This window comes from Sphingomonas aerophila, assembly GCF_014199305.1.
In the GTDB taxonomy this organism is placed as follows: domain Bacteria; phylum Pseudomonadota; class Alphaproteobacteria; order Sphingomonadales; family Sphingomonadaceae; genus Sphingomonas; species Sphingomonas aerophila.
The window spans coordinates 389645-500624 of record NZ_JACIJK010000001.1; the positions used below are offsets into that span (position 1 = coordinate 389645).

117 protein-coding genes (2 of these 117 cut by a window edge) are annotated in these 110980 nt (G+C 64.9%); 55 read left to right on the forward strand and 62 right to left on the reverse strand.

Annotated elements, in window-relative coordinates; translation table 11 throughout:
- The 3 genes from FHS94_RS02020 to ribH form a co-directional block, all read left to right on the forward strand.
- Positions 1 to 329, forward strand: the 3' portion of a protein-coding gene (locus FHS94_RS02020; RefSeq protein WP_184054065.1) for a riboflavin synthase. It extends 295 nt beyond the left edge of the window; the window shows 329 of its 624 coding nt (coding positions 296-624); the start codon falls outside the window, past its left edge; its stop codon occupies positions 327 to 329.
- Positions 313 to 1443, forward strand: a complete 1131-nt coding sequence (gene ribB / locus FHS94_RS02025; RefSeq protein WP_184054428.1) for a 3,4-dihydroxy-2-butanone-4-phosphate synthase — start codon at positions 313 to 315, stop codon at positions 1441 to 1443. The genes FHS94_RS02020 and ribB overlap by 17 nt, the downstream gene beginning before the upstream one ends.
- An 84-nt stretch (positions 1444 to 1527) precedes the next feature.
- Positions 1528 to 1947, forward strand: coding sequence for a 6,7-dimethyl-8-ribityllumazine synthase (ribH, locus tag FHS94_RS02030; protein WP_184054067.1), 420 nt, complete (start codon positions 1528 to 1530; stop codon positions 1945 to 1947).
- Positions 1948 to 1989: 42 nt separating this feature from the next.
- Here the strand turns inward: ribH and FHS94_RS02035 are convergent, their stop codons facing one another.
- On the reverse strand, positions 1990 to 3096 hold the full coding sequence (locus FHS94_RS02035; RefSeq protein ID WP_184054069.1) for an alkene reductase: 1107 nt from the start codon (positions 3094 to 3096) through the stop codon (positions 1990 to 1992).
- A 54-nt stretch (positions 3097 to 3150) separates the two neighbouring features.
- On the opposite strand from FHS94_RS02035, the gene FHS94_RS02040 reads away from it, so the two are divergent.
- From FHS94_RS02040 to FHS94_RS02065, 6 genes are all read left to right on the forward strand, one after another.
- The gene (locus tag FHS94_RS02040; protein WP_184054071.1) at positions 3151 to 4128 is read left to right on the forward strand and encodes a DMT family transporter; all 978 of its coding nucleotides are present in this window, start codon (positions 3151 to 3153) and stop codon (positions 4126 to 4128) included.
- A complete protein-coding gene (locus FHS94_RS02045; protein WP_184054073.1) occupies positions 4125 to 4784 on the forward strand; it encodes a COQ9 family protein in 660 nt (219 codons plus the stop codon). Before FHS94_RS02040 ends, FHS94_RS02045 begins: the two co-directional genes overlap by 4 nt.
- Before the next feature lie 67 nt (positions 4785 to 4851).
- A complete protein-coding gene (locus FHS94_RS02050; RefSeq protein WP_184054075.1) occupies positions 4852 to 5124 on the forward strand; it encodes a FeoA family protein in 273 nt (90 codons plus the stop codon).
- A gap of 4 nt (positions 5125 to 5128) precedes the next feature.
- Entirely contained in the window at positions 5129 to 6979 is a 1851-nt protein-coding gene (gene feoB / locus FHS94_RS02055; protein ID WP_184054077.1) for a ferrous iron transporter B, read from the forward strand.
- Positions 6980 to 6994: 15 nt separating this feature from the next.
- Complete coding sequence (ssb, locus tag FHS94_RS02060; protein ID WP_184054079.1) at positions 6995 to 7540, forward strand: single-stranded DNA-binding protein; 546 nt, start codon at positions 6995 to 6997, stop codon at positions 7538 to 7540.
- On the forward strand, positions 7540 to 9090 hold the full coding sequence (locus FHS94_RS02065; RefSeq protein WP_184054081.1) for a sensor histidine kinase: 1551 nt from the start codon (positions 7540 to 7542) through the stop codon (positions 9088 to 9090). Before ssb ends, FHS94_RS02065 begins: the two co-directional genes overlap by 1 nt.
- Here FHS94_RS02065 and FHS94_RS02070 read toward each other — a convergent pair.
- Entirely contained in the window at positions 9077 to 9475 is a 399-nt protein-coding gene (locus FHS94_RS02070) for a response regulator (protein ID WP_184054083.1), read from the reverse strand. The genes FHS94_RS02065 and FHS94_RS02070 overlap by 14 nt on opposite strands.
- Before the next feature lie 128 nt (positions 9476 to 9603).
- On the opposite strand from FHS94_RS02070, the gene FHS94_RS02075 reads away from it, so the two are divergent.
- Positions 9604 to 9939, forward strand: coding sequence for a hypothetical protein (locus FHS94_RS02075; protein WP_184054085.1), 336 nt, complete (start codon positions 9604 to 9606; stop codon positions 9937 to 9939).
- Positions 9940 to 9966: 27 nt separating this feature from the next.
- Here the strand turns inward: FHS94_RS02075 and FHS94_RS02080 are convergent, their stop codons facing one another.
- Positions 9967 to 11403: a S41 family peptidase gene (locus FHS94_RS02080; RefSeq protein WP_184054087.1), complete on the reverse strand. Its 1437-nt coding sequence runs from the start codon at positions 11401 to 11403 to the stop codon at positions 9967 to 9969.
- A 199-nt stretch (positions 11404 to 11602) separates the two neighbouring features.
- Here FHS94_RS02080 and FHS94_RS02085 point away from each other — a divergent pair, with 199 nt between their 5' ends.
- Positions 11603 to 12118 carry a YciE/YciF ferroxidase family protein gene (locus FHS94_RS02085; RefSeq protein WP_184054089.1) on the forward strand — a complete coding sequence of 172 codons (516 nt, stop codon included), beginning with the start codon at positions 11603 to 11605 and terminating at the stop codon, positions 12116 to 12118.
- Positions 12119 to 12122: 4 nt separating this feature from the next.
- On the opposite strand, the gene FHS94_RS02090 is transcribed toward FHS94_RS02085, so the two are convergent.
- On the reverse strand, positions 12123 to 12560 hold the full coding sequence (locus tag FHS94_RS02090; protein ID WP_221234504.1) for a DUF1810 domain-containing protein: 438 nt from the start codon (positions 12558 to 12560) through the stop codon (positions 12123 to 12125).
- 57 nt (positions 12561 to 12617) lie between these two features.
- Here FHS94_RS02090 and FHS94_RS02095 point away from each other — a divergent pair, with 57 nt between their 5' ends.
- A complete protein-coding gene (locus FHS94_RS02095) occupies positions 12618 to 13232 on the forward strand; it encodes a YbhB/YbcL family Raf kinase inhibitor-like protein (protein WP_184054093.1) in 615 nt (204 codons plus the stop codon).
- Positions 13233 to 13668: 436 nt separating this feature from the next.
- On the opposite strand, the gene FHS94_RS02100 is transcribed toward FHS94_RS02095, so the two are convergent.
- Positions 13669 to 14706 (reverse strand): diguanylate cyclase domain-containing protein, encoded by a 1038-nt coding sequence (locus tag FHS94_RS02100; protein WP_184054095.1) that lies wholly within the window; start codon positions 14704 to 14706, stop codon positions 13669 to 13671.
- A 64-nt stretch (positions 14707 to 14770) separates the two neighbouring features.
- Complete coding sequence (locus FHS94_RS02105; RefSeq protein WP_184054105.1) at positions 14771 to 15310, reverse strand: peroxiredoxin; 540 nt, start codon at positions 15308 to 15310, stop codon at positions 14771 to 14773.
- Between the two features lie 70 nt (positions 15311 to 15380).
- On the opposite strand from FHS94_RS02105, the gene FHS94_RS02110 reads away from it, so the two are divergent.
- A complete protein-coding gene (locus FHS94_RS02110) occupies positions 15381 to 16187 on the forward strand; it encodes an inositol monophosphatase family protein (RefSeq protein ID WP_184054107.1) in 807 nt (268 codons plus the stop codon).
- A gap of 4 nt (positions 16188 to 16191) precedes the next feature.
- Here FHS94_RS02110 and FHS94_RS02115 read toward each other — a convergent pair whose 3' ends face one another.
- A complete protein-coding gene (locus FHS94_RS02115; RefSeq protein ID WP_184054109.1) occupies positions 16192 to 18318 on the reverse strand; it encodes an AsmA family protein in 2127 nt (708 codons plus the stop codon).
- Positions 18319 to 18478: 160 nt separating this feature from the next.
- Between FHS94_RS02115 and rpmI the strand changes: the two genes are divergently transcribed.
- The 9 genes from rpmI to FHS94_RS02160 all read left to right on the forward strand — a co-directional run bounded on the left by rpmI (position 18479) and on the right by FHS94_RS02160 (position 30654).
- A complete protein-coding gene (gene rpmI / locus FHS94_RS02120) occupies positions 18479 to 18682 on the forward strand; it encodes a 50S ribosomal protein L35 (protein ID WP_184054111.1) in 204 nt (67 codons plus the stop codon).
- A 14-nt stretch (positions 18683 to 18696) separates the two neighbouring features.
- Complete coding sequence (gene rplT, locus FHS94_RS02125) at positions 18697 to 19077, forward strand: 50S ribosomal protein L20 (RefSeq protein ID WP_184054113.1); 381 nt, start codon at positions 18697 to 18699, stop codon at positions 19075 to 19077.
- 167 nt (positions 19078 to 19244) lie between these two features.
- Complete coding sequence (locus FHS94_RS02130) at positions 19245 to 20669, forward strand: DUF4139 domain-containing protein (protein ID WP_246348281.1); 1425 nt, start codon at positions 19245 to 19247, stop codon at positions 20667 to 20669.
- A complete protein-coding gene (locus tag FHS94_RS02135) occupies positions 20669 to 22201 on the forward strand; it encodes a DUF4139 domain-containing protein (protein WP_184054115.1) in 1533 nt (510 codons plus the stop codon). The genes FHS94_RS02130 and FHS94_RS02135 overlap by 1 nt, the downstream gene beginning before the upstream one ends.
- Positions 22202 to 22258: 57 nt before the next feature.
- Positions 22259 to 23377 (forward strand): phenylalanine--tRNA ligase subunit alpha, encoded by a 1119-nt coding sequence (gene pheS, locus FHS94_RS02140; RefSeq protein WP_184054117.1) that lies wholly within the window; start codon positions 22259 to 22261, stop codon positions 23375 to 23377.
- Positions 23374 to 25749 carry a phenylalanine--tRNA ligase subunit beta gene (pheT, locus tag FHS94_RS02145; protein ID WP_184054119.1) on the forward strand — a complete coding sequence of 792 codons (2376 nt, stop codon included), beginning with the start codon at positions 23374 to 23376 and terminating at the stop codon, positions 25747 to 25749. The genes pheS and pheT overlap by 4 nt, the downstream gene beginning before the upstream one ends.
- Before the next feature lie 34 nt (positions 25750 to 25783).
- On the forward strand, positions 25784 to 26665 hold the full coding sequence (locus tag FHS94_RS02150; RefSeq protein ID WP_184054432.1) for an aldose 1-epimerase family protein: 882 nt from the start codon (positions 25784 to 25786) through the stop codon (positions 26663 to 26665).
- 125 nt (positions 26666 to 26790) lie between these two features.
- Positions 26791 to 28917 (forward strand): DUF3857 domain-containing transglutaminase family protein, encoded by a 2127-nt coding sequence (locus FHS94_RS02155; RefSeq protein WP_184054121.1) that lies wholly within the window; start codon positions 26791 to 26793, stop codon positions 28915 to 28917.
- Between the two features lie 216 nt (positions 28918 to 29133).
- Positions 29134 to 30654, forward strand: a complete 1521-nt coding sequence (locus FHS94_RS02160; RefSeq protein ID WP_184054123.1) for a peptide chain release factor 3 — start codon at positions 29134 to 29136, stop codon at positions 30652 to 30654.
- A gap of 9 nt (positions 30655 to 30663) precedes the next feature.
- Here FHS94_RS02160 and FHS94_RS02165 read toward each other — a convergent pair whose 3' ends face one another.
- The 6 genes from FHS94_RS02165 to rpmF form a co-directional block, all read right to left on the reverse strand.
- Positions 30664 to 31935 (reverse strand): spinster family MFS transporter, encoded by a 1272-nt coding sequence (locus FHS94_RS02165; protein ID WP_184054125.1) that lies wholly within the window; start codon positions 31933 to 31935, stop codon positions 30664 to 30666.
- A gap of 62 nt (positions 31936 to 31997) precedes the next feature.
- Entirely contained in the window at positions 31998 to 32393 is a 396-nt protein-coding gene (locus FHS94_RS02170) for a MerR family transcriptional regulator (protein ID WP_184054127.1), read from the reverse strand.
- Positions 32394 to 32400: 7 nt separating this feature from the next.
- Positions 32401 to 32700 (reverse strand): integration host factor subunit alpha, encoded by a 300-nt coding sequence (locus FHS94_RS02175; RefSeq protein WP_184054129.1) that lies wholly within the window; start codon positions 32698 to 32700, stop codon positions 32401 to 32403.
- A gap of 82 nt (positions 32701 to 32782) precedes the next feature.
- Positions 32783 to 33751: a beta-ketoacyl-ACP synthase III gene (locus tag FHS94_RS02180; RefSeq protein WP_343055120.1), complete on the reverse strand. Its 969-nt coding sequence runs from the start codon at positions 33749 to 33751 to the stop codon at positions 32783 to 32785.
- Positions 33748 to 34782 (reverse strand): phosphate acyltransferase PlsX, encoded by a 1035-nt coding sequence (gene plsX / locus FHS94_RS02185; RefSeq protein WP_184054131.1) that lies wholly within the window; start codon positions 34780 to 34782, stop codon positions 33748 to 33750. Before plsX ends, FHS94_RS02180 begins: the two co-directional genes overlap by 4 nt.
- Before the next feature lie 30 nt (positions 34783 to 34812).
- Positions 34813 to 34992 carry a 50S ribosomal protein L32 gene (gene rpmF / locus FHS94_RS02190; protein ID WP_184054133.1) on the reverse strand — a complete coding sequence of 60 codons (180 nt, stop codon included), beginning with the start codon at positions 34990 to 34992 and terminating at the stop codon, positions 34813 to 34815.
- A gap of 339 nt (positions 34993 to 35331) precedes the next feature.
- Between rpmF and FHS94_RS02195 the strand changes: the two genes are divergently transcribed.
- A complete protein-coding gene (locus tag FHS94_RS02195; RefSeq protein WP_184054135.1) occupies positions 35332 to 35841 on the forward strand; it encodes a DUF1697 domain-containing protein in 510 nt (169 codons plus the stop codon).
- 8 nt (positions 35842 to 35849) lie between these two features.
- Here FHS94_RS02195 and FHS94_RS02200 read toward each other — a convergent pair whose 3' ends face one another.
- From FHS94_RS02200 to FHS94_RS02210, 3 genes are read right to left on the reverse strand one after another with little or no spacing between them, the layout of a single operon-like run.
- A complete protein-coding gene (locus FHS94_RS02200; RefSeq protein WP_184054137.1) occupies positions 35850 to 36518 on the reverse strand; it encodes an MBL fold metallo-hydrolase in 669 nt (222 codons plus the stop codon).
- Positions 36515 to 37486, reverse strand: a complete 972-nt coding sequence (locus tag FHS94_RS02205; protein WP_184054139.1) for an agmatine deiminase family protein — start codon at positions 37484 to 37486, stop codon at positions 36515 to 36517. Before FHS94_RS02205 ends, FHS94_RS02200 begins: the two co-directional genes overlap by 4 nt.
- Positions 37483 to 39120: a M28 family peptidase gene (locus FHS94_RS02210; protein WP_184054141.1), complete on the reverse strand. Its 1638-nt coding sequence runs from the start codon at positions 39118 to 39120 to the stop codon at positions 37483 to 37485. Before FHS94_RS02210 ends, FHS94_RS02205 begins: the two co-directional genes overlap by 4 nt.
- Before the next feature lie 120 nt (positions 39121 to 39240).
- Between FHS94_RS02210 and FHS94_RS02215 the strand changes: the two genes are divergently transcribed.
- Positions 39241 to 41250: an alpha/beta hydrolase family protein gene (locus FHS94_RS02215; RefSeq protein ID WP_246348282.1), complete on the forward strand. Its 2010-nt coding sequence runs from the start codon at positions 39241 to 39243 to the stop codon at positions 41248 to 41250.
- A gap of 19 nt (positions 41251 to 41269) precedes the next feature.
- On the opposite strand, the gene FHS94_RS02220 is transcribed toward FHS94_RS02215, so the two are convergent.
- From FHS94_RS02220 to FHS94_RS02235, 4 genes are all read right to left on the reverse strand, one after another.
- Positions 41270 to 41533, reverse strand: a complete 264-nt coding sequence (locus tag FHS94_RS02220) for a hypothetical protein (RefSeq protein ID WP_184054143.1) — start codon at positions 41531 to 41533, stop codon at positions 41270 to 41272.
- Between the two features lie 168 nt (positions 41534 to 41701).
- On the reverse strand, positions 41702 to 42316 hold the full coding sequence (gene rpsD, locus FHS94_RS02225) for a 30S ribosomal protein S4 (protein ID WP_184054145.1): 615 nt from the start codon (positions 42314 to 42316) through the stop codon (positions 41702 to 41704).
- Between the two features lie 155 nt (positions 42317 to 42471).
- Positions 42472 to 42768, reverse strand: a complete 297-nt coding sequence (locus tag FHS94_RS02230) for a hypothetical protein (protein WP_184054147.1) — start codon at positions 42766 to 42768, stop codon at positions 42472 to 42474.
- Positions 42769 to 42969: 201 nt separating this feature from the next.
- Positions 42970 to 44304 (reverse strand): alginate export family protein, encoded by a 1335-nt coding sequence (locus FHS94_RS02235; protein ID WP_184054438.1) that lies wholly within the window; start codon positions 44302 to 44304, stop codon positions 42970 to 42972.
- A 239-nt stretch (positions 44305 to 44543) separates the two neighbouring features.
- Between FHS94_RS02235 and FHS94_RS02240 the strand changes: the two genes are divergently transcribed.
- Both FHS94_RS02240 and FHS94_RS02245 read left to right on the forward strand, forming a co-directional pair.
- The gene (locus FHS94_RS02240; RefSeq protein ID WP_184054149.1) at positions 44544 to 46394 is read left to right on the forward strand and encodes a methyl-accepting chemotaxis protein; all 1851 of its coding nucleotides are present in this window, start codon (positions 44544 to 44546) and stop codon (positions 46392 to 46394) included.
- 336 nt (positions 46395 to 46730) lie between these two features.
- Positions 46731 to 47033 carry a hypothetical protein gene (locus FHS94_RS02245; protein ID WP_184054151.1) on the forward strand — a complete coding sequence of 101 codons (303 nt, stop codon included), beginning with the start codon at positions 46731 to 46733 and terminating at the stop codon, positions 47031 to 47033.
- A 408-nt stretch (positions 47034 to 47441) separates the two neighbouring features.
- On the opposite strand, the gene flhB is transcribed toward FHS94_RS02245, so the two are convergent.
- Genes flhB through flgC form a run of 5 tightly spaced genes read right to left on the reverse strand, consistent with a single transcriptional unit; the run spans position 47442 to position 50312 of the window.
- The gene (flhB, locus tag FHS94_RS02250; RefSeq protein ID WP_184054153.1) at positions 47442 to 48506 is read right to left on the reverse strand and encodes a flagellar biosynthesis protein FlhB; all 1065 of its coding nucleotides are present in this window, start codon (positions 48504 to 48506) and stop codon (positions 47442 to 47444) included.
- Positions 48507 to 48510: 4 nt separating this feature from the next.
- Complete coding sequence (fliR, locus tag FHS94_RS02255) at positions 48511 to 49269, reverse strand: flagellar biosynthetic protein FliR (RefSeq protein WP_343055122.1); 759 nt, start codon at positions 49267 to 49269, stop codon at positions 48511 to 48513.
- A complete protein-coding gene (gene fliQ / locus FHS94_RS02260; RefSeq protein WP_184054156.1) occupies positions 49266 to 49535 on the reverse strand; it encodes a flagellar biosynthesis protein FliQ in 270 nt (89 codons plus the stop codon). Before fliQ ends, fliR begins: the two co-directional genes overlap by 4 nt.
- A 9-nt stretch (positions 49536 to 49544) precedes the next feature.
- Positions 49545 to 49892 carry a flagellar hook-basal body complex protein FliE gene (gene fliE, locus FHS94_RS02265; protein WP_184054158.1) on the reverse strand — a complete coding sequence of 116 codons (348 nt, stop codon included), beginning with the start codon at positions 49890 to 49892 and terminating at the stop codon, positions 49545 to 49547.
- A gap of 12 nt (positions 49893 to 49904) precedes the next feature.
- Positions 49905 to 50312, reverse strand: a complete 408-nt coding sequence (flgC, locus tag FHS94_RS02270; RefSeq protein WP_184054160.1) for a flagellar basal body rod protein FlgC — start codon at positions 50310 to 50312, stop codon at positions 49905 to 49907.
- Positions 50313 to 50430: 118 nt separating this feature from the next.
- On the opposite strand from flgC, the gene FHS94_RS02275 reads away from it, so the two are divergent.
- From FHS94_RS02275 to fliP, 3 genes are read left to right on the forward strand one after another with little or no spacing between them, the layout of a single operon-like run.
- Complete coding sequence (locus FHS94_RS02275) at positions 50431 to 50667, forward strand: FliM/FliN family flagellar motor switch protein (protein ID WP_184054162.1); 237 nt, start codon at positions 50431 to 50433, stop codon at positions 50665 to 50667.
- Positions 50668 to 51117, forward strand: coding sequence for a flagellar biosynthetic protein FliO (locus FHS94_RS02280; protein WP_184054164.1), 450 nt, complete (start codon positions 50668 to 50670; stop codon positions 51115 to 51117).
- A 49-nt stretch (positions 51118 to 51166) separates the two neighbouring features.
- Complete coding sequence (gene fliP / locus FHS94_RS02285) at positions 51167 to 51847, forward strand: flagellar type III secretion system pore protein FliP (RefSeq protein WP_246348283.1); 681 nt, start codon at positions 51167 to 51169, stop codon at positions 51845 to 51847.
- A gap of 106 nt (positions 51848 to 51953) precedes the next feature.
- Here the strand turns inward: fliP and FHS94_RS02290 are convergent, their stop codons facing one another.
- From FHS94_RS02290 to motA, 13 genes are read right to left on the reverse strand one after another with little or no spacing between them, the layout of a single operon-like run.
- Positions 51954 to 52673, reverse strand: coding sequence for a PilZ domain-containing protein (locus FHS94_RS02290; RefSeq protein ID WP_184054168.1), 720 nt, complete (start codon positions 52671 to 52673; stop codon positions 51954 to 51956).
- Between the two features lie 5 nt (positions 52674 to 52678).
- Entirely contained in the window at positions 52679 to 53116 is a 438-nt protein-coding gene (locus FHS94_RS02295; RefSeq protein ID WP_184054170.1) for a hypothetical protein, read from the reverse strand.
- Positions 53117 to 53127: 11 nt separating this feature from the next.
- The gene (locus tag FHS94_RS02300; RefSeq protein ID WP_184054172.1) at positions 53128 to 53979 is read right to left on the reverse strand and encodes a flagellar motor protein MotB; all 852 of its coding nucleotides are present in this window, start codon (positions 53977 to 53979) and stop codon (positions 53128 to 53130) included.
- Positions 53980 to 53985: 6 nt separating this feature from the next.
- Positions 53986 to 54279 (reverse strand): hypothetical protein, encoded by a 294-nt coding sequence (locus FHS94_RS02305; RefSeq protein ID WP_184054174.1) that lies wholly within the window; start codon positions 54277 to 54279, stop codon positions 53986 to 53988.
- A 33-nt stretch (positions 54280 to 54312) separates the two neighbouring features.
- Positions 54313 to 54834 carry a chemotaxis protein CheD gene (locus tag FHS94_RS02310; protein ID WP_184054442.1) on the reverse strand — a complete coding sequence of 174 codons (522 nt, stop codon included), beginning with the start codon at positions 54832 to 54834 and terminating at the stop codon, positions 54313 to 54315.
- 13 nt (positions 54835 to 54847) lie between these two features.
- A complete protein-coding gene (locus FHS94_RS02315) occupies positions 54848 to 55237 on the reverse strand; it encodes a response regulator (protein ID WP_184054176.1) in 390 nt (129 codons plus the stop codon).
- A gap of 17 nt (positions 55238 to 55254) precedes the next feature.
- Positions 55255 to 56286, reverse strand: coding sequence for a protein-glutamate methylesterase/protein-glutamine glutaminase (locus FHS94_RS02320; protein ID WP_184054178.1), 1032 nt, complete (start codon positions 56284 to 56286; stop codon positions 55255 to 55257).
- Positions 56283 to 57155 carry a CheR family methyltransferase gene (locus FHS94_RS02325; RefSeq protein ID WP_184054180.1) on the reverse strand — a complete coding sequence of 291 codons (873 nt, stop codon included), beginning with the start codon at positions 57153 to 57155 and terminating at the stop codon, positions 56283 to 56285. Before FHS94_RS02325 ends, FHS94_RS02320 begins: the two co-directional genes overlap by 4 nt.
- Entirely contained in the window at positions 57152 to 57640 is a 489-nt protein-coding gene (locus tag FHS94_RS02330) for a chemotaxis protein CheW (RefSeq protein WP_184054182.1), read from the reverse strand. The genes FHS94_RS02325 and FHS94_RS02330 overlap by 4 nt, the downstream gene beginning before the upstream one ends.
- Entirely contained in the window at positions 57637 to 59835 is a 2199-nt protein-coding gene (locus FHS94_RS02335; protein WP_184054184.1) for a chemotaxis protein CheA, read from the reverse strand. Before FHS94_RS02335 ends, FHS94_RS02330 begins: the two co-directional genes overlap by 4 nt.
- Positions 59832 to 60197: a response regulator gene (locus tag FHS94_RS02340; RefSeq protein ID WP_184054186.1), complete on the reverse strand. Its 366-nt coding sequence runs from the start codon at positions 60195 to 60197 to the stop codon at positions 59832 to 59834. The genes FHS94_RS02335 and FHS94_RS02340 overlap by 4 nt, the downstream gene beginning before the upstream one ends.
- The gene (locus FHS94_RS02345) at positions 60194 to 60448 is read right to left on the reverse strand and encodes an STAS domain-containing protein (protein WP_343055124.1); all 255 of its coding nucleotides are present in this window, start codon (positions 60446 to 60448) and stop codon (positions 60194 to 60196) included. The genes FHS94_RS02340 and FHS94_RS02345 overlap by 4 nt, the downstream gene beginning before the upstream one ends.
- 49 nt (positions 60449 to 60497) lie before the next feature.
- On the reverse strand, positions 60498 to 61379 hold the full coding sequence (motA, locus tag FHS94_RS02350) for a flagellar motor stator protein MotA (protein WP_184054190.1): 882 nt from the start codon (positions 61377 to 61379) through the stop codon (positions 60498 to 60500).
- A gap of 181 nt (positions 61380 to 61560) precedes the next feature.
- Between motA and flaF the strand changes: the two genes are divergently transcribed.
- Positions 61561 to 61920 carry a flagellar biosynthesis regulator FlaF gene (gene flaF, locus FHS94_RS02355; RefSeq protein WP_184054192.1) on the forward strand — a complete coding sequence of 120 codons (360 nt, stop codon included), beginning with the start codon at positions 61561 to 61563 and terminating at the stop codon, positions 61918 to 61920.
- A gap of 63 nt (positions 61921 to 61983) precedes the next feature.
- Here flaF and FHS94_RS02360 read toward each other — a convergent pair whose 3' ends face one another.
- The 7 genes from FHS94_RS02360 to FHS94_RS02390 all read right to left on the reverse strand — a co-directional run bounded on the left by FHS94_RS02360 (position 61984) and on the right by FHS94_RS02390 (position 68131).
- Positions 61984 to 62697, reverse strand: a complete 714-nt coding sequence (locus FHS94_RS02360) for a response regulator transcription factor (RefSeq protein ID WP_184054194.1) — start codon at positions 62695 to 62697, stop codon at positions 61984 to 61986.
- Between the two features lie 256 nt (positions 62698 to 62953).
- Positions 62954 to 63469: a hypothetical protein gene (locus tag FHS94_RS02365; protein WP_184054196.1), complete on the reverse strand. Its 516-nt coding sequence runs from the start codon at positions 63467 to 63469 to the stop codon at positions 62954 to 62956.
- 99 nt (positions 63470 to 63568) lie between these two features.
- Entirely contained in the window at positions 63569 to 64627 is a 1059-nt protein-coding gene (locus FHS94_RS02370) for a sigma factor-like helix-turn-helix DNA-binding protein (RefSeq protein ID WP_184054198.1), read from the reverse strand.
- Between the two features lie 343 nt (positions 64628 to 64970).
- Positions 64971 to 65939, reverse strand: a complete 969-nt coding sequence (locus FHS94_RS02375) for a peptidoglycan-binding protein (protein ID WP_184054200.1) — start codon at positions 65937 to 65939, stop codon at positions 64971 to 64973.
- Positions 65936 to 66388, reverse strand: a complete 453-nt coding sequence (locus tag FHS94_RS02380) for a hypothetical protein (RefSeq protein ID WP_184054202.1) — start codon at positions 66386 to 66388, stop codon at positions 65936 to 65938. Before FHS94_RS02380 ends, FHS94_RS02375 begins: the two co-directional genes overlap by 4 nt.
- A complete protein-coding gene (fliI, locus tag FHS94_RS02385; RefSeq protein ID WP_184054204.1) occupies positions 66385 to 67710 on the reverse strand; it encodes a flagellar protein export ATPase FliI in 1326 nt (441 codons plus the stop codon). Before fliI ends, FHS94_RS02380 begins: the two co-directional genes overlap by 4 nt.
- Before the next feature lie 13 nt (positions 67711 to 67723).
- On the reverse strand, positions 67724 to 68131 hold the full coding sequence (locus tag FHS94_RS02390; protein WP_184054206.1) for a flagellar biosynthesis repressor FlbT: 408 nt from the start codon (positions 68129 to 68131) through the stop codon (positions 67724 to 67726).
- A gap of 195 nt (positions 68132 to 68326) precedes the next feature.
- On the opposite strand from FHS94_RS02390, the gene FHS94_RS02395 reads away from it, so the two are divergent.
- Genes FHS94_RS02395 through FHS94_RS02405 form a run of 3 tightly spaced genes read left to right on the forward strand, consistent with a single transcriptional unit; the run spans position 68327 to position 72692 of the window.
- Entirely contained in the window at positions 68327 to 69625 is a 1299-nt protein-coding gene (locus FHS94_RS02395; RefSeq protein ID WP_184054208.1) for a flagellar hook protein FlgE, read from the forward strand.
- A 50-nt stretch (positions 69626 to 69675) separates the two neighbouring features.
- Positions 69676 to 71775, forward strand: a complete 2100-nt coding sequence (locus FHS94_RS02400; RefSeq protein ID WP_184054210.1) for a FlgK family flagellar hook-associated protein — start codon at positions 69676 to 69678, stop codon at positions 71773 to 71775.
- A gap of 11 nt (positions 71776 to 71786) precedes the next feature.
- Positions 71787 to 72692 carry a flagellin N-terminal helical domain-containing protein gene (locus FHS94_RS02405; protein WP_184054212.1) on the forward strand — a complete coding sequence of 302 codons (906 nt, stop codon included), beginning with the start codon at positions 71787 to 71789 and terminating at the stop codon, positions 72690 to 72692.
- Positions 72693 to 72803: 111 nt separating this feature from the next.
- On the opposite strand, the gene FHS94_RS02410 is transcribed toward FHS94_RS02405, so the two are convergent.
- Together FHS94_RS02410 and FHS94_RS02415 are read right to left on the reverse strand one after the other, a co-directional pair.
- Positions 72804 to 74675, reverse strand: a complete 1872-nt coding sequence (locus FHS94_RS02410) for a hypothetical protein (protein WP_221234468.1) — start codon at positions 74673 to 74675, stop codon at positions 72804 to 72806.
- Positions 74675 to 74926 (reverse strand): hypothetical protein, encoded by a 252-nt coding sequence (locus FHS94_RS02415; protein WP_184054214.1) that lies wholly within the window; start codon positions 74924 to 74926, stop codon positions 74675 to 74677. The genes FHS94_RS02410 and FHS94_RS02415 overlap by 1 nt, the downstream gene beginning before the upstream one ends.
- 88 nt (positions 74927 to 75014) lie before the next feature.
- Here FHS94_RS02415 and FHS94_RS02420 point away from each other — a divergent pair, with 88 nt between their 5' ends.
- Complete coding sequence (locus FHS94_RS02420) at positions 75015 to 75407, forward strand: hypothetical protein (protein ID WP_184054216.1); 393 nt, start codon at positions 75015 to 75017, stop codon at positions 75405 to 75407.
- 655 nt (positions 75408 to 76062) lie between these two features.
- Here the strand turns inward: FHS94_RS02420 and FHS94_RS02425 are convergent.
- From FHS94_RS02425 to FHS94_RS02440, 4 genes are read right to left on the reverse strand one after another with little or no spacing between them, the layout of a single operon-like run.
- Positions 76063 to 76620: a MotE family protein gene (locus FHS94_RS02425; protein ID WP_184054218.1), complete on the reverse strand. Its 558-nt coding sequence runs from the start codon at positions 76618 to 76620 to the stop codon at positions 76063 to 76065.
- Complete coding sequence (locus tag FHS94_RS02430; protein ID WP_184054220.1) at positions 76617 to 76997, reverse strand: DUF6468 domain-containing protein; 381 nt, start codon at positions 76995 to 76997, stop codon at positions 76617 to 76619. The genes FHS94_RS02425 and FHS94_RS02430 overlap by 4 nt, the downstream gene beginning before the upstream one ends.
- A complete protein-coding gene (gene fliM, locus FHS94_RS02435) occupies positions 76994 to 78010 on the reverse strand; it encodes a flagellar motor switch protein FliM (protein ID WP_184054222.1) in 1017 nt (338 codons plus the stop codon). Before fliM ends, FHS94_RS02430 begins: the two co-directional genes overlap by 4 nt.
- On the reverse strand, positions 78007 to 78627 hold the full coding sequence (locus FHS94_RS02440; protein ID WP_184054224.1) for a flagellar basal body-associated FliL family protein: 621 nt from the start codon (positions 78625 to 78627) through the stop codon (positions 78007 to 78009). Before FHS94_RS02440 ends, fliM begins: the two co-directional genes overlap by 4 nt.
- A 72-nt stretch (positions 78628 to 78699) precedes the next feature.
- Between FHS94_RS02440 and FHS94_RS02445 the strand changes: the two genes are divergently transcribed.
- From FHS94_RS02445 to FHS94_RS02470, 6 genes are all read left to right on the forward strand, one after another.
- Positions 78700 to 79443: a flagellar hook-basal body complex protein gene (locus tag FHS94_RS02445; RefSeq protein WP_184054226.1), complete on the forward strand. Its 744-nt coding sequence runs from the start codon at positions 78700 to 78702 to the stop codon at positions 79441 to 79443.
- Positions 79444 to 79480: 37 nt separating this feature from the next.
- The gene (gene flgG / locus FHS94_RS02450) at positions 79481 to 80263 is read left to right on the forward strand and encodes a flagellar basal-body rod protein FlgG (protein WP_184054228.1); all 783 of its coding nucleotides are present in this window, start codon (positions 79481 to 79483) and stop codon (positions 80261 to 80263) included.
- Positions 80260 to 80718, forward strand: a complete 459-nt coding sequence (gene flgA / locus FHS94_RS02455; protein ID WP_184054230.1) for a flagellar basal body P-ring formation chaperone FlgA — start codon at positions 80260 to 80262, stop codon at positions 80716 to 80718. The genes flgG and flgA overlap by 4 nt, the downstream gene beginning before the upstream one ends.
- A gap of 23 nt (positions 80719 to 80741) precedes the next feature.
- Positions 80742 to 81494: a flagellar basal body L-ring protein FlgH gene (flgH, locus tag FHS94_RS02460; protein ID WP_184054232.1), complete on the forward strand. Its 753-nt coding sequence runs from the start codon at positions 80742 to 80744 to the stop codon at positions 81492 to 81494.
- A gap of 251 nt (positions 81495 to 81745) precedes the next feature.
- On the forward strand, positions 81746 to 82600 hold the full coding sequence (locus FHS94_RS02465; protein ID WP_184054234.1) for a flagellin: 855 nt from the start codon (positions 81746 to 81748) through the stop codon (positions 82598 to 82600).
- A gap of 283 nt (positions 82601 to 82883) precedes the next feature.
- On the forward strand, positions 82884 to 83252 hold the full coding sequence (locus FHS94_RS02470; protein ID WP_184054236.1) for a hypothetical protein: 369 nt from the start codon (positions 82884 to 82886) through the stop codon (positions 83250 to 83252).
- Positions 83253 to 84185: 933 nt separating this feature from the next.
- On the opposite strand, the gene FHS94_RS02475 is transcribed toward FHS94_RS02470, so the two are convergent.
- Genes FHS94_RS02475 through FHS94_RS02485 form a run of 3 tightly spaced genes read right to left on the reverse strand, consistent with a single transcriptional unit; the run spans position 84186 to position 86001 of the window.
- A complete protein-coding gene (locus tag FHS94_RS02475; protein WP_184054238.1) occupies positions 84186 to 84605 on the reverse strand; it encodes a hypothetical protein in 420 nt (139 codons plus the stop codon).
- The gene (locus FHS94_RS02480) at positions 84602 to 84925 is read right to left on the reverse strand and encodes a rod-binding protein (RefSeq protein WP_184054240.1); all 324 of its coding nucleotides are present in this window, start codon (positions 84923 to 84925) and stop codon (positions 84602 to 84604) included. Before FHS94_RS02480 ends, FHS94_RS02475 begins: the two co-directional genes overlap by 4 nt.
- Entirely contained in the window at positions 84922 to 86001 is a 1080-nt protein-coding gene (locus FHS94_RS02485) for a flagellar basal body P-ring protein FlgI (RefSeq protein WP_246348285.1), read from the reverse strand. The genes FHS94_RS02480 and FHS94_RS02485 overlap by 4 nt, the downstream gene beginning before the upstream one ends.
- A gap of 114 nt (positions 86002 to 86115) precedes the next feature.
- On the opposite strand from FHS94_RS02485, the gene FHS94_RS02490 reads away from it, so the two are divergent.
- Positions 86116 to 86541: a flagellar assembly protein FliX gene (locus tag FHS94_RS02490; RefSeq protein ID WP_184054244.1), complete on the forward strand. Its 426-nt coding sequence runs from the start codon at positions 86116 to 86118 to the stop codon at positions 86539 to 86541.
- A gap of 81 nt (positions 86542 to 86622) precedes the next feature.
- Here FHS94_RS02490 and FHS94_RS02495 read toward each other — a convergent pair whose 3' ends face one another.
- Together FHS94_RS02495 and FHS94_RS02500 are read right to left on the reverse strand one after the other, a co-directional pair.
- Complete coding sequence (locus FHS94_RS02495; protein ID WP_246348287.1) at positions 86623 to 87021, reverse strand: flagellar basal body protein; 399 nt, start codon at positions 87019 to 87021, stop codon at positions 86623 to 86625.
- A gap of 28 nt (positions 87022 to 87049) precedes the next feature.
- On the reverse strand, positions 87050 to 89782 hold the full coding sequence (locus tag FHS94_RS02500) for an SBBP repeat-containing protein (RefSeq protein ID WP_246348288.1): 2733 nt from the start codon (positions 89780 to 89782) through the stop codon (positions 87050 to 87052).
- A 153-nt stretch (positions 89783 to 89935) separates the two neighbouring features.
- Here FHS94_RS02500 and FHS94_RS02505 point away from each other — a divergent pair, with 153 nt between their 5' ends.
- The 8 genes from FHS94_RS02505 to FHS94_RS02540 all read left to right on the forward strand — a co-directional run bounded on the left by FHS94_RS02505 (position 89936) and on the right by FHS94_RS02540 (position 99508).
- Complete coding sequence (locus FHS94_RS02505) at positions 89936 to 90970, forward strand: flagellar motor switch protein FliG (RefSeq protein ID WP_184054248.1); 1035 nt, start codon at positions 89936 to 89938, stop codon at positions 90968 to 90970.
- Positions 90971 to 90977: 7 nt separating this feature from the next.
- On the forward strand, positions 90978 to 91637 hold the full coding sequence (locus tag FHS94_RS02510) for a FliH/SctL family protein (RefSeq protein ID WP_343055125.1): 660 nt from the start codon (positions 90978 to 90980) through the stop codon (positions 91635 to 91637).
- Positions 91638 to 91877: 240 nt separating this feature from the next.
- Positions 91878 to 93449, forward strand: coding sequence for a flagellar basal-body MS-ring/collar protein FliF (fliF, locus tag FHS94_RS02515; RefSeq protein ID WP_184054450.1), 1572 nt, complete (start codon positions 91878 to 91880; stop codon positions 93447 to 93449).
- 11 nt (positions 93450 to 93460) lie between these two features.
- Positions 93461 to 93808: a flagellar motor switch protein FliN gene (gene fliN, locus FHS94_RS02520; RefSeq protein WP_184054250.1), complete on the forward strand. Its 348-nt coding sequence runs from the start codon at positions 93461 to 93463 to the stop codon at positions 93806 to 93808.
- A 9-nt stretch (positions 93809 to 93817) separates the two neighbouring features.
- Positions 93818 to 95170, forward strand: coding sequence for a sigma-54-dependent transcriptional regulator (locus tag FHS94_RS02525; protein ID WP_184054252.1), 1353 nt, complete (start codon positions 93818 to 93820; stop codon positions 95168 to 95170).
- A 20-nt stretch (positions 95171 to 95190) separates the two neighbouring features.
- Entirely contained in the window at positions 95191 to 97272 is a 2082-nt protein-coding gene (flhA, locus tag FHS94_RS02530; protein ID WP_184054254.1) for a flagellar biosynthesis protein FlhA, read from the forward strand.
- Between the two features lie 73 nt (positions 97273 to 97345).
- The gene (locus FHS94_RS02535) at positions 97346 to 98821 is read left to right on the forward strand and encodes a flagellar hook-length control protein FliK (protein ID WP_184054256.1); all 1476 of its coding nucleotides are present in this window, start codon (positions 97346 to 97348) and stop codon (positions 98819 to 98821) included.
- 12 nt (positions 98822 to 98833) lie between these two features.
- Positions 98834 to 99508, forward strand: a complete 675-nt coding sequence (locus FHS94_RS02540; RefSeq protein ID WP_184054258.1) for a flagellar hook assembly protein FlgD — start codon at positions 98834 to 98836, stop codon at positions 99506 to 99508.
- A 544-nt stretch (positions 99509 to 100052) separates the two neighbouring features.
- Here FHS94_RS02540 and FHS94_RS02545 read toward each other — a convergent pair.
- From FHS94_RS02545 to coxB, 5 genes are all read right to left on the reverse strand, one after another.
- Positions 100053 to 100724: a DUF4893 domain-containing protein gene (locus tag FHS94_RS02545; protein ID WP_184054259.1), complete on the reverse strand. Its 672-nt coding sequence runs from the start codon at positions 100722 to 100724 to the stop codon at positions 100053 to 100055.
- A gap of 592 nt (positions 100725 to 101316) precedes the next feature.
- Positions 101317 to 101829 (reverse strand): Ros/MucR family transcriptional regulator, encoded by a 513-nt coding sequence (locus tag FHS94_RS02550; protein ID WP_184054261.1) that lies wholly within the window; start codon positions 101827 to 101829, stop codon positions 101317 to 101319.
- A 184-nt stretch (positions 101830 to 102013) separates the two neighbouring features.
- Positions 102014 to 102427 carry a thioesterase family protein gene (locus FHS94_RS02555; protein WP_184054263.1) on the reverse strand — a complete coding sequence of 138 codons (414 nt, stop codon included), beginning with the start codon at positions 102425 to 102427 and terminating at the stop codon, positions 102014 to 102016.
- Between the two features lie 111 nt (positions 102428 to 102538).
- Complete coding sequence (gene ctaD / locus FHS94_RS02560; RefSeq protein WP_184054265.1) at positions 102539 to 104230, reverse strand: cytochrome c oxidase subunit I; 1692 nt, start codon at positions 104228 to 104230, stop codon at positions 102539 to 102541.
- 6 nt (positions 104231 to 104236) lie between these two features.
- The gene (coxB, locus tag FHS94_RS02565; RefSeq protein WP_184054267.1) at positions 104237 to 105454 is read right to left on the reverse strand and encodes a cytochrome c oxidase subunit II; all 1218 of its coding nucleotides are present in this window, start codon (positions 105452 to 105454) and stop codon (positions 104237 to 104239) included.
- 217 nt (positions 105455 to 105671) lie between these two features.
- On the opposite strand from coxB, the gene pyrE reads away from it, so the two are divergent.
- The 5 genes from pyrE to FHS94_RS02590 are packed head-to-tail and all read left to right on the forward strand — an operon-like array spanning position 105672 to position 109481.
- Positions 105672 to 106256 carry an orotate phosphoribosyltransferase gene (gene pyrE, locus FHS94_RS02570; RefSeq protein WP_184054268.1) on the forward strand — a complete coding sequence of 195 codons (585 nt, stop codon included), beginning with the start codon at positions 105672 to 105674 and terminating at the stop codon, positions 106254 to 106256.
- A complete protein-coding gene (locus FHS94_RS02575; protein WP_184054269.1) occupies positions 106253 to 107020 on the forward strand; it encodes a pyridoxine 5'-phosphate synthase in 768 nt (255 codons plus the stop codon). The genes pyrE and FHS94_RS02575 overlap by 4 nt, the downstream gene beginning before the upstream one ends.
- Entirely contained in the window at positions 107017 to 107424 is a 408-nt protein-coding gene (gene acpS / locus FHS94_RS02580) for a holo-ACP synthase (RefSeq protein WP_184054270.1), read from the forward strand. The genes FHS94_RS02575 and acpS overlap by 4 nt, the downstream gene beginning before the upstream one ends.
- Positions 107425 to 108393, forward strand: coding sequence for a signal peptidase I (lepB, locus tag FHS94_RS02585; RefSeq protein WP_184054271.1), 969 nt, complete (start codon positions 107425 to 107427; stop codon positions 108391 to 108393).
- Positions 108390 to 109481 carry an AI-2E family transporter gene (locus FHS94_RS02590; RefSeq protein WP_184054272.1) on the forward strand — a complete coding sequence of 364 codons (1092 nt, stop codon included), beginning with the start codon at positions 108390 to 108392 and terminating at the stop codon, positions 109479 to 109481. Before lepB ends, FHS94_RS02590 begins: the two co-directional genes overlap by 4 nt.
- Here the strand turns inward: FHS94_RS02590 and FHS94_RS02595 are convergent.
- Positions 109466 to 110509 (reverse strand): glycosyltransferase, encoded by a 1044-nt coding sequence (locus FHS94_RS02595; RefSeq protein WP_246348289.1) that lies wholly within the window; start codon positions 110507 to 110509, stop codon positions 109466 to 109468. The two genes, FHS94_RS02590 and FHS94_RS02595, sit on opposite strands and share 16 nt — an antisense overlap.
- Before the next feature lie 185 nt (positions 110510 to 110694).
- Here FHS94_RS02595 and FHS94_RS02600 point away from each other — a divergent pair, with 185 nt between their 5' ends.
- Positions 110695 to 110980, forward strand: partial view of a hypothetical protein gene (locus FHS94_RS02600; protein WP_246348290.1) — the 5' portion only. Its footprint extends 671 nt past the window's final position; 286 of the gene's 957 nt are visible here — the first part of the coding sequence; it begins with the start codon at positions 110695 to 110697; its stop codon lies beyond the right edge, outside the window.

Genomic DNA, 110980 nt, shown 5'->3' on the forward strand with positions numbered 1-110980 from the left:
GGCATATCGTTACCGGCCATGTCGACGGCGTCGCGGACGTGGTGGATGTTCGCCCGGATGGCGATTCCAGGCGGATCGGCTTTCGCGTGCCTGCCGACCTGGCACCGTTTCTTGCCCCCAAGGGGTCGGTGACGGTCGACGGCGTGTCGCTGACCGTGAACGAGGTCAGCGACCAGGGTGACCAGACGTTGTTCGCGGTCAACGTCATCCCGCACACCCAGGCGATGACGACTCTCGGCGCGCTCAATCAGGGCGCGCGGGTCAACATCGAGATCGACGTGCTTGCCCGTTACCTGAAGCGCATGGAGGCTTATCGTGGCCAAGCCTGAACTTGCGCGGTTGCGACATGGCTTCCTGTCCAGCCCCGAAGAGATCATCGATGAAGCCAAGAACGGGCGCATGTTCATCCTGGTCGACGATGAAGACCGGGAGAATGAAGGCGACCTGGTCATCCCCGCGCAGATGGCGACGCCTGAAAAGATCAACTTCATGGCGACGTATGGGCGCGGGCTGATCTGCCTGGCGCTGACCAAGAAGCGCGTGGACGAGCTTGGGCTGCAGCTGATGAGCCGCAACAACGGCACCCGGTATGAGACTGCGTTCACCACCTCCATCGAGGCGCGCGACGGGGTCACTACCGGCATCTCGGCGGCGGACCGTGCGCGAACCATCGCGGTGGCGATCGATGCGGGCAAGGGACGGGACGAGATCGTCACGCCCGGCCATGTCTTTCCACTCGTGGCGCGCGACGGCGGCGTGCTGGTCAGGACCGGGCATACGGAAGCCGCCGTGGACGTATCGCGTCTTGCCGGGCTGAACCCTTCGGGCGTGATCTGTGAGATCATGAACGAAGATGGCAGCATGGCGCGGATGGACGACCTGGTCGCCTTTGCGCAGCGCCACAATCTGAAGATCGGCACCATTCGTGACCTGATCGCCTATCGTCGCCGTTACGACCATCTGGTAGAGAAGCGGGCGGAAGCACGCTTCAACAGCCGCTGGGGCGGTGAATGGACCGCGCTCACCTTCTGGAACAAGGCGACCGGCACGGAGCAGGTGGCGCTGGTGAAGGGGCGGGTCGACCCGGCTCGCCCGACGCTGGTCCGCATGCACGCGCTGTCGACCTTTGCCGACATCTTCGGCGAGGACACGGATCGCGGCGACCTGTTGCGCCGGTCGATGGAGATCATCGGGGAAGAAGGGGCGGGCGTGGTCGTGGTCATCAACCGGCCCAGGCCCGACCAATGGACCGTGGCGCTCCAGGCAAAGGCGGGAACGCTTGCACCCGCCGACATGGAGGAATTGCGCGACTATGGCGTTGGCGCGATGATCCTGACCGAACTTGGCGTCGAGGAAATGGTGCTGCTCACCAACACGCATCACACGCTGGTCGGGCTGGACGGTTATGGGCTGTCGATCGTTGGCGAGCGGCGGATCGACTGACCGAGTAGGATGCTTCCCGCGCGGGCAGTTGACCCTGGGCCCTTGCTTCCCGCAGGAGCACGGCCGTTCTGAACGGAGTATCTGATGGCCAAGGTCTTGCTGGTCGAAGCGCGTTTCTACGACCACCTCAACGACATGCTGCTGGCCGGCGCACGGCGCGCGGTCGAGAAGGCCGGGCACAGCCATGAGACGATTACCGTGCCCGGCGCGCTGGAAGTGCCCGGCGCGATCGCCCTGGCGGTCGAGACGGCCCAGTACGACGCCTATGTCGCGCTGGGTGTCGTGATCCGCGGCGAGACATACCATTTCGAGATCGTGTCGAACGAGAGCGCGCGCGGCGTCATGGCGTTGACCATGGACGGCATCGCAATCGGTAACGGCATCCTGACGACGGAGGATGAGGCGCAGGCCATCCGCCGTGCCGACCCCGAGCAGCTCGACAAGGGCGGCGGCGCGGCCGAGGCGGCGCTGGCGATGCTGGAGTTGCGGAGGCGTTTGGGCTGAAGGCGAAGCGCCCCGGCAGGGTGGTGCCGGGGCGCCCGCAGGTTACTCGGCTGCCTGGAGGGCCGGCTGTTCGGAAGCAGGGCCGTTGAGGGCGGGATAATCGATATAGCCCTCGGTACCTGCCGTATAGAAGGTCTTGACGTCGGGCTGGTTGAGTGGCGCACCTGACCGCAGCCGCTCCACCAGATCCGGATTGGCGATGTACGGCCGGCCGAACGCGATGCCGTCCGCCAGGCCCGACTCCATGTCCGCCCGTGCGCTCTCCAGGTCGTAATCCTGGTTCAGGATCAGCGGGCTGGTGAACACCTTGCGAATGGCGGGCGACAGCTTTGGCACATCGGTGCGGCCGAAGCTGCTCGTCGGGTTCTGTTCGCGCATTTCCAAAAAGGCTATGCCCTTTTCCTGCAGCATGGCCGCGGCAGGTACGAAAATCGCCTCCGGATCGCTGTCGTCCGCACCCTGGCTGTCGCCATTGGGGGACAGGCGGACGCTGGTACGGCCCGCGCCGAGTTCCGCGATCAGCCGGTCCACGACCTCGCCCAGCAAGCGCATCCGGTTTTCCGGGCTGCCGCCATATTGGTCGTCGCGCTTGTTGGTGCCGTTGCGCAGGAACTGGTCGATCAGATAGCCGTTCGCCGCGTGCAGTTGCACTCCGTCAAACCCGGCGGCGAGCGCATTGCGCGCAGCGAGGGTGAAATCATCCAGCACTCGCGCAAGGTCGTCGAGCGTGGCAGCGCGCGGCTCGGCATACGGGTTTGGCCCGGGTCCACGATTGTACGGCGCAAGGATCGCGGATGCGGACAAGGGCTGCATCCCGATCACATCGGGGCGCGACAGGCGGCCCATGTGCCACAACTGGGTGACGATACGCCCGCCGGCATCATGCACGGCTTGGGTTATCGGCTTCCATGCCTCGACCTGCTCATCGGTCCACAGGCCCGGTGCCTTGGGCCAGCCGAGCCCTTCCTGGCTGATCCCGGTGCCCTCGCTGATGATCAGCCCAGCCGTTGCCCGCTGGCGATAATAGTCGATCATGATCGGCGTCGGCACATGCGCGTCCGTGCTGCGCCCGCGGGTTAGTGGTGACATCAGGATACGATTGGGCGCGTGAATGGCGCCAAGCTGGATAGGGTCGAAAAGGCTGGGCATGCATGCTCCGCTGGTTGTGCCTGACGCGCGAGAGATAGGCGGCTAAGAAGCCACATGCATCAACGCGACGCGGAAACAAAAACTGTTGCCGAGGCAAAGGTTGCCTCTGAGCGTGGGTCGGTCGTCGGTTCCACGCTAACGCCGCTCGGGCTGGTCGCGATCCTGATCGCGAACGTCGCGCTCGCCTTTGGCCCCTGGTTCGTGCGGCTTGCAGATACGCAGGCGCATATCGGCCCGATCGCGGCCGGGTTCTGGCGGATCGGGCTTGCGGCGCCTGTTCTGGCGCTGCTTGCCTGGGGCAGCGGCGCGCGGCCGGTGCGACTGGGGCGCGCGATGCTCGTCACGCTGGTGCTTGGCGGTGTCGCGTTCGCGGCTGACCTTGGCAGCTGGCACCTGGGGATCCTGCGCACGACGCTGGCCAATGCGACCCTGTTCGGCAATTCCGCGACGTTGATGTTTCCGATCTACGGCTTTCTTGCCGCTCGCGCGTGGCCAAGCCGTGCGCAGGGGCTTGCGCTGCTGCTGGCCGCAATTGGGGCCGGATTGCTGATGGGACGCTCCTATCAACTCGACGCGGGCAACCTGGCGGGGGACCTCCTGTGCCTGCTCGCCGGGCTGCTCTACACCGTGTACTTCGTGCTCATGGCGCGGGCGCGCGCCACCATGGCGCCATTGCCGGCCCTAGCCCTGTCCACCGCCGCTTCCGTGCTGCCGCTCCTCGTTTTCGCGATCGCAATGGGCGAACGGATATGGCCGGCCGACTGGACGCCGCTGCTGGGTCTGGCGCTGGCCAGCCAGGTGATCGGGCAAGGATGCATGATCTACGCGCTTGGGACCGTATCGCCGCTGGTCGTGGGGATCGCCCTGCTGATCCAGCCAGTGGTGGCCGGGGCTGTGGGCTGGATCGCCTATGGTGAGCGTCTGGGCACCGCCGACTGGATCGGCGCGGCGTTGGTGGCTGCGGCCTTGGTGCTGGTGCGGCAAGGGCGAGCGGTTGCGCCAACGCCGCGCGCCACTAGGTTGGCAGGATGACCGAGCATAGCGACCTGACCCTTGACGAAGTACGTGCGCTGCTGGCGCCCGACATCGCCGCCAACGCCGCTTTCGACGGCTGGGGAGCAGAGGCGCTGCGCTATGCGGCCGACGCGCACGGGATTGACCACGACATTGCCAGCCTCGCATTTCAGGGCGGGGCAACGGCGATGATCGATGCGTGGTTTGAGAGCATCGACCGCGACATGGATGCGGCACTTCCGGCCGAGGCGCTGGCGTCCATGAAGATTCGCGAGCGGATCACCCGTCTGGTGGAGGCGCGACTGGCGGCTGCTGCGCCCAATCGCGAAGCGTTGCGCCGTGCGATTGCGATTCTGGCGCAACCGCAACACCTGGCGTTGGCGGCCCGGCTGGGCTGGCGCACGGTGGACCGGATCTGGCGCCGCGCGGGCGACACCGCCACCGACTATAATCATTATTCCAAACGCACGATCCTGCTGGGCGTCTATGGCGCGACCATCACCGTGTTCCTGGACGACGAGAGTGAGGACTGGGCGGATACCCGCGCCTTCCTGGGTCGGCGGATTGAGGGTGTGATGCGGTTCGAGAAGGCAAAGGCCGGCTTTACAAAGCGCGCGCTTTACCGTCCCAGCCTGTCGCGCTTCGTAGGCCGCCTGCGCTATCCGGTGGTCTGATAATTTTTGCGAACGGATCGCAAAGGGGCTGGCGCCGAGGCAGAGTTATTGATAATCAGTCGCAATCATGGACATGTCGCTTCCCGTCCGCGCCGCGCTCACCCTGGAAAAGCTGCCCCGGCGGCAGCGTGGGATGGTGGCTGCGATCGACTGGACGCAACTTGCCGACGCAGAAGCTCGGCGGCTGCGGGAGTTGGGCTTCGACGAGGGCGTCGGGGTGGAAGTGCTCCATCGCGCCGCGATCGGCCGGGGTCCGATTGCTTGCCGTATTGGCCGCATGACGGTGGCATTGCGCCGGGCCGTTGCGGGCGCGATCCACGTCGCGGTTCCAGCCGCCTGACATCATGAATGCGGCGCCCCTGGTGGCGCTCGTCGGCAATCCCAATGCCGGCAAGAGCGCCCTGTTCAACGCGCTGACCGGCGCGCGGCAGAAGGTGGGCAATTATCCCGGCGTTACCGTGGAGCGGAAGTCCGGCCGGCTGGTGCTGGATGATGGCCGCCCGGTGGAGCTGGTGGACCTTCCTGGCGCATACAGCCTCGATCCTTCTTCCCCGGACGAAGCGGTAACCCGCGACGTCGTTACTGGCGGCAGCGAGTTCGAGCGGCGTCCCGATGCGCTGGTGGTGGTGCTCGACGCTGCCAATCTCGACAATCACCTTCGCTTTGCCTTGCAGCTGATCGCGCTCGGCCTGCCGGTCGTGATCGCGCTCAACATGGTGGACTTGGCCGAGCGGGACGGGCTGGTGCTCGATCCTGCCGTGCTGGCGCGCGAATTGGGCGTGCCCGTGGTACCGACGGTGGCGGTCCGGCGTCGCGGGCTTGACCAGTTGCGAGAAGCGCTGGCCGGCGCAGTCGGGGGCGGCGGTATCCGGCCGCATCCGCGGACGCTGGAAACGGAAAGCGTGTTGCAGCGCCGGGCGCGCAATATCGCCAGCGCTGCCATTATTTCCGAAACGCCCGCGCATCGCTGGGCACATTGGCTTGATTCGGTGGCGCTTCATCCGGTGATGGGGCCGCTTCTGCTCGTCGCGGTGCTGTTCACGATGTTCCAGGCGGTATTCACCTGGGCGACGGTGCCGGCGGATGCGATCGACGCGGGCTTTGCGTGGTTGCAGACGCAGATTGCCGCTGCATTGCCGGACGGCTTTGTTCGATCCCTCCTGACCGACGGGCTGATCGCCGGTGTCGGGGCGGTGCTCGTCTTCCTGCCCCAGATCCTGATCCTGTTCCTGTTCATTCTGGTGTTGGAAGCGTCGGGCTACATGGTTCGGGCGGCTTTCCTGATGGACCGGCTGATGGCGGGCGTGGGCCTGTCCGGGCGCGCGTTCATACCGCTGCTCTCATCCTTCGCGTGCGCCGTGCCCGGGATTATGGCGACCCGCACGATCGAGGATGAGAAGGAGCGCCTGACCACCATTCTGATCGCCCCGCTGATGACCTGTTCGGCGCGCTGGCCCGTCTACACGCTGATCATTGGCGCGATGATCCCGAACATGCGGCTCGCGCCCTTTATCCGCCTGCAAGGGTTGGTGATGTTCGGCCTGCTCGCGATCGGGATCGCGGGAGCCTACGTCGCCGCGCTGCTGCTGCGCCGTACGGTGACAAAGGGCGCATCCTCGGGCTTCATGATGGAGATGCCCAAGTACCAGATGCCCCGGCTGGGCGACATCGTGCTCGGGCTCTGGACGCGTACCCTGATTTTCCTGAAGCGCGCGGGGACCATCATCGCCGCGACCACGGTGGTGCTGTGGCTGTTGCTGTCGTTCCCCAAGCTGCCAGAGGGCAGCGCGGTGTCCCCGGTCGACTATTCCATCGGCGGTCGCATCGGCCACGGGATCGAGACGGTGGTGAAGCCGATCGGCTTCAATCGGGATATTGCGCTCGCACTGTTGCCTGCCATGGCGGCCCGCGAAGTAGCTGTGTCGGCAATCGGCACCGTGTACGCCATCGACGACAAGGGCGAGGGCGGAGAAGCCAGGATCACCGACAAGCTGCGCGGCCGCTGGACGCTTCCCACCGCGCTCGCCTTCCTGATGTGGTTCGTGTTCGCGCCGCAGTGCATTTCCACCATCGCGGTAACGCGTAGGGAGACCAACGGGTGGAAGTGGCCAGCGTTCATGGTTGGCTATCTGTTCGCGGCGGCGTACATCATGGCCGGTATCACCTATTGGCTGGCTGTGTTCGCCGGCCTCTGACATTCGAGGCATTCAATGGCGGGTAGCGTCAACAAGGTTATTCTCGTCGGTAATCTGGGGCAGGATCCCCAGTCCAAGTCGTTCCAGAACGGCGGCAAGGTCGTGAACCTGCGCATTGCCACGTCCGAATCGTGGAAGGATCGCAACTCCGGCGAGCGCAAGGAGAAGACGGAGTGGCACACGGTCGCCATCTTCAACGAGGGGCTGGCCAACGTCGCCGAGCGGTTCCTGCGCAAGGGGTCCAAGGTCTACATCGAGGGCTCGCTGCAGACGCGTAAGTGGCAGGACCAGTCGGGTGCGGATCGCTACTCGACCGAGATCGTGCTGCAGGGCTTCAACAGCGTGCTGACGATGCTCGACGGACCTGGTGGCGGCCAGGGTGGCGGCGGCGGTGGCCGGGACGATTTTGGCGGGGGCGACGATTTCGGCGGTGGCTCCGGTGGTGGTTCGGGCGGCGGCTTTGGCGGCGGATCACGCGGTGGCGGCCAGGGTGGCGGCAATCGCGGTGGCAACTTCGGCGGCGGTTTCTCGGACGATCTCGACGACGACGTTCCCTTCTGATGACCGCGTTAGGGGACGTCGGCGCGCTGGCGCACGGGCATGGGTGGCAGGTTGATCAAAGCGCGCGCAACGCGCTGATCGACAGCTATGACCTGCAGTCGCTGCGCGCTAACGAGGCGCTGAACCAGATCACTGAGTTCGCCGCGGCGCTGTGTGGCACGTCGGTCGCGCTCGTCAGCCTGGTCGATGAAACGCATCAGCGCTTTCTGGCGCGGGCCGGCACGCAACTGGACGGCACGCCCCGCGCCGTGTCCTTTTGCCAGCACGCGATGATGGGCGACGACATCATGGTCGTGCCCGATGCCCGCGAAGACCCGCGCTTTGCCGACAACGACCTGGTCACGGGAGAGCCAAGGATCCGTTTCTACGCGGGCGCGCCGCTGCGGACGGAGGACGGCGTGCCGTTGGGGTCGTTGTGCGTCATCGACGGCAAGCCCCGGCCCGAAGGCCTGACGCCCCTGCAACGGCAGGGGCTGACCACGCTGGCGGCGAGCGTGATGGCCCGGTTGCGCGACACACGCGACGCGGCCGCGTCCCGCCATGCCGAAAGCGATGCGCGTCGGCAGCTGGACGATTCGGAGTCCCGCTTTCACACGCTGGCCGACACCATGCCGCAGATGGTGTGGTCGACGCTGCCGGACGGCTATCACGATTACTACAACGCGCGCTGGTATGAATTCACCGGCACCACCCCGGGCACCACCGACGGCGAAGGGTGGAGCGACATGTTCCACCCTGACGACCGGGAGCGCGCCTGGATCACATGGCGCCATTCGCTCACGACCGGTGAGCCATACCAGATCGAATATCGCCTGCGGCACTTCGATGGCACCTATCGATGGGTACTTGGCCGCGCGCTGCCGATCCGCGACGACGCGGGGCGGATCACGCGCTGGTTCGGAACCTGTACCGATGTTCACGAGCAGAAGCTGGCGGCCGAAGAGCGTGAGCTGGTGGCGCAGGAACTGGCCCACCGGATCAAGAACATCTTTGCCGTGATCTCCGGCCTGATCACCTTTGCTGCGCGGGCCCGCCCCGAGATCGCGGGGGTTGCGGCGGACCTGCGCGATCGCATCACGGCGCTGGGCCGTGCGCACGACTTTGTGCGGCCCCATAGCCTGGCCTCGCGGCCCAGCCTGCAACAGGATAGCCTGCTGGGCCTGCTGACCCAGCTGTTCGCGCCCTATCAGCAGGGTGGCGAGCGGATCATCATTACCGGCGATGACGTGCTGATCGACGATCGGTCTGCAACACCGCTGGCACTGCTTTTCCACGAACTTGCCACCAACGCCGTGAAATATGGCGCCCTGTCGACCGGGTCGGGGACTGTTTCGCTCCACGTGACGGTAGAGAACGACAAGACGCTTATGACCTGGACGGAGATGGGCGGGCCAGCGATCAGCCAGGCGCGCTCCGATTCAGGATTCGGATCACAGCTGGTTGAACTCGCCGTGGTCCGTCAATTGGGCGGAACGGTTACGCGTGAATGGCTGGAAAGCGGACTGAAGCTGGCGGTGCAGGTGCCCGTGCTATCGCTTAGGCGGCCCTGATCTCGTTCAATTGGCCGGTGTGCTGCCGGCCGGCCATCGCGGCTTGGGCTGTCAGGGCCGCGGCGGCGAGAATGGCCGCCTCACTGAACGGCTTACGGATGAAGCCGAGCGCTCCCTTGGGGTCGCTGATTTGGGTCGGGTTGGCGGTCACGTACACGACCTTGATCCCGTAATCTGCCGCAATGCGCTCTGCGATCTCCGGTCCGGTTGGGCCGTCGCGCAAATTCACATCAATAAAGGCGAAGTCGGCAGCAGCCGCCGCTTGCAAGGCACTGTCCCGGTCGGCGGCGATGGCCACCACCGTATAGCCGGCGTCCATCAGGATACGCTCGAGATCGAGAGCTACGAAGATTTCGTCTTCAACGATGAGCGCGGTGCGTGACATGATTACTGCGTGGCTAACTTGGATAAAGGCCATTCGTTCCATGTCTGGAATCCGACACAAGCCCGTGTTTCGTCCGCACCGATTATTCCGAACGTGGAACGACGCAGCGATTTCGTGGTTTTCCTGGCATGATACGGCTGGCCACAATTCCCGCTCTCGTGCTGCTTGCCGGTTGCGGCGGCGAACCCGCCCGTCAACCGAAGCCGACGCCATCGCCCACCGCATCGGGCTATATTGCGCGTGTTCAGGCGCTGCCCGAGGGTCAGCGACGAGGTGTGCTGTTTCGTGCGATCCGGGGTGGTACCGCCGGCGCGTCGTGCCAGGGTGTCACCAAAACCGAAGCCGTCGCCCCCGATGCGAGCGGGCGTCCCGGCTGGCGAGTGACCTGCGACGAGGGCGGACGCTTCTTCGTCAGCCTGTCCGATGGCGGCACGGCGGAGGTCACCAGCGCACCGGCGAAGTGATCCGCGCTTTTTGAGTTCCAACAAGCGTCAGAACAGCCCAGGCGTTTCGCGCTGCGCGGTGCTTGGCCGGTCGGGCGTCAACAGGTCGCGTCTGACAGCGCTATTGAGCGATTGAGTGCCCGAGGTGGCGGTCGCGATGCGGGTGCACGGCTTCCCTTCGATGAAGTCCAGCGCTGCACGCGTCGACGCCTCACGCGGATCGCCGAGCTGGAAGGCGATGTCGTCACCTGCCTGGCAGCTCGCTTCCACATAGCCGGCAAGACCGTTGAAATACGCGCCCTGCCGCGCCGCATTCTGCAACGAGAACGAAATCACCCGCAGCCGATCGTCACACGCCGGTCGATCAAGCGCGATCTGGCCGACAGGCTTGCCATAGGTATTGGTCCCGATCAGCGCGGAGGCACTGTGCAGATAGGGCGTGAAGGCGTTGATGACGTATTCGCTGGCAGAGGCGGTGCTGTGGGTGCCGATAAAGGCGACGCGGGTCGGTGCGACCGATTGAGGCTGCACGGTGAAGTTCGTGGTCTCGTCGTTTGACGCCTTTTCCGGGCGGAAGCTTGTATAAGCCTGCACGTCGCTGTTGCTGCGACCGCCGCCCAGCAGATTGGTCAGCAGTTCCGCGATGGAGATCAGCCCGCCGCCATTGTAGCGCATGTCCACGACGATGTCTGACACACCCGCCGATTTGAAGCTGGCGAATGCGCTACGCAACGCCGGGTCCGCAGTGCTGATGAAGGTGCGCAGGTTCACATAGCCGATGCGGCGACCGCCATCGTTGATGATCTGAGCGCCATAGCGGCTGGACACAGGAGTCAGGCTGAACTCCTGCTTGGCGACGGACGCGGTACGCACCGTCCCGTCCGTGTTGCGGAACTGAAATACGCGGGTCGTTCCGACAGAATCGGGACCAAGCGCGTCCGACACAGCGCTGACACCACCCCCCGCATACAGGCTGGTGACGGTGCGAAGATTGTCGCTGCTGGTGCCGATGGCCACCAGCTCGGTACCCCGATCCATTCCGGCGGCGAAGCCGGTGCCGCCTTCAAAAGCCTCGGTGATGAACAGGCGACCGCTTGTATCGAGTGCCAGCCGCACACCGATGCCCGCGCTCGATCCGCTGTCATAATAGGCGTTCTCGTCTGCGATCGAGGTCAGGTAGGTGAAGTATCGATCTTTGTTCTGGCTACGCGCGGTCTGGGTCAGCGCGTCGAGGTACGTGTCGACACTGGAATAGCCGTTCGGGTCGAGGCTGGTCGGCAGAGTCTCGGGGAAAAGATACCATTCCTTCATCTGGGCAAGCACCCAGTCCTGCCGCTCGCGAAGGGTGCAACCGGCGGCCGTGCTGGTCGGCGCGGGGGTGGGCGTCGGCGTCGCACTGGGCGATGGTGTCGGACCGGTCAACGTTGCGCCGCCGCCGGAACCACCGCCGCCGCCACAGGCCGACAGCGTCGCAGCCAATGCCATCCAAGCTGCTGTCCGCCCCAAATGCATACAAACTTCTCCCCGGGAACACAGAAGGTTAGCGGGTAGTTTGCGGGTGGGCAATATCACATCGCAGGCCCCGCCAGGGTAGTGTCAGCGCAACCGCCGGCCTTGCCGCTCGTTATTGGGTCAGGCCCGGCGACGAACGCGGGGTCTTCCGTTTGCACCGAAGGAATGCGTCATGGGCCTGTTTTCTGCCGACATCGCGACGTTCGAAGAACTGTACCTCCATCAGCTCGAGGACATCTATTACGCCGAGCAGCAGATCACCAAGGCTCTGCCCAAGATGATCAGCAAGGCGACCGATCTGCAGTTGAAGCAGGGCTTCGAAACGCATCTTCGTGAAACCGAAGGACAGATCGAGCGGCTGAAGCAGGTATTCCAGCTGGAGAACATGGAGCCCAAGGGCGTCACTTGCCCTGCGATCGACGGCATTATTAAGGAAGCCAATGAGTTGGCGGGCGAGATTTCGGACAAGAATGTGCTCGACGCCGCCCTCACGGCCGCCGCGCAGGCCGTCGAACATTATGAGATCAGCCGCTATGGCACGCTGATCGCCTGGGCACGCCAGCTCGGCAAGGACCAGGCTGCGACCATCTTTGAAGCCACGCTGGCCGAGGAAAAGGCGACGGATGCGAAGCTCACCGAGCTTGCCGAGCGCGGCGTCAACGCGCGCGCGGAATCGACGGCCGCCTGATCGATCAGTGCTGCGGCGGCGATTGAAGCCGGCGCAGCGTTTCGGGGTCTGGTTGCCCATCGAAGAAGCGGCGAAGCGCTTGCCGGAACGGCTCCTTCGCGGCGCCTTCTGCAGCTTCGGCGAATAGGGTCAGGGATGATCGGAGCTTGACCGCGTCGATCGAGCCAAAGATCTGCTCGGCCGTGCCAGATGCCGCCGCCGCGATGTTGGTGACTTCGACCAGACGCGGCCCCAGCACCGGGTGCGCCAGAAACGCCTGTGCTTCGTCAAGCGAGCCGATCGCATAGCGCATGGCGGTTTCGCTGCGCCCCAGCCCGGCGATCTGGGGAAAGATCCACCACATCCAGTGGCTGGCCTTGCGGCCGCGGGTCAATTCGGCACGGGCATCGGCCCAGCTATGCTGTTGAGCGAGGACAAAGCGCGCGAGATCGTGCGAGTTCATCTGCGGCCAACGCGCCGCGCCGGGCGTTGGATGCCCTGACAAGGATGGAGGTGCCCGATGCTTGAACATGTTCCCGCGTGGCTGGGCAAGGCGCTGTCGGGCGCGCGGGCCGGCACGGAGAAGCTTGCGGCAGGGCGGCCGGACCTTGGGGCGGACCTGGCGAGCGTGACGCTAAGCAGCACCGCCTTTGCGAATGGCGCTCGCTTGCCGGAGCGCTTCACCGCCGATGGCGAGGGGGACTCACCGCCGCTGCTGTGGCGGGATCCTCCGGCCGGAACAGACCGTCTGGTGTTGCTGGTCGAGGACGCTGACGCACCGACGCCGCAGCCCTTGGTGCACGCGGTCGTGTGGGGCTTGCCGGCCGAGGCGGGGTCACTCGCCGAGGGCGCCATCATCGACGACGGAACGGCGGGCATTCGCATCGGCCACAATTCATTTGGGCGCAGGGGCTGGCTGCCGCCCGATCCACCGACCGGGCATGGACAGCATCGTTACGTCTTTCAGTTGTTTGCAATCGGGCCAGGCGCCGATGATCCGGGCGAAGATCCCGGACGTAGCGCGGTGCTGGATGCGATCACAGGGCATGTGTTGGGAATAGGAGTGCTGGTGGGCACATATTCGCGTGGAGAAGAAGCGCCAGTCGGGCCCGTCGGGGCGACATCGCCGGCCTGATGCTCTGGCCGGCCCGTTAACCCGGGCCGGCTCAGGCGATTGGGGTGCCTCCAGCCGCGATCAGCATCAGCGTAACCGCGAAGGAGGCAATCCCGACCAGAACGGGGCTGTGCCCCAGTTCGGTGAACAACCGGTCGCGCATGGCGATCACGCGACGATCGGGGAGAGCGGAACCGCGGCGCTGACAGCGACGGCGGCGACGAAGAGCGCGGCAACAGTTGAGAGGGCGACGCGCTGGAACGATGCGGTGAAGGCGGTCATGGTGTGTACTCCGATCCTGGCTGCGAACCATTCGCCGCCATGCCAGAGTTATTGCACCCACTGTGCCAATTGCCCGATCATAGCTGTTACAATTACTTACGCCACACCGGGCCAGTCTCACCCCCCAGAACGCCGCCGGGCAGTGGCGAATTGCGCCGATAGTTGGTGAGTTAGGTCAGCCGGCGCAGACCTGGTCGCGGCCATTCGACTTTGCCGCGTAGAGCAGGCGATCAGCCCGGGCGAACGCGTCATCGCTGTGTTCGTTAGCGACCAGCGCCGTAACGCCGCCGGACAGAGTGATCTGCCGGATCAGGGCCGCCGTTTCGCGAGTCCGGAAGCGCGTGGACGCAACCGCGGCGCGCGCTGCGTCAAGCAACCTTGCCGCTTCAGCCAGCGTGGTATTGCGCATCAGCACGGCAAACTCCTCACCGCCGTGGCGCGCCACCAAGTGACCCCCAAGCATCTCGACCAGCGTCGTTCCGATTGCACGGAGCACGCGGTCGCCGACGCCATGACCATGCTGGTCGTTGATCATCTTGAACCGATCCACATCGCAAATGGCAATGCAATCAGGTCCGGGCCCGCTTCGTGTCGACAGCGCTTCCGCCAGCGCTCGCCGGTTTGGAAGACCGGTCAGGGGATCGCGCCGGGCGCTGTCCTGCGCCTCCGCGAGTTTCTGGCGCAGGATGTCTGCCTCAGCGGTTGCGCTTTCAAGCTTGCTCTCGGCATAGCGCACCCGCGCCATCATGGTGCCGGTAATTCGGGCGATATCTTCCATTCCGGGCAGGTCTGTCGAGCGACGGATCTCTTCCGCGCTGGCTGCCAGGTCGCGACCGAAGTCGCTGGTCTCGTTTCGCATGTTGCGCATCATGTCGGCGAAGCCGTCGACCTGCGCCTGGGTTTGCGCGACCAGCTTCTCCGTACGCACGGCCTGGTCGTCTACCGGATCGTCATTTGCCCCGGCCTGGAGCCTCAGCGGGCCAAAGTTCAGGTTGACGCCGAGTTCGGCCATGTTCTGCCGGCTCAGGCGCAAGCCACGATCGGTGATCCTCGCCACCGCCTGGGCGAGAGGGCCGTTCGGCTCGGTCAGGACCGTGTAGACAAAGTGGTAGTTCTCTGGCCCCGGGCTCAGGCCATGGTCAGACAGGAAGGCGCCCACACGATCATAAAGATTGTCGTCCTTCCGCCGTCCAAAGAAGCCTGCAGCCGCCACGAGTGTCCCTCCGCAAGCGGCGGCTTAGCGAGAAAGGGTTAGCAACGAATGACCAAAGTGTCGGTCAGCGGCGCAACTTCTGCACTGCTTCGAGTGTCAGGCGGACATGCTCGGCGGGATTGAGGTCGTCATGCACGAACGCTACGCGCCCGTTGCGCCCGATCACGTAGCTGGTGCGCCGGGTCATGCCGCTGGCGCTGCCATCGGGCTTCTTTAGCTGAACGTCGTAGCTCCCGACCACGGCAGGGCTCGCGGCGGCGACGGCGAACTTGCCGGCGCACATCTGGCTGGAGAACGCCTCGAGCTGGTCGACATTGCCCGCCGTCATCCCGATCACGGTCGCGCCGGCCTTGGTGAAGGAGGGGACCGCCTCGGCGAACGCATGCGCTTCGGCATTGCAGCCGCCGGTGAAGGCGGCGGGGAAGAAGTACAGCACCACCGGCCCTTTCTTCAGCGCGTCCTGCAGGTGCACCGAGATCGGCTTGCCCGCCCGTGCGCCCTTGGCCGCGAAGTCCGGTGCCACCGCGCCCGGGCTAAGTGCCGCAAGCGCCGGCGCAGCGGCGAACAGGCAGGCGGCGGCAACGGACAGAAAGGCGCGGCGCATGGGCAACAACTCCGAGGCGGGATAGCGTCGCAGTCTAGCCTATCCCGTTCCCCCGCGATAGGCAGCCGTCATGCCTGTTTCCGCTGCCGACATCGCCCTTGCCGACCGCCTTGCCGATGCGGCCGGTGCGGCCATCCGTCCCTATTTCCGCCAGCCGCACGGTGCCGAGCTGAAGGAGGATCGCTCTCCCGTCACCGCCGCCGACCGCGCCGCAGAGCAGGCGATGCGGCGCCTGCTGGATGCCGAACGCTCGGGCGACGGGATCGTGGGTGAGGAGTTCGGGATCAAGGATGGCGTGACCGGGCGGCAATGGGTGCTCGACCCGATCGATGGCACCCACAGCTTCATTGCGGGCCGGGCGATTTTTGGCACGTTGATCGCCTTGGTCGAGGATGGTTGGCCGGTGCTGGGCGTCATCGACCAGCCGATCCAGAAAGAACGCTGGCTGGGCGTGGCAGGGCGTCCGACGCTGTTCAATGGCGCCCCCGTGCGCACCCGCGCTTGTCCATCGCTGGCGGGTGCCGCACTCGCAACCACGGCGCCGCATTACTTCAGTGACGAGGACGCCGTTCATTACCTCCGCTTGGTCACGGCGACGCGCGAGGCGGGACGGCATGGGCCACTTTATGGCGGCGACTGCTACAACTACGGCTTGCTTGCCTCCGGCCACCTCGACCTCGTGTGCGAAAGCGGGCTCAAGCTCCACGACTTCGCGGCGCTGGTGCCGGTGGTGGAGGGGGCCGGCGGGCGCATGTGCGACTGGAACGGTGATCCGCTGACCCGCGACAGCGAGGGGCATGTCCTGGCGATCGGCGATCCCGCACGCGTGGACGACGTGCTCGACACGATGCGTGGACAGGAGCCGTCGGCGCTGTAATCGTTCAGAAGATGCCGAGGAACTTCTTGCGCTGTTCCTTGCGCTCGGGGGCGGTCTTGCGCCCATCCTCTGCCTTGGCGGTGGTGCCCCGGCCGACATCGTCGCGCGGTTCGCCCTTGGTGGTGCGCTGGGCCGCGGCGGTGGCGCCTGCGAGCACGGGGCCGCACGCCGCCGACTTGGCGTCGCCCACGTCCACGAAGGCCAGCACGCCCGCCAACGGGGTGGCTACCACCGCCAGCCCCAGGCCGGCGCCAGCGCGCCCGAGCAGTTCCTTGGAGATGATGGAGTAGCCGGGCTTGGCGAAATAGCCGTTTATCGCGACTGGCGACTGGCCGGAGAACAGCGAGAACTTCTTGCCATCGGCGCGGAAAGCCAGGTCCAGCGCTTCCGTCCCGAAGCTGAAACCGCCGCGCCCGACCATCACATTCTTGCTGGTGTCGATCAGTATCGGGTCCGCCGCGGCGACCCCGCGGCGCACGGTGAAGCCGACCAATCCGCAATTGATCTCGACCGGCTTCTTCAGCTTGTTCTCGAACATCTTCTGCACAAAGGTGCCAAGATCGAGCTCGGCCAGCTGGACATTACGGGTCCAGAATGTGCCCTGCGGCAGGATAAAGGCGATCCGGCCCCGCGCGCTGGCCAGCGACTGGTGAATGGTATCGCCGCGCCCGACCAGCTGGATGCGCCCCTTTACCGTTCCGCTGGTGCCTGCCTCCACCACGCCATAGCCCGCGAGCAGGCGGCCGAGCGGGGTCGGCGCCAGCCGGATGTCGTAGGAGACGGCGCTTGGCCGCGGGCGAGTGTCGAACACGACGTCCGACGCGACATGCCCGCGCGCCATGGTAAAGGTGAGGGGCGAGAGCGCTAGGCGACCGCGCTCCAGGTCCAGCGTCAGGTTGACGTCGCTGATCGGCACGTTGCGGGACCGCACTGCGCCAATAGTCCATTTCAGGTCCGCGTCGAACGCCCGCATGGTTTCCACGGGGAAGCGTGCATCGGGCATCACCCGGCTGGGCGCCGCTCCGGTCGCGGCGGCTGCTGCAACCGCCCCCTTCGCCGCGACGATGTCGGGATTGTAGCCGATGAACGGGGCCGCATCGATGATGTCAAGGCGCTTGGTCGCCAGTTCCGAATCGAGGTGGATCCGCTCACGGTTGGTGATCGTCAGCCGCCCGGCCAGGTCGGTCGCGCCAGCGACGCCGGTGATGCGGGTGAAGCGGTACACATCGTCGGCCATGACCAGCTGACTACGCAAACGGTAGTCGCGCGTTTGCGGGATGACGACGCCAATGATCGCGAGCAGCGTAGACATGTCCTTGCCCCGCGCGCGCACCTGCAACGGGACATTCTCGATTTCGGCGATGGAGGGCAGGGTGCCCGCGACATCGATCGTGTTGCCCGCGGCCCGGGCGGTCATCACAAGCTTGTTCTTGCCCCGGTTTGCCGTTGCGTCGGGGGACAGCAACTGTGCCGTGACCGTGAACGGAGTATCGCGCACGACGCCGTCGCCCGTCACACCCACCGCGCGTCCGACGCGTGCATCCGTCGAACGGATCGTGGCGACCTTCAGGTTGGCGAGCAGCCGCATCCGGGGGTCGAGATAGCGCACCGTTGTTCCCGCCACCGTCGCCCGGTCGATGCGCGGGAACTCGAGCGGTTTGCCGCCCTTCTTGCCCGTGTCGAAGGTCCAGCTATTGGTGCTGTGCGCCTTGTCGAATTCGAGATCGAGCGCGCCGTTGGTCAGGTCGAGCCAGTAAAGCCGACGCTTGCCGAACAACAACGACAAGGGCGCGATCCGCGCATCCACGCGATCCGCACTGAACAGGTTGGGCCGCGTCGCCCAGGCCGGATTGGAAACGCTGAGCCCTTCGGCGTACAGCTTGATGCGGAAGGGCGCGAAATACAGCTGGAAGTCGCCGCGCACCTTCACCTCGCGGTGGGTCTGCGCCGCGACGAAGCGCTCAAACGGGTGCTTCAGGAAGCGCCCCTTTGTGATGAACAGGATCAGCCACACCGCGAACACCGTGCCGAGCAAGCCCAGCACGATGTTTCGGAGAAGGCGGCGGCGCCGGCGGGTACGCTCCGGGTCCGTCACGGCCGGCTCCTCGGTACTCTGAGTCGCCATATCCATCGGCTCGTGAATCGCGCCGCGGCCGTTTCGGTTCCGCATCGGTTGCTTTTCTGCGGCGCGGTGGCTATTGGGCCCGCTTCCCGAGCGAGGCGATTGACGACGGCCCGGCCATCAGGGCTGCCGCGGCCGTCTTAGCCTTGCTCCAACCAAGGAGACGAAAATGCCCAAGCTCAAGACCAAGAGCGGCGTCAAGAAGCGCTTCAAGCTGACCGCATCGGGCATGCTGAAGCACGGCGTCGCCGGCAAGCGCCACCGCCTCATCAGCCATAACGGCAAGTACATCCGCCAGAACCGCGGCACCACCGTGCTGTCGAAGGCCGACACCGCCACGGTGAAGGCCTGGGCGCCGTACGGCCTGAACTGAGGAGCTAGAGCGACATGGCACGCGTCAAACGCGGTGTAACCACCCGGGCAAAGCACAAGAAAATTCTTGAAGCCGCCAAGGGTTATTACGGCCGCCGCAAGAACACCATCCGTATTGCGCGTCAGGCGGTCGAGAAGGCCGGCCAGTATGCGTATCGCGACCGCAAGGTGAAGAAGCGGACCTTCCGGGGTCTGTGGATCCAGCGCATCAACGCAGGCGTCCGCGCCGAGGGTCTCACGTATTCGCAGTTCATGCACGGGCTGAAGCTCGCGAACATCGAACTGGACCGGAAGGTCCTGGCCGACATCGCGATGCATGAGGGTGAGGCATTCTCCGCCCTGATCGCACAGGTAAAGGCGGCACTGCCCGCCCAGCCGGTGCAGCAGGCGGCGTAACACTTCTATCCGAAGCGTTCGAATCGGGGGGCCGGCGAGCAATCGTCCGGCCCCTTTCGTTTGCCCGCGACGGTTGGGCTGATCCGAACCGGTCGGCCGCCCCGCGCCGGTAACTTGCGGGCGTCACATTCCCCCGCCATGCTGCCTGCTACATGGGGGGGCGGACGATGGGGTCACGATATTTGAGCTGGGCGGCGCTGGCGATTGCCATGCCGGCAGCCGCGCAGGAAATTGCGCCGAGCACGCCCGCCACGCAGGCGCCCTCCGCCCAGGGCGACGTATCGGTCACCATCTACAACAACGACCTCGCGCTCATCCAGGATGTGCGGCAGCTCGACGTCGGCAGCGGGCGGGTGCGGCAGGACTTCCCAGACGTGTCCGCCGCGATCCGGCCGGAAACCGTCACCTTGGCGGTTCCGGGCGCCACGATCGTCGAACAGAATTTCGACTACGACCTGCTCAGCCCGACCAGCCTGATGGAAAAGGCGGTTGGGGAGACGATCACGCTGGTGCGCACCAATCCAGGTACCGGCGCTGAGGTCCGCGAGCGCGCCAAGGTGCTGGCGGTAAATGGCGGCGTGGTACTGGACGTTGGCGGCCATATCGAGGTGCTGCGCGACGACGGACTGCCGGTGCGGGCGATCTTCGACAAAGTTCCGGACAGCCTGCGCGCACGGCCGACGTTGTCCGTCACCCTTGCCTCCACCCGCAATGGCCGGCGTCCGGCAACCCTGTCCTACCTCAGCCGCCAACTCGGCTGGGTCGCCGACTATGTGGCGTTGTACGACCAGGCAAAGGGCACGATCGACGTCCAGGGCTGGGTGACGCTGCGCAACACCACCGGCACGACGTTCACCAACGCACGCACCCTGCTGGTGGCGGGCGATGTCGCCAGCGAGGGCCAGCCGAATCGCTTTAACAATCTTCGGCCGCCATCGCGCCCGGTGCGTGCTGCGGGCACGGAAAGCTCCAGCCGCGAACAGCTTGGCGATTTCTACCTGTACCCGCTGCCCGTGCGCACCACGATCGCCGACAAGCAGACCAAGCAGGTCAGCTTCCTGGATGTGAAGGAGGCCACGGCCACGTCGGCTTATGAATACCACAATGCTTGGCTGGCGACGCGTGAACAGCCCGCCAGCGCTGCCAGCACGCTGCGCTTTTCCAGCTCGCGCGCGGGCGGGCTTGGCGATGCGCTGCCCGCCGGCACGGTGCGGGTGTATATGCGCGACGCGCGCGGGCAGGCGCAATTCACGGGAGAGGCGACGATCCCGCACACGCCCCAGGGTTCGTCCATCGCGCTGACCACGGGCGACGCCTTTGACGTGAAGGTTCAGCCCGTCGTGGTCAAACGCACTGCGCTCGGCGGATCACGATTCCGCACCGACATGCGCTACATCGTCACCAATGCCCGCGCAGCGCCGGTAACGGTGGATGTGTTTCAGGACGGCCTGGATTACGGCTTCAGCGACACACGGATCGTCGAGGAAAGCCTGCGAAGCGAACGTCCTCAGTCGAATACCGTGGTGTGGCATGTACCGGTGCCCGCAAACGGGTCGACCACGCTGACCGCCACGATCGACACGCGCTACTGATGCGCCGGCGGTTCGCCGCGCTTCTTGGCATGCCGCTCGTCCTTGGCGCGGCGCCGCAGGAGAACGCGGGTACGGCAGTGTCGCTGGTGAAGTCGGCCGCCCCCGAAGCGGTCGCGGTTACCGTGTACCGCAGCCCCTATGGCAGCGGTGCCGGCGCCCAGGATCTCCAATGGCTGAACGGCTTTGCGCTGATCACGGAGACGCGCACACTGAATCTTCCGGCCGGCCCGGCGACCATCCGGTTCGAGGGTGTGGCGGGCGGGATCGTGCCTGCCAGCGCGATCGTCGGCGGCCTGCCGGGCGGCGTGATCGAGAAGAACCGGGACGAGCGCCTGCTGTCCCCCGCGGCGCTGGCGAGCGGCTATCTAGGCCGCCGCGTCACCCTGACCCGCACCGATCGCGCGAGTGGCCGACGACGCACGCAGGATGCGACCATCGTGGCGGGGCCGGCCAACGGGATCGTGGTGCGCACCCCGGATGGGGTGGAGGCGCTTGGTTGTTCGGGGCTTGCCGAAGCTACCCGGTATCCGTCCGTACCGGCCGACCTGACTGCGGGGCCGGTGCTGGCCGTGTCAACAAACAGTTCCGCCGCGCGGGCCGTCACCGTGACGCTGTCCTATCTGACCAGCGAGTTCGACTGGTCGGCGAGCTATGTTGCGACAATGGCGCCCGATGGCCGCACGCTGGACCTGTTCGCATGGCTGACGCTGGCCAATGGCAACGCCGAGAGCTTCCCGGCGGCGCAGTTGCAGGCGGTCGCGGGCAGGCTCAATCATCGCGACGAGCGCTTCCGCGTCTTTACCCGGCCGCTCCAGCTGTCCTGTTTCCCACTAGGCACCACCACGTCGGACCTTCCCGACCGATCGGCGGAGCAAGCCGAAGCGTCCGAGGACATCGTCGTGACCGGGATGCGGATGATGGCAGTCCCCGCGCCGCCTCCGGTCGAGGAGGCACCTCCGCCGCCACCGCCCGCTCCAGAGGATCTGGGCGACCTGAAGCTTTACCGCGCTCCAGAGCGGGTGACGGTCAGTGCTCGGGGCCAGAAACAGGTGGCGCTGCTGGCCCGTTCGCGGGTTCCCTTTCAACGGCTCTACCGCTTCACCCTGCCGCCCCTGGCAGTCGTGCCCTTGTCACCGAGCAGCATCGTGCTGCGCCTGAACAACCGTGCCGACGCGGGGCTCGGCATACCCCTCCCGGCGGGGTCGACGACCCTCTACGCCCAGCGAGGCAGGGAAAAGCTGCTCGTTGGAACCGGTAGCCTGTCCGACAAGGCAGTGGGCGAAACGGTTCGCATCGCGGCCGGGCAGAGCGCGCAGGTGCTTGTCTCCCAATCCACGCCCGAGCGAGGCCATGGCGAGGTGACGGTCACCAACGCCAATCCGTTCGCCGTTTGCACCGAGATCGCGGTGCAGGCGCCGCCGGCCAACGTCCGTGCCTCCGCGTCGCTTGCCACCGTGGATGGGCTGCCGACCTGGACGGTCTCGGTCCCTGCCAACGGCAGTCGCACGCTTACCTATACGATGCGCAACTGACGCGGAAACAGGCTGGGACTTGATCGCCGCGGCGGCAGGGGACAAGGGCTTGCGCCTATGGCCGACCAACTCGACGCCCTGCGCGACCAACTCCTTGCCGCGATCGACACCGCTTCTGCGCTCGATACGCTGGAAGCCTGCCGTGTCGAGGCGCTCGGCAAGCAGGGACGCGTCACTCAACTGCTCAAGACCCTGGGCGCGATGTCACCCGAACAGCGCCAGGTGGAGGGCCCCGCCATTCACGGGCTGCGCGAAGCGGTCACCGCCGCCATAGCGACCCGCAAGACCGCGCTGGAGCAACTCGCGCTCGACGCTCGCCTTTCCGCCGAGCGCGTGGACCTGACCCTGCCAGTCGACGCGACGCCCACCGGCACCATCCACCCGGTCAGCCAGGTGATGGATGAGCTGGCGGAAATCTTCGCGGATCTTGGCTTCGCGGTCGCGACGGGGCCTGAGCTCGAAACCGACTGGCACAATTTCACCGCGCTCAACATTCCCGAAACGCACCCTGCGCGCGCGATGCACGATACCTTCTACCTCGCCGGCCAGGAGGGCACCGGAGGTATCGACGATCGCGAAACGCCGCGCGTGCTGCGCACCCACACCAGCCCCGTGCAGATCCGCACCATGCTGGCGAACAAGCCGCCGATCCGCATCATCGCGCCCGGCCGCACCTATCGCTCCGACTCAGATGCGACGCACACGCCGATGTTCCACCAGGTGGAAGGGCTGGTGATCGACAAGGGGATCACGCTTGGCCACCTGAAATGGACGCTTGAGACGTTCCTGAAGGCGTTCTTCGAGCGCGACGACATCGTGCTGCGCCTGCGCCCGAGCTATTTTCCCTTCACCGAACCGTCGGCGGAAATCGACGTCGGCTACACGATCGAAAAGGGCAAGCGGGTCATCGGCGGCCACCCCGGTGGTCAGGGGGGTGGCGGCTGGCTGGAGGTGCTGGGCAGCGGCATGGTGCATCCCAAGGTGATCGCCGCCTGCGGCCTGGACCCGGCGGAATGGCAGGGCTTTGCCTTTGGCTGCGGGATCGATCGACTGGCGATGCTCAAATACGGGATGGATGACCTGCGCGCGTTCTTCGACGGCGATATTCGCTGGCTGAAACATTACGGCTTCTCCGCACTCGACGTGCCGACGCTGAGCGGGGGAGTGGGGGCATGAAGTTCACGCTTGGCTGGCTCCGCGACCATCTCGATTTCGACGCCGATGTGAACACGGTGGCGGAAGCGCTGACCCGTGTCGGATTGGAAGTGGAGGGCATCCACAATCCGGGCGACGAGCTCGCACCGTTTCGCGTCGCGCGCGTGCTGTCGGCAGAGCGCCATCCGCAGGCGGACAAGCTGCAAGTGCTGTCGGTCGACGCGGGCGACGGTCCGCTGCAGGTCGTGTGCGGCGCGCCCAATGCCCGCGCGGGGCTGGTCGGCGTCTTCGGCGCGCCGGGCGCCTATGTCCCGGGCCTCGACGTCACGCTGAAGGTCGCGAGCATTCGCGGTGTCGAATCGAACGGCATGATGTGCTCGGCGCGCGAGCTGGAGATCGGTGAGGGTCATGACGGCATTATCGAGCTGCCGGCAGATGCGCCGATCGGTACCAGCTTCTCCGACTATGCCGGGCTGAACGACCCCGTCATCGACATTTCTGTCACGCCCAACCGCCCCGACTGCATGGGCGTGCGAGGCATCGCGCGAGATCTGGCCGCCGCGGGGCTGGGCACGCTCAAGCCGTGGCGTCCCGGTACGCTGCCGAGCGGCGCAGCGCCGCTGGCCGAGCCGCAGGACGAAGCGCCTGCGGTCCGCACCGACGACCCCGAGGGCTGTCCTGCGTTCTTCGCGCAGGCGGTGGCGGGCGTCAGCAATGGCGAATCGCCCGACTGGCTACGCAGCCGCCTCCAGGCAGTGGGGCAGAAGCCGATCAGTGCGCTGGTCGACATCACCAACTACGTGATGATCGACCTTGGCCGCCCATTGCACGTTTACGACCGTGGGACGCTGTCCGGCGCGCTGGTCGCGCGACGTGCGATGGCGGGTGAGGAAGTGATCGCGCTAAACGGCCGTACCTATCAGCTCACCCCCGCCATGACGGTGATCGCGGACGACAAGGCCGTGCATGACATCGGCGGCATCATGGGCGGCGAGCATTCGAGTGTCACGGACGGCACCACCGACGTGCTGGTCGAATGCGCATTCTTCGATCCCGACGCGATCGCGCGGACGGGGCAGGCACTGGCGCTCACGTCCGACGCACGCCAGCGGTTCGAGCGCGGCGTCGACCCGGCATTCCTCGACGACGGCCTTACCCATGCGACCGCGCTGGTCGTGGCGCTGTGCGGGGGTACGGCCTCTGCCGTGACCCGCGCCGGTGAAGCCCCGCTTGGCCTCCGCCACTACCGCTATGATCCGTCGCTTGCCAAAACGCTGGGCGGCCTCGCCATCGCGCCGGATCGCCAGCGCCAGATCCTCGAAAGCCTCGGCTTCTCGGTCGGCGAGGATTGGCAGGTCACCCCACCGACGTGGCGCCGCGACGTGGATGGCCCAGCCGACCTGGTCGAGGAAGTGATCCGCATCGAGGGCATCGACCGTGTCGCCCCCGTGCCGCTGCCCCGCGTGCCCGGCGTCGCGACGCCTACGGCGACGCCGTCACAGAAGATTGAGCGCCGGGCTCGCCGCGCGGCGGCGGCTCGCGGGCTGGATGAGGCGGTGACCTGGAGCTTCCTGTCGGAGGCGGAGGCCGCGCCTTTTGGCGGTGGCGCGTGGACGCTCGCCAACCCGATCAGCGAAGCGCTGAAGGTGATGCGCCCCTCGTTGTTGCCGGGTCTGCTCGCCGCGGCAGAGCGCAACCTGCGGCGCGGCGCGGGCAGCGTTCGTTTGTTCGAACTCGGCCGCCGCTACCTCGCCGAGGGCGAGCGCCCGACGCTTGGCCTCGTGCTTGCCGGCGACAAGCGCGTGCGCGGCTGGCAGGCGGGCAAGGCCGCGGCCTTTGATGCGTTTGACGCCAAGGCGGAGGCGCTGGCGCTGCTCGCCGCGGCGGGCGCTCCGGTCGACAATCTGCTGGTGATGGGCGACGCGGGCGAGGCGTGGCATCCCGGCCAGTCCGGAACGCTGCGGCTTGGGCCAAAGACGATCCTGGCCGCCTTTGGGGCGCTGCACCCGAACGTCCTTCGTGCGTTTGACCTTGACGGCGCGGTGGTGGCGGTGGAGCTGTACCTTGACGCGATCCCTGCCCGTCGCGGCACCGGCTTCATGCGCGCCGCCTATACTCCACCTGCTCTCCAGCCGGTGCGTCGCGATTTCGCGTTCACCGTTCCCGCCGGTCTGGCAGCGGATGCTCTGGTTCGTGCGATCCGGGGTGCTGACAAGGCCGCGATCGTCGCTGCGCGCGTGTTCGACCTGTTTGAAAAGGACGACGTGCGCTCGATGGCGGTGGAGGTGACGCTCCAGCCCGGCGACAAGAGTTTCACCGATGCGGACCTCAAGGCAATCAGCGACAAGGTCGTCGCCGCCGCCGCCAAGACGGGAGCAAGCTTACGTGGCTGACGAGAACGAGAACGCGATCGACCCCCGGCGCGAGATGGTCCGCATTCAGTCGAACATCCTGTCGGCTGCCATCAACCCGTTCGGGGCGGAGCTGTCGCACCTGGAGCACCTTGGCGAAGATGAGGCTAGCCGAGAGCTGATGACCGACGCCGATCCGGCCTTTTGGAGGGGACGGGCGCCGTTGCTGTTCCCCATTGTCGGGGCGCTGAGCGGCGGCGTGCTGCGCCATGACGGGCGCGACTACCCCATGGACAAGCATGGCTTCGCGCGACATTCGCTGTTCGACATTGTCGAAACCGGCGACGCGCACGCGGTGTTCGCACTGAGCGACAACGAGGAAACCCGCGCGATCTACCCCTTCGCGTTCCGGCTGGAGGTCGCATACCGGCTGGACGGGGCAACCCTGTCGATTGGGGTCACCGTTACCAATCCGGGCGATGCGCCGCTGCCCGCCAGCTTTGGTTTTCACCCCGCTTTCGCCTGGCCGCTGCCGGGCGCGGGTGAGAAGGACACTCATCGTATCACCTTCTCCGCCGACGAACCGGGCGCGTTGAAGGCGATTGCCGGCGACGGCACGATCGCTGCCGCAGAGGTGCCGAGCCCGCTGCAGGGTGGTCGTGTGCTGCATCTCAACGACGACCTGTTCGCGCACGACGCGCTGGTCTGGAACCCGGTGCACAGCCAGTCGGTCACCTACGGCGCGGAGGTCGGCCCCAAGCTGGAGATCGCCTTTCCGGACACGCCAATGCTGGGCATCTGGACTAAGCCCGGCGCGCGCTTCGTCTGTGTCGAGCCCTGGCACGGCATCGCGGACCCCGAAGGCTATGCGGGCGAATACCGGGACAAGCCGGGGGTGTTCGTGGTGGAGCCAGGCGGTGCAAAGCACATCGGCATGAGTGTCACGCTGACTGACTGACCACCGTCGGTCCTGGCCGGAGCGGCGAGCCACCGCAACGGCCATTGATCCTGCATCTGTTTGCACCCCGTTGATCTTGTGTCCTCCATGGCTAAGCTTCTGCGGAAGGGCCGAGGGGGTTATGAATGCGGGGGCATTGGGTGTTGCTGGCATGTTTGCTGGCGGGAAGCGCTGCGGGCGCGATCAGCGCGGCAGATCGCGTGAAACCGGGGCGATCCAGCCCTGACGCGGCGCCGGCCAAGCAGTTGTCCAATCGAGAGCTAAGGTACGCGCCCGCGCCCGCCTGGGTCCTCTCTCCGCCACAGGCGAGCCAGGCGCCGATACCGCCAGGCGCACCACTGCGCATGATCTATGCCGACCAGCAGGTTCGCATCGGCGCGGCAGGACAGGAGAGCCACGAGGCGTATCGCGTCAAGGTGCTCGCGCCTGAGGCGCTGGCGGCCGGCAATCTGTCGATCGTGTGGGCGCCCGCAAATGACTCGGTCACGATCAACAAGGTGGCGATCATCCGGGACGGCAAAGCCATCGATGTACTTGCCGCGCAGAAGTTTCAGGTGATCCAGCGTGAAACGAACCTGGACCAGGCAATGCTCGACGGCAATCTCACAGCCACACTGCAGACGGTCGGCTTGCAGGTCGGAGACGAGCTGGAATTCGCCGTCACCAAGGTGAGCCGGGTCGCGGACTGGGGCGAGAAGCCGCAAGGCTTTATGCAGTTCCCGCTGATGGGGGTACGCGGCGCGTGGCGGTTGAGGGTCCTTCAGCCCAAGAACAGTGGCGTCGAGTTTCGCGTGGCTGGCGACCTTCCAGCGCCAAGCATCAGCGAGAGCGCCGACGAGGTAGAGCGGGTCTATGCCGTGTCCGACCCTGCAAGTGTGATCTTGCCGGACGGGGCACCTCCTCGTTACGCATTTGTCCGGCAGGTGCAGTTCAGCGGTTATGATAGCTGGGCGGCCGTGTCGCGCAGCTTTGCCGCCCTGTATGGAAAGGCCGCAGTGCTGTCCCCGACCTCTCCGGTAAAAGCAGAGGCTGCGCGGATCGCTGCGGAGACAACGGACCCGGCGCGTCGCGCCGAGGCCGCCCTGCGCGCGGTCGAGGACCGCATCCGCTATGTGTATGTGGGGCTGGACGGCGGCAACTACCGCCCCGCGGGCGCCGACGACACGTGGCAGCGCCGGTTTGGCGACTGCAAGGCAAAGACGGTGCTGCTGATCGCCTTGCTGCGCGAACTGGGCATCGCGGCGGAACCGGTGCTGGTGTCAACCCAGGGTGGCGACGGCACAGATGCCCGGCTGCCTACCCCGGCCGTCTTCAATCACGTGCTGGTCCGCGCGACCGTCGGTGACCGCCAATACTGGATGGACGGCACTCGGCTTGGCGACCGTCGGCTTGCCGATCTGGAGACCGTACAGGCGCCATGGGCGTTGCCCCTCCGGATCGCCGGGGCGACGCTTGAGCGGGTCTCGCCTACCCCGCCGCGGTACCCCCAACTGATCCAGGCAGTCAACATCGACGCCAGCACCGGATTCGACAAGCCAGGCAGGTACAGGGTGCAGGACACGCTGCGGGGAGATGAGATCTTCGGGATTCGCGCTCAGTTGGCGGGGGTCGCCCAGGCGGACGCGAATCGCATGCTGGCCAGCTACTGGCGCCAGCGCATGCCGGACGTCGAGCCCAGCCAGACGAGTTGGCGGTTCGATGAAGATCACCGCCTGCTGATCCTGTCCATGACCGGCGAAGGCAAGGTCGACTGGGAGGGCGACGACAAGGATGGGCATACCCATTATCTGTTCGGCGGCGGCTTTCCCCCTCCTGCCGAGATGAAGCGGCCCAAGGACCAGCCCCAGGACGCTGCCTATGCGACCGATTACCCAGCCTTCACCTGCTATGCGACGACCGTCAGGGTACCGGCCGCCGGCAAGGGGCGGCGATGGGCGTTCAACGCGAAGCCCGTCAACCGGACGCTGGGCGGCGTCGACTATTGGCGTGCTTCATCCTTCGCAAACGGTGTTGCCCAGATGGTGAAGAGCCGCCGCGTGGACGTGCGGGAGATCAGCGCTGCTGATGCTGCCGGCGTGAATGGCGCGATCAAGACTTTCGACAACAACAAATCCTATGTCTACGAAACCAAGGGGATGGGCGCGGACGTGTTCACACCCAAGGCTTCCGGGGCGACCAGCCTGGGCAGCTTTGATGATTTTGCGGGGGCCGCTCCGCCTTGCCAGGCACAGGTCGGGGGACTGGTGCGCTGACGGCGGCAAGGGACGCGTCGCCTCGGTTGGACCTGCCCCTCGCTTTGAAGACGTCACACTGTCCTACACGGCGCTGATCTGGCATGGCGTGCGCCGTGCACGCTCCCTATCTTTCGTTCAGCTAGCGCCCCTGGCGCATCCTCAAGTGGAGAGCGCACCCGCAGCTCTCCCCTTTAGCCATTACACCTGTCCCAACCTCACCCGATCGGCCCTCGAATGACTTCTCCCCGTCGCACCTTTGCGATCATTTCCCACCCAGACGCCGGCAAGACGACCCTGACCGAGAAGCTGCTGTATGTCGGCGGCGCGATCCACCTGGCGGGCGAGGTCAAGGCGCGCGGGCAGAACCGGCGTGCGCGGTCGGACTGGATGAAGATCGAGCAGCAGCGCGGAATCTCTGTCACGTCCTCGGTGATGACGTTCGAGAAGGACGGGGTCACGTACAACCTGCTCGACACGCCAGGGCACGAAGACTTCTCAGAGGACACCTACCGCACGCTGACCGCAGTCGACTCGGCGGTAATGGTGATCGACGCCGCGCGCGGGATCGAGGCGCAGACGCGCAAGCTGTTCGAAGTATGCCGACTGCGTTCGGTGCCGATCATCACCTTCATCAACAAGGTGGATCGCGAGGGCCGCTCACCCTTCGAACTGCTCGACGAGATCGCTGACATCCTGGCGCTGGACGTCACGCCGATGAACTGGCCGATCGGCATGGGTGGCGAGTTCGAGGGCATCATGGACTTGAAGTCCAACCGGATCAGCCGGCCCGATGGCGACAGCCGCACCTTTCAGGGCCGCACCGACGAGGCCGCTTTGTCCGACCGCTTTGCCGAGGAGGTAGAGCTGGCGCAGGGCGGCTATGCCGATTTCGACCCGGAGGCGTACCGCCATGGCGACCTGACGCCCGTTTACTTCGGCTCCGCGCTCAAGGATTTCGGGCCGGCCGAGCTGATCGCGGCGCTGGCCGACTTCGCGCCGTCGCCCCGGCCACAGCCTGCCGAGCCTGCCCCGGTTGCGCCGGAGAACAAGGAAGTGACCGGCTTCGTGTTCAAGGTGCAAGCGAACATGGACCCGCAGCATCGCGACCGGATCGCGTTCATGCGGCTGTGTTCTGGTACGTTCAAGCGCGGCATGAAGCTGACGCCAACGGGGCATGGCAAGCCGATCGCGGTACATTCGCCCATCCTGTTCTTTGCGCAGGATCGTGAGATCGCGGACGAGGCGTTTCCAGGCGACATCATCGGTATTCCGAACCACGGCACGCTGCGCGTGGGCGACACGCTGAGCGAGCGCGCTGAGGTGCGCTTCACCGGCCTGCCGAACTTCGCGCCGGAAATCCTGCGGCGCGTCGCGCTGAAAGACCCGACCAAGACGAAGCAGCTTCGCAAGGCGCTCGACGACATGGCCGAGGAGGGCGTGACCCAGGTCTTCTATCCCGAGATCGGATCGAACTGGATCATCGGCGTGGTCGGGCAGTTGCAGCTCGACGTTCTGCTCAGCCGGCTGGATGCGGAGTACAAGGTTGCGGCCGTGCTCGAACCCGCCCCGTTCGACACCGCGCGCTGGATCGCGGGCGACGCGGCGGACCTCAAGGACTTCGCCGACCTCAACCGCGCTTCCATGGCCAGGGACCGCGACAACAACCCAGTGTTCCTGGCCAAGTCGGCGTGGGAGGTCGGCTATATCGCCGACCGTTATTCCAAGGTGCGATTCCTGGCCACGCGCGAGCGGTAAGTCGGCGGGTTAGTCCTCTGCCTCGATCCAGTCGCGCTTCATGGGCCGGATCGCCAACAGCGCCAGGACAGCGGCGACAAGGTACAGGCAGACGCCGATCATTGCTGCGAAACCGAGCGACTGGTCGCCATGGGTCGCCTTCAGCGCCACGGAGAGCGCACCCATCGCCCACGGACCAATGCCGAGGCCCAGCAGGTTGTTGATCAGCAGGAACGTGCCCGACGCGCCTGCCCGCATGTTCGAGGGCGCCAGATGCTGCGCGGCGGTGATGATCGGGCCCAGCCACAGCGTGTTGAGCGCGTTGGGGATCAACAGGATGCACCAGGCAAGCAGCGGGTTCGGCGTCATGAAGCCGAGGATAAAGGTAGGCGCTGCGATCACCCAGGCGATTGCGGGCACGCGCGCGTACCAGGCCCGATCCCGCCGGGCGAGCCGGTCGGACACAACCCCGCCGAGGAAAATGCCGAGCGAACCCCCGATCAGCAGCAAGGCGCCCATGAACTGGCCAACCTTGACCAGCTCGTTAGACGCCGTCCAACCGAACTGCACCGCGATGATCTTGGGCGCCCAGAGCGCGAGGCCATAGCCCGCCATCGAGCTGCACCCGGCGCTGATCGACAACAGCCAGTAAGCAGGCTTGCGAATCAGGATCGGGATCACGGCCGCGGCTGATTGAGCGCCGGCCGCCCTGACGATGGGCGGGTAACGGTCCCGCACCAGCCACAGGAACACCGGCGCGATCAGGATGCCGGCCACGCCCATGACGATAAAGGCCGCCTGCCAGTTGACGGCCTGGGCGATCACGGCGCCGAGCAGCACGCCGAGGCCAAGGCCGATGGGGATGCCCATCGAATAGATCGCAATGGCGCGCGCGCGTCGCTCGACCGGAAAATAGTCGGCGATCAGCGCGTAAGAGGGGGCAACGCCGCCTGCCTCACCGACGCCCACGCCCAAGCGGTACAGGAAGAGTTGCCAGAAGCCAGTGGCGGTACCGCACAGCGCGGTGAAGCCGCTCCACACGACCAGCGACCCGGCAATCACGCGAGTCCTGCCGATCCGATCGGCCAGCAGGGCCAGCGGCACGCCCAGCACGGAATAGAGCAGGGCAAAGGCGGTGCCCCCGATCGCCCCGAACTGCGCATCGTTGAGGTTCAGGCTGGCCTGGATAGGCTTTGCCAGGATGCCGAGGATCTGCCGATCGAGGAAGTTGAAGGTGTAAACCACCATCAGCATTGCCAGCACGAGCGTGGCTGGCCGCTGGCTCGCACGCGAGTCGGTCATGATCCTCTCCCCTTGTTGCCCCGATCATGGCTGATCCGGGGCGCGGGGTGAAGCGCTGGCGCTCAGGCCTTGGCGGGATCGTCGTCGACCAGCGCCTGCGCCAGCAGGTCGCGGATGGCGCGCAGGGCCGTTACAGTCTCGTCGGGCGCCGTTGCCGGGGCGCCCGGCGCGGGGGCCTGTGTCGCCGGCGCGCTTGGGCTGGGCGGGGTGCCGGTTGAAAGTAATTGCTGGACGCCGCGCACGGTATAGCCGTCACGGTTCAACCATTGGTCGATGCGCCGGACCAATGCCACATCCTCGGCACGGTAATATCGGCGGCCTCCCGCACGGGTCAGCGGCTTCAGCTGCGGGAACCGCGTTTCCCAATAGCGCAGCACATGCTGGGGCAGCCCCGTATCCCGGGACAACTCACCGATGGTGCGGAACGCGCCCTCCGCCTTCGAGGGCGACGCTGGCATACCGAATTCAGCCGGCCGCAACGATGCGGTCGCGCATCATCTGGCTTGCGCGGAAGGTGAGCACACGGCGAGGGGCAATCGGCACTTCCACGCCGGTCTTGGGATTGCGACCGACCCGCTCACCCTTGTCGCGCAGCACAAAGGTGCCGAAACCGGAGATCTTGACGTTCTCACCCCGGGAAAGCGCTTCGCACATTTCCTTGAGCACCTGCTCCACGATCTTCGACGAGTCGGCGCGGCTAAGTCCCACCTCGCGGTGCAACGCCTCGGCCAGGTCGGCACGGGTCAATGTCCCGGCGTCGCTCATGAGCAGTTCTCCCCCTTAGCTGCGGCGGCAAGCCTACATGACCGCTCCGCGGATCGGAAGGCCTTATAACACCGGCGATTGTTCAGTAACGAAGCACTGCCGCACCCCAGGTAAAACCCCCGCCCATCGCTTCGAGCACGACGATGTCGCCGGGCTTCACGCGGCCGTCCCGCACCGCAACATCGAGCGCGAGCGGTACGGAAGCGGCAGACGTGTTGGCGTGGCGATCGACGGTCACCACGACCTTGTCAGGCGCCAAGCCAAGCTTGCGTGCTGTCGCGTCCAGGATGCGGGCGTTTGCCTGGTGCGGCACGACCCAGTCGACGTCGTCCGCGGCCAGGCCCGCAATGCCGAGCGATTCGGTCATGACCGCCGACAGGTTGGTGACGGCGTGGCGAAACACCTCGCGCCCCTTCATCCGCAGCTTGCCAACAGTGCCGGTCGTGGATGGGCCGCCATCGACGTACAAAAGATCGTTGTAGCGGCCGTCCGAATGGAGGCGGGTTGCGAGGATCCCGCGTCCGCCCTCCGCCTCGCTCTCCTGGCCTTCGAGAACGATCGCGCCAGCGCCATCGCCAAACAGCACGCAGGTTGTGCGGTCGTTCCAGTCGAGGATGCGGCTGAACGTCTCGGCCCCGATCACCAGGGCCCGGCGGTGAACTCCCGTCCGCAGCATCGAATCGGCGACCTGAACCGCGTAAAGGAAGCCCGAGCAGACGGCCGCAACATCGAACGCGACACAATCGGTGGCGCCCAGCATCGCCTGCACCTTGGTGGCGGTGGCTGGAAAGGTCTGGTCCGGTGTTGCGGTTGCTAGGACGATCAAGTCGATGTCGTCCGGCACGCGCCCGGCCGCCTCGAGCGCGGCACGGGCGGCGTCGGTGGCGAGCGTTCCGGTGGTTTCGCCCTCGCCCGCGAGGTGGCGGAACCGAATGCCGGTCCGTTCGACGATCCATTCGTCACTGGTGTCGACCTGTTCCGCCAGTTCCGCGTTCGACACGCGGCGGGCGGGCAGGGCAGAACCGGTGCCGGTGATTACCGCGCGGATCACGCGGCCTCCGCCGGGGTGATCGTCGCCAGGTCCTGGGCGATGCGCCGCGTCAGGTCGGCGCGCACCATTTTGGCGGCATTGCTGATCGCCGTCGCGACGCCGAGTTCGGTCGCCCCGCCATGGCTCTTCACCACGATGCCGTTCAGGCCGAGAAAAACGGCGCCGTTGTGCACATTGGGATCGAGGTGGTGACGCAGCAGCTCCGTTGCGGGGCGCGAGATCAGGAAGCCGATCTTGGACCGGACGGATGAGGAAAAGGCGCGCTTGAGCAGGTCGGCGACGAAGCGCGCGGTGCCCTCGGCGGTTTTAAGCGCGATGTTGCCGGAAAAGCCGTCACATACGATCACGTCGACATCGCCGCGCGACAGGCGGTCGCCCTCGACGAACCCGTCGAAGCGCATCGGCAGGCCCGTCGCGTTGCGCAGCGTCTGCGCAGCGTCGCGGATCACGTCCGTGCCCTTCTGGTCTTCCGACCCGATGTTGAGCAGCGCGACGCGGGGTGTTTCGAGATCCAGGATCGCGCGGGCGTACACGGCGCCCATGACAGCGAACTGGACGAGGTTGCGCGCGTCCACTTCCGTGTTCGCGCCCAGGTCGAGCATGATCACGTCATTATCGCCGAGCGTCGGCAGCGGAGCGGCAAGTGCGGGGCGATCGATGCCCGGCAGGGTGCGCAGCGCGAGCTTCGCCATCGCCATCATCGCACCGGTGTTGCCAGACGATACCGCAGCGGCGGCACGGCCCTGCTTCACCAAGTCGATCGCCACGCCCATCGACGTGGTGCGCGCGCGCCGAATCGCCTGACTGGGCTTGTCCTCTGCGCCGACGCGGTCGGGCGCATGGACGATTTCCGCGTTCGCGGTCAGACCGGGATGCGCAGACAGGCCCTCGCGGATAGCGGCCTCGTCACCCACCAGCAGGAAGCGGAAATCTTCGAACCGGCGACGTGCCTGGGCGACACCCGCAAGCATCACCGATAGCCCCTTGTCGCCGCCCATTGCATCGACGGCGATCCAGGAGGGTGCGGTCATAGCCTCATTGCTCAATCAAACGGGAGGAGATCAGCCCTCAACCGAGACGATCTCGCGGCCGTTATAGTGGCCGCACGCGGTGCACAGGTTGTGCGGACGCTTCAGCTCGCCACAGTTCGGGCATTCGTGGAATGCCGCGATCGTCAGCGAGTCGTGGCCGCGACGCATGCCGCGCTTGGAAGGGGAGGTCTTTCGCTTGGGGACGGCCATCTCGGCACCTTAGCCTTTGAACAAATCAACAAGGGGACGAACCCGGACACCGCCGGCGAGACCGATCGAAACCGGCCGCGCTGGCACAAGGCGGCCGGACGCATCGCGAAGCGTGGCGCTATAGCGATATTCGGCCGGGTTGCAAGCGGCTGGAGAGACAGGATGAGGTCAGCCAGTCCCGGGTCAGACCGGGGTTGGCGGGAACGGAACGCGTTACGACGCCCGGGTGCCCCGACGCGCCGTTGCAAACATCCCGGTTTATAGCGGCAGAACTGCCTTGTAGAACAGGCGGTGACCACTGCGCAAACCTGCGTGGGGCAGGGCCGTGGGGAGGAGTGCATGACGACGTTTGTGGCGTTGTTGCGGGCGGTGAACGTGGGTGGGACCGGCAAGCTCGCCATGGCGGACCTGAAGCAACTATGCGCCTCATGCGGCTTCACCGACGTGCAGACCTACATCGCCAGCGGCAACGTCGTATTCGATACGGCGCTGCCGGAGGCGGCGGTAAAGAGCGCTCTGGAAGCAGCGCTCGCCGCCCATGTTGGCACCTCGATGCCGGTCATGGTGCGCTCAGCCGACGAAATTGCAGCGGTTCGGGACGCCAATCCTTTCCCCGACGCCAATCCGAGTCGCACGGTGGCCATATTCCTGGATGCGCCCCCGCCGGCCGATTCGCTGGAGAGCCTGGTCGCGCCGGATGGCGAGCAGGTGATGCTGGGTGCGCGAGAGATCTTCATCGCCTATGGCGAATCAATGGGCCGGTCGAAGCTGCGCCTGCCGGCAGCAGCCGGCGGAACCGCGCGCAACATGAACACGGTCGCCAAGCTCGCGGCCATGGCGGCGCGCTGACCGGCAGCTCAGCCGCCCGCGAGCACCCGGTCACCGACGAAGGGGTTGCTCGCGCGTTCATGGGCAAAGGTGCTGGGCGCGCCATGGCCGGGCACAAAGGCGGTGTCGCTGCCGAGCGGCCACAGCTTGGTCACGATGGAGCGCACCAGCTGTTCGTGATCGCCGCCGGGCAGGTCACTGCGCCCGATCGACCCCTGGAACAGCGTGTCGCCGACCAGTGCGAATCGCGAGGCCGGGTGGTGGAAGATCACATGGCCTATCGTGTGGCCGGGCGTCTCGTACACGTCGAGTGACAAGTTGCCGACCGTCACCGTGTCCCGTTCGACCAGCCAGCGGTCAGGCTCGAACGGCGTGCCCGGCAAGCCCCATTGCCGGCCGTCGTCGTCGAGCCGTGCCAGCCAGAAACGATCAGCCTCTGCTGGACCTGCGATCGGCACGCCAAGAGCCTCCGCCAGCGGCTTGGCCATGCCGGCATGGTCGATATGTCCGTGGGTCAGCAGGATCTTCTCAACAGTAACGCCGGACTTGGCGATCGCATCATGGATGCGAGGCAGGTCGCCGCCAGGGTCCACCACCGCCGCCTTCATCGTCGCCGTGCACCAGATCAGGGTGCAGTTCTGCTGTAGCGGCGTCACAGGAATGATCGCGACGCGGAGCGGTGGTGTATCCTCGGTCATGCGATGGCCGGTATCTGTTGGCTGATGCAATGGAAACTGCCGCCGCCGGTCAGGATGTGGTCGGCGCGCAGCCCGACCACCTCGCGATCGGGAAAGATCCCCTGAAACGCGCTCACGGCGGCTGCGTCGTCGGCAGCGCCATAGATCGGCACCACCACCGCGGCATTGCCGATGTAGAAGTTCATGTAGCTTGCCGGCACGACGTCCCCGTCGCGGACCACGCGGCCGGGGGAAGGGACGGGCACCACGTCGAGCCCCGCTGCCCGCAAGCAAGCCGCCGCTTCCTGGTACACGCGCGAATTGGGGTCATCGTCCGCCCCCGCCGGCACCGCGACGCGGCCGGGCGCGACGAAGCGGGCGAGGTTGTCGACATGGCCGTCGGTGTGGTCATTGGCGAGCCCGTCGCCGAGCCACACCACCTGTGTGAAGCCAAGGTCGGTGTGCAGCCGTTCCTCGATGTCCGCGCGGCGCAAGTCGGGGTTGCGATTGGCGTTGAGCAGGCACTGTTGGGTGGTCACCACGATCCCGGTGCCATCGCCGTCGATCGCGCCACCTTCCAGCACCCAGCGACTGCGCGTGACGTGCGTGCCGCGCCCCGCCGCGAGCCGCTCCCCGATCGTGTCGTCGCCGGGCAGGTCGTACTTGCCGCCCCAACCGTTGAAGTCGAACACGCATGCCGATCCGTCGCCGAGCACGATCGGTCCGGTGTCGCGCAGCCAGATGTCGCCAAACGCCTCGATCACGACATGGGCGAAAGGGGCCACTGCCCGCGCAGCGCTGGCCGCCTCATCGTCCGCGCAGACCAGCAGCACCTGCTCGCCACGCCCGTCCGCGTGAACGGTGCGGGCAAAGGCGGTGACCTCCTCGCGCGCGGGCTCCAGGTCGTCGGCCCAGAGTTCAGGGTGGCTTGGAAAGCCGATCCAGACCGCCTTGTGCGGGGCCCATTCAGCGGGCGGAACGCGGCTCATCGACCGGCCTTTGCTGTGGCGCGATCCTTGTCGCGGATGGCGCGAAATTCGGCGCTGGGGTACCAGTTGGGCCACAGCCCGGGCGTGTCGGCGAGCTTGCGGCCAAGCTGATAGTAAACCGTCAGGTCCTGCACCGCGCCCGACCAATCCCAGTTCGGATCATATTCGTCGTGCGGCTTGTGATAACGATTGGCGACGTAATCCTCCGTCGCCGCATGGCCCGCCGCCGTGCCACCCTTCACCAGATCCTCCCCGCCATCGCCGGCGAGCACCGGCACGCCGAGCTTGGCAAAGGAGAAATGGTCGGATCGGTAGTAACCGCCGCGCTCCGGGTTCGATTCCGGGCTGACATGGCGACCCTGTGCCGCGAGCAGCGGGCGCACCATGTCCTCGATCTCCGACTTGCCGGCGCCCGTCAGCACGAAGTCGCGGGTGGCGCCATTCACCGCCAGCACGTCCATGTTGACCCCGCCCACCGTGCGCGCGAGCGGGTACACGGGGTGTTCGGCATAGTAGCGCGAGCCGAGCAGGCCGGATTCCTCCGCGGTCACCGCCAGGAACAGCAGGCTTCGCTTGGCCGGCCCCGCCTTTGCATTCGCCTGGGCCAACGCCACCAGCCCCGCCGCGCCGCTCGCATTGTCGAGCGCGCCATTGCAGATGTCATCGCCGTTCACCGCGTCGCAGCGGCCCAGGTGATCCCAATGCGCCGAATAAAGGACATAGTCGCCGGGCGCGGTTGTGCCCGGCAGGACACCGATTACGTTGCGCGACGCGCTCTTTCGAATGGTGTTGGTGAAGCTGGTGGAGAAGCGCACGCCAAGCGGCACCCCGCGAAAGCCGCGCGTCTTGGCGGCGGCGGATAGCTGATCGAAGTCCTTGCCGGCCGATGCGAACAGCTCGCGTGCCTTCGCGAGTTGCATCCAGCCGATCACCTGGCTCTGGTCCTGATGGCCGCCAGCCTCATCAAGCTCATATTGCGGGCCTGTCCAGGACGATTTCACCACCGCCCATGGATAGGCGGCAGGTTCCGTATCGTGCACGATAATTGCCGCCGCGGCGCCGTGCTTGGCCGCGTTCTCGTACTTGTAGGGCCAGCGGCCGTACCAGGTCATCGCACGGCCCTCGAATGGGCCATCGCGTGCCATGGTCTGCCAGTCGGGGTCGTTGACCAGCATCACCACCGTCTTGCCGCGCACGTCGAGGCCGGCATAATCGTCCCAGCCCTTTTCGGGCGCGGTGATGCCATAGCCGACAAACACTACATCGCTGTTCGTGACGGCAGCGCTGGGGCCAACGCGATAGGTCGCGGCCACCATATCGGTGCGATAGGCCATGCTGACCGGCGACTTGCCGCCGGTAAAGGTGAAGGGCGCGACGTTGCTGGCGGTGATTTCCACCATGGGCACGTCCTGCGTCCATGATCCCTTGTTGCCGGGTTTCAGCCCCGCCGCCTTGAACTGTTCGATCAGGTAGGCGACCGTTTTCTCCTCGCCCGGCGTGGTCGGCGCGCGACCCTCATAGGCGTCGGACGACAGCTCCTTGGTCACCGTTTTCAGCGTATCAACAGAAATCTGCTGCGCAGCCAGGGGCGTGGCAGCGAGCAGAGGTAGAAAGGCAAGGCGGGCGAAACGCATGGCGGCTCCGGCGTGAACAGGCGCCTGATGTGGCAGCCGCTCCCTGGGCACGCAAGCGGTCGCTCTTGATTGAACGCTGACGCGCGCTAGCCTGTGTGCAGGGGACAAGGGGGACTAAACTTGGGGAAGAGGGCATTTGTGGGCGCGCTCGCGCTCGCGGCGGTGGTGCTGGCTGGCGGGCAGGCCGGCGCGCTCGGCGCAGCCGAACCGGCCGTCGCCACCAGCGTCGCTGCACAGTTCGGCGCGCGCGAAACCATCCGACAGATCAGCCTGTCGCCCAACGGCAAGCAGATCGCGATCGTGGCTCCGCTGGGAGAACATGGCAGCCAGTTGATGGTGCTCGATGCCGTTTCGGCCAAACTATCGACAGTGTTGACGAGTGCGGGTGATCCGACCCGGTTGAGTTATTGCCAGTGGTCGACCGACGTCAGGCTGGTGTGCAGCTTTTCGATGATCCGCAAGGACGGCGGCGACCGGATCGGGTTCGACCGGCTGGTGACCCTGAAAGCTGACGGCAGCGACCTGAAGATCCTGACTGCCCGCCCCGACATGGAGGCGCGCGGCCTGCTGCAGGACGGTGGAACGATCATCGACTGGGTCGGCGATGCGGAAGGCGGCAGCGCGCTGATGACGCGAACCTTCCTGCGTAACGACCGCACCGGATCACTGACCGGCAGCTCGGACGAGGGGCTGGGGGTCGAGCGGGTCAACACGACCACGCTGAAGCGGCAGGTGGTGGAACGCCCGCGCCCGGCAGCGGTCGGCTATATCTCCGACGGGCATGGCACGGTTCGCATCATGGCCGTGCGGCCCAGGACCAATGACGGCTACATGGGCGCCCGAGTCAACTATCTCTACCGCAAGCCGAACGGACGCGATTGGGAGCAGTTGAGCGCCACAACAAGCGACGGAGGCACTATTGAGGGGTTCGTCCCGTACGCCGTCGATCGCGACGCGAACGTGGCTTACGGCTTTGACAACAAGGATGGCAGAACGGCGCTGTTCAAGGTGGCGCTCGACGGGACGCTGAAGCGCGACCTGGTCATGGCGCGTCCGGATGTGGACGTCGACGGCCTGATCCAGATCGGGCGCCAGCACCGTGTGGTGGGCGCGAGCTGGGCGACCGAGAAGCGCGAAACGGCGTTCTTCGATCCGGCGCTGGCGGAACTGCGCTTGTCCATCGGCCGTGCGCTGCCCGGCACGCCGCTGGTCACGGTGGTGGACGCGAGCGCGGACGAGAACGCGCTGCTGTTGTTTGCGGGGAGCGACGTTGATCCCGGGCGCTACTACCTCCTCGATCGCAAGACCCGCCACATGGAAGAAGTCCTGCCGACGCGTCCCCAACTGGCTGGCATGAAGCTATCGACGGTGAAGCCGGTCACCTTTCCCGCAGCCGACGGCACGCCAATTCCCGGCTATCTGACCTTGCCCGCAGGGTCAGATGGGAAGGGCCTGCCCGCGATCGTGATGCCGCATGGCGGGCCGGGCGCGCGCGATGAATGGGGCTTCGACTGGCTGTCGCAGTTCTTTGCCGCCCGTGGCTTTGCAGTGCTGCAGCCCAACTTCCGTGGCTCTACCGGCTATGGCTCGGCCTGGTTTCAGCAGAACGGGTTTCGGTCGTGGAAGACGGCGGTGGGCGACGTTGACGACGCCGGGCGCTGGCTGGTCAAGCAGGGGATCGCCGCGCCGAGCAAGCTTGCGATCGTCGGCTGGTCCTATGGTGGCTATGCGGCGCTGCAATCGGCGGTGATGGATCCCGGCTTGTTCAAGGCGGTGATCGCGGTGGCGCCGGTAACGGACCTGGAGACGCTGAGGGCCGAGGCGCAGGGCTTTACCAGTTTCCGGCTGGTAGACGCCTTCATCGGGCGTGGCCCCCATGTTCGCGAAGGATCGCCCGCGCGCAATGTCGACCGGATCAAGGTGCCCGTGTTGCTGTTCCATGGCGACATGGACCAGAATGTCGGCATCGGTGAATCGCGCCTGATGGCCGATCGCCTGCGCGACGCGGGCGGCAAGGTCGAACTTGTCGAGTTCAAGGGGCTGGACCACCAGCTCGACGACTCCGCCGCACGCACGAAGATGCTCGATCGATCGGACAACTTTCTGAAGACCGCGCTGGCGCTCCCCTGAGCGCATGCGCTGAGTGGCGTCAGGGTGCTCCCTTGACGCCCGGCTCATTGACGCCTGACCTTGTCACGCCGGTTGCCTGTTCGACGCTGTGCTTCGAGAACATGAAAAAGCCGGCGCCGAACAAGGGCAGGATGGTGATGATCGCCCAGATCAGTGCTGCGCGGCTGGTGGCAAGCGATCCGCGCCCGCGCAGCACGAAGCCGATGATCGCCAGCACGATGCTCGCGATGATGCAGGCGAGCAGCACGCCCAGTATCGGGTTACCAGATCCGTTGCTGCCCATGCGCGTCTTCTCCGTTGTTGGCGGGCGCCCGAACAGAAAAGGGCGGCCCCGCGGGACCGCCCTTTAATCACTTCAACGCTAAGGTGTTCCGCTTACGGCCGCGTCACGACGAAGCCGTGAGGTCGAACAGCGCTTCAAGCGCCGCCAGCCGTCCTCGCGGCGCTCGGCTTAACGCGAGTAGAATTCGACCACGAGGTTCGGTTCCATCTTCACCGGATAGGGAACCTCGTCCAGCGTGGGAACGCGGACAAAGGTGACCTTGGCGGTGCCGTCGGTCGCCACATAGTCGGGGATCTCACGCTCGGCCAAGCTCTGCGCCTCGAGCACCAGCGCCATCTCCTGCGCCTTCGAACCCAACGTGACCTCGTCGCCGACATAGCAGCGGCGCGACGCGATGTTGCACTTCACGCCGTTGACGCGAACGTGGCCGTGGCTGACCAGCTGACGCGCGGCCCAGATCGTCGGCGCGAACTTGGCGCGGTAGACGATCATGTCCAGGCGCTGCTCCAGCAGGCCGATCAGGTTCTGGCTGGTGTCGCCCTTCATCCGGGCAGCCTCGGTGTACGACGCCTTGAACTGCTTCTCGGTGACGTCGCCGTAATAGCCCTTCAGCTTCTGCTTGGCGCGCAGCTGGATGCCGAAGTCGGAAATCTTGCCCTTGCGGCGCTGGCCGTGCTGGCCTGGGCCATATTCACGCTTGTTGACCGGGCTCTTCGGGCGACCCCAGATGTTTTCACCCAACCGGCGGTCGAGCTTGTACTTGGCGCTGGCGCGCTTCGACATCGTATATTCCTTGCGATCAGCAACAACGGTGGTCCCGGTTTCGCTCTGCTGGCTCTCGTAAAAGAGGGCAGGGCCACCGCTTCACCGGGGTGCGGGGCCAAAAGCGAAGCGGCGCCCCTGGCACAAGAGGCGGCCGCGGTCAAGGATGGGCGGGCTCAGGAGCCGCTACCCGCCCCCATTCGGCCGTTCCGCCGGCTGAGCGCGTCGGATGCCGCGGCGCTGTTCGCCGCATCGATCGAGGCCCATTCCGACTTCGTGTGGCAGGTTCGCTTTGGCATGATGCTGCCGAGCACGGGTTCCCGGCGGCAGATCTTCTTGTCCGCGGTCGCATCAACCGCGCCCGAACTTGCGCCCGAACTGGCACTCGGTGCGGGGGTGGAGGGCTGTGTCTGTTCGGCCGGGACGGGGCTGGCGAGCAGGGCAAAGCCAAGCACAGGCAAGAAGCGGATCATGGGAGACTCCGACCATTGAAGAAGCCGGTGTGCCCCGACCGGGTCATCAAGGCAATGATGTTGTCCAAAGTGCCCGGGCTCGCCGGTCCGCACGTCCGCGCAGCCCAACCTGCCACATGCCAACATCAGCCTGGCCCCGACCAGCTTCGGGGCCGTCGCTTCAAGATCGGCGGCAGGCAGGGTGCATCGAAGTGACAGCGCTTAGAAGAACGCGCTTAGGTCTAGGTAGAAGTAGTGCGTGTCACCACTGGGCTGTGCATTTGCTGCCCTGTTCAAGAAATCGCCTTTGAAGAGCAACGCGGTACCGCTTTCGATGCGATAGCGGTTTGGCTGGATCCAGTATCGCACGCGTGCTTCCAATTGCGTGCCGGCGAAGTCACCCTGCCGCCCCAGGCGATCACGAACACCGCTGTTGGCAAAAGCGTCCGTTCTTGAAGCGAGCCACAGCTCTCGCCCGAACACCGCGGCGTCAAGCTTGCTCGTCGGCGCGACCTCAACGCGAGCACCGCCCGAGATGACGTTGGACCGATTCACCAGGCCAAACAGGCCGCCCGGACCGAAGTCGGAACGGGGGGCGCCGTAGAGCTGATCGAACCGCGTGTACCGGCCCGCATCACGGTCGTCGCCACTTGCATAGTCGAAGACCACAACAACACGCGGGGTCCAGCTGCTCTGAAACTTGGTCCCAACTTCTGCATGGACAGTGTCGGCATCCACATCGAGGTCGGTCGTGTCGTTTGCCGCAGTAGTTGCGTGCGATCGACCTGTCTGGTGGGCGGCCTCGATCTCGAAATCGAGCTTGCCCTTGGCCGGCGACCGGAACAGGCGGCCGCCGATCGTCACCAGCTTGCGATCGCGGGTCAGCTGCGCAGGGGAGTCGTGCTCCACCAGCCGGAACACATAGGCTTCTGCGCTGATCGGGCCGAGTTTGGTGCGCTGGTAGCTGGTACCGAAGAATTGCACAGCGGATCGCGCTCGGTCGAGCTCGACGCGTTCGTTCCGCAGTCCGTCGGCATCATTCGGAAAACGGAGCGACGGCATACCCCAGAAAGCGACAAGGCGATCCTTTGCCGCGCTTTTCCAGTCGAACAGCGCGCCCGTGTAGCTCGTGATCATGTTTGGAAAATCGGGCGCGGCCACGAGCCTGCCAGAGCCGAGGTTCAGGGTGTACCGCCCAGCCGTCAGTCGTCCCGTCGCGCCCTTGCCGCCCAGGTTCGCGAGATCAAGGGCAACATAGGCCTGAAGCGGCTCTACCGCGTCGATTTCGCTGACGCCCGCAGAGGAGTTCTGCGCGTATGCATATCCCCGGGCGTCGCGCAGCTCACCACCGATGCGTATCGGGCCTGCACGATATTCGGCGGTGAGAATGGTGCGAAACGACTGCAGGAAATCGTTTCGCGCGGCTGTTGGCCGGAACTGGCCTTCGATGGCTTCGCTGCGCGAGCGGATCTGCAGATGAATGTCGAGCGCGTCGGGTGCGCCGAGCGCAGCATGCAGCGGATTCTCCTCGGCAGCAGCGTGCGTTGGGAGTGCCATGGCGAGCGCTGTCGCGCAGAAAAACGGCGCAGCCAGCCGGCCGCTGATAACGAAGCGAAGCACTGAAAACCCTTTGCGAAGAATGCTTCATTATAGACAGCGACCAGGACAGCTGATCGCTCGCCGACGACATTTAAGATCGACGAAAAACACGGCTCATTTCGTCCGGGCAGGCACCCCACCGTCTATGATGAAGCTGATCGCGCATGCTCAGCGCTGCGTATTACTGGAGACCCTTAATGAGTGCCCTCGACGACTGGCGCCTGTCCAAGAAGATCATCGTGCTGTTCAGTGCGATCGCATTGCTCTTCGCTGCAGTTAGCGTGAATGCTATCATGTCGAACCAGGCGTTGAGCGCCGTCGCGACGCGCCACGTTCAGCGCGGCGTGGGGGGAACGGAGGCACTTGGCCGCGTTATCTCGGCGCTGCGTGAGCACCGCATCATCATCTTTTCGCAGCTGAACGCAGGCAACGCCGAGGAGATGCGCAGTTTCGAACAGCGCTTCACGAGCAACCGCGAAGCCCTGCAGCGAGCGATCGACGATTACGCCAAGGTCGCTGGCGAGTTCATGCCTCAGGTCGACAAGTTGCGTCGTGATGTCAGTGCGCTCGAAGCAGCCAATGATGGCATCATGAGCACAACGCGTAATGGCGGGATCGCCGCCGCGCTGCCACTCGTCAAGGGTGAGGGCAAGACGCTGTCGCGTGCTGCAATCGGCGACGTGGAAGAGTTGATCGCGCTGCAAAAGGAGCGGTCGGCCAAGGCAAACGAGGCGGGAATGGCGACCGCCAGCAACGCGCACTGGCTCACCCTTGTGCTGGCGCTCGGATCGCTTGTGGCGTTGTTCGTGATCTGGCGTTTGCTGATCAAGTCCGTTGCCAAGCCGCTCTCCGAATTGTCGGCCGCGACCAAGACGCTCGCCGAAGGTGGCAGCGCTGACGTTCCGCACCGCAGCCGTAAGGACGAACTGGGTGAGGTCGCCCATTCGGTTGAGCTGTTCCGCCAGGCGGCAGTGGATCGCGCCCTCGCAGACTCACGAACGGCGTCCGAGCAGCAGGCGGTCACCAGCGCTCTGCGGGAAAGCCTGAGGGCGTTGACTAATGGCGATCTGACTGCCGAAATCTCGAGCGAGTTCCCGGCCGCCTACAGCGAGCTTAAAGCCAACTTCAACGAGGCACTGGCCAGCTTGCGTGGCCTGATCGGACAGGTTTCGGAAAGCGCAGCCCGCATCCGCACCGGCTCGTCGGAGATTTCGCACGCATCCGAGGACCTGGCTCGCCGGACGGAGGCGAACGCTGCCAGCCTGGAGGAGACCTCGGCGGCCCTGGCGCAGATCGATGGCCGACTGAAGGCGACGGCCGTTGCGTCGGCCAGGACCGTGGAGCGGGCAGATGGCGCGATCTCTACCGTGTTGGGCGGTCGCTCGGTTGCCGGGGAAGCGGTTGCCGCGATGGGCCGGGTGTCGGAGAGCGCCAAGGGTATCGATTCGGTCATCGAAGGTCTCGACAAGATCGCATTCCAGACGCGCGTTCTTGCAATGAATGCCGCCGTTGAGGCCGGGCGAGCGGGTGAGGCGGGCAGGGGCTTCGCTGTCGTCGCAGACCTGGTTTCGGCCCTTGCCATGCGAGCCGAAGAAGAAGCGAAGCGCGCTCGCGATCAGCTGACGGTCACTCAGGACGAGGTGGGCACGGCAGTTGAGTCGGTCCGCAAGGTCGACGAGGCGCTCTCGGCGATCTCGGGAGATGTTGCCGAGGTACACCAACTCCTGGGCACGATGGCCGCCGACAATCAGGCGCAGTCGTCCGCAGTCTCTGAAATCGCCGTCGCAATTGGAACGATGGATCAGTCGACGCAGCAGAATGCAGCAATGGTCGAGGAAACCTCAGCCGCTGCCCGCAATCTGACGAGCGAGGTCCAGAGCCTGTCCGACCAGGCTGGACGTTTTGCGGTCGGCCAGAGCCAAGCTCTTCGGGCCGCTCCTGGTAAGCTCGCGAGCCTGTCGCAGCCGACCAAGCAACTGCCTGCAGCTGCTATTCCGGCGTTGACCCGACCGGCCACGGTTGATGACGGGAGCTGGAACGAATTCTGATCCACCTCTAGATGACGGAGGCGCTGCCTTGGGTTTCCAAGGTGGCGCCTTTGGCGCACCTGCAAGCTTGCGTCCGGAGCTAGCATTTGAAGCGTTCCCGGATCTATCGGCCCTCGCCCTCCGAAATGCGAGGTCGCCTGCCGAAAACCTGCCAACCCTCGAATTTGCCTCTGCCGGGGCTGCCTGCACGTTGGCATTTCTGTCCGGGGCGGGTTCTCGGGAAAGACTACGGCAGCCCAACTCATCTGATCAACATGGGCCGATTCACGCGGCGGTCAGCGCAGCCACTGCAGTCAGTTGACAAGCACCGGCGTAGCTTAGGCTGCATCGCGTTCGGTGACGCCGGACGGCTATGAACTGTCGTTCGCGATTCGCGACAGCAGCCATTCCGGCCTTGCGGCAGCCATGTCCCTGGACGATCTCGCCGCCTCGGTCAGCGCTTCCACCGGTGAGTTCAGCCTTGAGCTGAAATGTGGTGCTCCGCATTGCCGTCACGATGGCGGCGAGATCCAACGAAAGCTGATTCCCTTGACGCTCTCCCGACCTCGGACGGGCCGAGCGGGCATGGACGACAGCAAGGTTTTAGGCGGAGCAACTGCTTTTAAAGCTGGCGATTGTGCAGGAGATACAGCGCGATAGGCTGACCGGCCTGCGCCGTCGGCGCGGGATCGGCGGAGAACTGGCGAGAGCACAAACCTCTGGCGCCCCTCGATAGGCATTCTCCGGCGCCTTTGCCGATCAGCAGCGAAGCCATTTCTGGTGAGCAACGGAACCGCGGCGAGTTTCTGCTCTTCTCATGTAGAACCGCAGAAGCAGCAGGCATGGAAGTCCTAAGCGGCGCAGTTCAGGCGAACCGCTGGTCCGGTCATCCTTTCTGGGACGTTCAGGGGTAGTCTGGCTGTCGCAAGCTGACGCTCGAACACTCTATGCTTTAAGGCGGCGCGAAGCACACTGCGGGCCACCAGACCTGCGTGGCAGTGGGTGCGCCGGATCAACCCGCGATGTAGGCCCTCAACTGACGAGAGCGGCCCTGACAGGTGGATTGGCTCAGCCCGTCCGCTTCGCAAGGCGCATGACATAGCCGATGACCTCCGCGACGGCCGCGTAGTGCTCTGGGGGAACAGGGCGATCGACCTCTACAGCCGCATAAAGCGCACGTGCCAGGGGACGGTTTTCCATGATCGGCACACCCGCGGAGGTCGCGACCTCACGAATGCGGAGCGCGACCGCGTCCACCCCTTTGGCCACCACCACTGGCGCGCCCATCTTGCCGTGATCGTACTTAAGAGCGACTGCGTAGTGGGTCGGATTGGTCACGATCACGCTGGCGGTGGGCACGGCCGCCATCATCCGCTTGCGTGAGCGTTGCATGCCAATTGCGCGTATCTTCGCCTTGATCTTGGGATCGCCCTCAGACTGTTTGTGCTCGTCCTTGATCTCCTGGAGCGACATGCGCATCCGGGAAAGCCAGGATTGACGCTGGTAGATCAGGTCGAAGAGTGCAATCGCGCCGACCAGGGCGGCGACCGCCTTCAGAAGCATCACGATCAGATGGCCGGCAGTGCTGCCGATCGTCGTTGGATCAGCGCCGACGATCCCGTCCAGCGCTATCGCCCGCGGCCAGATCACCATGGCGCTTACCGCACTCACGGCCGACACCTTGGCGAGTGTCTTGCCAAATTCCACCAATGCGCGTTTGCCGAGCAGGCGTTGTGCGCCGGACAGCGGCGACAGTTTCGACCACTTTGGTGCGACGCGTGACCAGCTAAGCGTCGGCCGGCCCTGCAGCATGCCGCCAAGCAGCGCAAATGCCACCAGCGTTCCTAGCAATGGCGCCAGAACCGCGAACAGCTGAGATAGAATGCCGGTCGCGAGGCTCTCTGCCCCCTCGGGCGAGAAACGGTAATCTTCTGCCCGACCCCAGAGGCGCAGCAGCAAGTGACCCATGCGCGAAAAGGTCCAAACGCCCATGCCGCCCGTGACGACCAGTGCCGCCGAGAAGATGGCGGCGTGCCGCATCTCGGGCGCCTGCGCGATGTCGCCCTTTTCCCGGGCATCCGACAGCTTCTTCTCTGTCGGATCGTGGGTTTTCTGATCCTTGTCGTCGGCCATCGGGTCAGCTCCAACCGGTCTGCATCCAGTTCGCCATGGCGGTAGCGAAGCTGGTCAGGATTGCCCCGAGCACGGCGGCGAACAGCCCTATTCCGAGGATCAGGTTGAGTGGCTGGGCGACAAAGAACACCTGGACCGCAGGCGCCAGGCGCGCCGCCAGCCCAAGAGCCACGTTGAACACGATTCCATAGACCAGCAGGGGCGCAGCCAGGCTGACGCCGAGCGACATGGCACGGGTCGCCGTATGAAGCGCAATGGTCGCGAAGTCGCCCGTGGACGGAAGGCCGCCAACCGGGAACAGCGTGTAGGAGCGAACAATCGAAGCGATCCACAGGTGGTGCACCGCGAGCGACATGCACACCACCGCAGCCGCCACACTGACAAATCGCGACAGGAGCGCCGCTTGTCCACCTTGCGACTGATCAAAGACGATTGCCGAGGACAAGCCGATCTGGAGGCTGATGATGGAACCGGCGATGGCGATCGCCTGGAACATCATCTTGACCAGAAGGCCCAGCCCAAGGCCGATCAGCAATTCGACCAGCAGGATGCTGACCAGCCCGTCGGTCTTCGCGGCCGCGGGCATGGTCTGGCTGCCCAGCATGCCCCACAAACCGATCGTCATCCCCAGCGCGATCAGTAGCCGGATTCGGCCTGGCACCGCATCTTCAGAGAAAACGGGCAACAGCATCAGCACCGCCCCAATCCTGGCGAACAGGATCAGGAACGCTGCGGCCTGTTGAGGGACGTTGTCGAAATTCACCGTGAGCCGTGAATGATGCGGTCGCTGATCTGCAGCGTGAAGTCTGACATCGCGTGCCCGATCATGGGCAGGCACAGGAGAAGGACCACACCCATCGCCATGACCTTGGGAACGAAGGTCAGGGTCTGCTCCTGAACCTGGGTGAGAGCCTGGAACAGGCTAACAGCCACGCCGACGATCAACGAGGTAATCAGCAGCGGACCCGCGATCGTGAGCACAAGCACAAGGCCCGAGCGAGCGATCTCCATCGCATCGTAACCGGTCATGGTCCGCGATCAGATCTGCAAGCGCATGATGTCGGAATAAGCGTTCACCACTCGATCACGCACGGCGACCACCGTGTCGAGCGCGGTTTCCGCAGCGCCGATCGCAGTGACCACGTCGATCAGGTCGCCCTTGCCGGCCACCTGCTTGGCGCTCGCGCTCTCCGCCTGGCGCATCGAGCCCGCGGCATCGGTCACCATCTTTTCGACCATGTCGCCAAATCCGCTCGGGGCCGTCGTGCCGGTGCCGCCGGCAACGCCCCCGATCCCGCCGGCACCGCCGCCGATGCCGCCAATACCCTTGCCGACGCCCATTGCGCGGCCATACGCAGTCGCTGCGTCCAATGCTCCGATAGACATGCTCGCTTGTCCTTACTTCAGCAGGTCGATGGTGCGCATCGTCAGGCTCTTGGCCGCTTCGATGGCATTAAGGTTGGCTTCGTAGGAGCGCTGGGCGGCCTTCATGTCCGCGGTTTCAACCAGGCTGTTGACGTTGGGCGTCAGTACATAACCCTTGGCATCGGCGGCCGGGCTGCCTGGCTGGTAGACACGTTGAAACGCGGAACGGTCGGCTGCAACTCGCTCGACCTTAACATTCATGGCGCCGCTGGCGCGATCCATCTCGGCGCGAAACGCGGTGACGCGACGCTGGTACGGATTGCCGCCCGCCTGGGTCGAAACCGAGTCCTGATTGGCCAGATTCTCCGCGATCACGCGCATTCTGAGTGACTGGGCGCGCAATCCTGATGCGGATACCTGCACCGCGGTATTGAGATCCATCGGGGTCCGTCTCCATGCGGCACGCTGCCGCTTACCCAGAGACTTATAGGCAACTTTTTCCTACCGCTCGGCAGTAGGCGGAAAAAAGATCCTATAGTGCTCTCGAAAGGAATGCTTAATGTCCGTGCTCGAGGGTATCTCAATCGACATGTCGATCGTGCTCGGCTCCTGTCAGGTGCCGATCCGGCAAATCCTGAAGATGAGCCGTGGCGCCATGATCCCGCTGGACTGCGGCCACGACGACCCGACGCTGGTGTATGTCAACAACAAGCTCGTCGCGCGGGGCAAGGTGCTGGTCAACGAGGACCAGATGTCGCTTGAGATCACCGAAGTCGTCCGCAAGGACGCGCTCTAAGTGGACATTCTGTCGCTGTTGCGCACGCTGGGCGGCCTGGGAATCGTGCTCGGGTTGCTGGCTGGCGGGCTGTGGGTGGTACGGCGCTACGACATTCGCCTGCCCGGCCGGATCGGCGGCGGTCCGGCACGTCGCCTGGAGCTGGTTGAACGGCTGACCGTCGATGCGAAACGAAGCGTCGCGTTGATCCGTCGGGATGGATGCGAGCATCTGATCTTTATCGACCCGTCGGGCGCGGTTGTGGTGGAGACCGGCATTCCTTGCAGCCCGCCTGACCATGCCGACCTGGCGGTTGAAGCTGAGGGAGCGGGTTTGCCGCGGCCCTTTTCCGCCGCCCAGCCGATCCCATTTCGTGACGTCCTGCAGCGAGTTCAGGGCAGGATGCGGCGCACGCGAACGCAGGGCGAGGTCGATGCGACCGACGCCGGCCCGGAGCAGATCAATGGTTAAGCGGTTCCGCACTGCGCTGCGCATCGGACTGGGGCTGGCCGCGCTGCTAATGCCCGCCGCTGCCTGGGCCCAGAACACCACACTGAATCTCGGCGGCGGTTCGCTGTCCAACCGCGCTATCGGGCTGGTCCTGATGATGACGGTGCTGAGCTTGGCGCCCGGCATCCTGATGACGGTTACTTCGTTTACCCGGATCGTGGTGGCGCTGTCCCTGTTGCGCACCGGCTTGGGCGCGCAAGGCGTGCCGCCGAACCCGGTGGTCATCAGCCTGGCTCTGTTTCTGTCCTTTTTCGTGATGGCGCCCACATTCCAGAAGGCCTGGGACACCGGCGTCAACCCCTACACACAGGGACGTATCAACGAGACACAGGCGTTTGAGCGCACGGCCGAGCCGTTCCGCGTGTTCATGCTAAGTCAGGTTCGCGATGACGACCTGGCGCTGTTCACCCGGCTGTCGGGGAAACCGGCCGTGCCGCGGGCGCAAACCCCACTGCCGACGCTGCTGCCTTCCTTCATGATCTCGGAACTCCGGCGCGCGTTCGAGATCGGGTTCCTGCTGCTGCTGCCCTTTCTCATTATCGATTTGGCTGTATCGGCCGTGCTGATGGCCATGGGCATGATGATGCTGCCGCCCACAACAATATCGCTTCCGATGAAGATCATCTTCTTTGTGTTGGTCGATGGCTGGGCGCTGGTTGCAGGATCGCTGGTGCGCAGTTTCAGCGGTTGACCTGACTAGCCCGCTGCGGCGCCTCACGAGGCGCCGCACGACCCGGTTCCCTCATTCGGAGCGGGCATAGCAGATCGATCTTCCTCCAAGGTGGAGGCCCGTCTCTTCAGCTTTGTGCCTTGCCTGGTTCACGGGCGTTGAAGCGGACAGCCGTATCCTGCAGCCATCCATCCAGTTTCGCGAACGGTATGGGGGAGAGCAGCGTCACGCCGGCCTCCTCACCTTTGACCCAGCGCACTGCGGCCTGTTGCGGGTCCAGTCCGGGAATGGTGATCGTGATCCCGCCATCGATCGAAAGCGGGCGGTCAAGCAACAGCCGCCCACCCCTGGCCGAGATGTCGAGCAACGTGGCAGAGCAGAAGAAGCCATGGCTTTGTAAGCGAACCGTACATTCGGTCAGCAGCCGAGGTGCGCGCACCACGTAGTTAGCGCGGCCGCTCGCAGCAGGATGCATCAGCGCGGTAACGTCCGCAGGCCCGGAGAACTCGATGCCCGCGCGTCCATCCTTGCTCCAGGCTATCCGCCCGTCGAACAGGAGGTCGCGCGTTTCCAGCCGGATCGGCTCGCCAGCCATCAGGGCAAGGCTGGTTTCCACCATGGCACCACCAGTCGATACGTTGCGGATGCGGGCCAGCCCGTCACGAGTTGCGGTTTCCAGCCGGGCCAGCAACAGCATCGTGACGAGCCGCTTGTCGCGCGGCGCATAGGTTTCGCTTCTACGCTCCGCAACGCCAGAGGCGGTATGCCCGATCGTCTCTGCCGCTGAACGATCGTCGCCTTTTTGTTCGGTAGGACTGGGTGCGTCGAGTGCGGGACAATCCAGCATCATGATCAGGCAGGAACCGCGGTGGTGACCGCAACGAACCGCACCACGCCGGGCCCATAAGTTTGCTTGGCAGCATTGGTGACCACGGCCCGGAAGCTTCCGAGGTCTGGGATAAGGCCATCCGGACCGGCGGCCATGGGTGTCCGGTACGTTTGCATGTTCACAGCGTGCAGCAGCAAGGGAAGGCGCGCGTTGACCGTTTCGATCTGGTCGAGCGGAACCTCAAGGGATGCGTCAAAGCTGACATAGCCTGACAAGCGGCCATCTTGCAGCACCAGTGGTGCAGTGATCTTACTGGCCGTCACAAAGCCGGTCTTCTCCGACTTTGGCCTGGCAGGGTTGCCAGCATGCGGGCCGACCAGCATGGCAGCTGCGTATGCAGCCCCGCTGCCAACACCAAGGCCGGCGGCGATCATCGCCAGCGGAAGCAGGATCTTTTTCAAGGCACGGTTCCTTAAAACCTGAAGCTGGAGTCGCTGGGCAGCACCGGCGCATCACCCAGCGCAACAATGGTGATACGACGGTTTTCAGGCCGGTTCGGTTGATCCGGATACACTGGGCGCGTGCCGGCAAGTGCAACCACCTCGGCAAAGCGATCGGGTGTAAGGCCAGCGGCGATCATTGCCTGGCGCGCGGCCAGGGCTCGCTCGCCTGACAAGCGCCAATTTGCCGCACTCTGACCGCCGGTCCCGTCGGTATGGCCTTCGATCGCGATCTGCGCGCCCGAGCTGGCGAGCTTGGCCGCCACCCGGCCCAGCAGCTCTCTGGCAAAGCCGTTGAGCTCGGCCGTGTCGCTGCGGAACATGGACCGGGAAGATGTGTCGGCCAGGCTGATGCGCAGCCCATCACGAGATTCCTCGATCCGGATGCCCTGCTTCACGGCGTCGTCCTGCGGCAGACTCTCGAGCGCGACCCGCATCTCCTGCGCAAGAACACGCAACGATGCATCGGGAACACTGGAAGTACCCCCATGCGCCGCACCGCCCGTCGCCACGTTCATGGACGGCTGGCCCTGGCTGGTAGCATTGTCTGAGTTCGTTCGCTGGGGGCGACCACCCATGCCCGGCACGTCCCCGGGCGAATCCCCGCCCGATGCCGAGGCCGACGCCGGCGAGAAATATTCCGCCAGCCCTTTCAGTCGCTGCTTGTCCGGGTTGCTGATCAACCAAAGAAGCATGAAAAAGGCCATCATCGCCGTCACGAAATCGGCATAGGCGACCTTCCATGCTCCACCGTGGTGGCTATGCGCCGCCTTCTTGATCTTCCGGATGACGATCGGGCGCGCATTGTTGGGGAGGGTTGCCATCTTGCGTTACGCCGCCACGCCAAGTGCGCCACGCAGGCGATCCTGCACCGCCGCCAGCCGCACGGGAGCGATTGCGTCGTGAGGGCACGCCCCTTGCGCCAGGCGGTCGAGCACGGCCGCACTCTCGGCAGCGCACTGGATCACCAGGTCGAACGTCTGGAACTGGTCCAGATAGCGCGCGGCGATCTCCTCATCGCCGACCAGCGTCTCGGCAAGCTGCTCCATCAACGCAGCCATGAGACGCATTTCCTCGGCCACGGCGGCGTGAAGAGTGGGGGCGAGGTGTTGGGTCGTAGCCATGTTATGTTCGCACCAGTTCGCTAAGAGCTCAGGTCAAAAAAGTTCGAGTTCGCCGCCCAGCGCGGCGGCGGGAACGATCGGGATCAGCAGGGGCGGCGCGTCCTTGACGGCTGTGGATCGCGCCTTGCCGGCATAGGCCATGAATTCGACGCGGCGAGCGTGGGTGCCGCCGACATCGACATGGCCGACCGGAATGCCCTCGGTCTGGAGGAATCGCCGGGCGAACTCCGCGTTGCTCGTGCCAATCGGTCCCAGGCCAGCAATGATATTGGCGCCCCCGTATAGATGCGCCTTCAGCCGGGCGCGGACAGCCCCCATGCGCATCATTGCGTTAATAAGCAGCTCCATTGCATGAAGGCCGTAGCGCTGGAGATCTTGTGCGCTGACCTGCTGGTTCTCGCCTGGCTCCCCCAACAGGAAGTGGTTCATTCCGCCGATCCGGGCGACGCTGTCCTGAATGCACACCGCGATGCATGAACCGAGGACTGTCGAGATTACGACGTCCGGTTCGGCCACAACGGCATGTTCGCCCTGTACGATCGAGATGCGGCGCACGATCAGTTCCTGGTCAAGAAAGCGCGCCGAAGACGCGCTCAATCTTCTCCTTGAGCGCGGCAGGCGCAAACGGCTTCACGAGATAGTTGTTTACCCCGAGCGCGGCCGCCTGTTGCACCAGATCACGGTCAGACGAGCCGGTGAGCATGATGAACACCGTCTTCCCGATCACCTCGTCGCTCCGAACCTCCTTGAGGAACTGGAGCCCGTCCATGTCGGGCATGTTGTAGTCGGAGATGATCAGGTGGACGCGGTCGGACTTGACCGCCGCAAGCGCTTCCACCGCCCCGGATTTGTCGCGCACGTCCTTGAAGCCCAGATCCTGAAGGGCAACGCGGATCATTGCGCGCATGCTGGTCTGGTCATCCACGACCATGACCTTGATTGCAGAAGCTGCAGGCATTGAACGCTCCCAGAACCCTAATTTCGGCATGCGCCGAGGATTGCCTCGGGCATGTTGGACAAGCTGATTTCTCGCTCCGCGGCGCCCAGCTCAAAGGCGGCACGCGGCATTCCGTAGATCACGCAACTCTCGCGCGACTGGCTCATCGTGCGGGCACCTGCCTGGCGCATGGCCAGCATGCCCTGCGCCCCGTCGGACCCCATGCCGGTTAGGATCGCACCCACCGCTGCCGAACCAAGTTCCGCGACCGAGCGGAACAGCACGTCAACGGAGGGACGGTGTCCGGCGACGAGGTCGCCGGCGCGGAGTCGAATGCGTCCGAACCGCCCGCCAGCCAACTCCATGTGGGTTGCGCCACCAGGAGCAATATAGACGGTTCCACGCACAACCGGCGTCGCATCAGTCGCTTCCACGACCCGGACCTGGCATTCCCGGTCGAGCCGGGCCGCGAAGCTGCCGGTGAAGCTGGCCGGCATGTGCTGCACCACCAGCACCGGCGGGCAATCCGCCGGCAGGCGGGGAAGCAGCTCAAACAAGGCTTCCACCCCCCCTGTGGAGGCGCCGATGGCAATCACCGTGTCGCGAAAGCCGCCCGCCGGTGTGCGAATTGCTGCCGCAGTGGGACCCGGCGCAGCCAAGCTGCGGCGCACGGATGCCCGTCCGGCATTTCGCACCGTGCGGCAGAGCATCGATGCATCTTGCGCGATCTCGAGCGGGTTGCCCGTCGGCTTGGCAATGCAGTCCACCGCGCCCAGCCGTAACGCTTCCACGGTTGCTTCCGCACCGCGCGCCGTCAGCGTGGAGCACATCACCACCGGCATGGGCCGGAGGCGCATGATCTTTTCCAGGAAGGACAGGCCGTCCATCTTGGGCATCTCGATATCGAGCGTGATGACGTCCGGATTGAGCTCCTTGATCATGGCGCGGGCGGCATGGGGCTCGGGCGCCATGCCGACCACCTCGATGTCCGGATCAGCCGACAGGATACGATTGAGAACCGCGCGCATCGAAGCGCTGTCGTCCACGATCAGTGCGCGAACCGGCCTCATGCGGATGCTCGGCCGCGCTTGCGGTAGATCGTCTGGCCGCAGCCCTGCATCTGGTCAGCGGCGGGACCGATCAACCGTTCCGAGTGGCCGATGTAGAGGTACCCGCCCGGCGCGAGCATCTCCACGAATCGAGCCTCCAGCTCCGCCTTTGCGGAATCGTCGAAGTAGATCATCACGTTGCGGCAGAAGATCACGTCATATTGCCGCCGCATCGGCCAAGGGCCAAACAGGTTCAGAACGCGTGCGGTGACCAGGGCGCGCGCCTCGTCCGCCATCTGGAAATCGGCGTTGACGGGTCGCATCCATGCCGATCGATAAGCGGCCGGCACTGGTTCGACGGCCGATGCAGAGTAGATGGCGGAATTGGTTGCTTCCACCACTGGCGGTGAAAGGTCGGTGGCCAGCAGCTTCACGTCACTGTTGCGCAGCCAGGCAGCGGACGTGCGGTCCTGCCCCAGCAGGCACATGGCAATGGTGTACACTTCTTCGCCGGTGGAACAGCCCGCCGACCAGATGCGCACCGGCTGGCGGCGTGCACGGTCCTGCAGCCAGGGCATAGTTGCCTGGCGCAGATGATCGAAATGGTGCCCTTCACGAAAGAAATGCGTGTGGTTGGTGGTCAGCGACACGACCATGGCAGAGCGTTCAACCGGATCAGACTGAACCAGCCGCACATAATCGCGAAAAGTCGAAACGCCCCGTTCGCGCAGACGGCGGCTGAGGCGCGAGTGCACCAGCGTCTTCTTGGCCTCCGTCAAGTGGATGCGGGCGTCGCTCTGCAGGATGGCAGCCACAACCGCGAACTCGGCCGAACCGAGCTCGCACGTGCCGCCCACCGCTGCGCCGCCGGGAAGCACGGCGGTTGTCATGCGGCAAAATCCAGCTGGCGGGTGAGGCTCAGTGCATTGAGGTCGAGTAGCGACACCATGGTTCCAGCTTCGCCCTGCGAGCCGTCCGTTGCGCGAGTGGAGATCTGCACCAGACCGCGGATCACGTTCTCGGCCGTTTCCATGTCGGGTGCGGGCTGCACGTCCTCGTCCTTGATGAGAACGATGTCGGCAACTTCATCGACAAGAAATCCACACTGATTGCCGCTGATGTTCACGACAAGGATGCAGGATCGCGAGTGAATCTTGCTGGCTGGCCAGCCGATCCGCTCGGCGAGACCCACAACCGGGATCACTGTGCCGCGCAGGTTGGTCACGCCCTTGATGAAGGGGGCAACACCTGGAAGCGGCGTTGGCTCTTCCCATTCGCGGATTTCGATCAGCGCGTTCATGTCGATGCCGAACATCTGCTGACCGAGCGAGAAGGTGACCATCTTGCGCTCGCCGGGGCTGTTGGTGGTGCTCATGCTGCAAGGCCTTTCAGAGAGTGCTGCGGGGCGGAGGCGCTGGAGCCGACCAGGGCCTCGACGTCGAGAATCAGAGCGATCGAACCGTCGCCAAGAATGGTGGCGCCGCCCAGGCCGCGGATCGGGTGAAGGTTCTGATCGAGGCTCTTGATCACCACCTCTCGGCGGTCCTCGATCGTGTCGACCATCAAGCCGACATGGCCCGCTTCGCTTTCCACGATGATGACGAGCGAATCTTCGGGAGCGCGCCCCTTGCCACCGAAGCCGAACAGGTCGCCCAGGCGCCGCACGGGCAGGTAATTGCCGCGAAGCTCGATGACCTCGGTTGTGCGTGACATGGGTCGTACCTGGCCCGGCTCGGGCTTGACCGACTCCACCACGGTGGCGAGGGGAAGCACGTATCGCTGACCGGCAAGCCGGACCACCATTCCATCCAATATCGCCAGTGTCAGCGGCAGAATCATGGTGAAGGTGGTGCCTTGGCCGGGTACCGAGCTGATCTCGACCCGGCCGCCCAAAGCCTCAACATTGGAGCGCACCACGTCCATGCCGACCCCCCGGCCAGAGATGTTGGAGATGGACTCCGCGGTCGAAAAACCGGGCGCACAGATGAGCTGGTCGATCTCTTCGTTCGACAGCACGGCGTCGGCGGGGATGATGCCCTTTTCCACGGCCTTGGCGCGAACGCGCGCGCGGTCGATCCCGCGACCGTCGTCCGACACGCGCACAAAGATGCGTGCGCTTTTCTGCTCGGCGGACAGGCGAATGGTGCCCTCGCGCGGCTTGCCGACAGCGGCGCGGTCGTCAGGGCTTTCGATGCCATGGTCCACCGCGTTGCGGATCATGTGCGTCAAGGGATCGCCGATCTTCTCGATGACGCCCTTGTCGACTTCGGTCGACTCTCCCGTGGTTTCCAGCAAAACCAGCTTGCCGGTTTCGACCGACAGGTCACGGAGCATGCGGGGTACGCGACTGAACGCCTGCTTGATCGGCTGGGCGCGCAGAGACATGACGTTGTCCTGGATTTCACGCGTCAGCCGGGCGAGTTCGGGCAGCTCCACTCGCTGCTGCTCCTTGGGACTCAGCCGGTCCGTCAGGATCGAATTCCGGATCACGAGTTCGCCGACCAGATTGAGCAGCATGTCGAGCTTCGTGAGGTCGACACGAATGGTCTGAGCGGCGGGTTCTGCCGCGCGAGGGGTGTCCGACTTGGGCACCACTGCCAGGGCGAGAACCTCGGGTTCGGGCGCCCGGTTGGGCGAGAAGGCTGTTGTGGCGCTTGTAGGCTCAGGCGCTGCATGTCCAGGGTCTGGAGCTGCCGCCGCCGAGGAGGGTGCGAGTTCCAGATCGGTATCGGCGGGCGGTTCAGCTCGCGTGATCTCGATGATCGAATCGGGCGACACGAAGTCGAAGCATTCGGCGATGTCGGCCTGTGGCAGAGTGGCCGGCGCGGACAATGTCCACACCATGTAGCTTTCTTCCGGATCGAGGTCACGCAAGGGAGGCAGAGCGGAGCAATCGATGTCCACGACGCTGCCGCCGAGATGCTCGACTTCGCGCACCACGAGGAGGGGCTCGCCGCCGTTCGCGAGGGCGGAGCGAGAGGGTGCAAAGCGAACGGTCCAGCCGGCAACCTCCGACGGTGCTTCGGCGGGCTGCGGGTCCAGATCCTCCAGCATGACGCCGATCGGTTCGAAACCGAACGGATCAAGGTCGTCGATCACCGCCGTGACCGGCGTGAAGCCAAAATCATCCGCTGCCTCGATCACGGGCGTCGCAGCAGCAACCGGGGCGGCAGGCGTGCCAGCACCGCCTGTCGCCAGCACTTCGTCCAAGGCAGCAAGCGCGGCGGCATCGGCCGGAGCTGGCGCGGTGCCTTTCGACGCTTCGACGTGGTCCGACAGAATATCGAACGCGGTCAGCATCACGGCGGTCACCCCGGGTGTGGGGGCGATACGGCCGGCACGAACCTCGTCCAGAACATTCTCGAATCGGTGCGAAAAGGCCGTCAGGGCTGCATGGCCGAATGCGCCGGCGCCTCCCTTGATCGAATGCACCGCCCGGAACACGCCGGCGATCACGTCCGCGGAGACGTCGCCGCCTGCCATCGCGGACAGCCCCTGTTCGGCCGTTACAAGCCCTTCGGCGCATTCTTCAAAGAAGATCGCCTGGATCTCGTCGAGTTCGTCGCTCATGGGCACACGCGGCGGACAGCCGCCCCCAGCTTCGTCGCCTCGAACGGCTTCGTGATCCAGCCGGTCGCGCCGGCGCTGCGCGCACGGGCCTTTTTGTCGTCCGAGAACTCGGTCGACAGCACCAGAATGGGCGTGCCGCGGAACTGGGGCAGGGCGCGAACCGCCTCGATCAACTCGAAACCGTCCATGCGCGGCATGTTGATGTCGGTGATCAGGAGGTCGGGGTTGACCTCATGCATCCGCTCCAGGCCGTGCACGCCATCCGTGGCGCCCTCGATCCGGAACCCCTGCTGTGAAAGCGAGGTCTTTAGCAGCATGCGCATGCTCGCTGAATCGTCAACGGTGAGGATCAGTTTGCTCACTGAAGATCATCCTTTTCGATCTCGAGGCCAATCTCGTCCGCCAAGCGGCTCGCCACCACGCGGTGCACAAAAGCGGGGGAAGGGTTGTGAATGGAGAAGGGCTGCCCGGACTGTCTGGCCTCGCGATTTGCCGCGACCAGCAGTTGCAAAACCGCTTGCCCCACACTCTCCACGCCGGAAGCGTCGATTTCGGTGGCGCCCTCGAAGTCGGCGGCGAATACGAGGCGCGTGCGCAGATCTTCGGCAGTCACGGTAGAGCCGTGAACGGGAAGGCGGATCGGCCCGGTTTCGTCCGGTGCGTTAAACGGCGATGCTGAGATCATTCTTGGCCTCGTCCAGGGCTGTCTCGAGTTGCTGGAAGCTGGGGGCGCAATCGGACGGCGTCATGCGCCGTGCGATCTCAATCGCCACCTGGGTGGGAGCGCCCTGAGCATGGGCAATGATCGCGCTCTTCGCGATCGCATATGGCTTGGCTTCCTCGTTCACGAGGTGGAGCAGCTTCTGCGCCAGCGGCCCGACCAGGCAGTAGGCGAGCAGCACGCCAAGGAACGTGCCGACCAGCGCGCCACCGATCATGGCACCCAGCACTTCGGTCGGCTGGTCGATGGAGCCCATGGTCTTGATGACGCCCAGAACCGCCGCGACGATGCCGATCGCGGGAAGACCGTCGGCCATCATCTGTAATGCGTGCTGGGGCGCGAGCTCTTCGTGATGGTGGCGCTCGATGTCGTTGTCCATCGCTTCGGCGAGCTGGTGCGGATCCTCGAAGTTCACCGTCATCATGCGCAGGTAATCGCAGATGAATTCCACCAGATGATGGTCGGCCAGAACGCGCGGGTAGCGCGAGAAGATCGAGCTTTCGTGCGGATGGTCCAGGTGCGGTTCGATCGCGGTCGCGCCCCCCTTCTTGAAGGTGGACAAAAGCCCGAACAGCAAGGTCAGGAGATCGCGATAGTCCTTATCCTTCCAGCGCGGCGCCTTGAACGCGCGCACCAGCCCCTTCCCCGCAAGTTTCACGGTGGGCAGTGAGTTGGATACAATGAAGGCGCCAATGGCAGCGCCGCCGATCGCCATCATTTCGTGCGGCAGCGCGTGCATCACGATGGTCATCTTGCCGCCGGAGATCAGGAAGCTGCCGAAGACGCAGCCCAGGATGATCAGCAGGCCAATGCCGTTGAGCATGAAGGGAAACTTTCTTTATGCGGTCTACTCGTCTGTTCCGATTATAGGACGGCCACGGTCATCCTGGGGTTTGCGGCCAAAACATTGCGTCCGCGGCGCTTGGTGCGACTAAGATGTAGCGGGGTGCGCCGCTTTCCGATGCGATCGTCTAAAATGGGGTCAGGACATCCAAGGAGGTTCCATGTCCCTCAATGCCTATCAGCGTGCGCGCACCATGGTTGAGCAGCCACGCGGCACCGAATACCGTCTCATGAGCCAGATCACCGGCGACATGATAAAGGCCCGCGACTCCGGGCTATGCGGAGCCGCGCTGGTGCCGGTGCTGCACCGCAATCGCGAAGTGTGGGGCGCCTTTACGACGGCATGTGCAGGAGCGGAAAACCAGCTGCCCGACCCCTTGCGCGCCAGCATCATCTCGATCGGGCTTTGGGTCGACCGTTTCACCAGCGATGTGGTGACCGGACGCGACTCTATTCAGGAGCTGATCGAAGTGAATTGCTCGATCATCGACGGCCTGCGCTCTCAGAACGCGCCGGCCTGACCCCGGCCTGCGCTTTCATCGACCTCGCGCCAGGGCCGATCGCGTGCTGGACGCGAGAAGGCGCTAAACGCGTCGAAGCAGGCCGGCGGTGAAGGCGAGGCGTAGCGCTTCGGACATGCTTCCGACTCCAAGCTTGTTCATCAGTTTCGCCCGATGAATTTCGATCGTGCGAGGGCTGAGGCTCAGCTCCTGCGCGATCTGCTTGCTCGAGCAGCCATCGATCAGGCCCTTCAACACCTCCAGTTCACGAGGTGAAAGTCGCGCCAGAGCCTCGCTGGCCCTGATCCGGGCAATGGCAACACGGCGGTTTCGCTCAAAGCGAACCATGCCCGGCTCCAGCGTGCTAATCAGCGTGTCCGAACCGCAAGGCTTTTCCAGGAACTCAAAAGCCCCAGCTTTCATGGCCCGAACTGCTCCTTTGATGGTCGAATGCGCACTGACTACGACAAACAGGAACTGGTGATCGCACGGAGCCAGGACTTGCATCACGTCAGCCGCTCCGGTCGGGTGTGCTTCATCGTCTAAAATGACAATCCCGCCTTCCAATTCGTGAGCCTGTTCCATGAAGGCGCGCGCTGAGCGGAAGCCACGCACGACGACACCGGGGCGCGCGGCCAGCATCGATACAATCGATGCGCGAAACTGCTCGTCTTCGTCGACGACGTAAACGTTTCGCGTCGGGCCAGCAGATTCTCCTGCAAGCTCCGCGACCCGGCCATCGAGTGAGACCTGGTCCGCCGTTTCCGCTTGGCTTGCTGTCGTGCTCTCGAGCTTCAACGCGTTCCCCTCCTGAACAACGCGACGCTTCAGGGGGTGGCCTGACGATCGAGCCCTTCCAGATCCGCGCGAGCATAAATCGATTGTGATCAACTGACCACAGAGCCTCGGATGGCTGGAGCGGGCGCCGGGGCCGGTTTCGCGTGACGGGCTCAGGCGCAGGCGTGGAAAGCCAACCGGCGGAGAACCGGTGTTCTGCGTGACTCGACCGGACGAGCGAGCGGCGCCAAGCCGACAGCGGCTTGACTCAGCCTGATCAGCCGAGCTGTGGCCTGGCTGGCCCGGACAGGATGTGCCCGGGGGCAAATGGAAGAAGGTATGTGAGGTTGCGGTCGCGCTTCTGCCGGGCTGCCCACCCGGGAGAACGTGGGTCGGGGTCATCCGCGCAGAAGCCCACTCCAACGCCGTCTGTAACAACGCCGAGGCCCTGCGGTGGCGTGCGGCACGGCCAGCGAGGCTCAAGCGTCAGCAGCAATGCCTCGGCAGCCCGCTCGATAGCTCCGACAACGGAGCGGAACGGGTAGAGTGGGTCCGCCAGGGACTCACTAAGCGGACCCTGCACGTCCCCCTCAACATTCCACAGCAACACCGGCATCGCCGGATCGCGGTCTGCGCTACGCAGCGGGATCGCGGCTAACGCGGCGCTGCGGCTGGCGAGCAGCCACGCGCCCAGTTCCGCTACCTCATGTGCATGCACGCCGAGCGAAAGCTCAGGAGCGGGCAGGGACGTGTGCGCCAGATACAGGCGCGACGGGATGAGGGGGTCGCCCACGGATCAACTTCCTTTGTTCTCTTTCATTCTAGAAAGAGTTTGCGGGAAGTTGGGCATTCACCCGAATAAAAAGTTAACGGGCCAGAACGTGTGAGGCGATCAGTCCACCAGAACCTTTGACCGCATCACGAAGCCGGAGGGGGCGGGCAGATCCGCCGCGGCGTCGACGTCGAGATCGAGATCCATAGTCGTATGCCCGCCGATGGTTGCAGGGTCGATAGCCACCACGCGGGTGAACTGGTTGTGGGCAGCATCGGCGGCGAGCAGGATCGGGGACGCCGCTGGCTTGCGGGTGCGGGCCGGCTTGGACGGCAGGCGATGCGTGCTGCCCATGACGGCGAAACGAGCGTCGCTGGCGGCCAGTTCGCCCATGACCTTTGCCGCGCTCTTGGTGATCTGACGCACGCGCTCCTTGGTTACGCCGACGTCATTGCCGACCTCGTCCAGCGTTGCGTCATCGAACAAGCGACGCTCGATTACCGAACGGTGCTGCGCGACTTTTTCCTCCAGTTCGGCCAACTCCCCGGCATCGAGCGCTGCGCTGCCACGAAAGCGCGGGAGGTTGGGATCAGCAGGCTGAGTGGCGCGCTTTGCCCGTGCCCGGCGCTTCAACTGCTCCATGCCAACCGAGCGCAGATGCTCGACATACCGATCGATCAGCGCGGCGCGTGCGGCGCCGGCAAAGTAGTCGGACGCCGCCGACTCGGTCCGCTCAAGGGCGTCCGTGTCTTCGATCATCGACTCGAGGGAGCCCTCGTCGCCATCTGCATTGGCCGAGATCGCGTTGAGCGAAACAGTGGTTGCCTCCACCTTCTTCGCGGACGGGCGCTGATCCGTCATCAGGCGGAAACGCAGGCTCTGCAGTTCGCCGCGGAGCTGCCAGTTCACGAAAGTGGTGAACTGCGCCTTTTCGGGTTCATAGGCCTGGATGGCACGATGCACGCCAATCGCGCAGCACTGCTCGGCGTCCTCCCAGTGAGCGGCAAGGCCGTACTGGCGGATGAAGTGGCGCATGCGCGGCCCGATGAGCTTGAGGATGTGGGCAAAGGCCTTGTCGGCGTTGGCGCGCTGGCGAACGGTTTGACGAACCTCGCCAGCCGGAGTGTTCTCGATCACAACGGCGACAGCAGCTTCCAACGCAACAGTGGTCTTCGACATCTTCTGGTTCCCCAACCAGCGAGGCGGAGCAGTCCGCCGAGCTTCGATGAGGCCGTTTTGACGCCGAAAGGTTAACGCAATGACACGAATTGAGTACGTAGATGTACGTACGCGACGGTCTACACGCCGGGTGTAGCGGTCAAGCTTAGCCAAAACGGGCCGTGTGTCCGTTTGTTCCCGGCATCGCGCTGGCTTTTCGCCAGCTGAGTCGCACATGTCGTTATAGGGAGATTGCACCCGCAACGGGTCGATCGTCCAGTTTTTTCGCGAGTCGCCGCTTTGTTCGTCAAATAAGGAGCGGCGATTGAGCCCGACCGAAGTGATTCGGGGTGGCCGTGGTCAATTAGGCTGCGAATCGGTCAGGGCGTAGCTGGCGACTGACATAGCCCAGATACCAGGCACGATGGGCCACGCTGGCATTGCCGGCTTGGGCGATCTCCTGGCTCGCCTTTGTTGTGCCGATCTGTGCGCACAACAGCTGACGGGCGCGGGCGGGATCCAGCCCGCCCTTGGCGAACTTGATCGCGTCTCCCAGGCCCAAGTGATGGCCGAGGTAAGCACTCTGGGCGATCGTGGTTGCGTCGCTGCCGACCGGGACGCCCGCACGGCGCAAGCCGTCGAGGTTGCGGCGCGCATAGTCGGCAACGGTGTTGATCGAAGCTTCTGCGTCATAGCGCATCTGCAACAGTGAGGAGCGGGCCGACGGTAGAACATGTCCGTTATCTCCGATCCATCCGCGCGAGCGGGCGATCGAATTGAGCCACGTGCCCGAGCTGGAGGCCATGCCCTCCCACGTGCTGCTGAGGAACTGGCCCAACCCGGCGGCACTGGATCGAGGATTGCGCGAAAAGGCAAGCCAGCTGCCGTCCGCGCCCTTGGCCGCTTCCGCGTTCACGATCGCAGCGAGGGCCGGTGCGGGAATACCTGTACGAGATGCTGCATCCGCTAGTGTTCCGGCGTGCCGGGCGTTCGCGCCAAGCCCCACTGGCGCGGCATGACTGCCGGCCTCTTCCGAAGAGCCGGATTCCGACTTGATGGGCAGGTCTGCCGGTTGTGGGACCGCGGCCTGCAACGTCGGCTCGGTGGTTGGTCCGGCAGAGGCAGTCTTATTCGGTTCAAACAGGGCGAGCAGCGAATCGAGCGGCATGGATTCCGCATCTGGCCCGGAAGGACGGTTCGCCTGTTCCGCGTCACCGTCGCCCAGCGCCGCGCGCCAAAGGCGGTTGGACAGATCTGCGCGCGCCTTGCTGTAGATCAGCTCGGCGCGCTGAGGGGGCGTCAGCGCCTGCAATTCTTTACGAATGGTAGTCATCGGACGTCCTGCGATTGGGCGCGGGCCTGGCGTGCCTGATGCAGCGCGCGTGCAAAGCGAGCGCCTGCGAAATCATCCACCGACGCCTGTTCAGCAGTGGCCGCGTCGCGCTCAGCCGATTCACGAAATTGCTGGGCCGCGCCTTCCAGCGCGCGCAGCGAACCATAGCTTTCGATCGCCCGCTGCCGCAGTGCATCCAATTCTGCAGTGACCGTGCAACGGGTCTCATTCAACTGCCTGGCCTCTGCCCGCGTACGAGCGAGATAGGCAACAGGCGAGAAGACGAGGTCACCGGCGGCAATGCGCTTCTCACGCGCGACCGTGTCGCTGAGCGCCTGGGCAAGGGCCTCTGCTTCGGCCACCTTGCGAGCAGCGCCCCCGATCGTCGTGCGCAGGTCGTCAACCTCTCGCTGGCGGGCTCGAAGCGCGGTGTCGTACGGGGTCTTCACGCCTGGGGCTCCAGCATTTCGTTAAGCCTGGCGAATGTTTCCACCGCGTGGCCGCGATCGCCCTTGCCCTGCTTCAAAAGCGTTTCGATTGCGGGCGCGAGACGAATTGCGTCGTCCACCTCTGCGCTGGATCCGGCCTTGTAAGCACCCAGCCGTACCATTTCCTCCATGTCGCCATAGGTGGACAGCAATTGACGTGCCGCGAGCCGCGTGTCGTTCTCGCTCGTTGAATGACAATGGGGCAGGGTGCGCGATACGGACTTCAGAATGTCGATGGCGGGATATCGGCCGCGTTCAGCGATCCGGCGGGTGATAACGACGTGCCCGTCCAAGATGCCGCGCACGGCGTCGGCGACCGGCTCATTATGGTCATCGCCATCGACCAGAACGGTGAACAGGCCGGTGATGGATCCCTGGCCCGGCAAACCTGGGCCGGCGCGCTCCAAAAGACGTGGCAGCTCGGCAAACACCGTGGGGGTGTACCCCTTCGTCGCGGGTGGTTCGCCATTGGCCAAGCCGATCTCCCGCTGCGCCATCGCGAAACGAGTGACCGAGTCCATCAGGCACAGGACGTTGAGCCCCTGGTCCCGGAAATGCTCCGCGATTGCGAGGGTGGTCCAGGCAGCCTGGCGCCGCATCAGCGCGGGCTCGTCAGACGTGGCCACCACCACTACACTGCGGGCAAGTCCTTCGGGACCCAGGTCGTCTTCAACGAACTCCTGCACCTCGCGCCCGCGCTCGCCAATCAAGCCGATCACGGCCACGTCGCATTCGGTCCAGCGGGCCAGCATGGAAAGCAGCACCGACTTGCCCACGCCTGATCCGGCGAACAGGCCAAGCCGCTGGCCGCGGCACAAGGGCACAAACACGTCCAGCGCGCGAACGCCGGTTTCGATCTTTTCCCCAACCCGCGCGCGATGAGCGGCAAGCGGCGGCGGCGCCTTGATGGGGCGTGGTTCAGCGCCGGCGGCCAGAACACCCTTGCCGTCGACCGGCCGACCGAGCCCGTCAACCATGCGACCGAGCCAAGCATCGCTTGGCCGTACGGCAAACTCACCTGCTACCAACCGCGCGCGTGTGCCTGACGACAAGCCGTGCGGATCGCTGAACGGAAGGCACTGGGCAAGCCCGCCATCCAGGCCTGTCACCTCCGCCTCCACCGCGTCCCCGCTCGCGCCGATGCGGACGCGCGAGCCGATCTGGGCGGCCCCGGACAGGCCCTCTACCTCGATCAATGCGCCACGTACCGCCACGACCTTGCCAAAGCGCTGATCGGGCGACAACGCGCGGAGGGTGCGGGCGGCGGAATTGAGGGTCTGCACCGGAACGCCTCTTTCAGGCTGCCTGGGACGGCAAGCGGGACAAAGCCTCCGCTTCATAGGTGATCAAGGCGCGGCATTCGGTTAGTGCGCGGTAATAGTCACCGGTGGCGAGCCGGCTCGCAATGGCTGTGCAGAGGGCGCGTGGTTCGTCCGCGACCAACGCAGCGATCAGGTCGCCCAGCAGGCTCACGATGTTGTTCTGCTGTGCTGCGCGAGCCTCTTCACCGCCGATATAGGCGAGCATGCAAGCGAAATAGAGCCGCCGCGCCGGCGTCACCGCTTCTTCGGGCGACATTACTTCGCGACCACGCAACAGCGCGACCTGGTTCTCCACCACGAGGTCGGTGCGACCCACGGCGCGCATCACCGCGCCGTTCACAATCATCTTTTCGCCGTCCTTCAGCGAGATACGCAATGTCATCATCGGCGCCTTTCTGTGCCCTCTCCCGACTTATAGAATGACTGACGATCGAGGCGGGGCGAGGTGGGCAAAATTTGCCGATCTGATTTTTGCACGCGGTTCCGTCCGGCCGGCTCCCACCCCTCTACAATAAACAAAGACGGGCGTGCTCGGCGACACAGCCGGTGGGCCTCATCACCCGCAGGGAGATCATTGTTGAGCCTTTATTCCGCTCTTTACGCCGGCGTGTCCGGCCTCAGCGCTGAAGCCGCCGCGATGGCAGGCGTCGCGGACAACATCACCAACATCAACACGGTCGGCTACAAAGGTGTCGAAACCCAGTTCCGCACCATGGTGACGGACGGCAAGTCGCGCTCGACCTATTCGGCCGGCGGTGTTCAGGCGGCACCCCGCAGCTTGATCTCGCAGCAGGGCCTTCTTTCTGCATCGGCAAATGCGACCGACATGGCGATCGACGGCGGCGGCTTTTTCGTGACGCGCGACGGCAGCGGCCCGGACAGCAGCGTTTCGTTCACGCGCGCCGGCTCGTTCAGTGCCGACAAGGAAGGGTATCTCCGCAACACGGGCGGCTATTACCTTCAGGGGTGGAAGCTCGATAATGCGGGCGGATACGTCAACACTGGCGACCTGGGCGCGCTCCAGCCGGTGCGGTTGAGCGACCTCACGGGAACCGCGGCGCCGACGTCCAAGATCGCGATGCGCGTGAACCTTCAGTCCACCACCGCAACCTATAGCGGCACGTACAATGCGGGCGACATGGCGGCGGGCGCGGCCACCCCGCAGTTCACCCGCGCAGTTACCGTCTATGACGGTCAGGGCGGGGCGCACCAGCTCAACGTCGGCTTCGTCAAGCGCAACGCGAACGAGTGGGCGGCCGAAGTCTATGCCTCCCCCGCCAGCGACGTGACAGCTACCAACGGCCTGGTTGCGAGTGGCACGGTTCGCTTCAACGGTGACGGCAGCCTCAACCTGACCGACAGCACGCCTTCCTTGTTCGGCGCGCTGAACATCGGTTGGACCAACGGTGCAGGCTCCAGCCCGATCCGGCTGCAGCTGGGTGACAATGGCGGCCTCAACGGCCTGACGCAGTTCGGCAGCGAGTCTGCGCTGATCTCCTCCAGCGTCGACGGCGGCCTGCAGGGTGCATTCACCGTTCAGGTTTCCGAAACCGGCCGGGTCAGCGCGCTGTTCGAGGATGGCACCTCACGCGAGGTGTTCCAGCTTCCCGTCGCGACCTTCCCGAACCCCAATGGGCTGACCCGTCTGTCGGGCAACGCTTATGGCGCGTCGGACCTGTCGGGCCTGGTGGCGATCAACGAGGGCGGGGCCGCCGGCGCGGGCAAGCTTTCGTCGAACAACCTGGAAGCGTCCACGGTCGATCTGGCCGCTGAGTTCACCAACATGATCCGGTTTCAGCGGGCCTACAGCGCGTCGTCCAAGATCATCACCACGGTGGACGACATGCTGCAGGAAGTCAGCAACCTGAAGCGCTGATGATAAGGGCGGGGCCTCCAGGCCCCGCCCACGAGTAGGAAGAACGGTTCGTGTCGCTAAACGAAATCTTCGGATCGGCCTTGTCCGGACTTGGGGCTGCCCAGGCCGGCTTGCGAACCGTGTCAAACAACATCGCCAACGTCGGCACGCCGGGTTACGCGCGCCAGAAGCTGTCGGTCACCACTGCCGTCTCCGGTGGCAAGGTCAACGGCGTCACTGTCGGCGAAACGAGCCGGGTGGCGGACCGCTTTCTGGAAACCACGGTGTACAAGCGCGCCGGCGATGTGGGGCAGGCGGACGTCACCTCCTCCTATCTCGACCGATTGCAGGCGCTGCTGGGCGCTCCAGGAGCGGACTCCGGCCTGCCCGCACAGCTCGACGAAATACGATCGTCTGCGATTGCGATGACGGCCGACCCGAGTTCGGCGCAGGCGGTGGCAGGCTTCACCAACAATGTGCAGGACGCGATCGGGTCCATGCAGCAGCTCTCAAGCGACGTTTCCGCCCTCAGGGGCGACGTCGAGTCCGCCGTGGGCCAGAGCGTCGACCGTATCAACGCGCTTTTGGTGCGGGTTCATGGACTGAACGACGAGGTCGCGCGCCTTGAAGGCCTTGGTCGCAGCACCGCCGGCCCCGCCGATCAGCGCAATTCGGCGTTGGAAGAACTCGGCGGCCTCATGAAGGTGTCGGTTCGTGACCAGCCGGATGGGCGCGTCACGGTTGAAACTGCCTCTGGCCTGCAGCTTCTAGACCGCCGGTTGCGTCAGCTTTCCTACCCCTCAGCCGGCGGCGGCATCGCACAGCCCGACTACCAGGGCATCGAAATCCGGTTTGCAGAAGCGAATGGTCAGATAGGACCGGCAACGGGCGACAAGATCGATTCCGCGTCGGTAGGTGGCCGGCTGGGCGGATTGCTGGACCTGCGCGACCGCTCCCTGCCCGCCTTTGCCGAAAAAATGGGCGTGCTGTTTGGCGGCCTTGCAGAAACGGTGAACGCCGTTTCGAATGCCGGAACCACCGTGCCCGCCCCTGCCGAGCTCACCGGCAACACGACGTCGCTGATCGGGGGCGACCGGCTAGGCTTTACCGGAGCGGCAACATTTGCGGTGACCTCTGCGAATGGTACGCTGGTGGCCAAGGCGCGCGTGGACTTCGACGCACTCGGCGCCGGCGCAACTATCGACGACGCCGTTGCCGCAATCAACGCGGGGCTGGGCGGGGCAGGCCAGGCCAGCTTTGTTGATGGCAAGCTGACGATCCGTGCCAGCGGTACGGGAAACGGGATTTCGATTTCCCAGGACCCGAACAGCCCGAGCGCCCGTGGTGGCGTGGGCTTTTCGCAGTATTTCGGTCTGAACGATCTGGTACGCAGCGAAACAAGCACGCTGACGCCCTCTGGCTTCGTCGCCGCGGACCCCACGGGTTTTGGCACAGGCGAGACGACGGAACTGGTGCTGCGCGACTCAACAGGTCGAGCGGTAACTCGCTTCACCCTTACAGCGGCCAGTGGCGATACGTTCGGTGACGTCGTGAACCGGCTGAACCAAAGTCCGCTGGGCGGCTTTGGCAGCTTCGCGCTGGACACAAAGGGACGTCTGCAGTTCGAGCCATCCCCGGGCGTACCGGGTGCTACGCTCTCGATTCCGTCCGACTCGACGAGCCGTTATGGCTCGGGCCGGCCTTTCTCAGCCATCATGGGCCTGACAGGGGCGGAAAGCGGCCTGTCGAGCGCGGGCGTGCGTCGGGATATCCTGGGTGATGCGTCCAAGCTGCCGCTCGCGCGCCTTCAGGAAGGCGTAGCGGTAGGCGGCAAGGCGTTGGGTGCCGCTGATAATCGCGGTGCAGCCGCGCTTGTTGACGCGCTGGCCGGCCAGGTTGATCTCGGCAAGAATGGTAAGTCGACGCTGGACCGATTTTCCAGCCTCTTAATGGGTGAGGCCGGCACGCAGGCCAGCCGTGCGGCGGAAAGCCTGGCGGATGCCAGCGCTCGCCAGAGTGACGCCGTGAACCGCCGCGATAGCTATTCGGGCGTCAATATCGACGAGGAACTCGCCAACATGGTCGTGCTCCAGAACAGCTATTCGGCCTCTGCGCGCATCATCACCACCGCCACCCAGATGTACGACACGCTCATCGCGATGATGGGCTGAAAGGAAGCGTCATGACTCGCATCGCTACCATCCCGCTTCAGCAATCCATGTCGGACGCGATCCAGCGATCCCAACAGAAGCTGGCGGTCAGCCAGGCCCAGCTGTCGACAGGCAAGAAGGCGCCCGACTTCGCCTCGCTTGGTGCGCAGGCAGTGCGGAACCTGTCCGCGCACTCGCTGGTCTCGCGCGAAAAGGCGCATTCCGAGGTTGCCAGTCAGGTCGGGACGACCTTGTCGATCTATGACTCCAACATCTCGGCAATCGAGACAATGGCGAGTGATCTGAAGCAGAGCGCTACGGCCGCTATCGGCACCCAGGACTCGACGGGGTTGCAGGATGCGATCAACGCGGCCTTTGCCCAGTTCCGTTCCAGCATGAATGCCACGGCGGGTGGCGTACCGATCTTCTCCGGTTCGCAGACAAGTTTGCCGTTCACGCCTGAAAAGCTTGCCGACACGGCTGGCCTGGCCCCTTCCAACGCTTTCACCAACGACCAGGTTCGCGCTTCGGCAAGGGTCGGCGACGGGATCGACGTGCAATACGGAGTGACGGCGAGCGAGCTGGGAACGGACATGTTGGCCGCGTTCCGCACCCTCGCGGAGGCGGGGACGTTCGGCGATCGGCCGACTGAGGCCCAAACACAGGCATTGAGAAGCGCCATTGGCCAGATCGGCGATGCACTCGGCAACATTCGCGGCGTCAATGCCGAGAACGGCCGCAAGCAGGCACAGCTCGAGACACTGGGCACGCGTGCCGACCAGCGCAGCCTGATCTATCAGGATGTCATCGGTCGCAACGAGGACGCCGACCTTGGGCAGGTAGCGATTGACCTCGCCCAGCAACAGGCAGTGTTGCAGGCGAGCTATGTCGTTTTCGGTAAGCTGTCCGGACTAAGCCTGGCCGACTATCTGCGCTAAGCAGTTACGCCGGGCAGCATCCCGGGGCCAGAGCTGAACAGCAAAACGCCGGCGCGATTGCGCCGGCGTTTTTGTTGGGTGCGGAGCGGAACGGTGGGGGCGAGCGTCAGCTCACCCCGCCGGTTTTGGAGAAGCAGACGCAAGTTGTGGGGAAGGCGCGTCGGCCGCGAGCAGGTTCGCGATCTGTCCGGCGGGGCTGGTGGACGGCAGCGATGCCATGGCATCGGACAGAGCCGACGGGTCGATTGTGCTTACCGGCTGGGTCAGGACGTTGAAGGTTGCCGCAGTTGGCAGCCTGGCAAAGGACACCGCATAGCGTGACTTCAGTTTCGCCAAACCGCCTTCCTGCCCCAGCATAGCAAGTCCGATTGCATGGCGGAGCACGATCGTCTGCTCGACATCGTTCAGGGCTCCCGGCGCGGGCAAGTCCGCTTCACCGGCCGCCACCAGGTTCTTCCAGTCGTGCTTTTGCCAGAACATTTCGGCGGTGATCCGTTTGCCGTCCGGCACGTCGTCCAGGACGGCCAGGGCTTCGCTGGTGCGGCCGAGCAGGTGCAGCGCCACTGCCTCGATCCGGTGGCGGTCCTGCAGCATCTGATCGGGATAGAGCACGCCATTGGTGCTGCGCAGGGCAGCCAGCGCCCGGTCTGGACGTCCAGCCAGGATCTGCAGGCTGGCAACCCGGACCGACAACGGCCCTTGCGCGATGTCCTGGGCTCGCGCGGTCATCTGATATTGCAGCAGTTCCGCGGCGCGCGCGTACAGGCCGGCGGCCTGCAACCGACTTGCGAGGTTGTTGACCAGGAGATCGCCTTCCCCACCGGCCGGGGCAAGATCGCGGAACTCCCAATAAAGCCCCGCGGCCTTGTCGAGCGGCACGCCGCTGCCAGGAGCAAGGGAGGCGGTGAATTGCGCCCGTAGGGCTGCAAGCGTCGGGGCCGCTTCCGTACCCAGGCGGAAGTAACGGAACAATGCGGCACCGGCCGACAGCGACCGAGCGGTATAATGCGCACCGGCGCTGAGCTGAGCTGTCATGAGGAGCGCTCGCTTCTCGATATCACCGCCGCGCCAGGCGAAGCGGATATGGTCGAGCTGCTTCAAGGCGCTTGCCGGGGCCAGTGTCTTGGAGGCGACCGCGCCTTCAAGCGCGCTAAGCTTCGCGTCCATCTGCTCTTCGGCCGTGCCGCTCAGGCCCACGCGGTCAAGGCGGAGCCGAGCTTCCTGCATCTTACCCAGGGCAAGATAGGCGCGGCCCCGAAGGAGATTGGCGGCAGGGTCGCGGTCGCGGAGCTGGGCGAGCCATTGAACCGCCTGCGCAGGCATGTTGGCGGCCAACGCTGCGCGCGACGCGGCAAGAACAAAGGGAGCGCGCTCCCGAACGGTGCGTGCGTTTATGGCAGGAAGAGCACCGTTTACCTGCGACAGGGCGGGGCCGGCGAGCCCCGCCTCTCCCATGCTTCGCATCCGCCACGCGCATGCCTCTGCATTGGTGGTCAGGGCGGCCCCACCGAGCGCATTCAGTGCGTCAGCATAGCGACCGAGCTGAGTCAGGGCGGCGCCCCGGGCAAGCTGCCAGCTGTCCACCAGCGCCAGATCGGGATCGTCGCTCTTCATCACGTCAAGCACGCTGAGCGCTTCCGCGCCCAGACCCTGCCCGATCAGACTGCGGACATAGTTCCAGCGCGCTTGCTGCCGCCCGTCGGACGCAGCGCTGGCAAGCGCCGACCACGCTTTGTCATAGGTCAGAACGGGCCAGGCGTTTGGCCCCGAAAGCGTGGGCTGCTCGGCAAGCTGGGCGGCGAATCCGGGAAAGCGAGCGTGGGCTGACGCCGGTGCGGACGCAACTGCCATTGTGGTCGGCGCAACGTTGGAGAAGGCATCGCTTGACGACTGGACGGCGGCGGTCCGCACGTCCGCTGGCGTTGCATGTCCCGCTGGCATGACGGCAGCGACCAGCAGGAGAATAGGTTCAATCTTCGCCATTACAGCAGGCCCAGCAGCGGCAGCGCCGCCCCGCCGATTGCGCAACTCGCCAGGAACAAAATGGCGAGCATCAGCCCCGCCCTTCCGGTCCGGGCGGGCACCGCGCCGGCCGGGGCGGCTACACGCCCGCCCTCATTTGCTACTGTGACCGCATTAGCGCCATCGCCCCGCCGGCGCTGGGGCACGGGCGCGGCAGCAATGGTGCCGCCGCTGACGACGCGCATGCGTCCGGGTTTCTGATCCTGGCTCATCATTTGTCCCGAAAAGAAGACTATTCTTCTATTATAGAGGAAAGGCGCCCGTTGGTTCGGCGCCCGTGCAGAGTTGCCGGAGCCATTGATGCGAAACCTTGTCCGTCTTGCCCTAGCTTCCTCGCTGGTCGTGCCGACTGCAACCGCGTTTGCCTCCGGGGGCGACAGCGGCGTGCATCTGGTCACGATGGATGAGATGAGCGTACCGATCGTCGATGGCACGCGCACCGACGGTATCTTGCGGTACCAGATCGTCATCGAGGCAAAGGACGAGGCCGCCGCGCATGAGCTGACAGCAAAGGCTCCGCTTCTGCGTGCCGCATCGCTCAGCGCGGGCATCGAGTTCGCGCGACTTTATGCTTCGCCCATGATGCCGGTCGATGCGGGCCGGCTTGCATCGGACATGACGGCTGCGTTGAAGGCGCAAGACCCCCGGGTAGCGCGCGTGCTGCTGGTCAAGGTGATGGCGGTCCGCGCCTGATTGTTCATGGGGCAGGTGTTGGTGTGCGATCCGGCGTGAGCCAAGTCCCGGCCGTTCCACCGCAGCGCAGCGGAGCTATCTAAAGTCGCGTTTCCCCACCGGTGCCTCACTTCGCGGGCGCAATCGCATCCCTGCACAGCCGCGCGCTCCAACCATTTTTGGCATCAGGTCGAAGCTCGCGAACGAGCGCATGATGAGAGTCGGGCCGATGTCGCCGCACTTGCCAGCACTCTGCGAATTGCTGGCAGTGTTGCGGCGCCATCAAGCGAACCCGCCTGGATTCAGGCCGTCCTGGATCACCGGTTACGTGCATGGGACCGTCGTTATGACTAACAACAAACCGCGCGATCCCTCAGTCGCCAAAGTGCCTTAGCTGACGACGCGAAGCGTTTAGTCCAGCCACGGTGTAGCGCGGGAGGAGATTTGCCGACAGTTCAGGCCGCAACCGTTGCCCGTCAGCGGTGCGCCGGGCGGGCCTGGTCAGGGAAGCGTACGCTGAACGATGTTGCGCCGCGCCCCTTCACCGATGGCCAGCCCGCGCGCGGAGAGGGCTGCTTGGCCGGCCCCTCATATGCCATTGCGCTGAGTTGCATGGCTGACCGGCCCCTGCTCGCTTTCAAGGCCGGAGTTCAGGCGACGTGCACCAATGCCCAGGTCAGGGGCGAGCTGCGATTTGACGCGGCGGCGGTGACGAGACCGCCCCGCGCCGTGCCAACGCCATGCTCAACGCCGCAGCGCCCTTCGGTGTCATCGCACCCAGGATCATGGCGGTGGAACGCTCGCGCATTTTCTGCGCCACCTTCATCTGAACATAAAGGTCGAGACGCTCAAATACGACCGCTGCCTGGGCGGGCTTCATCGCCTGATAGATGCGCGCCAGGTCATCGAACTGGTCCGTTTGTTCTTCCGCGCGGTTGTTGCTGCGGCTCTGGGGTTGAGCGGCGGCCGCGTTTGCCTGTTGCCGGGCATCGAGATCGGCTTTCAGGCGTGCTTCGGCAGCGCGCGTCGCCTGCTCGCGAAGGTCAAGCGCACGATTGCGCTGGGCGGCCGCACGATCGCGAGAGTCGAGGTCGTGGTCTATAGCGACGCCTAGCCGCGTCTGCGACGCTTCAATGCCGGCGTCCGTTGGAGATGCCGCGCTGACCCCATTGGCAATGGCCGAGGCTGCCGCGACAGCGGCGGTGAGCGCCAGGAGCGAGGGTCGACCGATCATGCCGCCACCTTTGCGTCTTCACTGGCATCCGCGTCGGCTTCAGCGCCGTCTGCGATGCTGGCCCGATTGGCGTCGGCGGCTGCCTGTACAAGACGTTCGGCGGTGTTGTTCGCGATCTCGATCATCACGCCCAGCTCGTCGGCCATGCTCTTGCCCTCGTTTAGAACGCGGGCGTTCCCGGCACACTCCACCAAAGCTGCCTTTAGCTCCGACAGGACGGAACGCGCCTGAACAGTGGATCGGTCAAGGGCAGTGACTACATCGGTCAGCGCGCCTTCCTTTACAGCTTTCAGCGACCGCATCATGCGAACGCTCTGTACCAGCACGGCGATGCACAGTGCCATGGTGAGGATGTTGGTGATCACGGCGAAATTCATGCCCGGATTTCCTTGGCAAGGTCCGCGACAAGGCGGATTGCGATGTTGTTGCGGCGCTGGCCGATATGAGCGCGGCCCAAAGTAACACCGCCGCATTGAAGTTTGAGTGCGTCATTGGGGCTTTGGTGAAGAGTAACCGTGTCGCCGACCTTGAACTCGCTGATCTGCTGAAGCGTCAGCAACTCCTCGCCCATCACCACGTCCACCATGACTTGGGTGTTGCGGATCTCCGACGCCATATGCGCTTCCCATACATTGTCGCCCGCGAACTTCTCACCCATGAACCGCTGGCCAAGCTGATGGCGCACCGGCTCGATCGTGGCATAGGGCAGCAGCACGCTGAACTTGCCGCCGCGGCCCTCCATGTCGACGCGGAACGTCGCCACCGCGCAGATATTGGTCGGGGTGGCAATCGCGGCGAAGCGGGGGCTGGTCTCGATCCGCTCCAGCTTCATGGTGTTGGGCGTGATCGGCATCATTGCCGCGCTCATGTCCGACAACGCGAGCTCAAGCATCCGGGCGACCAGGCCCGTCTCGATGCTGGTGAAACCGCGCCCATCGATCACCAGCGGCGCCGCGCTGCGGCGGCCGCCCAGCAAGGCATCTACAACTGCGTAGATCAGGCCGGAGTCGACCGATATCAGGCCATAGTTTTCCCATTCCTCGACCCTGAACACGCCAATCATGGCCGGCAGCATCACCCGGCTCATGAAGTCGCCGAAGCGAATGGTGCTGATCTCCTCCAGGCTGACGTCGATCGCGTCCGATGTCAGATTGCGCATGGAGGTCGCAAAAGTGCGGACCATGCGGTCATAGACGACTTCCAGCATCGGCAGCCGTTCGTGGCTGATGACGTTGGACTCGATAACCGCCTTTACGCCGACCTTTGTGGGTGTCGGAGCACTCAGATCGCCGAACAGTGCGTCAATGCCCGCCTGGTCGAAAGTCGCATCGCTGCCCATCGCCATCACCGGCGGATCGGGCAAGGCGAAATCGTCGAAGTCGTCGCTCATTGCTGAACAAGGTCCTGAATGAGAACGTCTTTCACATAGCCGGTGCCCAGCGTGGAGTTGGCGCGAACCAGCATCTCTTCCTTGATGCGAAACACCGCGGCGGAGCCCGCCAGATCCTCGGGTCGAAGCTCGCGAAGGAATGGTTGATAGGCATCCAGGAGCAGCGGCAGTTTGCCGGTCAGTGTGTCGGGCGTAGCCTTTGCGCCAGGGACCAGCATGAAATGCAGCTTGATGAAGTGGGTCCCGCCATCTGCATTGCGCAGATTGACGACCATGGCTGGCACGTCGACGAACTGGTCGGCGCCCCCTTCGCCATGGCCGCCTTCCTCCTTGGCGGCTTCACCATGGTCAGCCTCGGCGGTGTCGGCGGCCTCGGCGTCCTTGCCACCCATGAACGCATAGGCGCCGCCGCCGCCGCCGAGCAGCAATACGCCGGCCGCGGCAGCGATGATCATCCGCTTGCGCTTGTTCGGCTTGGCTTCGGCGGCATCTGCGGCCCCGCCAACCACGTCCGTGCTGACTTGCTTGTCTTTCGCCACTGCGTCTTCGCCTCTTTCGCCACCTGCGCTGCAGGCCGTTGATTTTGCTCCGGAGCGAACCCGCCCCGCGATTTCCATTCTATTATAGAGGGGCGAGCGGGCAGTTTTTGCCTAGTCGCAGCGAAAACGAATTTTTCCAGAAGGCTCCGGATGGACATCTCCTCCTATGTGCTGCTGAGCCACGAACAGGCGCTTCGGCGAAAGCTGGACGTGGCGGCCAACAACATGGCGAACATGAGCACGGCTGGCTTCAAGCGCGAGCAGCCTGTTTTCCGCGAATTTGTTGAGCGGGCCGACAAGGCGATGGTGCCTGACGCCAAGCAGACCTCGTTCGTGCTCGATTTCGGCCAGATCCACGACACGGCCGCCGGCAGCTTCGAAGCGACCGGCAACCCGCTCGACGTGATGATCGACGGACCGGGTTACTTGGCCGTGGAAACGCCTGAGGGCGGCACGGCCTATACGCGCGCAGGCTATATGAAGGTGTCGGACAGCGGCGACCTGATAACAGCCGGCGGCCAGCGCCTTCTGGGCGAGGGCGGCAAGCCCATCAACGTGCCTCCAGAGGAGCAGGCTGGATTGACCGTCATCGCTGACGGCACGGTGATGGGGCGAAGCGGTCCGCTGGGTCGCATTGCGGTAACCGTGTTCGACGACGAACGCGGCGTGGATCCACGCGGTGATGGCCTTTTCGATGCGCAAAACGGTCGCGAGCTGGCGAGTTCGGAAACCAAGCTTCGCTCAGGCGGTATCGAGAGCTCCAACGTGCAACCGATCGTCGAGACTACTTCGATGGTTGAGATCCTGCGCGCTTATCAGACCAGCGTGCAAATGAACCAGAGCCTGTCCGACATGCGCAAGAACGCAATCGACCGGCTCGGCCGCTTCACCTGATCCTCATAACTTCACCCATCCAATCGAAAGGTAAGCCATGCGCTGTCTATCCACTGCCAGCACCGGCATGCTGGCCCAACAGACCAACGTCGACACCATCTCGCACAACATCGCGAACATGAACACGACCGGCTTCAAGCGCCAGCGGGCCGAGTTCCAGGACCTTCTTTATCAGAACGTGTCGCGGCCAGGTGCCTCGACCGGCCCTGACACAAAGGTGCCGACCGGCATCCAGATCGGCCTGGGCGTTAAGACCGGCGGAATCTACCGCATCAACGAGCAAGGCGCTCTGCAGCAGACCGATAACCGCTACGACCTTGGCATCCAGGGCCGCGGCTATTTCCAGGTCACCATGCCGAGCGGCGAGACCGCTTACACCCGCGACGGTGCGTTTCAGCTGTCCGACCAGGGTGAGATCGTCACGCCAGACGGTTATCCGGTCCAGCCCGGCATCACGGTCCCGCAGGACGCAGTGGACGTGTCCATCTCCAAGACCGGACAAGTGCAGATCAAGACCGCTGGCGCGCCCGAGATGCAGACGGTTGGCCAGCTTCAACTCGCAACCTTCGTGAACGAAGCCGGGCTGGAAGCGCAGGGCGGAAACCTGTTCCTGGAAACCGCGTCATCGGGCCAAGCGACCGTGGCCTCGCCGGGTGATCCTGGGCTGGGCACGCTGCAGCAGGGCTTTGTTGAAGCGTCGAACGTCAATCCGGTTGCCGAGATCACCGCGCTCATCACTGCGCAGCGCGCTTATGAGATGAACAGCCGCGTCGTGAAAACGGCGGACGAGATGCTGTCCACAACGAGTCAGCTGCGTTGAGCCGTTTCGCCGTCATTGCGGCGCTGGCGGTCGGACTGGCGCCTGTGCCAGCTGTCGCACAGGCGCGCGCTGCCGTTGTGGAAGTCCCCGTGCTGGCCCGCGCCGTACCTCGCGGAGAGGTGCTGGGGCGGGATGACTTCACCGACGAAGAGCGTTCGGCGGCGCAGGCCCGCAATGCTCTCGCCGTTGCCGACGCGATTGGGCGGGAGGCAGCGCGCACGTTGCCGGCAGGCACGGTGTTGCGGCCGACCGACGTGGTCGCCCCCCGGCTGGTCCGGCGCGGGGAGCCCGTTTCCATCACCATCCGTTCGGGCGGACTGTCGATTGCCACACAGGGACGCGCGCTGGCGAGTGCCGGCGCCGGGGACCATGTCCGCGTGGTCACCACCTCCACCAATCGCACCCTCGACGGTGTCGTTGACGGGCCGGACGCCGTGCGCGTCGTCGCGCCTTGACCGTTCAGCGGAGTAGTTATCCCATGAAGAAGATCGTTGCCCTGGCGCTTGTCACTGCGTCGGCCGCCACTTTGTCCGGTTGCGGTGCGGTGGGGCGCCTTAAGGCAGTGGGCAAGGCACCGCCGCTGACGGAGGTCGGTCAGGTCGAGGCGCCCTTTCTGGAACGTTCGCTTGGCGAGTCCGGCTCTGCCCAGCGGCGGGAGACGGCTACTCCTGCGGGAGTGGTGCAGGCACCCAGCGCATCGCTGTTCCGGGCGGGCGCCGGGTCGTTCCTGAGCGACCAGCGCGCGTCCCGCGTCGGCGACATTTTGACGATCCGTATCAACGTCGCCGACCGGGCGGAGGTTGGCAACAGCAGCTCTCGCACGCGAACGGGGTCTGAGAATGCCAGTGTCGCGTCGCTGCTGGGGCTGGAAAAGCTCCTGCCGGGTAATGGCGCCAACCTTGCCAACACCAGTTCCGATTCCAAGAGCAGCGGCGGCGGCAACATCAGCCGAAGCGAAACGATCAACATGACCATGTCGGCGATCGTCACGAACGTTTTGCCGAACGGTAATCTTGTGATCCGCGGGCGGCAGGAGGTTCGGGTGAACTTTGAGCTGCGGGAGCTGATCGTGACGGGCGTCGTTCGTCCGCAGGACATCGCGCGAAACAACTCGATTCTTCACAGCCAGATTGCGGAAGCGCGGATCAGCTATGGTGGGAGAGGGCAGCTTAGCAGCGCGCAGCAGGCACGCTGGGGGCAGCAGATCTACGACGCGCTGTTTCCGTTCTGAGGCCCACCCCAGGCCAGTCATATGCCATGTCGGGCGCCGCGGGACACCCCGCGGCGCCCGATCTCGTTTGGCAGGTCGGAAAGGCTTAATCGTAGTTAACTGCCTGTTAACTAACAAAAAAAGTGCGCAATACGCTCACCCGGTCGATTTTCTTCCCATGATGTAATCACAGGCCGCAGGGGCGGCCGGTCGAGGGCCAGCGATCTGGCCCATGACCGCAGAAGCGGTTTACAATCCAGAAGGAAATTACCATGGCAATGTCAGTCAACACCAACGTCGGCGCGATGGCAGCTCTCCAGAGCCTGAACAGCACGACCAAGGGTCTGGCCCAGGTTCAGAGCCGCATCAACACCGGCCTGAACGTAAGCTCGACCAAGGATGACTCGGCCAAGTACACTGTTGCGCAGAAGCTGCGTGGCGACATGGGTGAACTGTCGGCGGTGAGCTCGTCGCTCAACCGTGCGAAGAGCACCACCGATGTGGCCGTTGCTGGTGCCGAGCAGGTTTCCGACCTGCTCAACCAGATGCAGTCCAAGGCGAAGGAAGCGTCGGACACCGGCATCGACAGCAACAGCCGGGCGGCGATCACGAAGGACCTGAATGCTCTCAAGCAGCAGGTCGAGACGGTCATCGAGTCCTCCAGCTTCAACGGCACCAACCTGCTGAAGGGCGACACCACCGACTCCGGCAAGGTTTCCGCGCTGCAGTCGCTGTCGTCGACCGGAGCTTCGGGCACCCTGACGGTTGCCAACCAGGACTACACCGCGAAGGCGGCGACCGGTTTTGGTAAGGCAGTTGGCGCAGACATCACCCTGGCTAGCGGTGCAGAAGCCGACACCCTGATGGGAACGCTGAAGACCTTTGCCGGGGAAGTCCGGTCGAGCCTCAGCGATCTGGGTTCTGCGTCGCGCAAGATCGACGGTCAGCTGAGCTTCAACAGCAAGCTGAGCGACGTGATCGAGGCTGGTATCGGCAACATGGTCGACGCCGACCTCGCCAAGGAGTCGGCGAAGCTGCAGGCTCTGCAGGTCAAGCAGCAGCTTGGTGTGCAGGCTCTGTCGATCGCCAACCAGGCGCCTCAGTCGATCACTTCGCTCTTCCGTTAAGGGCATGCGGGCCCCGCCCGCATCCCCAACCCGGGTGGGGTCGCACTTGGAAGCCGGAACGGGAAACCGTTCCGGCTTCTTTGCGTACGGCTGGATCGTCAGTCCAGGCGATGGTGAAGCCTTTCTTACCTTTTCCTTGTCCGGGCAGGCCTTGGGCACTGCGCACCTCCTATAATGAAACAAAGAGGAGGCGTTGTTGTTCGCAAGGGTCAGGGAGATCACCGATTCACTGGGCGGTCGCCTAAGAATTGCCATCGAGTCTCAGCCGCAGGGTGGGAGGGTCGTGCTGGAACGACCCAACCTTCGCGGTAGCGCGCGCGCGGTGCTCGACGTTTATGGCGTGGAGCTGTTGTGGGGGTACATCATGGCTGCCCGCGTCGCCGGCGACCAGGACCTGCCCGATGAATGTACCGATGGCGAATGCACCACCCGCATCCGGCTCGCACGCGCTCCACGGCCAGCGATCGCCTTGATCCAGGCCGGGCTGGAACGCCCATTCCAAGTACCAGCGACCTTCTGGGACAGGCTTTACGCTGAGCTCTGCCTGGTGCTGGCGCACGTCCGTGCGCTAGACCGTCAGGCTAGCAACCAGGGGACGCCATGTGTGGGGCGCGGCGAGCTGCTGCCCTCAAGCCGGCAAACGACGGTTTAGAACGTCGAGGTTCAGGCTTCCTAAGGCCTGAACCCGCGACAGCGTCAGGCTTTACCGGTTCAGCGACAACACAAGGGTGCTTGGTTGGGCTGCAGCAGGATGACTCAAGAGCGTCGGCTGGGCAGAGGGCAGCGCGTCGCAAATCAATTCACGAAACGTCGGCGTCGCGGCGAACTTCGGCAGCACTATACGGTACCCGTGATACACCGGGCTGTTCGATCCAAGATGTCATGGGCCTGCCGACGGCAAATCCCAGCTGCAGCCCACGTCCGCTGTTGCTCATCTCGCGACAGGATCACTCACCAGGGATAGGGTGGCTTGTATCCAGGCTCAGACGACATCGCCAACGCCAAGCCCGCAGGTTCCCTGCTTGCCCTCGTTCCTTTGTTGATACGGCTTGGCGGGTGCAAGCGCTGGACCCAGAACCGTCATGGATCATGCGACTTTTGCAGGCGCGTAGCTCATCCTCGAATTGCGAGTGATGTAACGCGGGCGGCCGAGCGTCTGACCAGCGGTATATGCTCGAAATTTTATCTGGCAGATGCGGAAACGGCGCCGTGGCTCGGCATGCGTGGGCGCAGGCCGAGGGCGGCGAACGGGCGCCGGCGAGAGCAAGTAACATGGCTATCGCGAAGCGACTGCTCGCAGGCGCCTCACTGCCAACTGGCCCAGGCCGCCTCTCGCCAGGGACATCGAGCCCGGCATTGGCGAAGGCTTATCTCTGCTAAGCTTGTCAGAAGCGACAATCGGCTGCCGAGGGTCGCTTCTGCGACACCATCGTCGGGCTCCCCGGCGGCTGGCGGCGCTTTGCCGCCACAATCGCCGCCGTGGGTCTCTGCTTTTTTGTCTCGCGGCCTCGATCATCTTTCCGCGCGCGCCGGCTGTTGCGAACAACGCTGCAACCCGAGGCCGACGATAAGAGCGCGGCTAAGGTCAAAGTCGCGTGTTGAGCGCGATCGGCGTAGCTTGAGCAGTCTGAGACATGCCACCGTCCGCACCGTAGGTAGCTCTCGTCGTGCCCGTAAGGCGCTGCACTTCAGCGGCCACCGCGCTGATCATCTCGGCGGATAGCGCAATTTGACGGCTGATCACGTCGGCGTTGACGGAGGCTGTATCAAGCAAGGCGGCGATTGCTGCACATAGCCGCTGGCGTAGTTCGGGCTCCAGTTCGCGCAGCCAGTCGGGGTTCTCCCGGTTGCGGCGGGCCATCTCCTGGTCCAGCAAACCCACCAGGCGCACCTTCGCGGCAGAACATTCTTCAATGTCGCGATGAAGGCCGGGCTTGGTCAGACGATCGCTCTCCTCCTCCATCAACGCGGTGAGGGAAAGAACGGTGTCGAGGATGTCAGTCATGCCTGCCCTCCTTGCAGCTTGATTATCTGGTTGAGCACCATGGGAGCGAGGCCGATCCCGCCGCGCTGGCTGATCGCCGTTCCAAGCTTCTCGGCGAGCACCCCGCGGAACATCTCCTCGCCATGGCCGCCGGAGAACTCGCCGTCCGGCGTGGCGGTTTCCATCATCATCTGCGTCATCTGCCCAACAAACACGGCTTCGAACTCGCGCGCTGTCTTGGTCGCCGCGGCCGTGCCCTTGTTGGCGGTTGCGGCATTGACCGAGGGAAGGCGCGGGCCGGTCGGCAGCGCGGGCGAAGGGGTGGCGATCTCGCGTATCATTGTACCTCGATGTCGGCCTGAAGGGCGCCGGCCGTCTTGATTGCCTGGAGAATGGTGATGAGGTCGCGTGGGCTGACACCCAGGGCGTTGAGGCCGCTGATCAGCGAGCGGAGCGACGCGCCCGTGCCAACCATCGCCAGAGAGGCACCGCCGCCGTCGTCCACCGAAACCTGGGTGCGAGGCACCACCGTGGTCTGCCCCTGCGACAGGGGTGCGGGCTGTGACACTTGCGGCGCTTCAGTCACGCTGATGGTCAGACCGCCCTGTGCGATCGCGACCGGGCTGATCCGCACGTCGGCGCCCATTACCACAGTGCCGGACGCCTCGTTGATGACAATGCGCGCCGGTTGGTCGACCTCGACCGCGAAGTTCTCGACCTGCGCGAAAAGGTCCACCACGCCACCGGTGACGCCACCAACCGGGGCGATCTGCACCGTTGCAGGGTCGAGCACCTGCGCCGCACCGGGAAAGCGGTTGTTGATCGCGGCGGCGACCCGACCGGCAGTGGTAAAGTCGGGGTTTTTCAGGGCCAGCTTTAAACTGGTGGAGGACCGCAGTGCGAAGGGTACTTCGCGCTCGACAATCGCGCCGCCGGCAATGCGGGCCGAGGTGGAAACGCCCCGGCTGACGCTTGCCGCGGCGCCTTGTGCGCGGAAGCCGGAAACAGCGACCGGCCCTTGCGCAACGGCGTAGATTTCCCCGTCCAGCGCGCGCAATGATGAGATCACCAGCGTGCCACCCTGAAGGCTGGTCGCGTCGCCAATCGCGGAAACCTGCACGTCGATACGGGATCCGGCACGCGCGAACGGCGGCATCGTCGCCGTGACGGACACGGCAGCGACGTTTTGCGTCCGCATCTGCGAGCCACGGACGTTGACGCCCATTCGCTCCAGCATCGCTTGCAGCGATTCCTCGGTGAACGGGGCATTGCGGATGCGGTCGCCCGTGCCCGGAAGGCCGACCACCAAGCCATAGCCGACAAGCTGGTTCGGGCGGACGTTCTCGACGTCGACGATGTCTTTGATGCGGTTACCGGCACTTGCGGGGCTGGCCCCCCATAGTGCCGAAAACGCCATCAACGCGATCCAAAGAAGTCGAACATGCATATTCGCGCGGGCTTTCGTGGAAAATTGCCTTGCTTCTCTTATAGAGTGATTAGGGCCCCCGGCCGGGCGGGTTGAGGAGATAAAATGCGGATCGCCGGGTTGCCTCCCGCCATGCAGCAAGGCTTGCTTGCAGCGCTCGCCAAGGCAGGCGAGGATTTCACCAGCGCCGTAAAGGTCGTGGAGACACGCGCTGGCGCGGCCCTGCCGCCGACCGTCGCTCCACTGGCGCAGCCGGCCACGTCAGTCGAGATGTTGGTGGCGCTTGCCGCGGCGGAGCCACTGGTGGAACGGCGCCGCAAGATGGCCGAAGCAACGAACCGCGGCCTGGCGCTGCTGGAGCGGCTGCATGCCAAATTGCTTGCCGGCGCGCTCGAGCCCGAGCTGGTCGAAGAGCTCGTTGAGTGGTCGGAAAGCTTTCAGGCGCCAGAGAACCCGCAGCTGGCCGCGCTGGCCAGCGAAATCGAAGTGCGGGTGCGAGTCGAACTCGCGAAGCACGAGATGCGGGTATAAAAAGAAGGGCGGGGCAGCGGCTCCGCCCGTTTCACAAGATGCGATTTAGGCGAGGCGGCAGATCTTCTGCCACCCCTGCGCTCAACCGCGACCTAGGGCCGTCTTCAAGAGCGACTGCTGCTTGCGATAAAGGTTCGTCATGGCTGTGAAATCAGCCTGCACCTTGCTCATGCGCAGCAACTGGTCTTCCAGCGTCACGTTGTTGCCATCGGGCTTTGTTTCCGAGATGTCCTTGTCCATCACGATATTGCCCGCCTGGATCGGCCGTGCTCCCAGGGCGGACATGCCGCTGGTGATCTGGACCTGTGGACGCGCAACACTTGGCACGCCGGACTGGCCCTGCTGAGCAAGAAGGTCACTGAAGTCAGGCGCTTCAACTTCGCGCGATTTGTAGCCGGGCGTTTCGCTGTTGGCGATATTCTGCGCCAGCACGCGCTGCCGCTCGGCGAGATGTTTCATCTCGCGGCCGATGCCGTTCATCAAAGCTGGAAGAGTTGAAGACATCGGATCAGAATCCCAATAAGCCGCTTGAGGCTTGGCTGCTGGAGAGGCGATCAAGCGCCGCTTGGTAGTTGGCCATCTGTGCCGCCTCTCGCGAGTTGGTGCCCGCGCCCGTCACACCTCCGTTGACGCGCGCCGCCTTGATATCATCCCAATATAGAGAGCGAAAACCGGTTTGGGTCATCGACAGCGCCTGCTTTATGCGGCCAAGCGCGACCTTGGCGTCGTCGGCTGTTGTGATCCCCAATGCTTCTGACAGATCCAGGCCGTAGCGTCCGCCCGGCGTAACAGCTGGGGTCTTGGCCGTAGTCGTGACGGGAACGGTGACCCGCGCTTCGGGCAGGCCGAGCTTCGTCAGCGCATCCTTGCCGTCGGGTCCGGCGATGAACTGGATGGACGTGCCCGCCACGGGCTCGATGCGCAGGACATTGCCGTCCCCGCTCTTGGGCGTGGAGACTGTTGCCTTTTTTCCAGTGATGGCGCGGATCCGGTCGGCAAGGGTCGTCAGCGTGTCGTCGGCGGTAACGGTGAACTTACGTACCGCCCCATCACCAACGCGGATGGAAAACTCATCCCCCGGCCGCAACGAGGTCTGCGCCACCAGCTTTGCGGAGTCCACCGCGGTAAGCGCGCCACGGTGCAGACCCAGCGCGCCCAGGACGGTATCGCCTCCTGATGCGCCCGACACCCGAACCGGCTCGCTGCGAAGGCCCGATTGACCGAACTGGCTGGTGTTTTCGACCGCGCCATTGCCCGGGTCGATGCGGCTGACAAAGCCATCCACCGTCCCCTGCCGATTGCCGTTCAGGCTACCGGTAGTGCGTCCGCCAGCATAGATGTCGCCGTTCAGGAAGGTGACACTGTCGACCTGGTCATCTCCTGCGCTGCCGAGATAGGTGATCGCCGAACCACTCATGCCCGCATCGATCCGGGCCACGAAGCCGTCGCGACCACCACTAGGAGCATTGACCTGAGTTCCTGCAACTGTGGCGCTCGTAGCGCCCGCGACCGCGATGCTACCATCGGCCGCGACGGCGATAGCACGCGCGTCGGTGCTGGCGCCCAGGCTGAGGTTGGACAGATCGCTGGCGAGATTGGACGAGTCCAGCCGGCGAAGCACAGAGCCCATCCCCTCACGCGTGAGGGCGAGGAGTTGGCCGTCATTGTCGATTGCGAGTGCGGTGACCCGGTCCGTGCTGCCACTATCGATGGTGCGGCGCTCCATCAGGGCGCCCGTGGCGCTCAGGCGCGCGATGAATGCGTCGCCGTTGCCCCCGGACGATTGCCCGCCGACAAAGATCGACCCGTCTGCACCGACCGCGACGGCTCCTGCGCTATCCGCGCCGGCCGAGCGTACCAGCTTGGCAAACTTCTCGTCGCCATTGGCGTTGAAGCGGGCGACCAGCATGTCGCCGTCGCTGGATGATCCATCAAAGCTGCCCGTCACCGTGCCGGCGACCACGATGTCGCCATCAGGCCCGATCGTCACCGCTGCCCCCTCGGCAGTTCCGGCGGCCCCCAGGCTTCGCTGCCAAACCTGCCGGCCCTCGCTGTCCAGCTTCAGCAGAACCAGGTCGTTTCCGCCGTCTGATCTGTTGCTGCCCAGGTCGCCGTTGGTCGTCCCGACCACATAGCTGAAACCCTGCGCATCGGTGGCGATGCCCGCGGCCGTCGTGGGGGCGAGAACCTGCGGGGCCGGCGCGGGCGCGGCTGCCGTCTTTGTTGTTGTTGCGACCGGCTTATCGGCCGCGATGATCTCCGCCTTTTCGGTCGCGTTCCTGTCTACCGCGGCGATCGTGCCGAGCATCGAACGGCTCATCGTGCCGCCCGCGTCACCGATCCGCATGATCCGGGTCGCAGTGGGGCTGTCCACATCGGTGACGCCGCTGGCGACCATCACCGCGTCGCGTGCACCGACCTGGTCGATCGAGACCTGTTCAAGTCCATTGGTTTTCAGCAGCAGGCCCCACTTTCCGGTGCCCTTGTCAGCGGAAAAGGATACGCCTTCCCAGCGCTGCTTAGGATTGCCGTCGGTGCCGAGCACCACGTTGCCGGATGCGTCACGCGCCGGAACGGCGGCAATGGCCGCGTTGATGGCGGCGGCAACACTGTCCAGCGTCGGCGGCTGCTGAGTTCCGGTCAGGTCCACGACAACGCTGTCGGTCGCAGTGGTTCTGGACAGCGTGACGCGGAATTGCTCGGTGCCCGTCAACCCGGCCAGCGGTGCATCGCGAGCGTCAGAGATACCCTTGCCCGCCACCTCCGTCGTGACGAGCCCGGCAGGCGCCTTAACCGATACGCTTTCTGCGCGGCGTGCCGGCTCACCAAAGGCCAGCGTCAACTGGCTGGACGGGGCCGTGCTCAGATATGTTTTGAGGTCCTCGAGTCCCTTGGCGAATGTCGCATTCAGCTGTGTCCGTTGCGCCGACGATGTCGTTGCGGCCGTGGCTGTCTCCGCCAGCAGGCGGAGCCGGTCGAGCGCCTTGTAGCTGGTGAAGGCGGTTTGCACGTCGCCGGGCAGCGCGTCGTTACCGGTCGCGGGCTTGTCGATCAGCGTCTTCATCGCGCGGATCGCGGAAACCTGGCTGGACACTGAAGTTGACGGCGCCGCCTGCTGCCATGGCGCTGTGGCGGCCGGGGTGGTGAACAGTGCCTTGGCCAATCGCACGGCGCGCGTGTCCATGGTGGCGGGCGACGATGACGCGCCGAACGTCAGGAAGCTGTTGCTTCCCGTCAGCATACTCAGCCCAACAAGGCTGCTTGAGAGATTTGCCATCGTGTCCGTCCGTTTCCGCCGTTCTGCCGGCACTCTCCTATAATAGGTGTAAACAAGCTCTTTCGGCGCAGTTGCCGCACTGGCTTTTAAGTTCCTCTCAAGGAGACCTGGTCTACCATGTCGCTGATGGCCCCGATCGCCGAACCGCCCGAACTGAAGCGCTTTTCCGGTCCGCAGCGTGCGGCTGCACTGATGCTGGCGCTCGGCAAGGATCATGGCGCGCCAATCTGGGAACAGTTGTCGGTGGACGAGATCAAGGAGCTGTCCTCCACCATCGCGCAGCTCGGCCGTATTCCTTCGGCTGTGGTCGAGCACCTTCTGGTCCAGTTTTCGGGCGAGGTGTCCAGCATGGCATCCCTGCACGGATCCTTTGAATCCACCGAACGGCTGCTTTCCGGCGTCGTGCCGGAAGACCGGTTGAAGGAGATCATGGAGGAAATCCGCGGTCCGTCGGGTCGGACGATGTGGGACAAGCTGTCCAATGTCAGCGAAGCGGTGCTCGCCTCTTACCTCAAGAACGAATATCCGCAGACCGTCGCAGTGATCCTGTCGAAACTGCGTGCCGATCATGCCGCGCGCGTGCTCGCCGAACTGCCACGCGACCTGTCGGTTGATGTGATCCAGCGTATGCTTCGCATGGACCCTGTGCAGAAGGATGTGCTGATCCAGATCGAACAAACGCTTAAAAGCGAGTTCATGAGCAACCTTTCGCGTGCGCAACGCCGCGATCCGCACGAAGCCATGGCGGAAGTGTTCAACGCCATGGATCGGTCGACCGAAGAAGCGATGTTGACTGAACTCGACCATCGGTCGCCGGAAGCAGCGGAGCGCATTCGTTCGCTTATGTTCACGTTCGAAGACCTGGGCACGCTGTTGCCGGCGGCCATCGGCGTGATCGTCAAGCAGGCGGACAAGCGACAGATCGCGCTGGCGCTGAAGGGGGCACCGGACGAGCTGAAGCAGCTGTTCTTTGGTACCATGACCGAGCGGTCGGCCAAGCTGATGCGCGACGACATGTCCGCGATGGGGCCGGTCCGGGCCCGCGACTGCGAAGACGCGCAGAACGTACTGGTGCGTCTTGCAAAGCAGCTGGCGGATGCTGGCGAGATCATGCTCGTCGATCCGCGCAGCGAAGACGCGATGATCATCTGAGGTAGTTGTGGACCAATCGCTAAACATCCGGCCCTTTGCCTTTGACCGCATCTTCGCGATGCCAGCGGCGGCAGACCCATCGCTCAGGGCCGAGGATCTTCAGCTGCAGATCGTCTCGTTGGAAGCCGAACTGGAACGGATGCGGGCCGATCACCTGGCAGCATTGGCGCTGGCGCGGGCCGATGGTTTCGATGCTGGCCTTAACCAGGCGCGTGGCGAGGTTCAGGCCGCGCTGCTGTCCGCCGTTGACGCGTTCCAATCCACACTTGAACTTACCGACGCGAGAATTGAGGAGATCAACACCCGCGCCACTCAGGATGCTGCTGGTGTGGCACTTGCCGCGGCCGAGATGTTGGCGGCTCGCGCTATTGCCCATGATCCGAGCCTTGCCATCGACGAGGCGATCGGCCGCGTGTTGAAGCAGGTCGCGCGTGGTCAGGATGTCTGGGTGCGCGTCCATCCGACATTGGTGGAGGAGCTGGAGAGGCTCGTCGGCGAGCGGCAGAGCCGCGATCGGCGGCGCTTGAACCTTCATGTCGTGCCTGACGACAATGTGCTGTCGGGAGATGCGCATATCGAATGGGACCAGGGCGGCCTGACGCTTGAAGCTGCCGAGCGTGCGACCGTCGTTCGTGCGGAACTGGAGAGCCTGCTACCGTCAAGCTGACGTGTGCGGGTACCTCCGCCTTTCTCCCTGATCCCTGCAAACCCGCCGCGGCTACGCCCGGCGGGTTTGTTGTTTGCGACAGGCCGAACGCCCGCACGGCAAAAAATGCCTAGCGGCAGAAACTGCCGGCCCATTGGCGTCCTATAAAACAGGAGAAGGGCTCGCGGCCCTGTCACCAATGCGGGGTTTGTTTTGGACCAGTTGCGAGCTTTCGTCGCCCAGATCGGGCAACGACGACTGATGATGATGGGCGGCGTCGCTGCGGTCCTGCTAGTGGCCATGGCGGCCCTTGCCTTCCGCGGCGGCTCTTCGGAAATGGGCTTCCTGTATACCGACCTTGATCCGTCGGCCGCCCAAACCATTGCCGAAAAGCTGAAGGGCCAGAATGTGCCGTTCCAGTTGTCGGCCGACGGCACGTCCATCATGGCGCCGCAAGACAAGCTGCCGCAGCTGCGCATGGACATGGCCGGCGAGAAACTTGGCGGCAAGATTGGCTATGACGTGCTCGACGAGGAAGAGCCATTCGGCGTTTCCGCCAGCCGTGCCAAGATGAACGAAACCCGCGCGATCGAGGGCGAGCTCTCCCGTTCGATCCAGAGCCTGGATGGCGTGCGCAGCGCCCGGGTGCATATCGTCATGCCGGAACGCGACATGTTCGCAACCGAGTCTCGCAAGGCCACTGCCGCGGTGACCGTAAAGACCAGCGGCCGCCTGTCCGGGGAAGCCGTGGAGTCCATTCGTTATCTCGTGGCGTCATCTGTTCCCGAGCTTTCGGCGGAGTCGGTGTCGATCGTCGATCAGACCGGCGCTCTGCTGGCGCGGGCAGGCGAGGCGGGTGCCTCCGGTGGCGGAGCGGACGAGCGCCAGACCTCCGTAGAAGGCAAGATGCGCGACCAGATCGTCGCGCTGCTGGAGCCCATCCTGGGGCAGGGCAAGGTACGCGCGGAAGTTTCGGCGCAGATCGATCGTGACCAGACGCGCGAAGAGTCGGATGTGTTCGATCCCGATAAGCAGGTGATTGCGCATCAGGTCACGGTGGAAAGCCAGGACCAGAACAGCGAAAGCGATGCCAAGGCCGAACTCGCCAGTGTCGCTACCCAGCTTCCCGAGAACCAGGGGCAACCTGCAAGCGCCGGCGGCGGCAACACCCGCAACGCCGCCCAGAAGCAGAACTCCGAGGACACTACCTTCGACAACAGCCGCACGCACAGCGTGAAGCTGCGCGGGCCGGGCAACATCACCCGCCTGTCGGTTGCGGTGATGGTGGATGGCGGGGCCAAGGGCCTGCCGCAGCCGCAGATCCAGCGCATTCAGCGCCTGGTGGAAAATGCCGTTGGCATCGACAGCGAGCGCGGCGACAGCGTGGTCGTGGAGAGCATGAAGTTCGCGGGCGACGACAGCCTGGCCGACAAGCAGACCGGCTTCTTCTCTACCCTGACGCCCGGTCAGATCATCAACCTTCTGGAAGTGCTGGCAGCAGGCATCTTCGCCCTGATCGCGTTGCGGATGTTCCGCTACAAGCTGATCCCGGCTGCCGAGGCGGAACCGGCCGCCCTCGAGGGCCTGCTCGCTTCTCAGAATCCTGAGATGCTGGCCCTCGCCGAGCAGGCTGCTGACGGTGACGCAGACGCGCTGCAGCGGCTGGAAGCGATGCAGCAGGGCCATGCTGACGTACAACTTCTCGATCAGGAGATCGCGCTGGCTCAGGTCGACGGCCGCATCAAGGCATCTGCCCTGAAGCGCATCGGCGACGCGATCAGCGCCAGCCCCCCTGAGGCCGCGGCCGTGATCCGCCAATGGATGAACGCATAATGGAACCCGCCATGAACCAAGACATCGATCTTCTTCCGTCCGACTCTGCTGTTGATCGCTCAGGCATCTCGCTGGACGAATTCGGCATGCCGGATCACGCGGAGGAAGGGCAGGGCGCACGCGGTCTGGAAGCGGTGCACGACGTTCAGGTAAAGGTGCAGGCGGTGCTTGGACGCGCGCGCATGCCGATCGGTGAGCTGCTTCGTCTTAAGAAGGGTACCGTGGTTGAGCTGGACCGGCGGGTTGGCGAGCCGGTCGACATCTACGTCAATGATCGCCTGATCGCCCGAGGCGAGGTGGTCATGATCGACCATTCACTCGGTGTGACCTTGACTGAGATCGTGCGTCCAGACCGCTGAGTGATGGAGATGGCCGATCCTATTCGCCTGCTGCTGGTAGGCGCCCCGCACCGGTCCGAGTTCCGCACCGCCGCCGGCATGGCGCGGGACGCGGGCGCGGAGGTGACGCTGGCCGACACGCCTGCAGGGGCGCTGGCCCACTTGCGCGTCAGCCATGCCGGCCTGGTGATGATTGATGTGGAGCTGGATATAGTGGAACTAATGGCCCAGCTGAAGGCGGAACGGTTTGCCGTCCCGGTGCTGGCATGCGGCATCAATGCGTCGGCTGACCGGGCCGTTGCAGCCATTCGAGCCGGCGCGCACGATTACCTGCCGCTGCCGCCCGATCCCGAGCTGATCGCCGCCGCGCTGACCGCCGTTGTTCCGGCGCCCGCGGTGGAGATGGTCGGCGAAGATCCTGCCCTGCGGCACGCCGTCGCCTTTGCCCGGTCGCTGGCGAACAGCAGCGCACCCGTGCTGATCTGCGGTGAAGCGGGCACGGGCAAGGAAATGATGGCGCGTGCCATCCACGCGTACTCCGGCCGCCCCGGCCGGTTCCTTGCGGTGGAATGCGCTGGCGTGGCCGCCGAGGTGGTCGAAGCCGAATTGTTCGGCCATGAGGCCGGTGCCTTTGCGGGTGCAGTCGCTCGCCGGCTTGGTCGCTTCGAGGAAGCGAACGGCGGAACCCTGTTCGTGGCCGATGTCGATTGCCTGGCGCCCGTTGCTCAGGGCAAGCTTCTGGCGGCGCTCGATAAAGCCGGTTCACGCCGGGTGGCTGGGGGCGCGATCGTTTCGACCGACGTTCGGCTGATCGCCAGCACCCGCCGCGACCTCCAGGCGATGGTCGGCGAGGGCAGCTTTCGCGCCGACCTGTTCGCGCGCCTCAACATCGTTCGCGCCGGCCTGCCCCCCTTGCGCGAGCGCGCGGCCGACATCCCGTTGCTGGCACGTCACCTGGCCGCGCGGCTGGCCGCGACGCATGGACTGGTCCCAAGGCCCTTTGCTGGCGAGACGCTGACGCTGCTCGGTGAGCACGAATGGCCCGGCAACGTGCAGGAACTGGAGAACGTAACGCACCGCGCGCTCCTCCTCGCCACCGGCTCCACCATCGGCCCCGAGGCGATCGTACTGAACGATGGCGCGCGCATCGTGGCTCGCTCGCAGCATGAGGCGCCGGCCGAGGGGGCCTGCCGCATGGAAGTGGAGGCGCTTGTTGGCCGCACTGTCGAGGAGGTTGAGCGCGAGCTGATCCTTCAGACGCTTGAGCGCTGCCAGGGCAACCGGACCTCCGCGTCGATGATCCTCGGTATCTCCGTACGCACGATGCGCAACAAGCTGAGAAGCTTCATCGAGGCGGGGATCCCCGTCGCGCCTGCCCTCTAAGACTTCACGGACGCATCAACATGCCGCCCCAACTGAACTCGCTGTTCCAGCGCATCGGCACCAATCGCGACATGGCGCTCGCGATCGGCGTGCTGGGCATCATCGGTATGTTGATCCTGCCCATGCCGGGCTGGATGCTCGACCTGGGGCTGGCGCTTTCGATCACCGTCTCGGTGATGATCCTGATGACCGCGTTGTTCATCGAAAAGCCGCTCCAGCTGTCGGCCTTTCCAACGATTCTGCTCATCGCGACGATGCTGCGTCTGGGTCTCAACATCGCGTCCACGCGGTTGATCCTGGGGCATGGACATGAGGGCGCGGACGCAGCGGGCGGCGTGATCGCCGCCTTTGGTGAGTTCCTGATCGGCGGCGATACGGTGATCGGCATCACCATCTTCGCCATCCTGATCGTCATCAATTTCGTGGTGATCACCAAGGGCGCTGGCCGTATCGCGGAGGTCGCGGCGCGCTTCAGCCTCGACTCCATGCCGGGCAAGCAGATGGCGATCGACGCCGACCTGTCCGCTGGCATGATCACCGAGATACAGGCGCGCGAGCGCCGTGCCGAGGTGGAAGCCGAAAGCGGCTTTTATGGCGCCATGGACGGCGCGTCCAAGTTCGTGAAGGGCGACGCGGTCGCGGCTTTGCTGATCACCGCCATCAACGTGTTCGTCGGCCTGATCATGGGCGTGGCCGTGCACGGGGTCCCGTTTGGTGACGCGTTTCACACCTATACGCTGCTGACGGTCGGAGACGGTCTGGTTAGCCAGATCCCGGCACTGATCGTGTCCACCGCCGCGGGCCTTCTGGTCTCAAAGGGCGGCGTCACCGGGAAGACGGGTTCTGCGGTAGGCGAGCAGCTCGGCCGTTACCCGAAGGCGTTCGGTATGGTCGCGTTCCTGATGGGCGCCCTGGCCCTGATCCCCGGACTTCCGTTCGCCCCCTTTGCTCTTTTTTCAGCGGCTAGTGGCTTCCTTGCTTGGAAGCTGGGCAAGCAGGCCGAGGCCCGGACGCTTCAGGTCCATGCGGACGAGAGCGCAGCCGCGGCCGCCGAAGCTGACGTGGAAGAGCCGATCTCGCGTACGCTGGCGATTGACGCGATCCGCATCGAGATCGGCTACGCGTTGCTGCCCATCATCAACGATTCCCAACGTGAGCCGCGCCTGGATGACCAGGTGCGTGCACTGCGCCGCCAGATGGCCGTGGAATATGGGTTTGTCCTGCCGTCGGTGCGCATCATCGACAACATGGCGCTGAAGGCCAACGAGTACGCCGTATACGTCAAGGAGACGGAGGCTGCGCGTGGCGAGATCCGGCTCGACCGGCTGCTTGTGATCAATCCAGGTGACGACGACGTGGGTATTCCCGGCGAACAAACGCGCGAGCCGGTGTTCAATCTGCCGGCGCTGTGGATCGACCGTGCCGCACGGGACGAAGCGGCGTTTCGCGGCCTGACGGTGGTGGACGCCGGCACGATCATCACCACTCACGTCACCGAGCTGGTGAAGGACAACATCGCCGACCTGCTGAGCTATACCGAAACGCAAAAGCTGCTGAACGAAGTCCACAAGGAGTCGGAGAAGTTGGTCGGTGACATTGTTCCGTCCAAGATCTCCATCTCGGGCGTGCAACGGATCCTGCAGAACCTGCTCGCGGAAGGCATTTCGATTCGCGATGTCCCCACAATCCTGGAAGGCATCGCCGAGGCCGCGCCGCTCACGGCCAATCTGACCCAGATGACGGAACATGTGCGCGGCCGTCTGGCCCGGCAGATTTCCGCCCAGCAGACCAGGGATGGCTCGATCCCGATCGTAACCCTTTCGGGTGAATGGGACGCGGCGTTTGCCGATAGCATCGTGGGGCAGGGCGACGACCGCCAACTCGCCATGGCGCCCTCCAGTCTCCATGCCTTCATTGGCGCGGTACGCGAAACGCTGGACCGTTTGGCGGGGAACGGGGAAATCCCCTGCCTCCTCACCAATCCCGCCATTCGACCGTTTGTGCGGTCAATCATCGAGCGGGTGCGTCCGTCAACCGTGGTCCTGTCGCAGAACGAAATCCATGCTCGTGCCCGCATTCGTGCTCTTGGGACGATCAACTGAACCGCGTGTGCCGGAAGCGTTCTATAATGATCGATAAGGCCACTGATCCCGCGTCCAAGGAAACCGACTGCCGATGACGATTGCACCGACCAGCTTTCTGCCGAACGGCCTTTCTCCGGCGGCGAGTGCTTCCGCCAGTCCGGCAACAGGCGGTTTCGGGCAGGCGCTGGGCGCAGCAATCGCCGGTGTGGACGCGTCGGTGGGATCGGCGCAGCCCGTCACGGGCGCAAACGCCGCCTCGCCGATGTTGCCCGGGAAGGGCGTGGGCATGGATGCGCTTCTCTCCACGGGCCTTGTTGCGCCCCCCGCCACAACCACGCCCCCGCCAATCGATGCGAACGCGCCTTTGGTACCCGGCGCACTGCCGGAAGGTGAACTCGCTGAACCAGATCTGGCGACGTCCATAGCGATGGAGGGCAACGACGACGTCCTTGAACCGACGACGGCTGCCGTTGAACCGGGTCGTTCGGCCCCGGCCAAAACGCCAGCTCATGTAGTTGCTGCTGATCGAGCAGCCTCTGTGCCCGTCGGGACTCCGGCTGGCCAGTCGTCGGCTCCGCCCCCGCCAACCATCTCGACATTGCAGGCTGCGGTCGCAGCCGATGTGTCGGATGCCTCTAAGGACGGCGATACTGCGGAAGCAGTCACGGATGATCAGGTGTCGGCTGACGCTCCGGGCACGTCCGCCACGTCGAACCAACCGGCGCCAGTGATTCTAGTGGTGGTGCCAGTCGCTTCCGTTGCTGCCCCACCCCGTCTCTCGCCAGCAGCGCCCCGGAATCTTGGCGACGTGCCGGCCGGCACAGCACAAGCCGCCGTGACTGCCATTGCGCGTGGCGCGGACGGCGCAGCAGCGGCCGACGGCACCGCCATTGCGCCAGGCGTCGGCGACGCAGCAGCTGCCAACGACCAAGCCGCGCCTGACACCGGGTTCGCCGACCGACTTGCCGCCCAGACGACTGTTCCCGCCCCGGCCGCGCGCCAGGAAGCCGCGGTGCCGCCTACCGCGTTGCCGCCAGCTGTCCGCATCGGCACCGACGCCGCGTCACCGCTTGCGACGGCGCCCGCTGCTGCCCATGCCGTCAAGCCGCAGGAGATGCCGAGCGTCACTGCCCAGAGCGGCCGTATCGGGCATGAAATGGGCGTGCACATCGCCCGTCGCGTCATTGATGGCAGCAGCGAGCTTACCGTTCGGCTCAACCCGGCGGAAATGGGACGGGTAGAGGTGCGGATCGCGTTTGACGACGCAGGCACGCTGCGGGCCACAGTTGCGGCTGAGCGTCCCGCGGCGCTGGACCTGTTGCGGCGCGACAGCGCCGATCTCGGCCGCGCCTTGAACGACGCGGGCGTTCGCGCCGATGGTCAAAGCTTCCGTTTCGACACTCGTGCCGGCACCGGCGACGGTCAGGCCTGGCAGCGTAACGGTAGTCAGCAGGACGGTGGGCGCCAGCAACAGAGCGGCGGGCGAGGCTATGCTGGCGATACGCCGGCCGATGAACCCGTTTACCGCGCGCTTCGCACCAGCGGCCGCGTCGATCTCATGGCTTAAGGACTTCGCATCATGACTAGCATTACCGCAAACACTGGCTCCGATGCGTCGGTCGGCACCGCCGTCGGCAATGGCGCGCTTGCAAAGACGTCGGCTGATTTCAACATGTTCCTGAAGATGCTCACGACGCAGATGCAGAACCAGGACCCGCTGAACCCGATGGATACGGCGCAATACACACAGCAGCTGGTGCAATATTCCCAGGTTGAGCAGTCCATTCAGCAAACGGGAACGCTGAAGGACATTCTTGGCCGCCTGACGACGCAAGATATGGCGCAGTCCTCGTCCTTCATCGGTCGCGAGGCGCAGTTTGACTCGGAGGTGTCCGGTCTGTCCGCCGCGGCGCCCGCGCAATGGGCCTTCACCGCTGACCGCGCGGTCGGCTCGCTGCTCGCAACCGTGACCGACTCTGCAGGCAAGGTCGTGGATACTCGCCCCGTCGATCCAGCAACCAGTGGCCGTTTCACTTGGGACGGCAAGCTGTCCAACGGTGAGCGAGCCCCGGCCGGCAGCTATTCCTTGTCGATACAGGGTGCGGATCTTTCGGGTACTGTGGTCCCGGTAAGCGTTCAGAGCGTCGGAACGGTCAAGCAGGTCACAAGTGCGAACGGAGTGGTCCAATTGGGCGTGAATGGCGCCGATATGCCGGCCAGCAAGTTGATCCGGGTATCCTCCGCAGGCGAGTGATCCGGGCTGGCTACTCAGACAAGGTGTCGAAAGCGGCGAGGAGGCTGCAGGGCTCGTTGCGGTTAGGTCGGGAAGCTGGTCGACCCGCATGCCCGCGATGCAAGTCGCTTTGAGCGATGATCGACGCCCGCATCGGCCCGATCGCAGCTTTAAAGACTTTCCCTATGGCCTAAATCTCCGCCCTGTGAGGATAGATCCCCCAGGGCTCCGACAAGCGGCATCGGGTCTGGCGTGATTTGTGAATGGCCAGCTTGCAACCGAATAGGCGGGCGCAGACGGTCAGCCCCGAGCGAGGATAAGGGCCGTGGGTACGCCAGCGGCTGATCCGCGGACGGCGATCCAAGAGGCGCGGGAGGTCGAGCCAGAACGCGAGCGGATCGTTGGAGCCGTGGGCGGCGATCAAAATCGCATAGGTCGGCGGTCCCGATCTCATATCGACAGGCCGGCTACATGACTGGCCAATGGACCTCATGGCGCTCCGCGCGGACAAGCCGCTGCCCCGGACCTTGACCCAGCTTGACGTCGACGCCGGCGAGTCGCTCGATCAGGAGCGCGGGCGCGTGTCTGGCACGTCAGGCGTCACGGGCACCAGTTCGTACAGATCGATGTCCGCGTCGCGTCCCGCATGCGCAAGCACGAGCCGCCACCGGAACGGGGCGACCCTTGTGACCAGGCCTACCAAGTCGCGAGAGGGGTCGGCACCATAGGCCCGTCCGGCTTTCTCCCCTGCAGCACGCATCGTCCCAAGGAACACCTGACTGGTCGCCGTATCTGAATACACATAGCCCTCGGGCAGGGTGGATCCGGTCTGTTTCGTGAAGGCGAGCCGATCATCGGCGGCGTCAACATAACAGAAATCGGCCGGGTAGGTTCGGAACCGTGCAGCGCCGCCCAACCGCACCAGTCGGCAACGATAAGATCCCGGCGGCAATTGCGGCAGCGGCGCAGCGGCTGCCGGATCTAGCAGCGGGCCTTCGGCCTGAACTGCCTTGTTCAGGCTCGCCGGCAGTGCGGCGCGGGCTTGGGCAAAGCGCCGGGGCAGGTCGGCCAATCGCGCCTGGTCCGCTGGCGAGGCAAATAGCTTCCAGCCGGTAACGGTCCGGGAAGGCGCTTCCACGACCGGGGTAGAAGCGGGCGCTAGGGGTCGTACGGCACCAGCCGTACATCCGGCGAGGAGCAACGAGCCGGCCGCGCCGATGATGGTGGTCCGCAACATTGATCATTCTCCGTCCGAGCCCACTCAAGGCGTTGGCGTTCGAGAACCCGTGTGCCTTGATGGTTAACGAAAGGTAAACGCAGCGATGGGCGGAGGTTCAAATACGGCGGACAACCTCCGAAGCACAAACACCTCCGGCCCTGCGCGCGTGTCGGCGCAAATCGCCAGCAGGAGCTAACAGTCCGGAGCCTTCATCCGCTTGGCGTGCGCGGCGCTCTGGATGCAAGTCGATCGGCACTACGCCCAGAGTGACCGACTACGATGAAATGAGCGGATACCAACGCCGCCAGGCAGAAGGTGCCATTCGTCGGCGCAGCTCTTGAGAGATCCCGACGCTGTATCAAAGCGGCGGCTCCGGATGATGTTAACCCCATCAGCCTGGCCTACCGAGCAACTGGCACCTCTCGATCAGGTATAAGGCTAGACAATTCTGCCTAGGGAAGCATTCCACGCCTGTTAGCGCGCGGAGCCATGATCCTCACCTGTAAGAATGGCCCAGCAATCCGCCGCGGCAGTGCTTCATCAATACTCCCGCCGGATCTCAAGACCTAGCGCGACCGGTCACCAGGACAGGCCGCGCCAGGCCCCCGGTTCAGCTATCGGCAGTCGCAGCCGCCTTGCGGCGACGCGGCGCCGGGGCGGGCTCGGCTGCCGGCTCTGCTGCGTCCCCACCGGCCTTCTGGCCGGGCTTGCGACCAAGACCGATCTTCTTGGCCATCGCACGCCGGCTTTCCGAATAATTCTCGGCAACCATCGGGTAATCGGCGCGCAGGCCGTAACGCTCGCGATATTCGGCCGGTGTCAGGCCGTGGGTCGCAAGATGACGACGCAGCGTCTTGTAAGGTTTGCCATCGATCATCGAGACAATGTGGTCCTTGGACGCCAGCGATTTGCGGACTGACACGGCCGGCGTGTATTCGGTCGGTGTTTCCACCGCTTCAGGCTCGCCGCCCTGGCCCAGCAGTGACGACACCGTGTCGTGCATCTTGCCGAGAAATGCCGGAACATCCTCAGCCGACGTGCGAGTGTTCGGATTGCCAAGCCAAGCAATTGTCAGCTCGGTCGCAAGCTCGACGGCATTGAGATCGGTGTTGTCGGTGGCCATGCGAAACTCCTCTTAATTATCCTGCGGCCTAGCGCTGTGTTCTTTGAGGTCAATGGCGAATGTTACCAGACACTGACCTGACAAGGCCGGCTGTGCTTAACGGTGCTGAGTATTGAGAACCCAAATCTTCACCAGTCACAAGCACGCGGGAAGAATGCGTATAGTATGATGACCAGTTAACGCTCTAGTCGCGCGAAGTCCCCGGCACAAAGAAACGATCAATGACATCACGAGCCAGACGGGCGGGCCGAAGGGTTGCAGCATCAAGGCAGCACCAGCTTGATTTAACCTCGGCTAGAACGTCCTCACCGCGCCGGATCACCGTTTCGTAGAAGGCGCGAGCACCTTGCACCTTCTCTAGAAGCACTGTTGCGACGACATCATCGCCGAGGAAGGTGGGTTTGCGGTAGGTAATCTCGTGCTTCAGCGCGACCCACAGGTGTTGGGCCACCGCCTCGGCAGGGGCGAGGCGCTGCCAATGGCTGATTACCGCGTCCTGTACCCACTTGAGGTAGCTCGCATTGTTGACGTGCCCCATGAAGTCGATGTCAGCGGGATCGATGGCGATCGTGAATGAATGGGGCAGACCTGTAGTCACGGTGCAATAATAGCATGGCGGGCCCCCTGTTACGACCCGGCGTTCGACACAAAAACAAAACGCCCCGGCGGTGAGGCCGGGGCGTTGGGTCGTCGGACCTGTTCGGTTGGATCAGTGATCCTTGCCGCCGTCGATCACCGGCAGCGTTTCGAACTGGTGGAACGGTGGCGGGCTCGACAGCGTCCACTCCAGCGTCGTTGCGCCTTCGCCCCACGGGTTATCAGGCGCCTTCTTGCCGGCGAGGAGCGACCAGATCAGGTTGACGAAGAAGATCGCCATGCCTGCAGCCATGATCTCGTAACCGTGGCTCGCCAGCGCGTTCCACGTCGAATAGGCGTCCGGATAGTCCGGATAACGACGTGGCATGCCCTGCAGGCCCAGGAAGTGCATCGGAAAGAACAAAATGTTCACTCCGACAAAGAACACCCAGAAATGCAGCTGGCCGAGGAACTCGTTGTACATTTTCCCGCTCATCTTCGGGAACCAATAATAGAAGCCGGCGAACAGCGCGAACACGGCACCCAGCGACAGCACGTAATGGAAGTGCGCCACGACGTAATAGGTGTCCTGCATGTAGTCGTCGACGCCGCCATTCGCGAGCACCACGCCCGTGACGCCACCAACGGTGAACATGAAGATGAAGCCGATCGCCCAGACCATCGGGGTCGGGAAGCGAAGCGAACCGCCCCACATGGTCGCGATCCAGGAGAAGATCTTGATGCCGGTCGGCACCGCGATGACCATGGTTGCGGCGGTGAAGTACATCTTGGTGTTTACGCTTAGGCCGGTCGCGAACATGTGGTGGGCCCACACGACGAAGCCGACGACGCCGATCGCGACCATTGCATAGGCCATGCCGAGATAGCCGAACACCGGCTTGCGGCTGAAGGTGGCGATGATCTGGCTGACCATGCCGAAGCCCGGCAGGATCATGATGTACACTTCGGGGTGGCCGAAGAACCAGAACAGGTGCTGGAACAGCACCGGATCGCCACCGCCGGCCGGATCAAAGAAAGTGGTGCCGAAATTGCGGTCGGTCAGCAGCATGGTGATCGCCGCGGCGAGCACCGGCAGCGCCAGCAGCAGCAGGAACGCGGTGACCAGCACCGACCAGACGAACAGCGGCATCTTGTGCAGGGTCATGCCCGGCGCGCGCATGTTAAAGATGGTGGTGATGAAGTTGATCGCGCCCAGGATCGACGACGCACCCGCAAGGTGGAGCGACAGGATCGCCATGTCCACGCTTGGCCCAGGCTCGCCATAGGTCGAGAGCGGGGCATAGATCGTCCAGCCCGTGCCTGCACCGCCGCCCACGAATGGCGAAGCGAGCAGCAGCGTGAAGGCCGGGATCAGCAGCCAGAAGCTGATGTTGTTCATGCGCGGGAACGCCATGTCGGGCGCACCGATCATGATCGGCACGAACCAGTTGCCGAACCCGCCAATCATGGCCGGCATGACCATGAAGAACACCATGATCAGGCCGTGAGCGGTGATCAGCACGTTCCACAGGTGAAGCGACTGGTCGAGGCTCTGCTCGCCACCATGGATCATGCTGGCCCAGGTGCCGAGATACTGGATACCCGGATGGGCGAGCTCGGCCCGCATCAGGCCCGAAATCGCGCCACCGATGATCCCCGCGACGATCGCGAAGATCAGGTACAGCGTCCCGATGTCCTTGTGGTTGGTGGACATGAACCAGCGCGCGAAGAACGCCGGCTTGTGATCGGCATCATGGTGATGCTCGTGATCGTGCGCCTGGAACGGCGACATCGATCCCTGGGGGTGGAGAGCAGTATCGGTCATGATCTCTTACATTCCAGCGTTGCCGGCACCGGTCCGGTTGTTGGTGGCGCCCTGCGGAGTGGCGGGAAGGGGCTTGGTCGCGGGGTCGAGGCCTGCCGGTGGCGTCGCGAACTCGCCCGCCTTTTCGGTCGGATTGGCGTCCGCGCCCGGCTGCGGAATGACCTTGTCCGATGACTTGGCGGTGCCGTCGGCATTGCGGCCCGGCATGGTGCCGCCCTTGGCACGAACCCAGGCAGCGAACTGCGCCGGCGGAACGGCCTCCACCGCGATCGGCATGAACGCGTGGCGCGGGCCGCACAGTTCGGAGCACTGGCCGAAATACAGGCCCGGTCGCTCGATGGTGAAGCTCGACTCGTTCAGGCGGCCCGGGATCGCGTCCAGCTTCATCCAGAATGCAGGGATCGCCCAGCTGTGGATCACGTCGTTGGACGTGGTGATCAGGCGGATGGGCACGCCCACCGGCAGAACGACGCGGTTGTCGGCGGCCAACAGGCGGGGGCCGTCGGCATCGGTGCGGAACCGCTCACCGGCTGCGACCTGATCCTTTTCCTTGAGCATGTTGGCGGTGATCTCGAACCCACCATTGTCCGGGTACTGGTAAGTCCAGTACCACTGGTTGCCGATCGCCTTCAGCGTCACGGCGCCCGCCGGAGCAGGCTTGAACTGCGCCTGGAGCAGACCAATCGACGGGATCGCGATCGCGACCAGGATCGCCACCGGGGCGAGCGTCCAGATCACCTCGATCGCGGTGTTGTGGCTGGTCTTGGACGGAACGGGGTTTGCCGCCTGACGAAAGCGGATCACTACCCAGATCAGCAGCGCCAGCACGAACAACGAAATGATCGTGATCAGCGGGAACAGGATCTTGTTGTGGAACCAGTAAGCGAACTGGCCATTGCGCGTGACCTGCGGCTGAATGTCGAACATGCCGTCGGTCGGCCGGCCAATGTTGCGGCCGTCCGGACCCGCCTTGTTCACCTCTGCCGAGGACATGGCGGGCGCGCCGTCCATGGCGAGTGCCGGCGAGGCGGCATCGGCCGGCGGGGTCGCGCTGGCGGTGGTCGGCGCGACGTTCGACACGTTGCCGGGAGCCGCCGCAGCCTGCTGGCCAGGATCGGTGCCCTGCACGGCTGGCGCTGCCGCCTGCGGCGCCGCCTGGACGGCGGCGGAAAGCCCCGCCACCGCGAGCCCCGCGGCGATCACGATCCCCTTCAACCCCATCATGCCCATGCGCATCAACATCCCAGTACCGGTTCGACCAAGGCCGCATGCTGGCGACCTTTTTCGGACGCAGGCGCGCCCGTTTGGGCAAGGCCTATACGCTGGGGGTGTTCCAGCCTCAAGCCATCGGGCGCACAATCTCGCGAGCTGGTGCTTTGCGTTGCGCGGACGGGACCTGCGCCTTAGATGCGGCCCCATCCGCAGCCAGGGACGCGTGCGCATGACCGATGATGAAGTGCTGGCTGAATTCCGTGCGGCCGATGCACTGCTGGAAGGGCATTTCATCCTGTCATCGGGGTTGCGGTCGTCGCGGTACCTGCAATGCGCCCGGGTGCTGATGGACCCGGCACGCGGTGCCCGGCTGGCACAAGCGCTCGCCGCGCGATTGCCGGACGAGGTGCGGGGCGCGATCACGGCAGTGGTGTCGCCGGCCATGGGCGGGGTGATCGCCGGGCATGAAATGGCGCGCGCGCTGGAAGTCGAGGCCATGTTCCTGGAGCGGCCGGAAGGTACCTTCGAGCTGCGCCGCGGGTTTCGCCTGGCGCCCGGGCAGAAAGTGCTAATGATGGAGGATGTGGTCACCACCGGCCTGTCATCGCGTGAAGCCATCGCCGCGATCGCGCGCGCCGGGGGTGAGACGGTGGCCGCGGCGGCGCTGGTAGACCGGTCGGACGGCCAAGCGGACCTGGGCGTGCCATTCTTCCCGCTGGTTCGCTTGTCGGTACCCGCCTACGCCCCCGACGCGCTGCCGCCCGAGTTGCAGGCGATCCCGGCGGTCAAGCCGGGGAGCCGCGCCGCAGCATGAGCCGATCGCTGCGCCTGGGGGTCAACATCGACCATGTCGCCACCGTTCGCAACGCGCGCGGCGGCGCCTATCCGGACCCGGTACGAGCCGCGCTGCTGGCGGTCGAGGCGGGCGCTGACGGCATCACCGCCCATCTGCGTGAGGATCGGCGGCACATCACCGATCACGACATTGCGCGGCTGAGCAAACAGCTCACCGTACCGCTCAACCTGGAGATGGCGGCAACGGAGGAGATGCTGAGCATCGCGTTGCGTCATCGTCCGCACGCGGCCTGCATCGTCCCCGAGAAGCGCGAGGAACGTACAACCGAGGGCGGGATCGATGCCGCCGGGCAGCGCGAGCGGCTGGCGCCCATGATGGCGGCATTGGCGCAAGCGGGGGTGCGTGTGTCCTTGTTCATCGAGCCCGACCCGCGCCAGATCGAGGCAGCGGTGCACCTCCGCGCGCCGGTCGTGGAACTTCATACCGGTCGTTATGCGGAGCTTGGCGGCATCCAGGATGCCGAACTCGCAGCTGACGAATTGCGCCGCCTCGCCGACGCAGCCGCGCTGGCCGCTAAGAACGGGATAGAGGTTCATGCCGGCCACGGCCTGACCTATGACAATGTCGGCCCCATCGCCGCGATCCCGCAGGTGCGCGAGCTGAACATCGGCCATTTCCTGATCGGCGAAGCGTTGTTCGTCGGGCTTGCGGACAGCGTACGGCAGATGCGTGGGGCGATGGACGACGCGCGTGGGCCCGAGGCGGAAGGCGCGATCGGGTGATCATCGGGCTCGGTTCAGACTTGTGCTCGATTGAGCGGATCCAGTCGTCGCTCGACCGGTTCGGCGAGCGTTTCGAGCAGCGCTGCTTCACCGATGCCGAGCTGGCGCGGGCGAACAAGCGTCCGTTCACCAGGGCGGCCACGCTGGCCAAGCGCTTTGCCGCGAAGGAAGCCTTTTCCAAGGCGGTCGGCACCGGGTTCAAGCAGGGCGTGTTCTTGCGCGACATCGGCGTCGTGAACCTGCCCTCGGGCGCCCCGACACTGCGGCTGACCGGCGGCGCAAAGGCAAGGCTTGACGCATTGGTACCACATGCCCACGCCGCAATCGTTCACCTTACCATGACCGACGATCATCCCTGGGCCCAGGCCCTGGTGCTGATCGAGGCCCGACCGGAACACCCTTGAATGAAGGACGCCCTGTTGAACCGCGACGAAACGCCGGCGCCATTGCCGGATAAGGCGGAAGCCGACCGGGGCGGGGGCGCCGGAACGACGGAGCGCGGCCGCGGCGCGCGCTGGTGGGCCGAAATCGTTGGCGTGTTCTGGCTGTTGCTGATCGTGCTCGGCTTTCACAGCTTCATCGCCAAGCCCTTCTATATACCGTCCGAATCGATGCTGCCCGGCTTGCGCGTCGGGGACCGGCTGGTGGTGACCAAGTTCGCTTATGGCTGGAGCTTCGTGTCGCCGACGATCCCCAATCCGGCTGCGATCGTTCGTAGCCTCGTGTTGCGCCAGCCCGCGGATAGCTGGTCGGTTTCGCTGCCGGCGTGGCATGGACGGCTGCTGGGGCGCCTTCCGGTTCGGGGCGACGTGGTGATCGTGACCCCGCCTGGCACCAACAGCGATTATATCAAGCGCGTGATCGGCCTGCCGGGCGACCGGCTGGAGGTGCGTGGCGGCACAGTGTTGTTGAACAACAAGCCGGTTATGCGCGGTCCGATCCATTATCTCGACATCCCCGTCGACGTGAACAGCCCGTGTAACCCGATCGACTATCCAGATGCGCAGCTTCGTCGGCCCGACGGTACGTTGGTCTGCCACCTGCCACTGGTGACCGAGACGCTGCCCAACGGCCGCCGCTATGACACGGTGGAACTGGGGCCAAGCCCGGGCGACGATTATGGCCCGATCACCATCCCGACCAATTATGTGTTCCTGATGGGCGACAATCGCGACCGCTCTGCCGACAGCCGGTTCTCGAGCGCGGAACTGGGTCTGGGCGGTCCGGTGCCATATGAGAATATCGGCGGCCGGGCCGAGTTCGTGACATTTTCGCTCGACGGGCGGGCGACGCTCAACCCGCTGACCTGGCCGGGGTCGCTCCGCGCCGGGCGTGCGGGGAGGTCGCTTCACCCGGAAGACGTCACCTCGTGAGCGACGGCGCGCCCGGTCACCCCGGCACCGTCGTCGCGGAGCCCGGCCCCAACGAGCTGCGCGATCCGACGGTCCGTACCGAGCTGAAGCGGGCGGGCGTGTGGTTCGGCGTGGCCGTCGCGATCGCGCTGGTGGTGTTGCTGATCCAGCCGTTGCTGGTGATATTTGCCGGCATCGTGTTCGCGGCCCTGCTGGATGGCGGCGTGCGCCTGCTTGGCCGCGTACTGCCGATCGGGCGGGGTTGGCGGTTGCTGATCGTCTGCCTGCTGGTGGTCGCGTTCCTGCTTGGCACCTTCTACCTGACGGGCGTGCAGGTGGTGCAGCAGGTGTCGCAGTTGCGCTCCACGCTAGAGGTTCAGACGGTGCGCTTCACGGGCTGGTTGTCGAACCAGGGCCTGATGCCCGGCGCGCAGGATGTCAGCGGCATCGCGCGCCAGGCTTTTGGCTCCGTCGGGCAGGTCACGTCCTGGGTCGGCACCGCGGTTGGCGCGATCACCACCTTGTTCATGATCATGGTGCTGGGACTATTCCTCGCCATGGACCCGCGCGTCTATGAGCGCGGGCTGCAATGGATGGTGCCAAGCGACATGCGGCCGGAGTTCAGCCGCGTGATCGAGCGGATGGGCGTGACGCTGCGTCGGCTGCTTGCGGGCCGGCTGCTCGGCATGGCGGTCGAAGGCGTGCTGACCGCGGTGGTGCTGTTGATGGGCGGCGTGCCGATGGCGGCGCTGCTCGGCATCATTGCAGGCATCCTGGCTTTCATCCCCAACATCGGCGCGATCGTGACCGGCGTTATCATGGTCGCGGTCGGCTTCAGTGCCGGTGTAGATACGGGACTATGGGCGATCGGCACTTACTTCGTGGTGCAGACCTTTGATGGTTACGTGGTCGTGCCGATGGTGGCCAAGCGCACTGTCGATCTGCCGCCGGCCCTGACGCTGGGCGTCCAGATCCTGGCGAGCGCGCTGCTGGGCATTATCGGCCTGGCACTCGCCGATCCTTTTACCGCCATGGTCAAGACGGCGCTCGAGCGTCGGGCCGAGCGGGCGGAGGAGCGCCACGGCGCCAAGGGTCAGCCGACCAGCTGATCGAAAAGCTGAAGGTAGCGCACCGCCGAGTCGGTGCCCGGTGGCGGCACGGCCGTGGGGCGGATCGCATCGGAACGCAGCCAGGTCTCAAGCGCGGCGACCAGCGCATCGGGGTCGTCGAGCGGCACGGCCGTGCCCAGCGCGGGGTCCGTCAGGATTTCATCGATCGCCAGTGTCGAGCGGGTGGCAACGACGGGCGTTCCGACCGACAGCGCTTCGTGGAGCACGCCCGGCACTCCTTCGAAATCACTTACCAGCGCCATCACCTCGGCGCGCGCCATGACGGGCAGCGGATCGGCGGCGTTGCCGGGCAGGAACACGCGATTCTGTAAACCCAGCGCGGCGAGCTGCGCTTCCAGCTCAGCGCGCCGTTCGCCTTCCCCCAGGATCAACAACGAAACGGTGGGGTCGGAGAGCCGGGGCAGGGCAGCGATCAGTCGGTCCCAGCGCTTCTGCGGCACCAGTCGGCCGACCCCGAGAACGAAGCGGCCCGATGGCAGCGGCGGCAAAGGCGCGCCCGCAATGGCGCGCGCGGGCGGGTTGGGAATGACGGCAACCCGGCCCGGCATCGCCATCAATTCCTCCGACTGACGGGCGGTTGCGTCCGTCATTGCCACTGCCCGGTCGAGAAAGCGGCGATGAAGGTCGAGCCACGCGCGATGGCCGGCCGCGACAAGCGCGCCATGGTCGACCCGCACGGGGGCGTTCGACACCTTGCCGACGATCGGTGGGCAACGCCGGCCAAGGCGCAGCCGCGTCCAAGCCGCAACACTGGTGTAATGATTGCCGGGAATGAAGAGCAGGTCGGGGGCGAGCCGGCGCACGATCCGCGGCAATTCAAACAGGCGACGTATGCTGGCTCTGCCAAGCACCAATGTTTCGATCCCGTCCGGAAGCTCGGTCGCCAATGGCCCGTCGAGGCTACCCGCGACCAACGTGACCCGGCGCCCGGCCGCGATCCAACCAGCGGCCAAACGCAGGGCGGCACGCTCCACGCCGCCGCCCTTCAGATCCGTCGCCACCGTCATAATGTGGGAAGCGCCACGACGTTGCGTGTGGGCGTTAAGCTGTTGCGATCCCATGTGGCTGCCTTGCTCCAGCCCATATTGGCCCGCAAGGGAGCGCTTGCCGGCCGACACGCGTTTTCCACATGTGCATGCCCGACCGGCGGGGTTGACCAAAGGTGTTGCGTGATTCGTCCCAAGGCCCAGCGATGACCAGCGCGCCCGGAATGGCGGACCCGTCCGCCGCGGAACGATTGATGCCGGTCGGCGACCTTGCCGGGCTGGAGCCGCTTCGATCCATCCACAGCCGCTGGCCCGCGGCGATCGGTGCCGTGCTGACGATCGCGATGCTGTATGGGCTGGCCCAAGAGCTGTTCGGGTCGGGTTTCGACAAGCTGCACCATTCGCTGCCGAACTCGCCCTGGTTCTACCTGGCATTCGGGCTGCTCTATATGTCGCCGCCCTTCTTTGATTTCGTCATCTTCCGGCGGCTAT

Excerpts from the sequence above, each read along its gene's own strand:
- ribH (WP_184054067.1), top strand. The coding sequence starts at position 1,528 with ATGGCCAAGGTCTTGCTGGTCGAAGCGCGTTTCTACGACCACCTCAAC.
- FHS94_RS02035 (WP_184054069.1), bottom strand. The coding sequence starts at position 3,096 with ATGCCCAGCCTTTTCGACCCTATCCAGCTTGGCGCCATTCACGCGCCC.
- FHS94_RS02040 (WP_184054071.1), top strand. The coding sequence starts at position 3,151 with ATGCATCAACGCGACGCGGAAACAAAAACTGTTGCCGAGGCAAAGGTT.
- FHS94_RS02045 (WP_184054073.1), top strand. The coding sequence starts at position 4,125 with ATGACCGAGCATAGCGACCTGACCCTTGACGAAGTACGTGCGCTGCTG.
- FHS94_RS02050 (WP_184054075.1), top strand. The coding sequence starts at position 4,852 with ATGGACATGTCGCTTCCCGTCCGCGCCGCGCTCACCCTGGAAAAGCTG.
- feoB (WP_184054077.1), top strand. The coding sequence starts at position 5,129 with ATGAATGCGGCGCCCCTGGTGGCGCTCGTCGGCAATCCCAATGCCGGC.
- ssb (WP_184054079.1), top strand. The coding sequence starts at position 6,995 with ATGGCGGGTAGCGTCAACAAGGTTATTCTCGTCGGTAATCTGGGGCAG.
- FHS94_RS02065 (WP_184054081.1), top strand. The coding sequence starts at position 7,540 with ATGACCGCGTTAGGGGACGTCGGCGCGCTGGCGCACGGGCATGGGTGG.
- FHS94_RS02070 (WP_184054083.1), bottom strand. The coding sequence starts at position 9,475 with ATGTCACGCACCGCGCTCATCGTTGAAGACGAAATCTTCGTAGCTCTC.
- FHS94_RS02075 (WP_184054085.1), top strand. The coding sequence starts at position 9,604 with ATGATACGGCTGGCCACAATTCCCGCTCTCGTGCTGCTTGCCGGTTGC.
- FHS94_RS02080 (WP_184054087.1), bottom strand. The coding sequence starts at position 11,403 with ATGGCATTGGCTGCGACGCTGTCGGCCTGTGGCGGCGGCGGTGGTTCC.
- FHS94_RS02085 (WP_184054089.1), top strand. The coding sequence starts at position 11,603 with ATGGGCCTGTTTTCTGCCGACATCGCGACGTTCGAAGAACTGTACCTC.
- FHS94_RS02090 (WP_221234504.1), bottom strand. The coding sequence starts at position 12,560 with ATGAACTCGCACGATCTCGCGCGCTTTGTCCTCGCTCAACAGCATAGC.
- FHS94_RS02095 (WP_184054093.1), top strand. The coding sequence starts at position 12,618 with ATGCTTGAACATGTTCCCGCGTGGCTGGGCAAGGCGCTGTCGGGCGCG.
- FHS94_RS02105 (WP_184054105.1), bottom strand. The coding sequence starts at position 15,310 with ATGCGCCGCGCCTTTCTGTCCGTTGCCGCCGCCTGCCTGTTCGCCGCT.
- FHS94_RS02110 (WP_184054107.1), top strand. The coding sequence starts at position 15,381 with ATGCCTGTTTCCGCTGCCGACATCGCCCTTGCCGACCGCCTTGCCGAT.
- FHS94_RS02115 (WP_184054109.1), bottom strand. The coding sequence starts at position 18,318 with ATGGATATGGCGACTCAGAGTACCGAGGAGCCGGCCGTGACGGACCCG.
- rpmI (WP_184054111.1), top strand. The coding sequence starts at position 18,479 with ATGCCCAAGCTCAAGACCAAGAGCGGCGTCAAGAAGCGCTTCAAGCTG.
- rplT (WP_184054113.1), top strand. The coding sequence starts at position 18,697 with ATGGCACGCGTCAAACGCGGTGTAACCACCCGGGCAAAGCACAAGAAA.
- FHS94_RS02130 (WP_246348281.1), top strand. The coding sequence starts at position 19,245 with ATGGGGTCACGATATTTGAGCTGGGCGGCGCTGGCGATTGCCATGCCG.
- FHS94_RS02135 (WP_184054115.1), top strand. The coding sequence starts at position 20,669 with ATGCGCCGGCGGTTCGCCGCGCTTCTTGGCATGCCGCTCGTCCTTGGC.
- pheS (WP_184054117.1), top strand. The coding sequence starts at position 22,259 with ATGGCCGACCAACTCGACGCCCTGCGCGACCAACTCCTTGCCGCGATC.
- pheT (WP_184054119.1), top strand. The coding sequence starts at position 23,374 with ATGAAGTTCACGCTTGGCTGGCTCCGCGACCATCTCGATTTCGACGCC.
- FHS94_RS02150 (WP_184054432.1), top strand. The coding sequence starts at position 25,784 with ATGGTCCGCATTCAGTCGAACATCCTGTCGGCTGCCATCAACCCGTTC.
- FHS94_RS02155 (WP_184054121.1), top strand. The coding sequence starts at position 26,791 with ATGCGGGGGCATTGGGTGTTGCTGGCATGTTTGCTGGCGGGAAGCGCT.
- FHS94_RS02160 (WP_184054123.1), top strand. The coding sequence starts at position 29,134 with ATGACTTCTCCCCGTCGCACCTTTGCGATCATTTCCCACCCAGACGCC.
- FHS94_RS02165 (WP_184054125.1), bottom strand. The coding sequence starts at position 31,935 with ATGACCGACTCGCGTGCGAGCCAGCGGCCAGCCACGCTCGTGCTGGCA.
- FHS94_RS02170 (WP_184054127.1), bottom strand. The coding sequence starts at position 32,393 with ATGCCAGCGTCGCCCTCGAAGGCGGAGGGCGCGTTCCGCACCATCGGT.
- FHS94_RS02175 (WP_184054129.1), bottom strand. The coding sequence starts at position 32,700 with ATGAGCGACGCCGGGACATTGACCCGTGCCGACCTGGCCGAGGCGTTG.
- plsX (WP_184054131.1), bottom strand. The coding sequence starts at position 34,782 with ATGACCGCACCCTCCTGGATCGCCGTCGATGCAATGGGCGGCGACAAG.
- rpmF (WP_184054133.1), bottom strand. The coding sequence starts at position 34,992 with ATGGCCGTCCCCAAGCGAAAGACCTCCCCTTCCAAGCGCGGCATGCGT.
- FHS94_RS02195 (WP_184054135.1), top strand. The coding sequence starts at position 35,332 with ATGACGACGTTTGTGGCGTTGTTGCGGGCGGTGAACGTGGGTGGGACC.
- FHS94_RS02200 (WP_184054137.1), bottom strand. The coding sequence starts at position 36,518 with ATGACCGAGGATACACCACCGCTCCGCGTCGCGATCATTCCTGTGACG.
- FHS94_RS02205 (WP_184054139.1), bottom strand. The coding sequence starts at position 37,486 with ATGAGCCGCGTTCCGCCCGCTGAATGGGCCCCGCACAAGGCGGTCTGG.
- FHS94_RS02210 (WP_184054141.1), bottom strand. The coding sequence starts at position 39,120 with ATGCGTTTCGCCCGCCTTGCCTTTCTACCTCTGCTCGCTGCCACGCCC.
- FHS94_RS02220 (WP_184054143.1), bottom strand. The coding sequence starts at position 41,533 with ATGGGCAGCAACGGATCTGGTAACCCGATACTGGGCGTGCTGCTCGCC.
- rpsD (WP_184054145.1), bottom strand. The coding sequence starts at position 42,316 with ATGTCGAAGCGCGCCAGCGCCAAGTACAAGCTCGACCGCCGGTTGGGT.
- FHS94_RS02230 (WP_184054147.1), bottom strand. The coding sequence starts at position 42,768 with ATGATCCGCTTCTTGCCTGTGCTTGGCTTTGCCCTGCTCGCCAGCCCC.
- FHS94_RS02235 (WP_184054438.1), bottom strand. The coding sequence starts at position 44,304 with ATGGCACTCCCAACGCACGCTGCTGCCGAGGAGAATCCGCTGCATGCT.
- FHS94_RS02240 (WP_184054149.1), top strand. The coding sequence starts at position 44,544 with ATGAGTGCCCTCGACGACTGGCGCCTGTCCAAGAAGATCATCGTGCTG.
- flhB (WP_184054153.1), bottom strand. The coding sequence starts at position 48,506 with ATGGCCGACGACAAGGATCAGAAAACCCACGATCCGACAGAGAAGAAG.
- fliQ (WP_184054156.1), bottom strand. The coding sequence starts at position 49,535 with ATGACCGGTTACGATGCGATGGAGATCGCTCGCTCGGGCCTTGTGCTT.
- fliE (WP_184054158.1), bottom strand. The coding sequence starts at position 49,892 with ATGTCTATCGGAGCATTGGACGCAGCGACTGCGTATGGCCGCGCAATG.
- flgC (WP_184054160.1), bottom strand. The coding sequence starts at position 50,312 with ATGGATCTCAATACCGCGGTGCAGGTATCCGCATCAGGATTGCGCGCC.
- FHS94_RS02275 (WP_184054162.1), top strand. The coding sequence starts at position 50,431 with ATGTCCGTGCTCGAGGGTATCTCAATCGACATGTCGATCGTGCTCGGC.
- fliP (WP_246348283.1), top strand. The coding sequence starts at position 51,167 with ATGCCCGCCGCTGCCTGGGCCCAGAACACCACACTGAATCTCGGCGGC.
- FHS94_RS02290 (WP_184054168.1), bottom strand. The coding sequence starts at position 52,673 with ATGCTGGATTGTCCCGCACTCGACGCACCCAGTCCTACCGAACAAAAA.
- FHS94_RS02300 (WP_184054172.1), bottom strand. The coding sequence starts at position 53,979 with ATGGCAACCCTCCCCAACAATGCGCGCCCGATCGTCATCCGGAAGATC.
- FHS94_RS02305 (WP_184054174.1), bottom strand. The coding sequence starts at position 54,279 with ATGGCTACGACCCAACACCTCGCCCCCACTCTTCACGCCGCCGTGGCC.
- FHS94_RS02315 (WP_184054176.1), bottom strand. The coding sequence starts at position 55,237 with ATGCCTGCAGCTTCTGCAATCAAGGTCATGGTCGTGGATGACCAGACC.
- FHS94_RS02320 (WP_184054178.1), bottom strand. The coding sequence starts at position 56,286 with ATGAGGCCGGTTCGCGCACTGATCGTGGACGACAGCGCTTCGATGCGC.
- FHS94_RS02325 (WP_184054180.1), bottom strand. The coding sequence starts at position 57,155 with ATGACAACCGCCGTGCTTCCCGGCGGCGCAGCGGTGGGCGGCACGTGC.
- FHS94_RS02330 (WP_184054182.1), bottom strand. The coding sequence starts at position 57,640 with ATGAGCACCACCAACAGCCCCGGCGAGCGCAAGATGGTCACCTTCTCG.
- FHS94_RS02335 (WP_184054184.1), bottom strand. The coding sequence starts at position 59,835 with ATGAGCGACGAACTCGACGAGATCCAGGCGATCTTCTTTGAAGAATGC.
- motA (WP_184054190.1), bottom strand. The coding sequence starts at position 61,379 with ATGCTCAACGGCATTGGCCTGCTGATCATCCTGGGCTGCGTCTTCGGC.
- flaF (WP_184054192.1), top strand. The coding sequence starts at position 61,561 with ATGTCCCTCAATGCCTATCAGCGTGCGCGCACCATGGTTGAGCAGCCA.
- FHS94_RS02370 (WP_184054198.1), bottom strand. The coding sequence starts at position 64,627 with ATGTCGAAGACCACTGTTGCGTTGGAAGCTGCTGTCGCCGTTGTGATC.
- FHS94_RS02375 (WP_184054200.1), bottom strand. The coding sequence starts at position 65,939 with ATGACTACCATTCGTAAAGAATTGCAGGCGCTGACGCCCCCTCAGCGC.
- FHS94_RS02390 (WP_184054206.1), bottom strand. The coding sequence starts at position 68,131 with ATGACATTGCGTATCTCGCTGAAGGACGGCGAAAAGATGATTGTGAAC.
- FHS94_RS02405 (WP_184054212.1), top strand. The coding sequence starts at position 71,787 with ATGACTCGCATCGCTACCATCCCGCTTCAGCAATCCATGTCGGACGCG.
- FHS94_RS02410 (WP_221234468.1), bottom strand. The coding sequence starts at position 74,675 with ATGGCGAAGATTGAACCTATTCTCCTGCTGGTCGCTGCCGTCATGCCA.
- FHS94_RS02415 (WP_184054214.1), bottom strand. The coding sequence starts at position 74,926 with ATGAGCCAGGATCAGAAACCCGGACGCATGCGCGTCGTCAGCGGCGGC.
- FHS94_RS02420 (WP_184054216.1), top strand. The coding sequence starts at position 75,015 with ATGCGAAACCTTGTCCGTCTTGCCCTAGCTTCCTCGCTGGTCGTGCCG.
- FHS94_RS02425 (WP_184054218.1), bottom strand. The coding sequence starts at position 76,620 with ATGATCGGTCGACCCTCGCTCCTGGCGCTCACCGCCGCTGTCGCGGCA.
- FHS94_RS02430 (WP_184054220.1), bottom strand. The coding sequence starts at position 76,997 with ATGAATTTCGCCGTGATCACCAACATCCTCACCATGGCACTGTGCATC.
- fliM (WP_184054222.1), bottom strand. The coding sequence starts at position 78,010 with ATGAGCGACGACTTCGACGATTTCGCCTTGCCCGATCCGCCGGTGATG.
- FHS94_RS02440 (WP_184054224.1), bottom strand. The coding sequence starts at position 78,627 with ATGGAAATCGCGGGGCGGGTTCGCTCCGGAGCAAAATCAACGGCCTGC.
- FHS94_RS02445 (WP_184054226.1), top strand. The coding sequence starts at position 78,700 with ATGGACATCTCCTCCTATGTGCTGCTGAGCCACGAACAGGCGCTTCGG.
- flgG (WP_184054228.1), top strand. The coding sequence starts at position 79,481 with ATGCGCTGTCTATCCACTGCCAGCACCGGCATGCTGGCCCAACAGACC.
- flgH (WP_184054232.1), top strand. The coding sequence starts at position 80,742 with ATGAAGAAGATCGTTGCCCTGGCGCTTGTCACTGCGTCGGCCGCCACT.
- FHS94_RS02465 (WP_184054234.1), top strand. The coding sequence starts at position 81,746 with ATGGCAATGTCAGTCAACACCAACGTCGGCGCGATGGCAGCTCTCCAG.
- FHS94_RS02475 (WP_184054238.1), bottom strand. The coding sequence starts at position 84,605 with ATGACTGACATCCTCGACACCGTTCTTTCCCTCACCGCGTTGATGGAG.
- FHS94_RS02480 (WP_184054240.1), bottom strand. The coding sequence starts at position 84,925 with ATGATACGCGAGATCGCCACCCCTTCGCCCGCGCTGCCGACCGGCCCG.
- FHS94_RS02485 (WP_246348285.1), bottom strand. The coding sequence starts at position 86,001 with ATGGCGTTTTCGGCACTATGGGGGGCCAGCCCCGCAAGTGCCGGTAAC.
- FHS94_RS02490 (WP_184054244.1), top strand. The coding sequence starts at position 86,116 with ATGCGGATCGCCGGGTTGCCTCCCGCCATGCAGCAAGGCTTGCTTGCA.
- FHS94_RS02495 (WP_246348287.1), bottom strand. The coding sequence starts at position 87,021 with ATGAACGGCATCGGCCGCGAGATGAAACATCTCGCCGAGCGGCAGCGC.
- FHS94_RS02500 (WP_246348288.1), bottom strand. The coding sequence starts at position 89,782 with ATGCTGACGGGAAGCAACAGCTTCCTGACGTTCGGCGCGTCATCGTCG.
- FHS94_RS02505 (WP_184054248.1), top strand. The coding sequence starts at position 89,936 with ATGTCGCTGATGGCCCCGATCGCCGAACCGCCCGAACTGAAGCGCTTT.
- fliF (WP_184054450.1), top strand. The coding sequence starts at position 91,878 with ATGATGATGGGCGGCGTCGCTGCGGTCCTGCTAGTGGCCATGGCGGCC.
- fliN (WP_184054250.1), top strand. The coding sequence starts at position 93,461 with ATGAACCAAGACATCGATCTTCTTCCGTCCGACTCTGCTGTTGATCGC.
- FHS94_RS02525 (WP_184054252.1), top strand. The coding sequence starts at position 93,818 with ATGGCCGATCCTATTCGCCTGCTGCTGGTAGGCGCCCCGCACCGGTCC.
- flhA (WP_184054254.1), top strand. The coding sequence starts at position 95,191 with ATGCCGCCCCAACTGAACTCGCTGTTCCAGCGCATCGGCACCAATCGC.
- FHS94_RS02535 (WP_184054256.1), top strand. The coding sequence starts at position 97,346 with ATGACGATTGCACCGACCAGCTTTCTGCCGAACGGCCTTTCTCCGGCG.
- FHS94_RS02540 (WP_184054258.1), top strand. The coding sequence starts at position 98,834 with ATGACTAGCATTACCGCAAACACTGGCTCCGATGCGTCGGTCGGCACC.
- FHS94_RS02545 (WP_184054259.1), bottom strand. The coding sequence starts at position 100,724 with ATGTTGCGGACCACCATCATCGGCGCGGCCGGCTCGTTGCTCCTCGCC.
- FHS94_RS02550 (WP_184054261.1), bottom strand. The coding sequence starts at position 101,829 with ATGGCCACCGACAACACCGATCTCAATGCCGTCGAGCTTGCGACCGAG.
- ctaD (WP_184054265.1), bottom strand. The coding sequence starts at position 104,230 with ATGACCGATACTGCTCTCCACCCCCAGGGATCGATGTCGCCGTTCCAG.
- coxB (WP_184054267.1), bottom strand. The coding sequence starts at position 105,454 with ATGATGGGGTTGAAGGGGATCGTGATCGCCGCGGGGCTCGCGGTGGCG.
- pyrE (WP_184054268.1), top strand. The coding sequence starts at position 105,672 with ATGACCGATGATGAAGTGCTGGCTGAATTCCGTGCGGCCGATGCACTG.
- FHS94_RS02575 (WP_184054269.1), top strand. The coding sequence starts at position 106,253 with ATGAGCCGATCGCTGCGCCTGGGGGTCAACATCGACCATGTCGCCACC.
- lepB (WP_184054271.1), top strand. The coding sequence starts at position 107,425 with ATGAAGGACGCCCTGTTGAACCGCGACGAAACGCCGGCGCCATTGCCG.
- FHS94_RS02595 (WP_246348289.1), bottom strand. The coding sequence starts at position 110,509 with ATGACGGTGGCGACGGATCTGAAGGGCGGCGGCGTGGAGCGTGCCGCC.